Source organism: Alteromonas sp. DY56-G5 (assembly GCF_041414725.1).
GTDB classification, from domain to species: Bacteria; Pseudomonadota; Gammaproteobacteria; order Enterobacterales; family Alteromonadaceae; genus Alteromonas; species Alteromonas macleodii.
The window spans coordinates 1-113321 of the sequence record NZ_JANHZQ010000006.1; the positions used below are offsets into that span (position 1 = coordinate 1).

A 113321-nucleotide genomic window follows, 5' to 3' on the forward strand; every position below is an offset into this window, starting at 1 on the left:
GGCTCATGGGCGGTAATGGCTGTGATTTACTATGCAGCTATGATCTCACATTCAGGACTTATTCGCATCTTCCCTAGGTTGTTATCGCCTATTCCGCTTTTGTAACGTTTATTTTTAACTCGTTTGGTTTTGAAAAATTTGCGATTAGCCAGCAAACATTTTGGAAGTAAATCATGTGAAGTACTTCTTTAATAAATAAGCTCTTAGGGTGTTTTTGCATCACTTTTCAGCTTATTTTTTAGGCGTCGCTACGTGAAATCTGAGCGCGAATTCGGGGTGTTGCCTTGCAGATTTCATGTAGCGCACGATTTGTATTACACTGAAAACGTACTCTCTCAGCAGGCCACAAGCCTTATCTAGCGATATGGTTTGGAATAATTACGAGATAGGCCAACAATTGACGGCATTGAAACACCCAGACTGTTTATATATACAGTAATATGATAGAGTAGCACTGTACTTGAGATTATAATAGTAAAGCGGTTTGTGGAGTGATGAATGGATTAGTGCGTAACTTCACGCATGATAATTACAGTTATCATGCGTGAATATTGTTATATTTCAATAGCTTATCAAGTTATGTTAAATCTAGCATAATAGTCACAATAATGTCTTCACCAGGTTGCTCAATGCCCTCAAAAACTAATAGCTCATTGCTCACAACTCAATTAGTTAACAGCAACAGTGATAGCAGCACACAGCCACAAGACTCAAGTAGCGCGACGGTTCCAGCTTTTGGTATCGAGTACTCTCGTAGTAAGCAGCAAACGTCAGGTTCTGACAACCTAACAACAAGTCAGTTTTCATCTTCTGATAAAAACGTTGAAAGCTATTATCAAGATATTTTTACCAAGCTTCCATACAACACACAACGGGCATACATTAGTGACTACAATGAGTTCGCAATTTTTTGTAAGCAAGCTGGATTAAAAGGCTTTAAGAACAACTTCGAACACAATGAGATCTGCATTAAACAATATGTTGAAGCGTTGTGCCGTTCTCCCCTAGCCTATAGAACCATTAAGCGTCGGTTATCTGCCCTTAGTAAATTTTTAGGCGTGGCTAAATTGCCAAACCCAATTATTAGATCTGCGTATCTAAGAGACTTTATCCGTTTATCGCTTATAGAGAATAGAAAGTTTCGATTGTCTCACAAACAAGCGGTTCCGCTTACCATAGATATGCTTGAACAAATAAACAATGCAATTATTCCTGATTCTTTATTAGAGCTCCGCGACCTTGCAATCATTAACCTGATGTTTGATGCATTACTTCGCGCTGATGAATTAGTTCGAGTTTGCATCGAGGATATATCTGCGCGTAATAACACCCTGTTGGTTGTTTCTTCGAAAAGCGACCAGTCTGGTCAAGGTCAATATCGCTATGTTTCTTCCAGCACTATATCTATGGTTCAAGAGTATATTAACGAAGCTAATCTTGACCCAAAAACTAAAGCAACCCGCCTTTCTTCAGATTTACGCGGCCTGCACAAAGGCGTTTTGTTTAGACGACTAACAAACCATAAAACAGCACTTTTGCCATTCGATGAGAACATTCCCAGCCATAAGGCAAATGTACTTAACTATTCGAGTGTCTACAGGATTTGGCAACGCATTGCTCAACGCGCAGGTATTAGCGAAAACATTACCCCTCATAGCGGTCGTGTTGGTGGTGCAGTTTCTCTAGCCGAAGATGGCGCATCTTTACCCGAGCTTCAACTGGCTGGAGGTTGGCAGTCACCGGAAATGCCTGGGCATTATACAAAACAGGCTAACGTAAAGCGTGGTGGAATGGCAAAATTGTCGGCAAAACGGAAAAGATAAAACACGCAAATACAGTTACTTAGGCAATTAAAAGTTACGCGTAACCAATCACACCAATAACAACGTCCAACTCACCTACTCTCTTCATTCTTTTACCAATCTGAAACTGTATTACTCGCGTATCAAAAGTAAATTTGCCCTAAACCTATATTAATGAATAGTTTTTTTAAGTTGGCAAACATTCAAGTAAAAGGAGTGATATATGAGTAGCGGTATTGATACAAAGCATGGAAAATTACTCGCGGAAATGGTGGTTCCCTCGTCGTCATGGAATGTCCAACCCGAGAAGCAAGACCCTTTCAAGTCAAAAGAAGCAGCATTAGATTATTTAAACTCAAACAATGAGCCGTTATATCTCCACGTGCCATTAGCTCAATCTGATGATTACATGAGAATCTGCGTGACTTCACGAGGCGATGATGTTGTTTTTACGATAAAAGATATCAATAACGGTGGTGAAACTTCACTGCATTATTCGCACATTAAAAACTTAGATAGCACAATTAGAACCTTAGTATCAGAATGTTGTGACCAGAAAATCAAAGCCCTATAAATTAGGGCTTTCTTTCCGCCTATAATCGCAAATTGCACTACCAAAGAATGCTAATCCACGTAAAGCCGGCCATCATTAAGCTAATGAACACTGCTGCCGAGCCGATATCTTTAGCACGCCCTATTAATAAATGGATGTCTGTGCTGACATGATCACAGAGTTTCTCAATAGCGGTGTTGAGTAGCTCAGTGATAAGCACTATCAGTAAAGATATCACCAGCAATATACGTTCTACATGCGTAACGTCGATGAAAAACGCTACAGGTGTCATTATCAATATTGCGAAAATTTCTTGTCTGACCGCAGCTTCACTTAAAAAGGCTGCTCGAAGCCCCTTAAGTGAATAGTAAGTGGCATAGAGTACGCGTAAAATACCTGTCCGTTTCGTTATCATGATAAGTAATTTTAAGATTAGTTACAGCCTTACAAAACGTAACTGACCTTCGTTACATCTACATGACGGCGAAGATATTTATCATGAATACTTAAGGCATTTTCGACGCTAATCGCCGCATTAACTTATACTTTCACAGCTAGCACGTCTGTTTTAACACCATGTAGTACTGCATTGGCCGTTGACCCAAGTAACAAACGAAGACCGCTCTGCCCATGAGTGCCGACAACAATGAGATCTGCATTAATCTTTTCGGCCATATGGTGAATCTCATCAGCAGGAGAACCTATCTCTACATTGATGTGGCTGTAAGGTATATCATGTTTTGCGGCAACGTCTTTTAATTGCCTTAATGCCTGCTCTCTTACTTCCTCTGAAAAATCCCGTTCTAAAAATAGTCCGTAAGGCTCTACATTGGTTTGTGGATAAGCAACATACAGGAGGTGAATTTTGTGACTATTGCCCGCTATAGCAATGGCTTTCTCCACCACTAATTCGTAGTCAGAATAAATATCTATAGGTACTAAAATTGTTTCGTAACCTTGCATTGTGGCTGTCCTCAATTTTTGTTTGGTAACAGTGCTTTTCTACCATACCGTTAACTAATTCCGTTAAATAGTAGTGCTATACAAATAATTATTCTTTGCGCTAGGTCAATGATTAGTCTGCAGCCTCATTCATAATCAGTGTATGCACATTAGTTCTAACGAACTTTACGTATCTTTACCGTAAAAGAAAGAGGGAAATAAGTATGAAAACGGCAATAGTTGTTATAGCAACGCTTCTCCTTTTCGCCTGTGACCAGGGCGCGCAGTCACCTCGCGGCTTTAGCTTGCCCGAAGGCAATATGGAAAAAGGCTATTTGGTATTTAAAAAGTATCAGTGCCAAGACTGCCACAGAATCGCAGGAGAAAAAGAGTCCGACAATGCGCAATACCTAGTCGCAAAGCCTATTCCGTTAGGAGGCAGCAGCGGAAGAATTAAAACTTATGCAGAGTTGGTGACAAGTATTATTAACCCGTCACACAAACTTACTCCTCGACAGCCTGCCAGTTTCACCAGCGAAGACGGTGTGTCATTAATGCGAGTTGTAAACGACGAGCTAACCGTTTCTGAACTAATAGATTTAGTGGCGTATCTTCAGCCTAAATATAAAGTAACACCCTACAGGACTAGTGATTACCGCCTCTATCAACTGCGTATTCCAAGCGAGCAATCTAAAGATTAACTCGCAGTTTAGGCATTAAAAAACGAAAAGCGTGACTCCACAATCGGTATTTGATTAGGAGTCATGGCTTAGCCGTTTCTAAGATACAGCTTTCGTTTCTTTCTCTATTTCTGCCAATAAACTACAAGGCATAAAGCTTTCAGCATTTGCTTCTTTTAAGTGTAATTTAAATCTATCGGGAAAGTCGTCGGTTAAAAAACTTCCTGTTTTAACTAACGGGAAAATTTCGTCGTAACGCGCAATATGACACTGATCTACCCGCCTAAATATATGGGTACGATTTAGTTCGCTAGTTCTCACATGTCCTGTAGAAGACAAGATATCCATCAGCGCATGAATAGTTTTTTTGTGAAAGCGGTACACGCGCTCGTACTTGTCTTCAACGTTTAAGCCCTTGGCAAGCTTAGGGTCTTGCGTTGCTACACCGGTCGGACATTTATTCGTATTGCATGACAGCGACTGAACACATCCAAGTGCCAACATCATTCCTCGGGCACTGTTACATAGATCGGCGCCTAAACTTAGATTTTTCGCTAACTGAAAAGCGGTAATGATTTTTCCAGAAGCAATAATTTTAATTTTGTCGCGAATACCAAAACCAGTGAGACAATCGTCAACAAACGCCAAGGCTTCACGCAGAGGAAATCCTATAGAGTTTGTGTACTCAAGCGGTGCGGCGCCAGTACCTCCTTCGCCCCCGTCTACCGTTATAAAATCTGGCGTTACGTCCTTCTCTACCATGGCTTTGCACATGGCAATGAACTCACTTTTTCTACCCAGCGCCAGCTTAATACCCACTGGTTTATAGCCACTTAACTTGCGTAACTGACTAATAAAATCAACCATTTCTAAAGGCGTTGCAAACGCTTTATGTCTAGGGGGAGAATCAACTTGAGTTCCAGGCTCAACACCTCTTATTTTAGCTATTTCAGGGGTGTTTTTATACGCAGGTAAAATACCACCATGTCCAGGCTTAGCGCCCTGGCTTAGCTTTATTTCTATCATTTTTACATTGTCGAGTTTGGCTTTTTCTTCAAAAAGAACAGGGTCAAAACCGCCATCTTTACTTCTACAACCAAAGTATCCCGTACCAATTTGCCAAACGATATCGCCACCGTTTTCGAGGTGATATGGGGTTAAACCACCCTCACCTGTGTTATGGTAAAATCCGCCTTTTGCAGCACCTTTATTTAGCGCCAAAATGGCATTTTTTGACAAGCTTCCAAAGCTCATTGCGCTTATGTTAAGTATGCTTGCACGATACGGCTTTTTGCAATGAGGGCCACCTACCGTCACTCGGGGATCCTCATCCATGTCTTCCACTTCGCGAGCAGATAAAGAATGGCCAATCCACTCATAGCCATCTTTATACGTATCTAGCTGAGTACCGAAGGGAACAGTTTCTCTACTGTTTTTCGCACGTTGATAAACAATTGAACGAAACATGCGGGAAATAGGTGCTCCGCCAGTATCATTTTCTATGATGTATTGCTGGATGTAGGGCCTTAGTCCCTCGACTGTCCATCGTACTCTGCCAATTAATGGAAAGTTCTTTAAAATGGCATGTTTTGTTTGGAAGGCATCGTATAGACCAAAAATGAGTAGCGTGACTGATAAAAGTAAAAACCACCACACGGGCGCCCACAATACGCCAATCACCACGTTGAAAGCGACCAGCAGGGTTAGCACAGTTAGAATTGTTAAACGCATTCAAAGTCCTTCTTTATTTTTAGTCATATCTAAACAAAATAATATGCCTATAACTCTGTTCAATACACCTAAAATCGGGAACTAGATTTACTTTAGCGGTAAATGACTGATTTAAAGGTTAAATATGCTAATCCGGTTTCTAGCTCAATTGGGTTACGCGTTACCAAAATATACAATTACAATGCTTTTTTAGCTGCGAAAACAAGCCATTGCATGCTAGTCTAAAACCTTTCAATTAGCGAGTTGACTGGGCGATTTGTAGCTATCACTGGTTAATAGATGATGTGACCTATACAAAGGTAACGGATTTTACGTTCAACATTTTCTGAAAGGTAATTCATGGAGTATGCATTTCTTCTTTTCGCATTTGTTTGCGGCTTAACGGTTAAACTTATTGGCATTCCTCCTTTAGTTGGCTACTTGGTAGCTGGCTTTTTATTAAATTTTGCAGGCTACACGCTTACTGAAGATTTAACCCAAATAGCCAACTTGGGCATCACCATTATGCTTTTCACCATCGGTCTTAAACTCAACATCCGCGATTTGAGTCGTCGAGAAGTTTGGGCGGGAAGCGTTTCACATACCTTAGTATGGATGGGCGTTATTACCTGTTGCGTCTATGCGATAGGTGCGGTTGCAGCAAATTTCGTTGATGGGCTTACATGGAAAAGCGCTGCGCTTATCGCTTTTGCCCTTAGTTTCAGTAGCACAGTGTGCGTGGTTAAAGTATTAGAAGAAAGTGGCGAAAGTAAAACCCGCCACGGCCGCCTTTCCATTGGCATTTTGGTCATGCAAGACGTTTTTGCTGTTATCTTCCTTGTTGCAGCAACTGGAAAGCTCCCCTCTGTGTGGGCGCTTGCCTTGTTGGCCTTATTCCCAGCAATGCCAATCATAAACAAAATGATTAATAAGTCGGGCCACGGTGAACTGCTTCCGCTTACTGGCTTTATCCTCGCCTTAGGTGGCTATCACTTGTTTGAGCTGGTTAACATTAAAGGCGATCTTGGGGCACTAATCTTTGGAATCATGTTAGCGCAACATGAAAAGGCTTCGGAGCTAGCGAAGTCGCTGCTTAGTTTTAAGGATCTCTTCTTAATCGGCTTCTTCCTTACTATCGGTCTTACCGCCCTTCCCGATCTTAGTATGATTGTCCTAGCTATCGTGTTCTGCTTATTTATACCGTTAAAAGCAGCACTCTTTTTCGGCTTATTTACGTCACTTCGCCTTCGCGGTCGCACGGCTTACTTGAGCAGCTTGGTGCTTTCAAATTACAGTGAATTTGGGCTTATTGTTGGCGCACTAGCCGTTTCATTAGGTTTATTGGCAAACTCTTGGTTAGTGGTGATTGCTTTAGCCGTATCTATTTCATTCGTTATTACCAGCGTGCTCTATCGCAATTCTCATTCTCAATATCACAATCATAAACACACCATTAAACGTTTTGAGAAAAACGAGCGCTTAAAAGAAGACATTTATCCTACTCTCCACAACGCGGAGTTTTTAGTGTTGGGGATGGGACGAGTTGGTCGCGGTGCCTTCAATGCGTTATCTAAATTAAGTGATGTGAGCGTATGGGGAATGGACGCCGACCGAGTAAAAGTAAAAGAGTTATCAGACGAAGGCTTAAACGTAATATGCGGCGACGGTGAAGACGTCGATTTGTGGGATAATTTAGATATCAAACAGATTCAGCTTGTTTTGCTTGCTCTGCCTTCTATCCAGGACTCAATAAACATCACACGTCAGCTTAAGAACGCGGGCTATGTTGGAAAAGTTGCAGCCATTGCACGCTATGAGGATGAAGTATCACATTTATTAGAAAACGGTGTAGATAAAGTCTTCAACTTCTTTACCGAAGCAGGGCTTGGTTTTGCCGAAGAAAGTCTTGCTTATGCGCATTCACAACAGTAATGCTGTTCTAAATGCGAACAATGGATGAATTGAGAAACGTTATCGTTTGTAAACAACTGTTTTATAAAGGTTTTTTGACATACAGTCAAATTTAGACTAAACTTCACGCAAATACGTTAATAGGGTTTACACAATGCAAGGTGATAAACAAGTTGTTGCAAAATTGAACGAAGTACTGACAAGTGAACTTACTTCGATAAATCAATACTTTCTGCACGCTCGTATGTTCAAAAACTGGGGTTTTTCTGAACTTAACGAAAAAAATTACAAAAAGTCTATCAAGGACATGAAGCAAGCGGACGATATTATCGAGCGCATTCTGTTTCTTGAGGGCCTTCCTAATCTTCAAGCGTTAGGCAAGCTTTATATCGGTGAAGATACCGTTGAAATGCTGTCATGTGATGCGCGTTTTCAAAAGGAACAGCTTCCACTACTTCGTGAAGCTATTGCGCTGTGTGAAGAAAAGCAGGATTATGTTTCTCGTGATTTGCTTGAAGACCTTCTTGAATATGAAGAAGAGCACCTAGACTGGATTGAAACGCAAGAATACCAAATTGATGCTATGGGTATAGAGAACTACCTACAAGCGCAAGTAATGGGAGATGACTAATGAAAGGTAACCAAGCAATCATCAATGGCTTAAACGAACTACTCTCTTATGAGTTGGCCGCCATGGATCAGTATTTCATTCACTCTCAGATGTATCTTGATTGGGGTTTGAATAAGCTTTACGAACGCATCGATCATGAATTTGATGACGAGCGTGGACATGCAACTAAGCTAATTGAACGCATGCTGTTTTTAGAAGGTACGCCTGACATGACGAAGCGCACAGGCTTCAAAGTGGGTAAAGATGTACCTGAGATGCTAGAAAGCGATTTACGTGTTGAATATGAAGTTGATGCAAAGTTACGTGAAGTTATTGCGCTTTGTGAAACCGAGAAAGACTATGTAACTCGCGACATGCTAATTGTACTGCTAGACGATACAGAGATGGATCACGCACACTGGCTAGAGCAGCAGCTTGGCCTTATTAAGCGACTAGGTATTCAAAACTACCTTCAGTCTCAAATGTAAAAAATAGCGTTCACGCTACAATTTACAGGTAATTAATAAAAGGCCGCTCTTATATAAAGAGCGGCCTTTTTTGGTTTGTTTACTCCCCTTTCTTTAAGGAGAGTCTTATTGCTTTTAAAACAGTTACTGCTGTGTAACAAAATACAAATAGCTGGGGCTTTCTTTATCTTTAATATTTAGACGTAGCTGCCATTTCATAACTGGCTCACTACAACTGCCTAACATAAACCAACCTGACCACTTTCCTTGACCATCGTTATCTAACAGCACGGGAATTTTGCCCATATACATGTTTACCCCTTCAATCCATGCACTCTCTATTTCCTCTCCCTCAGGAACTAAGAGCTTAACCGTTACTGACTCTTCAGCTTCAGGCATGGCTGAAAAAATGGCAATTGCTAACCTGTCATCAATTAAGAATTCGCAAGTTTCATTGACAAAGTTGCAGCTGTTTCCTATTCCATTAACTACGCTCGTGTCTTTTAACACCGATGACTGGAATTTATGTGCAAGGTATACACACACGGCTACAACAATAATAGCCACTAATGGAAGCTGGGAATGTAAAATTTTTGATCGTTTATTGTTATCGTTATTTAGCATTTCTTAAATTTTGTGTATTTCTTCATTGACGGAGATCAAGCTTAGGTAGTTTATGGTATCTTTTTGTAATTAAAAACCTTATCATCCGCGTACCAACTGGCTTGGAGACAATAATTATTACTCTTTCCGAGCTCGGTGTGAAGCGTTATTCCTTAGCTGATACACGTCTCGACCGTACTATTCCGGCAGTTGGAGACCATAGTTCATTTGAAGTGGAAGATTCATTAAAATGAGTGAAATAAGCCAAGCACAACCTGACTACAATTATAAAGTAGTTAGGCAATTTACCATCATGACCATAGTCTGGGGTATCATTGGTATGGGCCTAGGGGTATTTATTGCCGCGCAGTTATTTGCACCTATGCTTAACTTTGACACACCATGGCTAACATTCTCACGTTTGCGTCCGTTGCACACTAACGCCGTTATTTTTGCCTTCGGCGGCTGTGCGCTATTTGCAACGTCGTACTACATCGTTCAGCGTACCTGCCAGGTAAGACTGTTCAGTGACAAACTTGCCGCATTTACCTTTTGGGGTTGGCAAGCCGTTATCGTTTTAGCTGTTATCACCCTGCCTATGGGTTTAACCAGCTCAAAAGAATACGCTGAACTAGAATGGCCAATTGATATCCTTTTGGCACTGGTTTGGGTCGCTTATATCATTAACTTCTTCGGAACCCTAGTAATCCGTAAAGTTTCGCACATTTATGTTGCAAACTGGTTCTTAGGCGCGTTCATGTTAACTGTTGCAATTCTTCATATTGGTAACAGCATGGCTATTCCGGTATCTTTCACTAAATCGTATTCACTGTATGCAGGTGCAGTAGACGCTATGATGCAGTGGTGGTACGGCCATAACGCGGTAGGCTTTTTCCTAACTGCGGGCTTCCTTGGTATGATGTACTACTTCGTACCTAAGCAGGCTGGTCGCCCGGTTTATTCATACAGACTTTCAATTGTTCACTTCTGGGCACTTATCTCTCTGTATATCTGGGCTGGTCCTCACCACCTTCACTACACTGCCCTACCAGACTGGACTCAGTCACTAGGTATGGTGATGTCTATTATCCTATTCGTTCCATCTTGGGGTGGTATGATTAACGGTATTATGACGCTATCTGGCGCGTGGCATAAACTTCGCACCGACCCAGTATTGCGTTTCCTTATTGTTTCATTGTCTTTCTACGGTATGTCTACCTTCGAAGGCCCAATGATGGCAATCAAGACCGTTAATGCACTGTCTCACTACACTGACTGGACAATTGGTCACGTACACTCTGGTGCTCTAGGTTGGGTTGCAATGGTTTCAATTGGTTCAATTTACCACTTAATTCCAGTGCTATTCGGTCAGCGCGCTATGTATAGCACCAAGCTAGTTAACGTACACTTCTGGTTCGCAACTATCGGTGTTGTTCTATACATCGTAGCAATGTGGATGTCTGGTGTACTACAGGGTCTAATGTGGCGTGCAGTAAATGCTGACGGTACGTTAACCTATAGCTTTGTTGAGTCATTAGAAGCGTCTAAGCCTTTCTATGTGGTTCGTTTCATTGGTGGTTGTTTCGTGGTAGCAGGTATGCTTGTTATGGCATACAACACATGGAAAACCGTTCGTGCACCTAAAGGCAGTATCGCTGCAGACCCAGCGACTCAGCCGGCGTAGTAAAGGAGACGAATAATGAAAAACGCACATGAGTTAATTGAAAAGAACGTCGGTCTGTTAACGGTATTAATCCTTATCGCTATCAGCTTCGGTGCCATGGTTCAAATTACGCCGTTGATGTTTCAGCAGCAAGTAATGGAGCCAGTAACAGGCCTACGTCCATATACCGCGCTTGAGCTTGAAGGTCGTGACATCTACATCCGTGAAGGTTGTGTAGGTTGTCACAGCCAGATGATCCGTCCATTCCGCGCCGAAACAGAGCGTTATGGTCACTACAGCGTTGCTGGCGAATCAGTATGGGAGCACCCCTTCCTTTGGGGTTCTAAGCGTACTGGTCCTGATCTAGCACGTGTTGGTGGTCGTTACAGCGACGAATGGCACCGAGTTCACCTGCTTAATCCTCGCAACGTAGTACCAGAGTCGAACATGCCAGGCTTTCCTTGGCTTGCGGAAAACACGCTTGATGGTGAGTTTACAGCTAAAAAAATGGAAGTATTCCGTGGATTTGGCGTTCCGTATACCGACGAAGATATCGCGGGCGCGAAAGCGGCAGTACAGGGTAAAACGGAAATGCAAGCCCTTATTGCTTATCTACAATCTCTTGGCACACATTTGAAATAATATGGACCAGGGAATTGTAGGCAGCATTTTTACTGTCATCGTCTTTGTAAGCTTCATCGGTGTTGTGTGGTGGGCATTTAGCAGCCGCAACAAGAAAAAATTCGATGAAGCGGCAAACCTAGTGTTTGCAGACGAAGAAAAAGAAAAATCAAAAGAAGATTAGCAGGAGTCTCGAACTCATGAGTATGTTTTGGACAATTTGGATTTCAGTGATAACTCTAGGGTTAATCATTGGTTGCTACTTCCTTTTACGCTGGTGCCTTTCTAACAAGACTGGCGTAGCTGAAGGTGAGTCAATGGGCCACAAATTCGATGGTATTGAGGAGTTGAACAATCAACTTCCTCGCTGGTGGACAATTATGTTCTACATGACCATCGTTTGGGGCTTTTTATACCTAGCGCTTTATCCTGGCTTAGGTGCGTTTGAAGGTATTTTGGGTTGGAAGAGCTCTAACCAAAATATTCAATCGCTAGAAGAGTCAGCTCAGGCGCGTATTGATGCTAAAGAGCAAGGCTACCTAGTAGAATATGACCGTGAACTAGATTTCGCTGCCGAGAAGTTCGATCCGATCTTCGAAGCGTATGCACAAGTTCCTGTTGAAGAACTGGCTAAAGACCCAGAAGCAAATAAAGTAGGTCAGCGTTTGTTCCTACAAAATTGCTCTCAGTGTCACGGTTCTGATGCACGAGGTCAAAATGGCGGCTTCCCTAACCTAACGGACAACGACTGGTTGTACGGTGGTTCAGGTGCAAAAATCGTTGAAACTCTTACGCTTGGTCGTAAAGCGGCTATGCCAGCATGGCTAGATGCCATGGGTGAAGACGGTATCGAAGAAGTGGTTAACTACGTACTTAGTTTAAGCGGTCGCGATGTGGACCCTCAGCTTGCAGAAGCAGGTAAAGCTCGTTTCGCAGCGTGTGCGGCTTGTCACGGTATGGACGGTAAAGGTAACCAAGCACTTGGTGCACCAAACCTTACTGACAATATCTGGCTATACGGCGGCAGCCACAGAGCGGTAACAGAAACGCTTACTTACGGTCGTAACGGTGTAATGCCTTCATTCAAGAAAACCTTGGGTGATGACAAAATTCATGTTGTTGCAGCGTATGTATACAGCCTTTCAAATGATTAATGATTTAAATCATTAAATATCTTAAAAAGCCTCGTTACTACGGGGCTTTTTTTATGAGAAAATACAGCGGTATAGAGAGTGCCATGCGAACATTCTTTGTACACTTTTAACATGTCTCGCCAACACTATATTTATCATTATTTGCCGGCTTTACGTGTAGTTGGGGAAGTAAAAATAAATATGTTGTTAGTGAAGTAAATACGAGAAAGATTTCGATGAATAGACCCTGGTATAAAGAGTTCTGGCCCTGGTTTTTAATTGCCGTACCTATCATTACACTCATCATGGGTGGCGTGTTGTTAAACCTTGCTATTAGCACCGAAGATAGCCTGGTGGTGGACGACTACTACAAGGAAGGAAAAGCGATCAATGCCCGTCTGGACAAAGAGGCCATAGCCCGCCGCAAGAATATCACTACCGATTTAACCATTGAAGATGGCAGCATAGCGCTAGAGTTTCATTCAGGTATTCCACAAGAAGGTAATGCGGTTAAACTAAGCTTTTATCACGTAACGCTTGAAGAGCGTGATGTCAGCGTTTTATTAAGCCGCGACGCTAACGGTATTTATCGCGGTTTTGTCGAAGAAGATCTTGATGGTAAATGGCGCGTATCGCTAACCCCTATTGATGATAGCTGGAAAATACAAAATACCATCTATCTGCCCCACTCTGGCAAAATGAAATTCAATCCATAATGGCCAAGCACGACTGTTACCATTGCGGCTTGCCTATTGCGGGCTCAGACGATGGAAAATTTACTACCGTGATATTAGGGCAGCAACGCGACATGTGTTGCCCTGGATGTTTAGCCGTGGCCGAAGCCATCGTAACCAACGGTCTTGAAGACTATTACCAGTTTAGAACCGAACCAGCGCAAAAATCAGACGATGGCATTCTAGAGACACTCGACAAGCTCAAAGTGTATGACGACCCTGCTCTTCAAGAAGAATTCGTTTTTGATGAGGGGCAAGATAAGCAGATTCAATTAACCCTTGAAGGTATCACGTGCGCTGCGTGTGGATGGCTTATCGAAAAGCAGTTGTCAAAAGTAGAAGGGATAAAGCAAGTCGCGGTAAACGTCCAAGAGCGCCGCGCTTTAGTTACTTGGTCACCTTTTCAAATCAAGCTTAGTCAGATTCTTTCTACACTAAAACGCATTGGTTATGTTGGGTCGCCATTTCACCCCGACGAACACGAAGCCAGTTATAAACGCGAACAAAAGACTTTTCTGAAAAAGCTTGGCCTAGCAGGCATTATGACCATGCAGGTGATGATGCTGATGACGGGGCTGTATTTTGACTGGTTTGGCGCTATTGAATTAGAAACCCGACAGTATTTTTACTGGGTTGCCCTTACGCTTACTACACCTGTGGTGCTGTATTCAGGCAGCACTTTTTATGTGGGCGCCGCCAATGCGCTAAGCGCAAGAACGGTTAATATGGATGTACCCGTTACGCTCGCCATATTCGGTACTTACATTGCTGGAATTCGCTCTACAGTATTAGAGCAAGGCGAAGTGTATTTTGAATCTATTTGTATGTTCATTTTCCTGCTGTTACTCAGCCGCTTTTTAGAACATCGTAGCCGTCATCGCGCCGCACAGATCTCTGCCAATATGATGCAGTATGTACCCGTTTCAGCCACCAAATTACTGCCGGATGGCAGCCTAACCGAGTGTCTGGCAAAGCAGTTAAGAATTGACGATGTGGTGCTGGTTAAGCCTGGTGAAACAGTCCCCATTGATGGGGTGGTAACCGACGGCAACGCAGCGGTTGACGAATCTATGCTTACCGGCGAGTTTAACCCCGTGCGTAAGTCGAACAGTAGCCCGGTATACGGCGGCACGGTTTGTCAAGATGGTACGCTAACCATTACGGTTACGCAGACCCTTAAAAATGCGCTGGTAAATCAAATTGTACGACTGCAAGCAAGTGCCATGGCGAGTAAACCTAAAGCAGCGCAGATAGCCGATAATTTTTCTCGCTATTTCGTTACCGCGGTATTGCTGATTTCGGCGTTAACCTATGGCTTTTGGGCGTATCAGGGTAGCGACGAGGCATTTTGGATCACCATATCGGTGCTGGTTGCAACCTGCCCTTGCGCATTAGGGTTGGCTACGCCATCAGCGTTAACCTGCGCTATGGCAAAATTAAACAGACAAGGTATTTTACTAAAACGCGCCGATGCGCTTGAACAAATTACTGACATTGACACCATCGCATTAGACAAAACCGGCACGCTCACAAAAGGCAAATTTACTATTTCAAATGCCTGGTACGCTGACGGTGTGGATAGTAATAGTGCGCTATCAATTGCCCGCGCTTTGGAGTCACGCTCTGAACATCCGATTGCCAAAGCCTTTAGCGACGATATAGCCTTTAGCGACGGTGTAGCCCTAAGCGAGATTTCTGCCTCTAGCGGCAGTGCTGACGCTATCGATAACACGGTACACAAAGTGACTAATTTTACCGTTACGCCAGGAGGTGGTATCAGCGGTGAGATCAATGACACGTTGTTTTCTATGGGATCTGTAGCATTCAGCGTTCACGAATCACAGCTAAAACTCATTGAAGCGTTCCCTTCAGCTAACGTGTTTCTCACGGTTAAGGGGCGTATTATGGCGGCGTATGAAGTAAAGGATTCACTAAGAGAAGATACGCAAGAAACTCTCGATATATTAGCTGCAAGCCATACTCTCGCCGTTTTAAGTGGTGATACACAGCAAAACGTTAATGCGCTTACCGCACCATTGCCAATTTCGACCGCTAAAGGTGGCCTAACACCTGAGCAAAAGTACGAAGCCGTTCAAGCTATGCAGCAATCTGGCGCGAAAGTAATGATGATGGGTGACGGTATTAACGACGCTCCAGTTCTTGCCAGCGCTGATGTGGCAATTGCAGTGGGTAATGCCACAGACGTGGCTAAAACTGCCGCCGACGTGATACTGCTTGGCGATCAGCTGCTTTCTGTACCAGAACTTATTCGAACTGCGCACCAAGTGAAGCAAAAAATAAGGCAAAATATTGGCTGGTCGGTAGGTTACAACGTTTTGATCTTACCTTTCGTCGTATCAGGCCTACTTTCACCGTGGATGGCTGTTGTTGGTATGTCGTTAAGCAGTATCATTGTGGTCACAAACTCAACGCGACTCTTGAGCAAATAGCATGAGTATTATTTACGTATTAATTCCAATCGCCATCATCATTGTTGCCGTCGCTATCGTGATATTCTTTTGGGCGGTGAAAACCAATCAATTTGAAGATTTAGATCGCCAAGGGTATAGCATACTGTTTGACGATGATCTTCCGCCAGAAGAAAAAAAGCTAGCTGAGCAACGCAAGCAACTTCAAGACAGTAAAGTAGACAAAAGCCAAGCGCCACATGGAAGGGATTAACTACTTCTCTGCCTTTCTTATCGGCTTAGCCGGCGGAGTTCACTGTGTGGGAATGTGCGGTGGAATCGTCGCTGCGCTAAGGATGGTATCGCCTAAAGGCGCTTCAGCACTACCCTATACCCTTGCCTATAACATGGGACGTATGGTGAGCTACACCATCGCCGGAGCAATAACCGGGGCAATTGGAAAAATTGCAGCAGATTATATACCTCTTGCCAACTATGCCCTTTCCCTACTTAGCGGAATCATGTTGCTTCTACTGGCGTGTTATTTGGGTAAGTGGTGGACTGGCTTAACGGTGCTGGAAAATGCTGGTAAAGGCCTATTTTCCAAAGTCCAGCCGCTTTCAAAACGCTTTTTGCCATTTAAGACCCCTTTAAGTGCATTGCCTTATGGTTTTATTTGGGGTTGGCTTCCTTGCGGTTTGGTGTATTCCACACTTACCTGGTCTCTCGCAGCGGGTAATGCGCTAGAAGGCGCAGCTATTATGTTCTTCTTCGGTTTGGGTACATTACCCACCTTACTCGCCGCAAGCGCTGGTAGCCAATATATTGTTCAAAGTTTTCAACATAACCATTTTAGACAAATTATTGCAGTAATAATGGCAATATATGCAGCTTATCTTATTCATAGCGCAATCGTTTAAAAATGGGTGTATTATTGTCGGGTATTCTTTTAGAGAGCGTGCATTATGAGCAAAGGAAGCCAATTTTCTATTCACTGTCAAAACTGTAGTTTCAGTCACTTATGTTTACCGGTGGCGTTAAACAAAACAGAAATCGAGTCTCTTGACGATATTATTGAACGCAAGAAGCCGCTTCATAAAGGTGACACGCTGATTCAAACTGGTGATAAATTCCGTTCTCTATTTGCAGTGAGAACCGGTTCATTCAAATCATTTGTGACTAATACCGAAGGTGAAGAACAGATTACCGGCTTCCACTTTCCTGGTGACATTATCGGTTTCGATGCATTAAGAGAGAACAAGCACCAAAGCTATACTTCTGCGTTAGAAACTGCCATGGTGTGTGAGCTTCCCTACGAGACCCTCGACGAAATGTCAGTGCAATTTCCAAAGCTACGCCACCAGATCATGAGTTTCATGAGCGCTGAAATAAAACAAGATCACGACATGATCATGCTTTTAAACAAGCGAACTGCAGAAGAGCGCTTACTGTATTTCATCTCACACCTGTCGCAACGCTTTGAAGAGCGTGGCTTTTCCCATAGAGAATTCCACTTAACCATGACGCGCAACGAAATTGGAAACTATTTAGGATTAACGATTGAAACGATTAGTCGTCTGTTAAGCCGTTTTCAAAAAGACAACATCATAAAAGTAGACGGCAAGCTTATTACTATTTTGGATTTCGATAGGCTAAACACCAAACTAGCGGCGCTTAACGGCCCTAGCGTTGTCTGCGGTTAGTCCTTTTTAAGTGTTAAATAAGGCGCGCACTAAGCGTAATGCTAGTCAGTTAAGCTGACTGGCTTTTTTCTTTGTGGGGTATTTAGTCGGTCTTTTCCTCACAACTCGTGGATAATACCTGTCAGGTCGTTTGTCAGGTAACTTCATCATCCTCAACGATTCCATCAGGTATTCATAGTGGACGGGCAGTTTGGTCACTGTGTCTGGGATGGTGGTCAGGAAGAAAACGATGATATGCCTCATGCATAGACCGAAGCTAAGCCGTGAGGGAGATAGCTCCGGCATATCTTTTACGGCATCAAGCATCATCACTCTAATCAGATTGTAGGCGAGTAATAGTCCCCACAGTTCCTGACGCACCATCTCAGATTTCTTGCTGCGAAGCGTCAGCTTTGCCTGATGTAACGTCTGTTTCATTTCCCTGAAGCCCAGTTCTATTTCCCAGCGTTGAACGTACACATCGGCAATCTCTTCGTAGGGGAACTGCATAGCATCGACCATTGAACTAAGCACGCGGTAGGTCTTTCCGTTTACTTCGTAGCTGGTCAGTCTCGCTTCGATGGTTTCAGGTAAACCATCAAACTTCTTCCGCGCCTGAGGCGAGGTCTTGAGGGTGACTACAGCATCATGTTCTCTTAGTTGATGTTTCACTATGTACTGTAAATCTTTACGGGCGGGCAGCATCCAGTGCGTATTAACACCTTTGGTCATCCACAGGTGCAGTAATCCCAGCGAGTAATATCCTCTGTCGAAGAGGGTTAGAGAGTTATCAGGGACTGAAGGAATAAGCCGCTCTGCAAGAGACATCTCTCCGACATCACGGCCGTCAAATTCACTGGCCAAAAGAAGGTGGCTAGACGTTTCCATCAGACTACACATGCGTACCTGCGGGTACGGGTTATCGCCCATCACATTCCGGTCACATCCGAATGCGGCAAGGTTCTCAGTGGTATCCTGGGCACGGAACATCACACCATCAACCGCCAGTACATTTAAACCACACCACTGTTCAAAGGCATACTCACCAAATGCCCGCTGTGCCATCAGCTTAAAGACATGACCGACAGCTTCTTCGCCCAGTCGCTGCCGGGCCTGCACCACTGCGCTGGGAGCAACAAACCTGTTTTTACCAGGTAACGAGATATCCAGTTTATTCGCGATATCCCAGACCGGATCACTACGAAACAGACTCATACCAACAATAGTAAATACGACCGAATCCAAAGGTAAGCGGCGACGTCTGACGGTCGCTACCCCCGATAAAGCATAAGCTTGCTGAAGAAGCTCAGGGTCAATTAAAGACATCAGTTTATTAATAGCATTCAAATCTTCTGCATGAGCAAATGTATCATCGAGGTTTGTAAGCAAAGACATAAAAAAAATCCGATACCAGAGACTGATATCGGATTTTGAAGTCTTAAAACGATCGGTCAACCGATCAGGAAAATATTCTTAACTGATCGGCATTACGCACTAAGCGCGCTTTTTTGTAACCTGTGTTAGCCACCTATCTACCCTTTCAGCGCCACGCCGGTTGCTCCATATTCAATTCGGTGGGTTCACTCATGGTCGCCTCGTAAAATTCTTGATCTAAAACAACTTACGTTTTTCCCAATGTCGTTTATAGTTAGTATTAGAAAGCTTCGATTTCGACAGCCGCTACTAAGTTTCGTAGTTAGGGGGACGTTATGATTGAGTGTAAACGAATTCTGGCCGTGGTAGATGCCGAGCGCGATAACCAACCTGCACTAAGCCGAGCTTATGAACTCGCTTCAAAAACAGGTGCTTCAGTTACCGCCATGATGGTGGTATACGACTTATCTTATGATATGACGACCATGCTTAGCCCGGATGAGCGCGAGTCAATGCGCGATGCAGTTACAAAGGAGCATGCAAAATGGCTTGCCACCCACTTAAGAGAACAAGGATTCACTGAAACTGATATCGTTGTAGAATGGAATAATCGTGCGTATGAGTCGATTATTTACTACACCCTAAACAATCAGATAGATTTAGTGGTAAAGGCAACCAAAAAGCACGACGATCTTGCTTCTGTTATTTTCACCCCCACCGACTGGCATTTAATGCGTAAATGCCCTCGCCCAGTATTGCTCGTTAAAGAGCACGACTGGCCAGAAGGAGGAGAGATTATTGCTGCAGTAAACGTAGGCAGTGAAGACGATGAGCATGCCGCACTTAACGATAAGCTCACCCTCATTGCTAACGACTACGCCTCTTTATTGAAAGGTAGCGTAAATTTGGTCAACAGTTACCCTTCTACACCACTTAATATCGCCATAGAAGTGCCTGAGTTCGACCCCGATACCTATCACGACGCGGTAAAAAATCATCATTTAAAGGAAATGCGTAGTCACGCATTAAAGTACGGTATTCCTGAGAACAAATGCGTAGTAAGAGAAGGCCTTCCGGAAAAAGTTATCCCGCAAGTGGCAAAAACACTGGATGCAGAGCTGGTTGTTATTGGTACCGTTGGCCGTGTGGGCATTTCAGCGGCCCTAATTGGTAACACTGCAGAACACGTGATCGACGAACTCAATTGCGATGTGCTTGCTATTAAGCCAGATGGATTTGTGTCGCCGTTGTCGGTGTAGTCTTTTTATCAGTACCACATAGCCCGTGTTTGCCGTTACTTAGCGGCCAACGCGGTATGTCACCAACAAATTTAACTTCACAAGCATGGTCTCGAAAAGCCGCTTTAATGTATAATGGTGGCTTTATCACAAACCAAGCTAGTTAATTATGAGTTTAGGCACAAACAGTGCTGACGCGTCGCCATTAAATGCTGCGCAAAGTAAGCAAAAGTACAACTTCAACAAACTTCAGAAACGACTTCGCCGCAATGTGGGTAAAGCCATTGGCGATTTCGGTATGATTGAAAACAACGACAAAGTAATGGTGTGTTTATCTGGCGGTAAAGACAGCTACACCATGCTAGATATTTTATTGTTTTTAAAGAAGATTGCGCCTATTCATTTTGATATCGTTGCGGTTAATCTTGACCAAAAGCAGCCTGGTTTCCCCGAACATATCTTGCCTGAATATCTAGAAAGCATTGGCGTTGACTACAAAATTGTAGAAGAAGACACCTACTCTATTGTTAAAGACAAAATTCCAGAGGGAAAGACAACATGCTCTCTCTGTTCTCGCTTGCGCCGTGGTATTCTGTACCGCACGGCAAAAGAGTTAGGTGCGACTAAAATTGCATTAGGTCATCACCGCGACGACATGCTAGAAACGTTTTTCCTCAATATGTTTCATGGTGGCAAGCTTAAGTCTATGCCGCCAAAGCTAGTCAGCGATAACGGTGAACACATCGTTATTCGTCCATTGGCGTACTGCACAGAAAAAGACATCGAGAAATATTCTCAGGCCACTGAATTTCCGATTATTCCTTGTAACCTTTGTGGCTCACAAGAAAACCTACAGCGCCAAAACATAAAGGCTATGCTTCAAGACTGGAACCGTCGCTTCCCAGGTCGTATAGAGTCGATGTTCCGCGCGCTTCAAAACGTAGCGCCTTCACACTTAATCGACAGCAACCTTTATGATTTTAAAGCTATAGCTACACAAGAAGGCCCGGTTGAAGACGGTGATATCGGGTTCGATGAACCTTCTTTCACTACAGAAAATAGTACGGACTTCAGTTATGAAGATAATGCTATTGAAGTAATAAACATTATGGAACCTAAGTAAATGAAAATTGGACTTGCGCTAGGTGCCGGTGCCGCAAGGGGCTGGACTCACATTGGCATAATTGAAGCATTAGAAAAACTCGGCGTAAAAATTGACGTTGTTGCGGGATGCTCTATTGGTGCCTATGTTGGTGCTGCCTACGCAAGTGGCAAGCTGGAAGGCTTGAAAGAGTGGGCCTGTTCCCTCAGCGACTGGCAGGTACTTGCTCTTATGGGCGTAGGACTTAGACGCGGCGGTATTGCAAGCGGACAGAAGGTTTTCGACAAGCTAGCAAGCGAGTTTTGTGAATCGACTTATGAAGACATGCTTAAGCCGTTTGCGGCTGTAGCTACCGACCTTTATACCGGCCGTGAAGTGGTGTTTAACTCTGGTCCTATCGGAGACACCATTCAAGCATCCTGCGCTATTCCCGCACTTTTTGCGCCTGTAGCACACGGTGATCGTTGGTTGGTAGACGGTGCCGTTGTAAACCCTGTACCGGTGAACTTATGTCGCCAATTAGGGGCCGATTTTGTAATCGCGGTTAACCTTAACGCCGATTTCCGACCACTTCGTCTTGAAAAGTTGAGACAAGATCATGAAGAAAACCAGCGCAAAACTGAGGACTTTTTTACAAAGAGTCAAAACGTACTACGCCAATGGTTCTCCCCTGACAACAAAGAAGAAAAAGCCCTAGAGAAAAAAGACGAAAAAGACAGCGTCTCGGCTGGCAATGTAAAGACTGAAGAAGGCATTGCTTCTGATGTGATTGAAAAAGTGGAAGAAGAGTTGACCGAAGTCCCCGCTAAAGTGAACAAGCGAAACCCGCCTGGAATTATGAGCGTGATGAGCAGTTCACTTGAGATACTTCAAGCTCGCGTCACACGTTCACGTTTAGCTGGCGATCCGCCAGACATTCTTATTGAGCCTCAGCTTACCGACGTGGGTATTATGGAATTCCACAGAGCCGAAGAGCTATGCGCGAAGGGCGAAGAGACCATCGCGCGGTTAGCAGAGCAAATTAGGTATCAGCTTCTTACCTAATCCCAAATATGCATCTAGCTTGAAGCCATAGCGGTAACACGTAGCGGCGCATGAGGCAGTGTTAAGCCTTTTGCGTCGTTGATCCAATCTTGTTCTAGATGCAACACGCCGTTATTAATTTGCACACCTTGTGGTGTAATGAAATCTAAATTCTTGTCATCAAACTGAATCATCAAGCCCTTTACCGAGGGCATCATGAAAGACAAGAAGCTTCCCATTTCATTAAAGAAAGCTTCGTACTGACCATACAAAAACGTAAGGTCGTCTTTTGTGTAATACTGCTTAAGATATTCTGGTTTGGTTTCAAGTTGTACCGACATATCACACACGTTCGCGCGTTCGTTTAAATCGATGCGAACCAGAGCGTTGGCAAGTTTCAGGGCCTTTTCGGTAGGCACCGTGAATCGTCCTTCATCACTCACTTCTAAGGGCATTGTTTTCTTATCGGTTACGATAGACGCTCCGTTAACTTCACATAAACGCCCTTCGCCAACACGAACAAACCCGAATGCAAACTGAAGCGCTTGGGTATCTTCATTATCCAGCTTTTTAACATGGCTATAGAAACGGCTGTACTCAACATCTATCGTTTCAGCAGCAACGGAAGAACTGCCTACACCAATAAACAGAGATGAAGCAAAAAATAAAGCAGCGCGTATCATTCGGATAAAAACTCCTCGTTAAATAGGATCATAGTTTGAAGCTCTTCAACATAAGCGGCTCCTCGCTCAGAGTAATTCATTAGCCCTTCAGCTAACGCAACACCAGTAATAGGAATTTGGTTTGCACGCAGTCGGCTGCGGATCTCTCTTAAATCCGCATACGCGTCGTGGCGGTTTAAATTTCGCATATAGGTGTACGTTGCACGCGACAAACTGTCGAATTTGGCAACTTCATGAGATGCCCCATCGTTTCGACGGTTCGGAACAAAGCCACACCCCTTAGAGAAACACCACAAGCCAAAGAAGTTATAGCCCTTTCTTGCGAACCGGCTGGTGCCCCAAGCTGACTCATTCGCGGCTTGCACGAGCACGAGTTCGGCTGGTAGAACATCAATCTTTTGTAGCAAAGCTAGCAATTTTGATTTTAGCGGCTGCGTTGGCTTAACTCGATATTCCTCTTCTAACCATTCAAGCCTTGCCATATCTTCTTCAGAGAGCGTTTCGTTAGCTAACGCCTTTCTGTATAAGGTTTGTACGTAATGTCTAAGCGTGAGTAGATACGCATTCTGCTTCTCTATTTCGGGGCGTAAATAGTTAAAAAACGCCTCTTTCTTCTCTTTTACATCTGTATAGGCAGAGAAGTTAGGCACCGGCTTTTTAGCTTCAACCGTTTGCGGTATATCTAAAATATCCGGTTCGTCCTCAGTAAAAATTATGGCGTTAATGACGATTACCGCTAATACGCCTAACGTAATAAGAACAATTTTAAAGGTTTCACGCTTATGCATCGAAGCTAGACTCATTCACATCGTTTTCAGATGCTTCCGTGCTTACTCCCTGCTCGCCAATCAGTTCCTGATAGAGCAAGCCCATCATACTAAAATAAAAAGGTAATACCCAAATAAGTGAAAAGCCCAACGTTAATGGCACCGACACAAAAAGTAAAAAGAACACACCAAATATGCTGGCAATTTGAGCCCAGTATGCATTAAATACGCGACACGACAGGATGATCGCGCTAATTGGCGTTAACTTTCTGTCAGCAACCAACATAAGTGAAAAGGACGATGCTAAATAAAAATAAACGCCGGGTATAATAAGCAACATCATACCTAGTTGAACAAGAATACTGTTTACTAGCTGAGTTAGCGCCAGCAAAAATATCAAGGGGAAAAACTGGAATACGGTAAATACTGAAGTTTTAGTGCCGCGGGCAACAAAAACGCCCATCATATACAACCCCGTCAACAGCGGGGCAACGATGCAGATTGCACCAATTTCTATGATAGACTGATGCTCGAATACGTAGGTTCCATCGTCATTTATTGTGATGTACTGCTGAGCAAATACACCTAACACGACAAACGTCAAAAATAGAACAACACTTCCCTGCAGCAATGATGAAAAGTTTGCCTTTGTTAAACCGGCAGCGCGGCGCAATAGACCTTTGGTATCAAATTGATACTGTTTAGACAACGTATTGTTCAGGCGGTCTTGGTTTACGTCTTTCACACAACTCTCTTATCTTTTTGAAAAATCGGCGCGATTATACCAACTCACAAAAACAAATGCCTGTTTGTAAGGTAAACAAACGTTAACCTAGTACTAATTTCGCAGCTAAACCAACGAGTAGCACCCCCATCGCACGGTCTAACCAATACCCTTTTTTACCAATAAGCTCAGCTACTTTACTGGTGCTCAAAAGGTATGAAAGAAAACAGAACCACAGTCCAGTAGCTATAGCTAAGTAGATACCGTAGCCAAGTTTCACTGTAAATGGGGTATCAATACTAATAATTGCAGTAAACAACGAGAGGAAAAATAGCGTTGCTTTTGGGTTTAGTCCATTTGTGAGAAAGCCCATCCAAACTGCGCGCTTTGCAGATATGTGGGATGTTTTCTTTTCAGCGTTAACTGCCTGGTCCTGCTTTACAGGCCCGCTTCTAAGCGCACCAAACGCAAGGTACAGTAAATAAGCTGCGGCGGCATAGCTAAATGTGGTGAATAACCATGGAGTAGTTGCAATAACCACACTAAGCCCCACTAACGAGTAAGCCACATGCAGTAATATAGCTAAGCCAATCCCTATACTGGTGTACATGGCGATACGTCTGCCATAGGCCACGCTGTTTCGAACAACCACCGCAAAATCTGGCCCTGGGCTAGCAACAGCCACAAGGTGTACCAACGCAATGGTAAGAAACTCATTCATATACTGCATGTTATGCGCCTCCTACAGCGCGTACTTTGACATTAATTGATCAACCCATTGTGGGACGATGTGAGAAGCAGGGCCTGTTAGCGATTCATCGAACAATGCATTAGTTACGCCCGGCTCCAAATTTGCCTCTATGGTGTGTGCGCCGCTTTCTTTAGCGATCTGAACAAAACCCGCGGCAGGATAGACATTACCTGATGTGCCAATAGCAATAAACACATCAGCCTTTGAAAGCGCATCGTAAATCTCTTCCATGTACATGGGCATTTCACCAAACCACACGATATCCGGTCGTAAGGTTACTCTGTTGCAACACGGGCATTTAGTGGTGTGATCAAAACTATCACTCCAGTCAAAAGTTTGCTGGGTTATAGCGCAGCGCGCCGATAGCAGCTTGCCATGCATATGGTAAACAGACTGGTTTCCACCGCGCTCATGCAAGTCATCCACATTTTGAGTAACCAACATCAGGTTGCTACCGAACGCTTTCTCAAGTTTGGCCAGCGCCTCATGCGCTGCATTAGGATTCACGTCGTCTTGCTGTAACTGCGCACGTCGAGCGTTGTAAAAGCGATAAACTAAGCTAGGATTTTGTTCAAAAGCCTCTGGGGTGGCCACCTCTTCTACGCGATGATTTTCCCAAAGGCCGTCATTATCCCGAAATGTCTTTAATCCAGATTCAGCGGAAATCCCCGCACCGGTAAGAATAACAATATTGGGTAGAGATTGATCAGATGGCATCAGGTTGTTCTTACTCTGTAGTTATAGAGCTAATTATACGATTAGCATGTTGTATATTTACTTAGTTAAAAGCCGCGACGCTTTACATATCTTTGACCACAGGATATTGAGTATCAGCGCCCCACTCTGACCAAGAGCCGTCATATACTGAAACCTGAGTAGCGCCGCACAATAATGCCGCCACACCAATTATGCAGGCGGTAACGCCAGAACCACACGTACAAATAATGGGTTTGCGTAAATCGATATTAGCGCGGTCAAAAACAGCCTTAAGCTGCTCAACTGGCAAAAAATGCCCGCTTTTGAGTAAGGTGTCAAAAGGAATATTAAACGCACCAGGCATATGACCTGAACGTACTCCTTCACGAGGCTCTGACACTTCTCCTTTGAATCGCGGCGCGCTGCGCGCATCAACAAGTTGTGCTTCAGTATTTATTGCCTGAAGTACTGCACCGGAATTTGCGAACCAACCAGGCCTAGGTGTAGCTTGATAGGTTAATTTTCCGTATTGTTGTTGTTCTGAAACCGGCAGCGCTGCTTTTTCCCATGCAGGCTGCCCGCCATTTAATATATAAACATCTTGGTGGCCCAACGCTTTTAACATCCACCACACTCTTGGCGCAGAATATATTCCACGGGTATCGTATACCGTAATAGGTGTATTCGCTGTTATGCCCTGATTACCAAGATAAATAGCAAGGTCATTTGCAGAAGGCATACTGTGAGGGAGACCTGTAGTGTGATCGCTACCTTCACTATCTAAGTCAAAGTCGACTGACGCAGGTAAAACCATTGCCGTGCGCGTATCTGGTGTTTTTGAAACGGGGTCGTCCATTAACGCTCGTACGAGCGTTACCGGCTTTTGTTGCATTACATTGGCTAATTCACCAACTGAGAGCAATACCGATGCCATTACATTCTCCTAAAAGGCACCCACATCAGTGAGTGCCCTGTAATACCCCGATACAACAAATCGGTACGTATTCAAACACATTACATAGTTAGCTAACCAACTAACCTATGTTGCGGATCTACTTAGCTAAGAGCTGCGATAGCCGCGTCGTAGTTCGGCTCTTCAGTTGTTTCTGCAACTTGCTCTGTGTAGACCACTTTGCCTTCGGCATTGATAACCACTACCGAACGAGACAGCAGCCCAGTAAGCGGCGCTGATTCAAAGGTTACACCATAGTCATCACCAAAGCTTGAGCGGAAAGTCGAGCCTGTAAGTACATTTTCAATACCTTCAGCACCACAGAAGCGACCCGCTGCAAACGGAAGATCTGCCGATACACAGATAACTGTAGTGTTATCCAATTTTGCTGCTTCTTCGTTGAATTTACGCACAGACATTGCACATGTTCCCGTGTCGATAGAAGGGAAAATGTTTAATACCACATTTTTTCCTGCAAGCTCAGACAGTGTTACTTCACCCAAATCTGCTTTCACTAATGTAAAGTCTGGTGCAGATGTGCCTACTTCAGGAAGCTGACCCTTTGTCGTAACTGTATTGCCTTGAAAAGTAACTGATGCCATTCGCTTTCTCCGTGTTTTGTTAATATGAAATAGTGGATGTAAAACAATACTTTCGCAAATAAAAGTGACGCTTTTTAAATGTTACTTTTAACCTGCGACTCTGCAAACGCAAGCTTATGCTGCAAGTGCGGCTTACCTTTTAAATATTCCCGTCTAAACACACTGAAATAATGCGCTAAGGTTTTTGCCCCTTGCTTCTGCTGCGCAAGGTCTAAAACGCTAATACCAACTTCAGCAGTACAGTGTTGGAAATCATGGGTAGATTCGCGTAGTAAATAATCTGACGCTACGTCCATACTCACGCCCAACACAGGAAAGTCATGCAAGTAAGGGCTCTTCACGAACATTTTTTTTGCTTCACGCCACGTTCCATCCAAGAAAATAAATAGTAACGTTTTCCCAGTATTCAATGGTGGCGTATCAATACAACGTTCAACTGCAGCATATTCGTGTGGAAATACCACGATAGGAAAATATTTTTCGTTGCGAAGTAACGCCAATAGCGCCTCTTCTGGCTCGGTGCGCTTCCACAAAAATGCGTGGTTATCTTTAACCACGTCCGCAATTAAACGACCGGTATTAGTAGGCTTATAATATTCGCCTTTGTACATCAAGAACAAAACCGCCACATCAGTGCCAGCCTCAGGCTTAAATTCACAAATACAGTTTTGCGTTGGAAGCAGACATGCGTCGCAGCGAACTACTTTACTCCCACGAGCGTGGAATGGACGTTCAGCACGAGATAACTCGTCTAAACGAAGTGACATAACAGAATTCAAGATAGTACGTCTTTGCCAAAATTTTTATGGATTTTACCATAGTAATTTGTGATAAAAGAGCGCAATTATCTCATCAATTTTTTGATTTAAAGTTTGGAAAATTGGGAGTAGATAAATGGTGCCCGGGGCCGGACTTGAACCGGCACGCTGTTACCAGCGAGGGATTTTAAATCCGTATGAACAGGGCAGTAAACATATAGGTTAGATCAGCATTGTTCCTAACAAAAGCGCTTGTTTAAGTGTTTGATTTGCCGTATTTGGCCCAAGTTCTGTTAGGAAAGGTATGGAAGACTCATTAATTAAATTTAGCGACCCTTACAACCTCAGTTTTATTATTGAAGACTGGGGGTAATTTTTCACCTTGCCCGTTCCATACAACCAGCTGATGAAAATGTGGACCTAGAAAATCAGAAGTCATCACGGCATCATCAATTCTAATCTCGAAATTATCTCCAGTTACCAAAATTCCCGAACCAAGAGTTAGTCTAACCACCGGTTCATACTTATAGTTATAAATTATGTATTCCGCATCACTGAAGCTAGACGCGGGGATTGCTTCACCGGTCACATCATCAACGATAGGTACAGAAATAACATTGTCTGAGTGCTGGTAAAGCAAGTCCTTCATTGGTTACTCTCCTTTGGCGAATGTGAGTCGCGCTGAGTTAACTCTCGCTGTACCGTCATTTGCATAAGTTTCTGGTGCCGTGTCTAGCACATCACCAAAAACAAAAGTGGCCCCATTCCATACTGAGAAGTGAGAAACGGTATCACCTGCCGATACGGGAACATCAACCGCGCTGGCTAGGTCACGGTAGCCGTTGGATGCTGCGGCGTATGTTGCTGCAACGCTAGCGCCTGCAATTTGGTTACTCGTTCCATTTGCACCAACTGGGCCAGAATGAAGTTTAAGTGTATTCAATGTTTGCGCGTCTGCTGCTGCGTTAAGCGCTGCTACTGTAATTTCCATTATCATTTTACCTTGCGTTGTGGGCTACTTAACGCGCCCTTGTATTGTGAGAGATTTGACTCGGCCTTGGACGACAATTGGCGCTTTTACGCGGCCTTGAACTGTCAGTTCGTAGGTTTCTACATTGCTTTCGGCATTAAAGAAGGTGCCAGAAGCTGTTGCGACAACACGCGATGCGCCTGATAGCGTGACACGTTTAAGCACCGCTGCTAGTGTGGTGACTCGTGTTATAGCATTACCTGTAATGTTTGCTATCTTGCTGAGCAAGGATTGCGTTGAAGTAGACACTGTTGCGTTACCACTAAGTAGCGCTGTTTTGCTCGCCTGCGCAGAAATTGACGCAGTGACATTAACGCTTCCAGAAACTATCCCGACTTTCACCGCCTGCCCTGAAGCGCTTGCCGTAATTAATGCGCCACCTGAGAAGCTATGTATTTCTAGATCCCCGTCGATGATAGATGCGCTAGCCGTTACACTGACCGTAGCTTGCCCGTTAAGCGACACAAGTTTAGATGCGCTGGATTGTGAGGTGGCGATAACACTTGCTGTGCCGTTAAATGTATTAAGCTTTTCAAATAACGATACGCTTTGGGCGACAACAGTGACGCCGCCACTGACGTTGATTGCTTTAGTAGATGATGCAGTTGCCGAAGCAGTAATGAGCGCCTGCCCATTGTGATGTGTGATTTTTCTTATTTGTGCAAACGATAATGCGCTGACTATTGCGTTGCCCGAAAATTCGTGAAGTTCTGTTTCGGGCTCTGGCTCACCGCTAGTTAAACTGATTGTTGGAGTGCCAAAAAATGATGCGGGGTCGGATTGGTTGGCGTATTCTGTGGCTATAAAAGATTGCGATAAAAGCCCTATCCTAAACCTAACCTCATCTATAACACCGTTTATGGGCGATGTTGCAAAGTCTGCGCTACCCCCTACCTCGAAATTGGCATGAAGGTTGACGAACCCAGAAGCTTCTGAGATGGGGTTGCTTGTTACGAATGTGCCATCTAAATACTTTTCACTTCCATCTAGTGCCTCACCCCCTGCGCTACCATTAGCCCAAAGCCCGTGCAGCATGTGTGAAGATGTGTTCGCAGAGTTACCCCCCACACCGAAACGCTCAGACCTGCCGTTAGGTGCTAAAATAAAAGTGTCGCTTTGCCCTGATACCGTATCATCGTTATCCGCCATCATCCAAGACGCAGCAATTGCAGAACCATCATCTATGGTTGAGCCTATAATGCTTTGGTTTGTTGTAGGAGGGGAGCTTAACTTTACATTCGCCTGATACGTTAAAGCGGTCTCTGTATTGCCTTGAATTCCAGATAAATTGCCAGAAAGCCCAACCCTCCCCGCTGAACCATCAAAAGCAAAAGATTGCCCATACCCAAAAGCGCCCGCAGCATTTGAGACAGACCCCGTGACTGATGCATTTGACTGATTGCCTGAGCTATCTACTATTGCGCCAGCTATATCTTGCCCATGCCACACAAGCAGGTAGTCGCTCCAAACCGCATTCCTACCAAAAGGGTCTGTAACGGCTGGCTGTGTTTCGCCTGCTTTACCTATGAATACGTATAGCTCACCCGTACCCGCATACGTGGCTTTACGAGTCCATATGACACACGTTTGGGCTACGTTATCAAGCGATATAATCTCAACAGGTAGTTGATTCGTACCCGTTACATCGGTACATATACGAACATCGCCACCACCATTTTGCACCGCGTTCCAAAATGTATTTTGGTCAGCCGTAGACAGTTTAGCAATCACCCCTTCGGTGATTACAAGTGTTTGACCACTCGTTGCCGCTGATGGTGTATAGCTTTCTGGTAGAGTGAGTACATGACTCCACTGGCTAGGCGTAATTGCCATATCAGATTAACCTTTCGCTAAACTCTGACAGGTCGATATTGTACTTTGCAATGTAGTCAGTAATAGAAAGTGTGCCAGCCTGCACCAGCTGCATGTCTTGGAGTTTTTGCGCTACTTCATTGAATGCTTGAGCGCTTGCGTTAAAATCAGGGGTAGCCACTGCAATTAATTCATTTGCGCCATTATCGTCGGGGTTTGAGTGCATATAAGCCTGTTGCTTCATTGCCTCGTCTGCGGCTGCATTTAACTGACTTATTGCATTTGATACTTTGCGTTGCGTCTCTTTGCGCTGCGTATTTAGATTTGAAAACTTTAGCTGGTCAAGTGACATATTAAACCTTTCTTTAATGTGTATTTGAGATTGATGTTTGGTGGCCTGATATTAACAACCACCGAAAGCGGATTGGGATTAAATGCTCCAAATACTCGCCATATTCTCAACAGCCAGTTCATGCGCCTCTTCTAAATCTGCGAGAGTCACATCAGTCATTACACCGGTGGGCGTATCGGCAAGCGACCATTGGATATTGGTTAAATCTTTGCGCTGTGCTGCTAATATGGCATTTGCCATGCGAGAAATGCTTTGCTCATCGGCATCGTATTGATTACCAAGAGAAGTGGTTACGATGGCAGTGTCTAGAAGGTGTTGGCGGTTGACTTTGAATTGATTGATTTGCTCTTGTTGAGCAATGGTGTCTTTGTCTTCTTGCGTAAGGCGCTGAATAGCGATTTCGCCGGACTGTTCTTTAAATAATAGGATTTGCCATACGTCTATTGTATTTCCATCTGAATCTAGACGAGTAAAACCTTCGCGGATAATACCAGAGTGATCTGGCAACCCCTCACCTTCATTCCACACCCAAGAAATAGAGCCGTCTTCATTCTCTTTGAATGTATCTACTTTTGAAAAGTCATCTTCATTTTTAAATGTGAGCATTGTTATCGCCTAGAAGTTAAAAGTGATTGAGTTACTAGCGCTATTTGTCACCAACTCGGCAAATTGACCTCTTGTTAATCCTGAAGTGGAGTATTCTAATATCGCTAGCCTGTTGCTCCCATAAGGGCGAAGAGATAACTGCGCGCCAGTAACATTTTCGCTTACGTTTACATTTCCATTTACTTTTAGTGTAAACGTCCCTACCGCTGTTATTGACGTTGCGTCAAATTGCGAATTTAAAGGAATGTAGAACCTCACCAAATTTTCAGATGATGCAACACCATGCGCAAGCACATCCCCATTATTCCCGCCTTTAAGCGTGTTTAAATTTATATTTCCGCTATGGTAAATTTCTACCCAATTTTGCCAAGTGCCGCCGCTTTCTTTACTCCTAATAAACATGCGCTCCGCAGGAGTTTGATTAAAAGACTCAATAGCAATTTGCGTTGCAGCATTTTCCGACGCCTTTATGTTTTGAACATTGAAAAGCGAACCCGTAAAAGGGATGCCAACGGCAGACCCTGAACTGTTTCGATAGAATCCTGTAGCATTTATTTCATCGAAATTATTGGCAATAGTCGCACTCAAACCTAAACCGAAAGCACCAACTTCCATTACATTGGAAGAATTCTCTCCCACATTTCTAGTGGCAGCACTTCCCGTAAACCCCTTGGTAACAACATCATCATTAGCGCTTGGTGAAGCGGATTTAATTCTGCCGTTAGAATCGCGCTTTACGAAGCTATTAGCTGTAGCGGTGGCGCTTGCGCCACCTACTAAGCTTTGTATTTCAGTGATTAACTGTTGCGCTGCTACTCCAGCTGATGCGGCCGCAGCTGCACTGGGTTTAATCGTGGCTGATGTAGTTCCGGTGCTACCAGGCCAATTATTGTAAAGTGTAATGGTGTTACCACTTACCGACTTCACCTCTACCGGTTCGTTGTAGTTGCCGGCGGTTAATGATGAATTAGCTTTTACACTATCCAAGCTTGGCCCTGTATTAACCGTTACTGTTTTACTGCCATTAGTGAAAGACAGGCTTGAACCTGTCCAAAATGTTGCTGTCATAATTAAGCCGCCATTCTATTTTCTTCGGTTCGAATTGCTAAGTCGTAGGTATCGAGCGATGCAGCCGTACCAGTAAATTCAAATTTGTAGGTGTTGTTGCCAGGTTGAGGAGAGGTATCCCGAGCTATGATGGTTGCATCTGCGCTTTCAGTTACAGAGTACGAACCCGCTTCATACTCAGCTACGCGAGTAGCTTTAATTTCGCCACTCTTTATGGTTGTGGAGTTTCTAATTAGCCGCCAATTAAGAGTTCTCGTTCCATTGCTAACCTGTGACTCCGTTGTAAAGAAATTCCTCACGTAAGCTGTAACTGTTATATCTACTGCATTACCAACGCTACCATTGTGCGAAACAGTTACATCGAAATCATCGTCTTCGTTATATCCTTTAATTGAAGATAGCCCCTCAATGAATTGCGCATTGATTAACACTTTTGCTGGATTACCGTTCTTCGCTTTTTTAATTGCAAAAACCGCATTTGTGTCGTTTTGAGAGCCTTGACCTACCCACCCAAGATAGGTGCCATCATCGCGCCATATTGAACGAAATCCAGTTCCAGAGGATGATATTAACGCCCCGCCCTGAACTGTTCCTGTAAACGTGCCTGATGCACCGCTAAGCGAGCCACTGAATGTGCCGGTAGCGCCATTTAAGGCGCCGCCAAAACTTCCCGTAGTGGCATCGATATGCCCAATGAACACATAACGCCCGTTAGTTGTATCCCAAAAAACTACAGGGTTCCCCTCATCATCAAGGGTTACAATTTGCTGAGCTTGGAACGCTATTTGAGAAACATCATTTTGACTATCAAGGCTAATAGCTGAAACCACGCCATTTGCATCAGTTCGTAGGAGTATGGACGCGCGTATACCCTCTATATCGCCTTTATTATCAGTAGCGAGCGATAAACTTGCTGAAGCATTATTTTCAGCGCCAGATAAACGGGATTCGATAGCTGTTATAGAAGACTGGGCGCCATCCGCTTTGCTTTCTGCACGTTGCGCTATGGTGTTAGTAGCACTTAATCCAGTGGTGGCATTGTTTACTGTATTACTGAGCTGGTTAACTGCGTAGTTAGCAACATCAGCGCCTTCTTTAGCGTTATCCGCAGTAACTTCAATCTGCTGAGCAAAGGTAAATAGTGCATCGTTACCTTTTTGGCTATCTTGCACTTTTGCCTGAACACCACTGAACGCGGTGGCGGTTCCATTCGCAGTTGTTTCAACAGAGTCAAGGCGGGATAGTGCTCCGGTCAAGTTGCCACTCAAACCCGATACGCTAAGGTTTAATTGCTCTATTGCACTGGCATTACCCTCGGCATCTGTCTCAACCTGAGATAAGCGCTTATTGGTCGCAGTTATAGCATTACCGTTTGATAGTGTTACCGCTTGTAACTCACCAATATCTTTAGCGAGCGAGCCTTCAGGAGAAACATCAATCTGAAGTTGGTTAACCGCTAGTGCAAATGATTGGTTGGTTTCCGCTTCATCCATATAAGCGGATAAGTCATTTACTGCCTGCTGCAGAAGTGCTGCTTGCACATCGTAGGTTTGAATTTGTTGAGAAGCGAGCCCCGCAACCTGCTCGGTGATCCCTAAGCTGTTTACCTGCTGTTGCACATCGCTAATTGATGACTCAACACCTTCAATGTCTTGCTCAAAGCTTTGAACAATATCTTGAATAGTGCCGGTTTGTCCGTTTAGAAATGTGGCCGCAGATACAGCCTTCTGAATGACATTATTGTCAATAAGCTCTTGGCGTTTTGCTTCTAGTGCAATGATTGTGTCTAGTGCGTTGACTTTTTGCTCAACGTTACTAACCGTTATTGCATTCTCGTTAAAATAAGACGTTGATACACGCTGCGCTATCTCAGCTTCGTTGGCATTAATGGCTAATTCGGCAGCGTTAACCCTTGATGTAACATTAGCTAAGTCTTGCGTAGTGGCATCTGCTTTACCTATCGTAATAGATGTTAACTTGAACTCATCACTTGCATCAGCACCAAGAACCAAACGAACGCGGGTTACTGTACCCGAGTAGCTAGGCATTGCTGAAAAATCAATTAGCAGTATCGATGCTTCTTCTACGTAGTTAGCGTAAGTCTCAACTGAACTATCATCACGTTCGATGATAACAGTGCCAGACCAACCCGAACCGGATAAGCGCTGCAGCGAAACACGAATTAACTTGTTTTCGCTAGCTAGATAGTTAAGCGTATTATTCTCAATATCGCCGTGCGTAACCGTAATTTCGTTAAGGCCCGCGGTTAGCGTTCCGTTAACTGCTTGCCAGCCTTGGGCGCTATCGAAAAAGTTGAACGCATAGGCAGGCTCTAAAGCCGCAATAGACTCACTCACAATAGCTGTGGCTTTCGCGGTGATAATGCCAGGCACTAACGAAAGCTCTGAAGATAAACTTGTTATTGCACCTTCAGCCTCTCCGATGCGCTTAGAAGCAAGCTCGACTTCACCAGAAACCCCATCAATCTTTAACGAGGCTTCCGTGAATTTGTCGTCTGCATAGTTATAAGCGCGATTAACGATAAGGCCGTTAGACGGGTCACGATAAACTACAGCGTTGGTAAGTTCTTCACCCTGCTCTATCCGACGCGCCAGTTCAAGTTGATACGCTGCGTTTTCACTGATGCTTTGCAGTAAGAGTGCCTGCGCTGCTTCAGTGCTAATGCGTTCTTGCTGAACAATACTTAGCGTTTGTGCTTCAAAATCAACAAACCGGTTATCAATATCTTCTACACTTAACTTTAAGCTCTCGATATCGACTGTGATTGGCGCAAGGATTGGCTCAATGATTTCAGTGATAGGCTGTGCATCATTGTGCGTGGTTGCCTCAACCGATACCCAATCTGAAACGCCAAGAGGATTGTGTGATCTCACCCAAATCTTATAGTTGGTGATGGGTGACAAGCCAGAAAACGTGTAAGAAGCTGCTGGCCCCCTAATTAATTCACCAGGCTCTGTCGCATTCTCATCAGTAATGGTGTAATCAAACGATACCGAACTACCCGCATTTTCTAGCCACGGAATGACTTCAATATCGAAATTAGAAATATTGAGGTTGATACTTGTTGGTGGCGAAGGAACCTGCATCACAAGAGGTATTTCAGCCCAGCCAGAACGCTTACCCAAACCGCCCAATGCACGCACCTGAAAACGGTACTGGCCCATATCAAAGCCTGAAAGCTCTACAGAGTGAGAAGCAACACGCTCAGTTTGGACAATCACGTCACCTTTCAGTACACGGTAATCAAAACGCTGAGATTCAGATACCCAACTCGCCTTTACTTGAACAAAGTTGTCGTAAATGTGCTCAATGTTTAAGTCAGTGGGAACATCAGGCGTTTTGTTCGTATATGTAGTGTCTGGTAGTTCTGGCTTGTTACCTAGACCAAAGAAGTCATAAATATAAGGTTGGTGCTCACGAATAGTGAGTTTTACTTCTTCTCTATTTTCTTCCTTAGACTCAATTCTGAAAAGCTTTGCATCCCAAAATGGTAGGCCGCTCATGTATGTGACCGCAACAACGTCACCCACATCGTAGATTGTAGCCCACTTCGGTAATGTGATGTTTGTGCGAGTTTGCTGGCGCGAAACCTCTAAATAAGTTTTAGCGAACTCTAGTGCTTCGTAATAATTGCGGCAGGTTTTTAGTTCAACGCTTTCTTCACGTAAGAAACCATTGTCTTCAGCAAGCATTTGCTCGAAAAGCTCGCTATCAGGTTCAGGGTAAACCGCCTCTTGCTTACTTCCATCTGCTTCAGGGTCATAGTAAGTGACGCTTACACGGTTAAAGCGATTATTCTTGTTTCCTTCGGAAATCTTGCCCATTTGAAGAATGTCTTCTTCAAGAATGGGCTGATCAACAGGCGCGTTATCTTCTTCAATGATTAGCGTGAGCTGTCCATTGATAATGGGTAGCCAGCCGCGCATCGGCTTAAGTAGCGTATTAACGTTTTCTAAAACGGTAGCACTGGTGTCTAGTGCTACGTTACAGCTAAATAAATCCCTGTATACTCCGCTACCCAGCTGCTCCTCGACATCTGAATCACAAAGCGCTTTGGCGTAAGTAAATGAGGCGCTATTGATGTAAGAAGACGGTAAACCTTTGCCGTAAATACTATTGGTTAAATAGTCCAACAACGCTGTAGCTGGGTTTGAGTGAGTAGTGCCAGTTAAGTCTGCTGTGAGATTTGGCTCAGATGTGATGGCAGTTTCATCATCATGATACTCTAAGCGGATGTAAGAGCATGCTTTACCTTCGAGTTTGTCTGATGCTCTCCAACCTGCGCGAGTGAGGATTGGGTCTGAGTAGTTACCCATTCCGTTAGGGAAATTGCGAACGTGAACAGCACGCTTGTCACCTGCATAGAACGCATCATCGTTTGAAGAGTCTGGAATGTCATCAATATAGACTTCATCGATGCTCTCAACGGCTTCACCCCATACAACGATAATATGGAGCAAGTCATTTGGGTAATCATCATTGTCGTTATCGTTTGTTTCTTTAAAAACGATGTGACCTGTTTTCTTTTCAACTTTGCCGTATATCTTTGCGATGCTCGCATCAGTTTCAGCACTGGTGAGCTCTGCGCCTGGTGCTAACTGCTTTGGCGGGTCCGGCATCAACCAGCCAAACGCAAAGTCAAATACGTCGTCAAAAAAACCCATTTACGGCAACTCCGGATCAGGAAACTTGGAATATGTTCTTGTGGTGTCGTAACCGTAAGAAGCAGATGAAGGCGCTTTACGCCCCCAGTAAATTTTGCGTTTAGCTTTTGCTACGTGATCAAACGCGGTATCTGTTGGGTAATGGCGCTGCTGGCTTTTAGTGTTCGTTCTTGTGCCGGCTTCCTTGTCGAAATCAGCCCAAACCGAAGTGATGTTTGCCAGTATCTTCCTTTTTTCGGGGTCTAAGTCGCGAGCATCTAAAAGCCCTTCAAAGACATTGCTTGTAAAAATAAGGCCAAGGCTGTCGTAGTGCTGCTCATATATTGTGACGGGGCCATTCATCCAGCCTTCATTAAGAAACAGTGGAACGAAGCTATTTTCGTTAGCGTCTATCTCAATGCCGATATCGTTAGTCTTTGGCTCAGATGTTGATTCAATGTCATCAATACTTTCATCATCGATGTAGCCGGGGTAATAAGTGGCGCCTGCAAAGTCAACCTCGGTATCTGAGTCGGTGATATAAGCCCACTCACCATTGATTTGCATTTTCACAAGATAAATAGTTTTCCTCCCCGCGCGGTAGTTTTCCTTCAACCGTTGCAGGGTTATTGAATCCAGTTGCTTCATATTTGCTCGATTAGCTCAACGTAGTGCGAACCCCAGCGAGCCTTATCTGCTGTAGTGGCGTCACTGTCTCGATCTGTCATAGATACCTGAAACTCAACTTCAGAACCGTATTTGATGACAGAGGGGGCGAGATAATTTTGAATCAAGGTTTGAGTAAGCTTTACATCAACGTGGCCAGAAGAATTGGCGTTGGCATCCTCTAAAACTCTATAGGCTTTTTTACTGCCATTTATTTGAATGAAATCGCCAGCGATAACAGCGCCTGCTTCATTGGGCTGCGCTCCTGCCAAAACGACAGTGCCTGCACCTTTATTCGCGGCCTGATACAAATAAAGCCCTGTTTGGGCTTTATGTGAAATCATTGGATTAGGTAGTGCGAAAACTTCAAATTCGCCTTGGTAGCTATCAAGCATCGCATCGATGCGTGAGAACTCTCGATAAGGCTTTACTTGCGATTGAAGACTAAACTGGTAGTAAGGCTCTTTACCGCTTTTAGAGCGGTAACGTCTTAACCTAGCTTTTGGAATAATAGTGTGACTTATCAACTCGGCCTGAATTGATTCGAAATCATTAGTAGGAAACATTAACGCGGCCTTGAAAGTTGTGATTGCACTTTGCGTAAAAACGCTTTTGGTAACTTATCAACGCGGGAAAGCAATTCCTCTGGTGACATATTGGCGCCATTGAAAGTTATAGGGGCGCTAATGCTAATCCCTTCACCTTGTCCTCGTGTTAGGTCGATAACTTTTTCGCGCGGGTGAAGCATGGCTAACTTACCGCCCTTACCATCCATACCACCGATACGAGCGCCAGCGCCGGTAAAGCCACCACCATCGTATGACGCTATCGCGGCACTGGCCGTAAGAGCTGATATTGATGCTGCAATAGGTTGCGTTACCGCTAAAGCGGCTCCCATTGCGGCTGGTGCTGCTGGAGGGCCTACAACTGGAATCGCGGCGGTAGAGGCAAATGCGTTTAAGCCGGCCATTAGTGATTGCGCTTGCGCATTTAACGCTAAACCAGCGGCCCCCGCTGCTGCTGTAGATTTACCTATAGCAAATTGAACTAATTTGTATGCTAGCCATTGTGCAGCCATTTGACCAAGGGCATTAACAACGCTGCGCGCCATCCCTTGCATCACACCTTTAAACGCATCACCCAAGCTTTCACTATCAAAGATAACCGACTCTAAAGCGTTACCCATTTGGTTTGAGAAACTTTCAATAGTGAACGCGGATAACTCATCAAAACTAGTAAGATTGTTTTGGGCGGCTGCTAGCCAGTTATCCCAAAAAGACTGGTTACCTTCTTGAAGGTTTTCATAAGCGGTAAAACCTCGCTCCTCGAAGTTATCCCAGAACATACCAGCGTTCTCTGCCATCGACTCATCAAAGTTAAATGCGTTGGCGTTGATATCATCTATGAGAGCTAGACTGTTAAGAAAAGAATGTTCAACTTCCTTGGTGGCTTCTTCTACCTGTTTGGTAATTGGACTTGTGTCGATATTTGTAACCGCGCCAGATAAATCAAAAGGGTTTTCTAGCCCTTTAAAAATATCACCGGTTTCACCATAACCGAACTCATAGTCAATTGGCTCACCTTTAATTTTCCTGGTGAGCTTATCGTACTGATCAGATAAGTATTCGGCGCGCTGCGCTAACTTATCCATTTCAGTTGTATCAACGTCGGCACCTACCGCATCCTTGAACTGCAGGAAAGATAGTTTTGCCTCAGTGACGAACTTATCTATTTCAATAAAGTCACGTTCAAAGCGAACGATTGAGCCAGTATAAAAATCGTTTATTGCTTCGCCGATATCGGCTAAAGGCTCTACGAAAGCTGACGCTAAGCTAAACTTCAACTTTTGCCCTGCCGCTTCTAAGCGCGCCATTTCATCAGAGAGATCTTTAACCTTAGTTACATCGGTTTCCGATATAGCTAGGTTTAGATCTCTGTATTCTTGCGCTAAGTCATTTACAACTTTTCCGTTGTTTTCTAATGCAGGAATTAGAAGCGTGGCATCATTGGCAAGCGACTCCATATAGAAGACTTGCTCTTTGGCTGAAACGTTCGCATCGTCCATTGCCTTCTTAACAGCAATAAGGACTTCGCTGCTTGAAAGGTTTTTCAATGCATCAGCGGTCAAACCGACCTTGGGTGCAACTTGCTCGAAGAAGTCCTTGAACGGGCCTGCACCTGTAGCTAGGAAATCGCCCAACTTGTCTTGAACATCTTTCGAAATATCAGCGAATTTTTCTTGGCTGATATTGAACTGACCATAGGCGTAGCTTAGCGCCTGAAACTCTTCAACAGTAACACCAGCAAGCTTGGCTTGGGCATCCAACTCTTTCGCTGAGTTAACTGCACTACTTGCCATAACCGCAAAAGAAGCAGTAACGCCAGCTACCGCAGCTGCGGTAGCAACTGCCTGCTTCGTTACTGTTCCTAGCTTTGAGTTAATTGCGGTGAAAGCCTGCGCGGTTTTATCCTGCGCAGAGATAATAAATTCGTATTTACTCACTATTCACCTGATTATCAATTATTCGCATGGCTTCAAGGTATTTGTGCGGCTGTTCGAGAACACCACCTGACAGGCACAGTTGTCCCTGCTTGTAAAAGCCATAAAGATTTAAAAGGGTGTTACTTTGCGGTGTTACCTGACCAAGAGGGCAAATGCGGGTTGTTTCAAGTTTGCCATCTATTTTAAAATCCCATTTATCGTATGGGGCGGGGTTAGTTTCGTCGCAGTGCCTACCCCATGTGCAATTGTCGCAATTAAACGCATCTCGTTTTTTTGCAACTTCTACTGCGATAATTAGTTTTTTCTTTCGGCCTCGGCCAACGCTGATTTGGTGTAAATTGCATGGGCCAACTCTGTCATTCTCAATGCTGGTAACTTGGGAATGATGGCGGGGTTCTCTAATCCATAACGAAGTAACAACTGAACACCTGCGAACTTCATTACATGATTGCCACCGCGAATTTCAAAGCCATCCGTCATAACTTCACAGAACTGCAATGAGTTTAACGGCTTAATTCTATAACCCTCTTCGCCATGATTAAGCTGTCGCTCGTTTGCATCATTCAGAACAAACTCACCGTCATCGTCTTTTTGGTATTGACTGTTTAGGTAAACGGTTTCAACTGCTAGTGCTTGCATGATAAATCCTTACTTAAACTCAATAGTGAATTCGTCATCACCCAGCGTTTCATGGGCGCCATAGGTTAAGTCGTCAGTTCTTCGCTGATCACGCTCACCCGATGAAATATCTCGAATACCCACTTTGGCACTAACATTCCAAATGTTACCAGCCACTTTGCCAACATCACCTGTTGTCATATCCATGAGCTCACCGTTTTTAAACTTCGTTTCGAAGTCGATAACTGAAATCTTTTGAGCTTCTGGGTCAATTGATCCGTTCGGGTCACGCTTTGATATTTCTACTTGCGCATAGCCGTCTGCTTCACGAACATTGCCAGGTGTAGAAATGGTGTTGCCGAACGCCAGTGAGAAGGAATTAATAATGGCGTCATAACCGCCGATAGAGAAAGGAACTTCAATAAACGGGCGTGGAACAGTGGCGTTGTATGAGAGCGCAGGGAAATTTTGATCAACACGACCCGCATCTTTACCTGTAAACTCAAACTGAATAGTACCTAAACCGCCAGCTTCCGCGTTGATGGTTGCTGTACCTTTGGCACCCACAATCTTATTTAAGCGGCCATCCTGATAGTAGTAAATTGTGCACGACTCATGCCCTTCTGAAACAGGCTGATATACAACACTAGAGCCAATTGTTTCAGACATCCCGCAACAGCGTAATGCCTGACCAATTTCTGGGGCAACACCAGCAGTGCCAGAGCCTTTCAGTTCTGCGGTAAATGTAAGCTTTTTAAGGGTTCCCGCAAATATGGATTGCTCAGTAGAAATGGTTGGCTTGATAAGGGGGCGCTCAACCATTCGCAAACCTTCATTTGCGTAACTTAGCTCTGAAACCAAAATTGCATCAGCTGATGGATCTGGCGCGGCTTCAACACCTTGGGTAGTTTCAATCTTTAAGGCAATGGCCTCTTTAGTAGTAAGCATGCTCAGTCCTCTTTACTTTGCTTTTTTGGGGCCGGTGCCTTAGTGCTACCGCCTTTACGTGTTCTGAATTCGCGCTTTTTCATGTTTTCACCTACAAAAAAACCCGCTCGATGGCGGGTGAATTACGGGCAATAAAAAACCCGCCGAAGCGGGTTGTTATTAGTTAGTGCTGACTATAGTTTCGGACGTTTGCCAATCTTTCAGAACCCCATCTTTATCAAGGGTTACTATTAAGTATTGAACGGTGCTAGTTGCGCCACCTGTAAACAATCCAACAACTGGAATATATGTAGATGCTTTGACATCAGTATTAGTATGAGAGTAAGCAAGCATGCGCTCACCCTCAGAATTGTTTGTTACAGCAATAGGCTTACCAAGAGCAGCTAATACCTCACGCTCAGTAGTTTTGCCCTTTATAAAATGATTAGCTTTTGCCGTATCTATTGGCTTTCCAACTGAATAACAGCCTGCCAAAGCTATAGACAATAATAGTATTGATAGAAATTTCATTAACCTTCTTCCCTGAATAAAGTGGATTTTAAATATACGCCAATAATTCAAATGTTACAAACTAGGGTCTGCAACACTGGTTCTGTATCTAACAAGCCATGCAACACTAGTCACACTGTTGTATAAGTCAGAGTCATCGGAGCGCTTTGGTTCCTGCTGCCCAATGGGGTCGATTTCAGTAACGAAATCTAAACCAAGCGTATAATCTGCCATTAACGCTTTGTGAATTTCCTTTCTCACATTTTGCGCTAACGCATCCACATCTTCATCGGTTGAACTGATCGTTATATCTGTATAGACAGTTAATTCCCAATTGATAAACGCGCTATTTTTGTTAGCCACATCATCGGGGCCAATTAATACGCTTATCGATGGGTAATCGTGAGAGTGGCGAGCTCCCTTTGTTATCTCTTTTACAGTGTCATCTGCTACCAGAGGTTCAAGTGACGATATGATAGCGTTACGGATAACAATGGTTTTATGCACTCTTTAACTCCAAGTCCACTAACGGTTCGTCAATATCCGGTATATAAGTGACAACGTAACTACGATTACGAACCACAATAGAATCACCTTTTTTAAAGCGGACCATATCTTCTTTTTTAACAGAGAGCGTAGTCTTCCTAAAAAGACCCGCTTCTTCTTCGAATGTTTCATCATCAAAGATAGCCCTAACTTCGACGCCATTTATAAAAATTGGCTCACCGAAGTGTTCAAGACACTCATCACCTAGCGAAGCTAGAGCCTCTTTGAAATTAAACATCTAAACTACTCTTCGCCGTCTTCTTCGCTGTTCGCAGACTCTTTACTAACGGCCAAACCGTCTTCAATTAGCCCTTTCGCTACCGATTCAATAAGAGAGTGTGAGCCGGGCTTGAGAGGTTCTGCACCTGGTACAAGCTGAACAGTTTTAGAAAGGTAAACTTCCATCTTGCTCTCAGTTGTAACTTTTGGGGCGGTGCTATTAGCATCTTTAGCTGATGCTGATGAGTCTGTGCTATTAACATCTTTAACTGATGCTGATGAGTCTGTGCTATTAGCATCTTTAGCTGCGGCTGACGCCTTTTGCTTTGCTGTTTGAGCTGTCATAAATAACCTTTAGGCGGGCTTAACCCGCCTGATTGATAAATTAAAGGACCGTTACATCAACGAATGCATTTGGATCAGGCGTTACCATCAGGGGCGCTGATTGTGTCATAATGTACTCAACCGATGGGTCTTCTTGCATCCAGTTTTTCGGATAGCGAGAAGCTGAAACAATACCTTCATCGTTAGCGCGAACATCTTGGATTGCGCCATAGCAGCGAATACCCTCATAAGATGAGTTACCCAAAAGAATTTTACCTACTGGCATGTAGTATTCTTTGTTGCCCGTTTCAGCATCGATGTACTGTCCTGTGTAAACCCAAATCGCCACATCACCAAAGTAACCTTTAAAGCTAACTACCATACCAAGGTCTTTAGTGGCCGTTTCCATTTCTGAAGAACTGCCACGGCGAGTGTCTAAGTTGTCTTTTACAGACTTGAACGAGTAGAACTTAGCCCAAGCCGTTTTACCCATAACGATGGTGTTAATGTTACCCGTGGCATTTTCTGCCCAGTTGGTAATGTCATCGGTTGGATCGTAAGTTTCAGGGTCTACTGCATCCCATTTAGCGCCCGCTGCTAGAGTGATGCTGTTTTCAGGATTGCGGCCAAAATCAACTACTTGCTTTTCGTAGTCTTCGCCGTCAACGGTAACAGAACCAGTAAGTACGGCTTGTGCGGCCATCCACTCTTCACGAGCAGTAATTGCTTTGTCTTGGCGTTCAAGCAATTCTACAACTGTTGCTTGTCTTCGTTGGGCAGGTGTTAATTCACCCAAATAAGATTCACCGGGGCGGCGTTTCAGGTTGTTCGAAGGCTTTACGGCGTGCTTTGGCTTAACATAAGCAGGGGTGAATTTTTTCAGTTCACCACCTTTTTCCTTATGCACCTTGCCGGCAATCATCGGAGATACGAACGGCGCCATAACAACATCGTCATGGATTTTATCAAAGTGGATGCTTTCATCTGGCGAAGTTACAACGCTGCCGAAAAACAGACGTAGAAAGAACGGGTCAAATTTGCCCATTGTCGAAACAATTGAAAGCATTGTGCTAGTTGCTAGAGGGGTAAACATTGTGCGCGCTCCTTATAAAACGGCTGATTGTTTTTGCAGGCTGATTGGTGTACCTACAAAAGCAGTTAATTTTTTAGTGGCATCAAAGTTTGCATGCCAGTTCAATTGTTCAGGGTCGAATGTTCCCGACTTGATCACCTGTGCTTGTGTATCGCCGCCAGATGCATCAACAGCTTGTGCAGTTAGGTAAACTGCTGTTTGGCTACCGTTAGTAGCTGAAGGGTTACACTCAACGAACTTACCAGTAGCGGTAACTTGACCAAGCGGGGTATTTGCTGGCAGGTTCTGACCAGACGCGATAGTTACGCTAGTAGTAGCGATTTCATCACTGCCAGAGACAGGATGATCATAGTTGTAAGATTCAGTAGTCATTTACTTTGCTCCGGTAGCAGTTTTGTAAGATTGAACGAACTGTTCTGCCTCTGAAGGTTCAGAGTCTTCAGCAACAGCCGTGATGTTTGGTTGCTCAGTGTTAGCCATGGCAACATCAAGCGCATTACCCTGTTCAGCGGTTGCTGATTGTTGAGGGGCTTTAGCTAAAACACCCAACGCTTGCTCTACTGACATATCAGTATCAAATGCCAAGTGGTTCGCTAAGTCTTTGCGACCTTCTGCAGCTTCAGCCGTGATAATGGCTTTACAACGTGCTTGATGGTCTACCGTATTTTCATTAGTAGCGGTTGCTGGCGTAGCAGCTTGGGCTTCTTCACCGGCAGTTACCGACTCAGTTGCCACCGAAGTAGATTGTTCACTCATTGTGACGCTCCGTAGTGTTGAACTGTCCGGTGAGGACAGATGTTGTTTAAAATGTGAAATGATATTGTGCGAGTTAACCAACTCATCAGCTAGTCCTGCATCTACAGCTGCTTGTCCGGTATATGTCTGCGCTTCCGTTTCAAGAACGGTTTCAATAGGTAAACCAATGTTCGTTGCTACCTTTTCGGCAAACTGTTGGCGCAAGTCATCGCACTGCGTTTTAAAGTCTTCATAAACAGATTCGGGCAGGTTTTTATAAGGGTTGCCATCAACCTTGTGAGAACCTGAATAAATTAGCGTGACCGCCAAGCCTGATTCGGCAAGCATTTCTTCATAGCTGGCATGTATCTGAACAACGCCAACAGAACCACTGATAGCGGTTTGTGTTGTTAAACGTTTGTCTGCAACGCTAGCGATACACATGGCGCCACTGCAAGCCATGTCGTCATAAATTGCCCAAACAGGTTTATCACCTTTGTTTTGTGCAATGTGGTCTGTAGCGTCAAAGCAGCCTGCAACAGTGCCGCCAGGCGAATTAATGGCAAGCAATATGCCCTCTACATCAGGGTCGGCGTTAGCGGCATCGAACATGCCAACAATAACGTTGTAGCCAGTAGCCCATGAACTAAAGTAACTAAGCTTATGAACTAGCGTTCCCATAACGGGAATAATGGCTATACCGTCAATAAAGTGGAAAGGCTTTGAGTCGTAGTTTCGGCCGCTCATGCCATAACCCAAAGACGCGGTGCTTATGCGCGGCTTCTCAGTAGCATCAACAGCACCTTGATCATCAGTGATTGAGAAACCACCTTTTTGAAGGCGCGACAGTGAACCAACAAGGTTTCTAGCTGACTTAGCATTCATAGCCAAAAACTGATTGGCAAGTTGTTCTAACATAGGCACAAAAAAACCGCTTACGCGGCCTCTCCTTCTGATTCGTTGCTGGCGAACTGGTTTACTTGAACCCAGCTTGGCGGGGGTAAACCCGCTGCTTTACGCTCTTCGGTTTCTCGAATTTGCTGACTAAATATCTCTTGGTAATCCTCACCCATCGTGGCTAACTCTTTTTCGTAAGTAGAAAGACCAGACTCAATTCTTAGAACCGCTTCTTTAACTTCTTTCAGACCATCTATTGCTAGTCGGCCAGAACCAATCCACTCAGCGTTACACCATGCTGCTTTTCGCTCGTAGAAGTTGTACTTAGCTTTGCGGGGTAAGGTAATAATATTTCGGCTTACTGCTTCTTCTAGCCACAAAGCAAATACGCGTGATGCAAAGCCCGAGGCAATAACCTTTCTACGACCCATGAAATAGCGCCAGCTTTCCATCATCGATGCGCGGGCGCTTGAGTAATTTACTTTTGAGTAATCTCGCGCTAATTGCTCATAACTTACGCCCATACCTGCAGCGGTATATCGAAGTATTGACGCTTCTAAGTCTGCAAAACCATTATCTGCATGACCCGGTGTTTTTAAGTTAAGTGATTCACCGGGGAACAGATGTGGAATTTTAGCGCCGTTCATTTTAACGTTGGCGCCCTGGTGATACTGGCCAGTCATTGCCATCATGGCAGACAACCCTTTTATTGCAGGGTTATCCTTACCCTGTCCTGCGCCTAGTATCATTTGATTCGCAGTTTCTGAATCAAGGTCCGACTCAATTACAGCGGCGTACATTGCGTTAATAATGGCGTTTTGAAGCTTTGTTAATTGCAGCTTGTCAATCATGAAAAGCTGCTCCATAACAGAAAGGAACTGGTTTGCCCCTCGCGTTTGCCCATCTTCACGCGGTTCAAATACATGAATAAACTGCTGGCGCCCCCAGCGGGTTTCTCTAGGAACACGGGTCCATTCGCCATAACCATAGCCGTTTAACGATGCACCCATGCCATAACGAGGGTTAAGAACATGGTAAGCAACTGCGCTGCTATGGCGGTCTTGTTCTACACCACCACGCAAAAACTGGTTATCTGCCACACCATTTGGGTTTGAAACACGTTTGGGTGAAACCATCTTGATAGCAGTTCTAAACAAAGAACCAGGGCGGCGGATCCATTCAGCGGCGGCCATCGCTTCACCCAGATTAACGTGAGTTGCAACAACTTCACGGACCATCATAGTGAATGTGCGCTTACGTTCTGCATCCAAGTAACAACCTACATTATCTTCAGCATGTTCTTTAAATGCAGCTTCTACATCTACGGCTAAAGCGCGGGCGTCTGCTTCCTGAATACCAAGTGTTCGCCATTGCGGCTTATAGCTTAAGCGAAATAGAGAACCCACCACGTTATCAACGTGCATTTGCACAGCACCATTTGCAAAACCGTGGTTTTTAACAAGATCATCGGCGCGCGCATTACCCATTTGAAGATTAGGCAATAAAGCAGCATCTGCTGATTGAAGTGTAGGGTTCCAGTCTGTTAGCTGCCCACCAAAACCATGTGCGGCGCCCTTGTAAGATTCGGCCATTGGTTGACCTTTGTGATCTAATATTTGAACATTTTTCATTAGAATCTAAAACCTACTGGGGCGCGGCGGCGGTGATTACCGTTAACCTTTAATTCCAACTCTGCTATATAAGCATTGAGCTCATAAAGGTTGGCACTGGTATACTCAACTGACATGCCGCCCTTGTTAATTTTTACAACTCGCGCGCCCGTTACAAGTTTATGCTTTGCCAACTGGGCTTCTTCAAGCTGTTTTACTTCATTAGCTGCCATTAAGTAGTTTTCCTAAATCTGCCATGCTGCTGGAGCTTGATTCTTCTGGCTGGGCTTCAGCTGGTATCGCTGCAAGGGAATCCAAATCAAGGGCTAAATATTGCTGTGCTACCCGTAACGCGGCTAGATTATAAACTTCACAATCTAGCTTTTCGTTTCTTACACCATCTGGGCAGAGCCACTTATAACTTTTCTGGCCGTTGACGAAAAACGGCTTTTTATACTCGGCCAATAACTGCTGGAAAAAAGAAAGGTTGCACCACTCTTTCATTGGAAAATGAATGCAGCCGGGCTTTCTCAAGCCTGGTTCAGCGGGAACAATACCCAGCCTTTCCGAAATTATGTCTTTGGCGTTATCGGTACCTACCATAACCAAGTAGACACCGTGAGAGTTTTTCTTCTTAGGCTTCGTCGCTATTGGCTTGCCATATTGGCTTGCGCCCTTGCATGGGAATAACCGCATTACACCGAAGCGTTTGGTGAACTTGTATACCTCATCGGTATAATGACCGCCTGAGTCAAAGCAACCAATTGCCCAGTTCATCACTTGACCATTAGCTTTTTTGTATTGCTTGCGTAGAGGCTTTTCTAGTTGGTCCCAGAAAAGCGGTACGGATGGATCGCCGTGAACCTCAAAAGCATCTATAACAAAGCTTTCTTCACCGGCTGTCCAACCTTTAACAACGAACTCCGCCCAGTGGTCTTGCATGTCACCACCAACCGTGATGAATACAACATCATCAGGAACTTCAGCGCGGTAGTCTTCACGCCTAGCAAACAAATGTTCAGGCTCTGTTTTTGAGCGCTCTACTTCTTCAAAGGCCTCGCCAAGTGTTGTATTGATGAAGGACTTAAGCTTCATCTGGCTACCTTGAGCCTTATACCACTCGGTAACAATTCTCGACCAAGGAGAAAAGTTTGAGTAAAGCGAATTTATGTACCAGGTAACTGATTCTGGTGTGGGCGCTATACTCTTTGTTTCTGGAAAACCTTCAGCGTGATAGAACGTAATGCTGTCGTAGGTTGCTAAGCCTTCATTGCTCAGCCAATAACCTTTGTGATCAGCCTCAATAAAATCTGAATATGAAAATGTTTCACTGCAGGCTATACAGCGATACTTTGCTGTGCGCGCTCGTTCTGAACCTTCAAGCTCGCTATTCCATTCCAGACCGTACTTGCTGTCTTTACCACCAAAGATTAACGTCTGATGGGTACCGCAGTGTGGGCAAGGTATGTAGCGTTTGAAATATTGTTCTGACTCTTCGGCGGCCTCTGTGATTTGGCACTCGCCTTTTATCGTGGGCGTAGAGCCCCGTATTGATTTACCGAACGCTGAACCTTCCAAGCGTTTATCGCCAAGGAAAGTGGCAGAACCTTCGCCTTCAATATCTCTATCGAATTTTGAAAGCTCATCATATATCGATAAATCTAGGGATTTCTCACGATAGTTTTTAGCTGCCTTACCACCCATCAAGAACAATTCACGGCGGTTAGTAAACGCCTTATTCTCAATGGTGTTTTGCTTACTCTTTTTGTTTAAGTAAGGAAATATTGCGCGCAATGGACCAACATCGCGAAGCATAGGATCGATGTGCTTTTTACTAAAGCCATCACGGGCACCGTCGTCTGGCTGCCAAACACCTATATTTCTTTTTTTGTGCTCAATGAAGTAACCAATAGCCGCACAAATCAGTTTGGTATAACCAACACGCGCCGACTTTAACCAGTTAACCTCTTTAATGTCGTCGTTGCACATTGAGTTCAGAATTGCTATCTGACTCGGTGCGGTCTTCCATGGCCCCTCAATGTAAGAGGATTCAGGAGACATATAAAAATGTTTATCTGCCCATTCAACACCAGTAAGTGGTGGCGAGCGGTAAAGAACTTTCGCACCCTCTTGCAGCGCTTTCTTAAACTTTCGCCTCTGCCTGAGTGATAACGTCATCGATTATATCGTCCAAGTAATCATCAAGATTCGACGCCTCGTTTTGATGCTTGATGGTTTCGGACTTTATAAAGTCGATAATCCTCTGCTCTATTTCTGGGTGTCGTCTTTTGATATTTGGTGCTAGTGAATCTAGCGTTGCGCCGACTTGGGCTAATATTTTTGCTAGAACATCTCGCGCAGCTTCTACAGGAATTGCGCGACCTTCCAAAATTTCGTTCTTGATCTGCTGGGTGATTCGTTGCTGCTGAGTGAGCATTGCACGTTCAAGTTCGAGATCTATTGTTTCGCCACCAAGGTTAACTCGGTTGTTGTTTTTCTTAAGTTCGTTTTCAATGCGATTTTCAACCACATCCTGAACTCTAAAAAACGTTTGTCGACCCACTTTCTTGTGAGGCTTCACGCCCCATTTGTCAAAGGCTTGCGTAGAAATACCTAATGACTCGGACATGTTTTTTTTGTTGAGTAAATGCGAGTCCATGGTTTGTGCTTTTTCAGTGACGCTTTAGGCGATAACTAAACAACCTAGAGCGAAAATGAGTCATAAATAGCGAAAGTTTGCGCTGCTGCGTACCCGTAACAAAAAAAGATGCTGGAAAGTACCTTTTTTTATTGACATTTCTATCTTCCTCGATTTTTTTTGGCACGGTCTTTGTCGTGCTTTCGCCGATTACACAAGTAGTGTAAGAATTAGCGCGGCTGCACTTTGTTTTTAGTTGCCAGTCTTATCTGGTTGCGCACGGCATCAGCCATGTTCTTTTTAAACCTAACGTCTGCCATAGTTTTAAGCTTGGCTTGCATTGGTTTTGATTTGAATTCGACTCTGATTGATGGGCCAGTGATTGACTTAAGCGGGGTCTGACTGCTGCCCTTCCGAGCGAACACCAGGTACTTACCTGAGCCCCTGCCTTTACCAATGAATGTTCCATCGTATGTTTTGCTTTTGCCCCATGCTCTAGCCTTTACGCCCTTGGCGCGATACTTACCTTTTCGACCACTCTTTAATGTCTTGCGGTGGTTGAAGTGGTTAGGCTTGCGTAATGATGGGGATACAAAACTGATAAGGTTTGATGCTCTACCTTCTGACGAATCAACGGTAGCAAACTGTTTGTTACGTGTAGCTTTGAATTTAAAGTTATCTGATGGACCAGATATCTTAGAGCGTACTTCTTTCTGCTGAATGCCGGTCTTCTTGCTGACTTCACGAACCGCGTCGGTCTTAGTGCCTCGGCCAGTTCGATTAAGTGCTTGAACCGTTGCCTTTGGCACAGCCGATTGCTTTATGGCTTTAAGGTCTTTGGTTAGTGCTGCAATATCATTCTTGAAACTGATTTGCATTGTCACACCCTACCAGTTATTGGCCTTAGTCCATCTTCTGGATTACCGCGCTCAAAGGTTAGGAACTCAAAGTTATTATGCTTAAGGTAAGCCCTAATCGCTTTTCTTACTTCTAATGTTATTGAACCGCAACCATTAAAAAGCCTTGCCGTTCTATCGCCAGCATGTGTTACGTTGACATTGAATACTAAGCGAGTTCTTGCCTCGCAATCATATATTTTTAGGGTTGCGCCAGTCAGTTCTGACTCTACTACTAACCCATCTATTGATTTGATGGTTGAGTAGGCCATGACTACCCCTTAGTTATTTACTCACCTGAAGAATGCGATCGAGTTTAGAGTCAATGCTATCTAGGCGCTTTTCGATTCTGCGAGCGTCTTCAATACGCTGTTGCTGCAAAAACTCGATGTCCTGTTCAGCAGCCGCTATACGTTTATCGAAATCCGAAAGATATTGAATACCACCTACTAAAAGAACGATAGTGGTGATGATATGACCTACGGAAATAGACTTCTCGATGTGGAATTTGTTCTCAGTGCTCATTAGTTACGAGCCGCTATTAACTTCGTTTTATCGCTACTTGAACGGGTTGTTCCGTACCAATATTGCATAGCATTCGACCATTCTTTTACAACCACGCCTAGTAACATGAACAATACGTCTTTTGATGCATCTGGCACTGGCGCGAAAAAAAGCAAATAAACTACCAGTACAACGAATAAAGTGAGTGCGATTGATAATGCCGCTGGCATTCTGCTGTCTTTATGACTTAAACGAGCGTTCTGTTTGTCTTTCAAGTACAGTTCTTGAAGCTTAGTCTCGTTGTTTGACTCTATTTCTTTCAGCTTAAGCGCTGCGTTTGGGTCTGCTTGGATAGCTGCAGCAATATCGTTAGGCGTTTCTTTTGTGCCGAACTTGCTTGCCAACATTGTTCCGACAGCCGCACCTGATGGACCACCAAGAACACCGCCTAACAGTGGCGCATAATCCGCTACTTGTTTACCTAGTTCTTGCCAGTTCATTGAAATTCACCAGTAACCATTTGGTCGTAGAGTTCTTTAGCGCGGTTTGGTGTCTGCATAGCCCAGCGGCTATTAAGCATTTCTTTACCAGCTAATTCGTATTCGTGACGGCGAACAGCTTCCAGCATGTTCTTGAAACCAAGAAGGCCATTGAAACCTAGCTGAAAGGCCATGTTGATCAATACTGCTTTACGAGCATCGTTCTGACTATCTAACATTCCAGCATCAAAAAGCCTTTCTTCAACTTCGCAGATATCACGAAGAAGCATTTCTTCTGCTTCAGATTTGTTTATGCCCTTATCTTCAAGATTGCGACCATAACCAATTGTTAGCTTACCGGCAGTACATTTATAAGGCTTAAGCTTCAAGCCTTCATGACGCTTCAATTGATTAATGGTTGATTGATAATTCATGACTTTTCTTAGGGCATAAAAAAGCCCCAACGTGATGAAGGGGCTTCGTATGTAACTGTTACCAGAATACAAATATTATGGCATTTTCGGGGGTGCAATAAAACGTAACATCTGGCTAATAACGGGTAAAATGTGGCGCTTTACTTCTCAATAAGCCACTTTAAATCACAAAAACGCTATTAACGTGTTCTCAGCTTCGCGAATATAGTAATCATCACGAACCTTTCTTTTAATGTATTTATCCTTAACAGCGGTTCGACAACTAAGAGACAACCTATCTATTGCTTTTCCTATTTCATCAATATGCGGGGGCACATAGAAATTATCAGCTTGATGGCTAAAAAGGTGTAAGTCAGAAGATATTTGAACTTGCGTTCTCATTATCTCACATATTCTATCCGTTACTGATTGTCGCGCATAACCCTGCCCCATTTCAGCACTAGCCCAAAACGAGCCCCATACACGTAAGTCTTTTCGAACCTGCTTGATAGTCTTAAGCTGCATGAGGCATACCCTCCAAATCTGAGATAGTAAGGTGTAACGTTTTAATAATCAGGTCAACATCATCATAACTAGGGCGAGCCCTGCCAGACTCCCAGTTATAAAGCGTTTTCACTGAAAAGCCTGTTAGCTCTGCCAGTTCAGCCCGACTATAACCGCGTATCGTTCTGGCTAATTTAACAAGCTTACCGCCTTTTGTTGCATTGTTATCAGTCATAGCGCCCCCTTTGCTTTATTGTACCTTTTTCACGCGGCCAGCGCTTGAATAAGTAAGCTATCAACTGACTTATATAGGTCTTGCAATGTGCCGTTATTATCAATTCGGAAAGTAATAAGGTTGGCGCTTACTCCGTTCTCTGATGAATGGGCGGCAACCTCATTAATATTTGTGCGTGAAACTTCAATAACAACGCCTCCAGCGGCTAAAACTGCCTCGGCTTCATTATCAAAGCGGCAATCACTAATCACTATACAATCATGCTGCTCCATTTCCTTTTGCGCTCGCAATATCCACAAATCTGAATTGATAGTATTGCGCCCCCACTCCGTTCCGAGCGTTTGCAATGCTACTCGAGGCGAAATACCAAAGCGTGGGTCTACCACTTCTTTCAAATCACCATATAAATGTGCATTATCCCAACCGAACATACTGCGGCATGCGTCCTTCATTGGCTTGCTAAACCAATAGTGGTGAAATCCATGGGCTACTGCTAAATGCTCAGCAACCGTATCTTTACCGCTTCTTGCTTTACCTGTTAAACCTATGATCATTGCTTGCGCCCTTTAAAAACGTGTTTCACCATGTATGGGTGAGTTTTGATTGATGCAACTATGGCCGCGGGGCCTGATAGCATGAAAGCGATACCTTCTACTGTGAACATATCGCCAGCACTTAAACCGCCTATTATTGAAAATACAAAAAACTGGCTGGCACCGATGAATAAACTTCCTACAGCTGCACCGGCACAGTTTGCATCCCTAACCATCTGGCTTTGGATGCCCAGTAGGAAAACTACGGCGAATTGACTTATGAATATAATTAGAGCGCTCATTAGTCGTTCGCCCTTACTGTTTCTTCAATACGTTTTGGTGAGTATCCTATCTTCTTATCAAAGATAATACCTTGAATACCTCGCGCTGCTCCGTATGCGCCACCATGAGCATAAGCGTCTTTTGGTGGGATAATGCCAACGGTTTCAACTTTGCAACCAGGGTGTTCTTTAAATTGGGTCCATGAATTGTGGTGAACGTGGCCTGTTATCCAGTGGCGGTACGTGGTTTTACCCCAAAGCTTGAACTGATCGTCTGCCATTTTGCCCGGCAAACTTGATAGCCTGCATGTATGGCCGTGGGCGAAACCAAGTAAAACTTTTCCGCGCTTTACGTACTGAAACGGGCTATCACCTTTTTGCACAGTTATGCGTGGGTTATCGCGATACAGCTGCCAAACGTAAGAACCGATAGCGCGACCCAAAATATCATCGTGGTTACCTGGTACGTTGATAAATTCCACTTTCTTATATTTACGTAAACAAGCATCAATAAACATGCGGATAACAACAAAGCCAGCATCCAGCCATTTACCGTGGCGCCCATCAAGATCAAGCTTGTGTTTGCTGCGGCTAGTTTCACCTTGGATGTTATCAGCATGGAAGAAATCTCCGGTATTCACCAAAATACATTCTTCAGTATCTGGTAGGTTCGATAAAAGGCGCTTGAATACTTTCCTGTATACGCGGTCTGCGATTTTAATATCCCAGTCCTCGCCTACTTCTTTACTCCATGTCATTAGGCCGATGTGCGGATCACCAATCGGTATCACTGTGAACTGGTCAGTGGATGCAACCTTGTTTCTGAATGGGATAACCGGCAATGGCTTAATATCAGAAATCATGGTATCGAGCATTGCGGTTGCTGCGTCCATTTGCTCACGAACGTCTACACGAGTCTTAACCCATTCAAGCACTTTGCCGGTGCTACTATCATTAGCGCTTTTATGCCTAACTAATGTTGAGTAGCCAGCAACGGGGTGGTTCTCGGGGTTGTTATAATCTCTATCGTTATCTGGATCGTAACCCGTTTCTTTTAATGCTTTTATGCGCCTTAATACAACGCTGTGCGTCATGTTATAAGCTTCAGCTATCTCCATTGGCTTTTTACCTGCTCGTAGTTCCTCGCGCAGTTCTTCGTGTGTAATCTTAATTGCTGCCATTATTTCACCTTAGCGCACGGCCTATGCCGCTATGTAGTTTTCAATTACCTGCTTTGCTTCTTGATACCCATAGCAAACGTGAGCGTCATAACCAGCAAGTTTCATTCGTGCAATCCAAGCTTTTTGTAGAGCAGTAACGCTCGCTTTCTTCCTGTCTGGTTGTTTCATTTCAATCCACAAACCAGATTTCCCGTTAATTGGTAGAGCAAAGTGCAAATCACTAACGCCAGCTTTAACACCTTGCATTTTTAAGCGGCCTGCCTCTCTCTTATTTCTGGTACCGCCATTGGGTATGGCATACAAGTAATCAATTACCTTGGCACCGCTTTCAATATTTTCACCATCTGGTAAGCGTCTTAATTTAGCCCACTGCACCAAGCTTTTTTGGTGGTCATCTTCTATATGCTTAGCCATTATTCCAGCTACCTCTATATTGAGGAGGATTCACAGTCTCGATCTCGCGTTCAAGTATGGCAATGTTTTCACAGGCCAACTGGACGTACTGCTAGATATAAATCTCTACCCAATCATGATCTAAAACTATTCGTTGCCGACCACTTGGGTTTATCTCGCTTAACAGTGAAGGGTTTTCAGGAGAAACAACCGCAGTCCTCACTTCTTTACCAGCTTCACGCGCCTTTCTTTCAAACCATTTAGCTGATTCAGGCCGGTGAAAGACAACTAGGTCATTTGGTTGAACTCGCTCTAACATCGATGTTGTTCTGCCTGTCTGACGCATGTCATCACGGGCTCTTTTTATTAAATTTCTTACTAATCCGCCGAAGCCATACTTATCCATTCAACACCCCTTTTTACTGTTTTGTGTATTCCATGTGGAAAAAGCCAACAATCACGCTAACCAATTGTTAAACTGTAAAATTACCGCGTTTTCATTTTGGGTCGTTACCACCTCAGAAGGCGTATTTTCTACCTTGAATAGCCAGTTGTGATACTTCTCTAAAGCGGCCTTTTTTACCTTTGATGAGTCAGCTTGTATGTAAACTAAATCAAGCCCTTTAGGCTTATGATTGAGTAATTGTTCTGCCACCCAGTAATCAACACCTATCTCAGCCCAAACACTCAGAGCCATTTTTCTGAGGTCGTGAGCGCTAAACTGCCCCTTAGAAGCGGTGCGTATCATTTGATCTGCTGAACTGGCCGACATAGGACTATTCCTTCCAAACAGATAAGCGCCGTGAGATTTCCCTCTAAACTCGCTAAGCAGTTGTAATGACTTATCAGTGAGTGGGAGAACGTGAGTAACACCAGTCTTGGTTATCGAGTCGGGGATGATTATTCTGCGCCCTTCTAAGTCTACGTGTTTCCACATCAACTGGCGGGTCTCACCAATTCTAGTAGCGAACATCAGCATGATGAGCATTAACATTCTGGGTTTTGTTGGCTGCTCCATGATTATGTCTTTGATGCGCTGAGCATCTTGCACCTGAAGCTTGCCAAACTTGGGTAGTATTCGTTTTTGAATGTGATCGCTGAACTTCATGCTGGCCATAGGGTTTACGGTGATAAGCCCTAACTCAGAAGCACTGGCAAATACACGTTTCAAAATTGCAAAGTATTGACGAATGGTAGAAGGTTTTAGGCCTTCTCCTTGCAGTGGCAGTAATAGCATCTGATCGATAACCACTTTCTTTACGTTAGCCAGCAAAAGCCCATCAAGTCTTGGGAGTAAATGCGTTCTTATTGCGCTTTTTACGTTCTTTTTTCTGTCTGCACTTTTCGCGGCTTCTTTTTCCACCCGCTCTAAATACCAGTTCAGCAAATCATTTACCGTACTAAACTCGCTAACCTGTAATTCTTCGCCTGCACCGAGGCGCCTTAAAACATCGGGAACCATGGCGATTGCGTTTTTAGCACTGAGAACGGGCCAGTAACCAATTCTGTGCCTATATATTTTCCCTTGCTCGTATAGGCGAAGGTTCCATGTAGCTTTCGTTCTTGATTTGTGAAATCTGAGCTCGATTTGATAGCGCGGATCTGAAATAGCATGTATTTCTGGGTTTTTAGCGTGCTTTTTAACTACAGCATCATTTATATTATCTTTAACGTACTTCATGCTTTACCTGCCATGCCGATAATTCTCTTTGCCGACAAGGGTGATGTTACTTTCCCAGTAGGCGAACGCCCATTCAGAGGGGGTAAGTAAGCTTGTATATAAATAGACTCCAACAAGTCTAATTCTTCTGCGCTGCACTCAATAAATGAATAAGAGTCAAATTGGTAAACCCCAAAATGATGACCGATACGCGATGTGATATTTATTGACTGGCCGATATATACAACTTTTTTATCAAGGATAAGAAAGTAAATACCGATAACTGGCTTGTACTTTGAAGCGGTTTCAACAATATCTTCTATATCAAGAAAACCAGTGCCGAGAATGCTTTTTCCTGCAGTAATAACTACTTCGTTTTTTAGGGCTTTACCTTCCTCTTGAAACTCTTTCAATTGGCTAGCAATTAACTTTTGCTTACGTTCTTTTCTTGCTTGATTTAGGTCTGATAAGACAGCTTTACGCTTCTCTCGTGACACTAAATTTAGTGTGTTAACTTTCATCAAGCCCCCATAGCATTTAAATAAAGATCGTGATTAGTGGTTAGCCTGTAGCGCTTGCGGTCAGCCCAGTCTTTGATGGCGTTCAAATAGCGGTGCATTTGCTTGGTGTTAAAGTTTCCCGTTACCGTTAATGACGTTGGGGGGACCATTAAGCGAATCTTCACTTCTTTGCTAAGCGGTCGTATTGCAAAATCATAAAGGCTTCGAAACTCTGCATCTGATTCACGCGCAATCGGAACGCCAAACACCAACTTGCAATAAGCGTTCATATACTTTGCGCTTTTGCCTGTCTGGGCGCTTAGTTCGTTATACCAATGATGCTGCAATGCTTTCATAGCATCTAGGCGTGAAGGGGCGCTTTCACGCACCTTCACATCAACCATTTTACCTTAACGGAACCATTCACAGGCTGCTTGATTCACTGATTCAAGCTGCTGAACGTTTGACACTGTTACGCTTTGCCATCTCACGCTTCAAGTTCCTTCCAAATCTGGTTAAAGCGGTCTTGATCATTCAATTCTAGGGCGATGAATTCCTTTTTCCTTTCAATGGCACGAAGAGTCTCACCTCTACGCTTTACTTTGGGGTGAACGATTTCTCTTGCTAATTTGCTTTCACGGTTTTCTCTTTGAATGCGGTTCATGCTGCCACCTCTAACTTATTAATCTGCCCTTTAGTAATTAGCGCTTCACGCGTAACAAACGACACATGCCCGGCACTTACGCGGTGTGGGTCAAATACGAATATCACTGAGCCTTTGTTATTACCCTTTTGCGGTACGCCGTTCTTTAGGAACGCTAAGCGCCCATCGGTGATAAAGCGGGTTTCACTGGCGTATTGCTGAGCAAGGCTGAACCATTTAACTGAGGGGTCGCACATAACGAGCATTACTGTCATTCGCCCGTTTAGTTGCGCTTCAATCGCCTTTTCCACCCAGGGCTTAATGTTGCTGTATGGTGGGTTGCACCAAAGAGCACCCATTTCAATTAACCCGGCTCCCGGTATGCGAGACTTAGCATCTTCAGCCCAGTTCATAGAAAGCGCATCGTCATCGATAGTCCAATAATCTGGACACTTCGCCGTTTCATACTCGGCGCACACATCGAACCCAAAGCAAAACTCTTTATCTAGCGCGTTGAACACCTCTGGTGGTGTAGCCCATAAATCGTTTGACATAATCCCTTACCCCTCGAACTTATCTGAAAACTTTTTAACTTTGGGCACATCACCCACAATCTGGCGGTTAGCCAGTGGTTTGAACTCACTGTACTCACCACGGAAAACAGAACCCACCATCCCGATTTCACCCATACGGCATTTGCCTATGATGATTTCGGCTAGGCCTTTGTCTTGGCTGTTCTCGTTGTAAACCTCATCGCGATAGATAAAAATTATCTTGTCTGCGTCTTGCTCGATCTGCCCAGACTCACGTAGATCTGAGTTGATTGGACGCTTGTTATTGCGGGTTTCTAGTGAGCGAGAAAGCTGGCTCAACACAAGGAACGGGCAATCGAACTCTTTAGCCAACGCTTTAATGCCGCGGCTAATTTCACTGATTTCGTTAACTCGGTTGTCTGTTTTGCTATGGCCGCGAATAAGTTGAAGGTAATCAGCCATTATCAACGTGGGCTTCCCATGCTTTTTTTGGTACTGGCGCAACTCTAAGCGCATGCGCGGTATAGTCATGTAAGCATCATCAATTACTGATAGGTGCGTTTCCTTCAGCTGCGCCATTACATTAGAAACTCTCGCCCAGTGTTCATCAGTCATACCCGCCTCTTGATCGCCAGGGCGCTGAATTGACGAAATAGGCACTTGCCCAATGGAAGATAGAAGCTTGTAGATAAGCTGTTGGCGTGGCATTTCCATGCTGAACACAATTGGCTTGCCGCCGTTTACTGCTTCACTGGCTACCATGTTCATTGCTAGTGTGGTTTTACCCATCGATGGCCGTGCCGCTAAAACAATCATGTCAGCTGGTTCTAAACCGTTTATCTTCTTATCTAGATCTTTAAGGCCCGTAGATATTCCAGCTATTTCGCTGCCTGAATTAATGCGCGCTTCTAACTCATCAATGGCTGAACCAATAGCAGCTTCAATCGAGTAATCTGATTCATTGGTGCAAAGCTTTTCGGATACATCACCCAAACGCTTTTCAGCGTTGCCAAGTATCTCGATTACATCAGACCCGTCTGAGTTGTAGCACTGCTCTTGAATGTCATGAGTTGCAGCAATTGCCTGACGCTGTAGCGAGCGGTTGCGAACTGTATTTGCATAGGTCATTAGGTTCGCTGTTGAAGGAACATTGCGCACCAGTTCGTAAACGTAAGTGTCACCACCAACGTCTTCTAACCAATGCTTGTGCATCAGGAAATCAGGCAAAGTGATTAAGTCTACTGCGCGGCCAGAACCAATCATTTCAGTGATAGCACGGTAAATTAGGCCATGCGCACGGCTGTAGAAATCCCCATCGTTTAAAATTGGCGCTACGGCATCAAACAACTCGTTATTACTTAAGATGGCACCTAGTACGCCTTGCTCAGCTGTCGGGCTGTGCGGCGGGATTCGAAGTGTTTCAGAATTACTCACGCTTGTTCCCTCCACTGCTTGTTTGAAAGGAATTTTGCAGGCCACATTTTTTCGTGATTGAAGTAATCAGATGTTTGGTTAGTGCCTTGCTTGCTGGCAATGTCTTGGTGCGCTTCTAGTGCAAAGGCGCACATTTGGTTAACTTCGGCTTTGAATGCTTCAACGCCAACGCGGTTGATGTAGCTGTCAGTGAAAAGCTTTGCGAAGTTGTTGGTGTAAGTCTTCTCCTTCGGAGCTTTGTTTTTAAGACCTACAAGGTCTTTGCATTCTGCCCATTTCTTCCAGAAGTAGTTGAATGCGTTTTTACGAAGTTCAGAGTGCACAGGCGGGGTCACAGACCCTGCATATTCTTTATTATTGTTAAGATCATTATTGTTTTCTTGGTCACTTGATTGGTCGCACGATTGGTCACTACCACCATTCAAGCCCTTTATTTCTGCGGTGTGTGGTTGGTCACTTGGTTGGTCACTTGATTGGTCGAATTTTTGCCATTTTTTCCAGTTAAGGAATGTAACTCTTTGACCAACGCTACGCTGACCGCGCTTTATAGTTTCACGTCTAATAATGCCAAGTTGTTCAAAGCTGGCAAGAACGCGCTTAACCTTTGAGTCATTAATGCCTTGCTCAACAAAATGCTGGCGCTTTGTGAACAATTGACCCGGGTGAAGGAACACAGGAACGCCGTCAACTTCAATCTTACGGCTCTTGTGCTGGGCATCTAATAGCATATCCAAGAATATACCTCGGGCTATTAAATCGGTATAGAAAGGCTGTTTCTTAATATCGCGCCATAGGCTTATATAGCCGTTCTTGCTGGGCATTACTCGCTGCCCCTCATGTAATTGATAGACATTGGCTTGGTTACCCATTAGCTTTCGCCTCCGCTGCCAAGATGTTTATTGTTGCATCCAGCTCAGCTATGAGGCGTTCACAATCAGCAGCTGTAAGACGTAACACCTTACCCAACTGATTGGTTCGCAAGAACACTTGGCAACCCTGGGCGGCAATGGTGTAATTGGGGTTGTTAAACTTGGTTAATTCACTCATAATTACCTCGAACTTTATGGTTCAAACCCCGCTAATTGCTTTCGTCGGCATGCGGGGTTTTTTATTGCCTGTAACAATCACATTTTGATTTGTGAGTGTTATTGGTAACCCGTTCGTGGGTTAGTCGAAAGCGCCGACCGCATGTGTGCAATCCGCATAACGCTTTGATGAATGACTGACCGATATCACACTGACCAAGTTCATTACCCGTCAGGGCGCTTCTTGCGTTACATCCCTAGCAGTCATTCTCAAAACGCCTTGTCTCTCCAAGTGTCACCCTTTTCTCGCCACCAGTTCAGGTCACTGGCCCATGTCAGGGGCAAGACCGAACCCCGTTTGGCTTACTGCATCGTTTGTCTGATTGTCCTAACCTTATTGGACTGAGGTTCGAACGGTACAATCAGGACGTTTAAAGCGCTGCAGCTGACGCTATGAAATTAAAAAAACGGCTACTAACTTCGTAGCCAAAAGTCTCGGGAAATTAAGCAGCCCTTCTCATTGGCTCATGATCAGGCTTTGGGGTTGTTTTACGGTTTGGGAAAGTGATTACTTTGCTCATGCTGCTTGCTCCTTACTTATTAGGGACTTTTGAGTCCCTCAAAATCTTACTCATAGCCATTGATGATGGGGAAATGTCGGTTAATACAGATCCAAGACCTTCAAGCATTGCTCGTTGAGCTGCTTCCTCAAGACTTACGCCAAGCTCATCTGCATGTTTTTGTAGTAGTTCTAACTCTTCGTTACTGAGCTCTATTTTTTCTTCGGTCATTATTGAGGGCCTTAAAAAGTCTTAGATGAACCCTCCTTGGGTTCTTCGTTAATGTTTTAAGCTGCTGTACGCTCTTTGCTTCCAAACGAAACAGACTCTTTTAGGCCACGCATGAAAATGTCACGAACAATTACCGCTTTTTGTCCGCCAGTGTTTTTTACCAGCGCTTCAAGCAAGTCGTTAACGTCATCATCCAATCGAACTTTGACTTCGTTCTTTTTGATTTTTCTTGGGTCTGCGTACATAGCCTTTATCTCCGTATTAACTGGCTTTCTTGTATTCTTCAGGTGGGTAAATGTCAGGGCGCAACTCATATCGAGGAACACCAGTCGCTTTTTCTATTGCAATTACATGCTCAGCAGGTGCGCGTTTATCTCGGTTGAGCCACGCCCAAACATGCGCTTGCGATTTACCTACCGCCTTACCTAGTGCGGTTTGGCTACCTATAATTTCAACGGCCTTTTTAAGGCTTTCATGTTCCATTGCAATTCCAATAATAGCTTTTGTTTTAGACTAGCATAGCTTTTTGTGTTTGCAAACTAAAACTTTTGTTGTGATATTTCACTTATGAAAACACTTGCTCAAAGATTTACTTTTTCTAGGGAAAAAGCAGGGTTGACTCAAGCGCAGTTGGCCGAAAAAGCGAACGTGTCTCAGAATACAATTTCAAAAATTGAAAATGGGGTCACTCGAAAACCAAAAGACATTAATCGGTTTGCTAAGATACTGAGGGTGTCGGCTGACTTTTTGGAAACAGGTGAAGAAGTACAAGATGAGGTTAAAGCGACAGCAGGATTAAGCTATAGCGCGGCCGAGTTGGTATCACTTATTCAAGAGCTTGATAAGCAGCAATCAATTCCAGACCCTGTTTACAAATCGCTTCGCGTTATTATTGAGTCAGGGTTTTCACCAAAAACAGTAGCGGCACCAAATGAAGCTATGCAAAAAGGGTTAGACAGTCAGATAAGGGATTAGATGAAAGAGATTCAGGTTTTATCTTCGGATTGCTATTTAGGGAAGTTAGCGGATGTTGATGATGGCATTTCTTCTTTTACACACATTGCCAAAGTGCGCTATGAAGGAAAGCAACTGCGTTTTCACGTAAAGTTGTTCTCTGATTACAAGCAACTCAATAACGAAATAACGGCTTACATACTGGCTCGGTTGGACGGACAACCTGTTCCAGAGCACGCTTGCATCATAAAGATCAACAAAGATGACATCGTCAGCGCGTTTCCTAATATTGAAGCGAAGGGTGATGCGTATGCGTGGGCAACCAATACAATAAGTGGCAAAACACCAAACACGTATTTCAAAGAAGGCACGAAAGAAATTGAGTTGGCGCTTAAGTCATTAGCTAAGATTGACGGCATTGCTAGCCTCATCGCTTTTGATAACCTGATAGCGAATCAAGATAGAAACACTGGCAATATTATCCTGTCGGGCGACTTGGCTAAATTCTGGATATTCGATCATGACCAATCACCGTTTAAGCCAGACTGGACACATCAAGACCTAGACCCTAATAGTGATACTTTCTGCAAGCTAACCGCAGCGATTTACCCTAATGGCCTACCCGTTTCAATCAGGTCTTTGGTTGTTGACGCAGCCAAAGCGCACGGCGCAAATTTGGCTAACATGTTAGACCATACATTAACCTGGTGGCAGCATTTACTTACGCCAGATGAAGTAAAAGCCCTTGGTGATTTTTATAAAAATCGTGCATTATGTAGTGAAAGTCGGCTACTTAAGAAAATGAACTTACTATGCTAGCGCTCGATGAACTAATTAAAAGTGAAACTGAAAAGCCGCTCGTGTCGGGTCGGTTTTTTCAAATTCAAGCTACACCCGATATCGTTACACAAGAGCGATTTAACATCGGCGTGGCCTTAGACGTTGACGGCCAATTGTATTGCAAGATGATGGATAACTTTGAGCGCATTCGCTGCTTATATGGTGAAAGCTACATCAACACCTTTAAGCTATTCGTAGAAGCTGCGGAGTTGAGTGTGCAAGATAATGCCTTCGCCGCATCAAAGCATCTTCACTTTTCAGAGCGCAGTACATTTAAAGGTGAAAGTGTCGAAGAAATCTTAAATTACCTTTTTGAAGATACTGTTCCGCTCAATCGGCCTACACAAAAACAGATGGTAGAAAAGAAGGAAGCTGGTACGCGGCTTAAGCAGCTCATTGATTACTTGCGCGACTTTGCTAAAACGAATTACTCAGGCAATGCGTCAGAGTTTTTCCCTGACTACAGTGATGTTCTTGTAAAGCATGGCAATTACACCGTGCCGATTAACATTCCCGTTCGGTCTGACAGAAAGCTAGGAACTGTTATTCTCGCTAACCAGAGGTCGGCACAGTCTGTTGAAACAAACCTTAACCGAGGCGCAACGAATATTCACATTGCAAAAAATACCGACAAGCATAATAAAGAGTGCGGTGTTATAGTGCTTTCATCCAATTTCGAAGAAGCGCCTGATATTGCCATCCAATCAAAGCTGGATCGCTTCTATCTTGATATGGACAGTAGTGATATATCAATTATATCCCATACCGAGAAAGAAGCACTGGCTGAATATACGCTTGACTGGGCCACTGGATATAATTAATTTGACAGATTGAACCAATAAGGGACTGTACATATGTATGGGTAACTTTGAGTCGAAGTTAAACAATATTGATAAAACACTATCTGAATTGAAGTTAGATTCAAAAGACAACAACACGCTATTAGGAAAGTTAGAGAAAAAGCTGCTATTTGCATCAGCGTTTCTCGCAGGCGGCGTTTTAGTCGGTGGATTTTTAGTAAGTAATTTCATAGATGGGAAATTCAACACGGTTATTCAAAAAATTGAAGCAGCGGAAAGCAAAAAGACAGAAACGCCACCAAAACCCAAAAAACCTGAATAATCAGGTTCACACCACCTAACATCCCAAGACCGCCCACCGAGGCGGTTTTTTGCTTCAAATAAATATAGCTTTTGTTGTTGACAGCATCGCTTATGTTGTCTAACCTAAAACAAGTGTTGTTATTCAGTTGCAAACAGAGGATAAAAAACATGACCTCAACATTTAACGACTTAATGAAATTTCAGAAGTCTCAAATAGTTTATGAAATGACTGAAAAAGTGATGGAAGGGAAGTTATTCACTTGGTCAGCCCAAACAGGCGAAGCAAAGCCGCAAACTGTTACGGTATGCCTAGACGAGCAATCAGACGTGCCTGTAACCCTGCCCTCAGAAGTAACAAGCGCTTTAAATAATGCGCTAAATACTTTCAACCGCGCCCCTGATAACTACGAACTGGCCGACTTCTTACCTTACGAAAAGGAGTTTGCAGCGTGAGCAATTCAAATTCGCAAGAGTTCCCATTACACCTCACTGAAATGGAACTTAAAAACCTTAACCGCATGTTCAACATCATCGGTGAAGAAGCGCTTAAAGCTAACTACTTCACCAAAAGCGATATTGAAGATGTTTATTCAATTCTTGAAAAAGTTCGCACAGCCATTTTCGAAGCTGAACTTGATGAGGCCGTAGCATGATTACTTTTTTTTGTCTTTTAGTTTGGCTTGTTGTGGGTTTTGGTTTTGCGTTCTTCGTTGGCGCTTTCATCCGAGCAGGCCAAGGCGATAGCGACGAATGATAACTGCAACTTTAACCACTCTTTTCATTGGCTACTGCTACGCATGCTTTTGTGTTGTGAAGTCGGTGAATGGTATTGATTGGAAGTAAACCACGCCCTGATGGGTAACTTAGTAAAGGAAAAAACCATGAAAGATGAAACTCAATTTTCACCAAAGCAAGATGCAGAAGCGGTATCAGTTTCAGATATGTTTAACAACATACTTAACGAAAAGATTAAAGACGGCGCTGTTGAGAAAGCTATAGAGGTAAAGGTAGACGAATTTATCAAACGTGTTGCTGATGACGTTTTTTCTAGCTGGGGCGATTTGTCAAAGCTAATGAAGGAAAAAATGACTGAAGCAATTATGCCAACCGCTGAATCATTAGGTGATATCCCTAAATATCATGATTTTGTCAGTAAACGCCTTAAGTTGGCAGCTCAGAGCTTTTATGACGACAAGCTAGTTGAAGTGCTCGATAGCGAATTGAAAGAAATTATGTCGGAAGTTCCCGATGTAATTAATTTGAGTTGGCTTGTAGAAAAAATAGTTGATGTCGCTAGGGAAGATGAGTCAGAGGGTAAAATAAGCCTTCATATAAACAAGTCCTACAGCAGCTACTGGATAGCGATAGATAAGGAAAGTGATAAATCAGAATATCAATGCGATTTCAGAATTGGCCTTAGAGAAGACAGCAAAACAGGCAAGTTGACAATATTCTCATTAAAAGTTGATGGAGAAGACTGCCGTAAATCAATCGCTCTTGGTCCTTTCTACAGATTTGAAAAAATCCTATACAACGCTTATGTGACCAATGCTGAGTTTGCACTGGATAAGGGCCAGTTTGCAGATGACTATGAAACAGAGTGGTATTACGACTAATTAAACCACGCCCCTAATTAAAGGGGCGCCAACCACTGGCTACTGAGTTTTGGACGGACATAGCAGCCAACAGCATGAGGATAATAACCCATGGAAATAAGACCGGCAACAAATCAACCAGGCATGTTCTACCTGATTTGGAATGATTCAGGTGTAGAGGGTGGCCCACGATTTACCAAGATTGAAACTGTTGATGGTAAGCCATCACAGGACGCAATCTTAATGAACGGAATGCAGCACGTAGAAACGCTTCATATTCAAGCTGATGCTGTTACCTCATTCTTTAACGCTGCTATCGATGCTGGCGTTCCTGTTCACGCTGAATTGATTACAAAAGAAGGAGTAGCAGCATGATCGTATTCAAGAAGCGTAACCACGCACAATCTTTTTGCAATTCAGCAAACCAATTTCCTTGGTTCAACTTAATGGTGCAAGCAGTACCGGGCGGCTGGACTCTTACCCGCGCATCAGGCGTGAACAACTCAGTAAAGGCTCAATAATGGCAAGCATTAATGAGGTGGCGAAATCTTACATAGAGAAAAAGATAAAGGTTGATGAGAACGGATGCTGGATTCCAAGTAACAAACCTAGACCCAACGGATACGTTAGGGCTTCTTTTTTGGGGTCTAGTTGGTATATGCATCGCCTTTCATTTAATGCGTTTAATGGTGAATTGGATTCTAGCAAAGATGTTTGTCATCGGTGTGATGTTAGAAATTGTTGCAACCCTGAACACCTTTTTCAAGGCACTAGAAAGGTAAATATGCAGGACGCTGCAAAAAAAGGAAGACAAGCAAGAGGTTTTAAATTGCCTCAAACCGTCATGACGGAAAAAGACAAAGAGTGCGCACTTTATTTAATAAAGAAAGGCTGTCAATACAAAGATATTACTGTGCTTTTTAAAGTTACCAATACAACGATAGGCCGCTTAGCCCTATCAAATGGAATAAAAAGGAGATCTGCATAATGGCCTCAAGAGGCGTGAACAAAGTCATTTTATTAGGGCATATTTGCCAAGACCCAGAAGTAAGGTATATGCCTAACGGAAACGCAGTGGCTAATTTTAGTCTAGCCACCAGCGAGAACTGGAAAGATCAACAGGGGCAACCGCAAGAGAGAACTGAGTTCCACCGCTTAACTATGTATCGCCGCTTAGCGGAAATTGCTGGCGAGTACTTGAAGAAAGGTTCTCAGATTTATGTAGAGGGCAAACTCCAAACCCGTAAATGGCAAGACCAGCAAGGCCAAGACCAATACACCACCGAGATTATTGTTGATCAGATGCAAATGCTTGGTGGGCGTCAAGGGGGTGCGCAGAACGGGAACGGCTTTCAGTCAATGGGCAATAACGGAAGCGGAACGGCTGGGAATAATGCTAGACAGCCTAGCGGATCACGCGGGGCCAACAGTGGAAACCAACCGAATAACAGACGTGGTAACCAGGGTGCGGCCCAGAATGGGATGAATCAAGGCGGCAAGCCACCACCAATGGCAGAGCCTGACTTTGATTTTGATGATGATATACCTTTTGCCCGGTTATTTATGCAGCACCGCGCAATGCACTTAGCTTGTTAATTGAATAAGCCCCTTCGGGGGCTAAGGATAAAAACCATGAAAAACAAATTATCAGATTTAAACAACCATCTTTTTGCACAACTTGAACGCCTTGGTGATGAAGACATTAAAGGCGATGAGTTGAAAGACGAAATTGAGCGCGGCAAATCTATGGCTAGCGTTGCAAAAGAAATTGTTAGCAATGCAAAGTTGGCGCTTGATGTTGCTGTTAAGTATGACGAAATGAGCCAGAACGCAAAGCAGCATGTTGATGGCATGCTACTGGAGAACAAATAATGTTTTCTTACTCAGCAGAGCACATTGCTTTTCTTCGTGAGAATTATCCGCGAATGACAAGGCCTGAACTTACTAAAGCTTTTAACCAGGCATTTGGTTTGAACAAGACTGAGGGAGCCATTAAAAGCACGATAAAGGTTCACAAAATTAAAAGCGGGCGCACTTCTGGTAAGCGCCCGGCATCGAGCGAAATCAAATCCAAGCTTTTTAACAAAGAGCAAGTGAAGTTCATTTCTGAAAGCTACAAAGAAATGAGCCGTAAAGAGTTGCTATCGGCGCTTAACGAGAAGTTCGGTCTTTCTATAACGCTTAACCAGTTAGTGGCTTTTGTTAAAAACCACAAAATAAACTCTGGTCGAAACGGCTACTTTGTTAAAGGACAGAAAAGCTGGAATACAGGCACGAAAGGTGTTTTGAAAGCAAATTCTGGCTCTTTCAAAAAGGGAGATAAGCCAGCCAATTACCACCCTGTTGGACACGAAAGGGTTGATTCAAAGGACGGTTACATTCTTGTGAAAGTGGCTGACAAAAACCCTTGGAAATCTAGCAAGTCAGGATGGTACCGACACAAGCACGTAGTTATTTGGGAGCAGCACAACGGCCCCGTCCCTGATGGCATGTGCGTTAGATTCAAAGATAACGATAGGCTCAACTTCGATATTAATAATTTGTTCTTGGTCAGTCGCGGGGAACACATAAGGCTAAACCAGATGGGTTACAGCGAACAACCGGAAGAGTTGAAGCCAATTGTTATCAACATCGCAAAGCTAGACCAGGCAAGCTTCGACAAAATTAAGCAACTTAAGGAACAAGCAGCATGAACAACATTATGTTAGACCTAGAAACAATGGGCAAAGGCTCAAACGCTGCTATCGTGTCAATCGGTGCGGTATTCTTCAACCCTCTTACTGGTGAGTTAGGTGAGCAATTCTACGAGCGCATTTGGCTAGAGAGCGCGGCCAAGTATGGCGAACTGGATGCAAGCACGGTTGTATGGTGGCTAGGTCAAAGCGATGAAGCACGCGCTGAGATTAATCACGATCAGAGCCTTTCTTTGCCAAATGCACTTTCAGCATTTAGCGAATTTATAGAAAAAAATGTACCGCTGTTTTCCGCAACAAGAGTATGGGGCAACGGGTGCACATTCGACAACGTAATTATTGCCAACGCATATAAGCAGCTGAAGCTTCAAAAGCCTTGGTCTTACGCTGGCGATATGGATGTACGAACCATTGTTGAGTTAGGCCGTAAGCTTCTTAATTTCGACCCTAAGAAAGACATGCCGTTTAAAGGTGAAAAGCATAACGCCCTAGCCGATGCCATTCACCAGGCTAAGTATGTTTCTGCTATTTATCAGAAGTTGGCTGAAGCTACTCATCGAGAGGTAGAAGCAGCATGAAGCGCCAGATATTCGTTAACGGTAAGCCCCACTACGCCACCGCACAGCTAGTGGGTAAAGTTCAAAGCATGGTTTAGCATAATTACACAACCATGCAGATAGCAGCGCAAATCAGCAGAACGCGAGGTTTTACCCAAAAGTTGGTTATGTCGATTAAAGATGAAGCACAAATGGGGAGAGTGGCGTGAGTGAATTACAAGACATGCTTCGCGTACAAGCGAGGCTCCACAGAAAGCAAGGTGCTAATGCCTTGGGTGATTTGTTCCAATCTGCCGCTCTGGAAATTGAGATATTAACGGAACGCCTAGAAAACCCGCAAGGATTGCAGGAATTGATTTGCGTTGAGCAAATGAAAGAAATTTCTTTGCCTGAAATACATCGAGCAAATCAAAAGCTTCACGAACAACTAGCAAAGGCTAATGAGCGTGTGAGGGAGTTGGAGAAAGAGCTTAAAGAGAGCGAAGATGACCTAGATGCTGCGGAACAGCAATTATCAAGCTACGAAAATGCACTAGAAGAAGTTCAAGCTGTTTTTGTTGATAGCGATGCCTGCCCACTTTTTGAACCGTTCAATCCAAGAAACTTATCTGCTTGGCTAAACAAATTCGCCATAGAGAAGAAGATTGAGGCGCTTGAAAGTTGCATTGATGATAACGCTATGGATAACAATGAAATAGATGCGCTTATTATTTATGTTGATGATGTTAAGGCTGATATCGAACAACTACGCAAGGAGCAAGAGTGATGAAATTTGACGAACAAACGAAAGTCCAATGCTTTTATAACGTAAACTTTAATTTGGGCGCACCTACTGGTCAGTATAAGTTTGCTTGGGGATTTGGGTGGTTTCATCTTCACGGGAATGCTACACCTTTTGTGGATCAGTTAATTGAAAAGTTGGAGTACAGCAAAGATGAAATGTTTAACATAAACCTCACATCGCTAACACCATTCCCTGATTCTGTTTTTGAGCAAGGAGAAAGCCAGTGAGTAAGCGCAAAGCAAACACCCCAATCAAGCGCAAGCAAATGATTGCTAGAACTGCGCTTAAAAACCTTTGCATTGCCATGGTATTAGGTGAAGCAAAGTATTGCGCGGTAATGAATTACAAATCGTGTAATGAAGTTAAGGTTTCTCAACAAGTCGCTGAACTTATCGCTGGCCTTCCGTGGAAATGGTATTTCGAGTGCTCAGTAGTATGCCGTGACCAACAAGGCAAAGAGTACATCGTTAGCGAAACGGTTCATTGTGAGTCAGCTTATCGCCAGTCTGACCCAAGACTTAACGAATTTCTAAACACGCACCACAAAGCGTTTTTAGCAAAGCAAAATCACTTACACGTTATCACCCTAGCATGGGTAGCCGTTCCTGCTATCGGTGACAAAGTAGATTTAGAAATTGAAACACTAGATAAGATTTACACCAAGCTAGGTGCATTTGAATACTTGTCTACGTGGGAAAATAACCAGTTGGAGGATGCGGCGTGATTGATTGGGAATTAGCGCCAGAGGGTGCAGTTGAGCTAAAAATGCTAACCGATGGCGGGTGTGCAAGATGGTTCAACAAAGACGGTAATTACTTCAGTGGTAGCGCTTGGTTAAATCCAATGCTCGAATACAAAACCATTGCCACACGCACACAACAAAAAACCGTTGCTGATGCTTATGATTGGGCAAATGGTGAGTGGGAAGAGGGCGAGAAGTGGACGCATGTTGTAGATGACGATGAAGGTCAATTAACAAAATGCAGAAAACACTTAAAGCTATGCAATGGTAGCGATTGGGTTTACGTGTGTGAAAAGGGTGAATATTTCGTGCCGAGCAAAATGGGTTATTGTGGCGTAAAACCCATCAAGCCAAAGCTAACCAAGGCGCAAGCGTGGGATAAGCTAAAAGGCTTGCCAGATAATGAGTGGGACGTTCACAGCCATATCATGAGCATCGAAGAAAAATACGACATAGTAGAGGTGCCAGCCAATGACTAACCAACAAATACTAGCGAATGGGCCTGAGGGCTGGACTCATGTTGCAATTGTTGAAGAACACGCTCACTACTGCAAGCTTTCAGATGGAATTATGCGCGATAAGTTTGTTGGCGTAAAAGATATGTGGACTCAGTTTCAGGGGTTTGAAGACGTATCACAGTTTCGCTCTCGCGAAGACATTGAGCGCATCGTTTATCTTGAAAGTGTATTGAAGGGGGAAGCGGCGTGAACGACTTTCTTTCAGATCAAGAAATTGAAGAACTTACCGGCGCTAAACAAGTGAGTAAGCAAAAAGAGATTTTGACAAAGAATCGAATATACTTTGTTGAGCGCACAGATGGAAAAATCAAAGTGTGCTGGCACCACGTTCACAACCCAATGGTTGAAATGCAATCAGAAACAGATTCACTAATTAACTGGAAAGCAGCGTCATGACCAAAAGGAAAAGCCGTAAAGACGCATGGATGCCGCCGCGTGTTTACAGAGGTAAGTCAGCTTATGAGTATCACCCTAAAATGGGTGGTGCTATTAGGCTTTGCAAACTCGATGCAAAGAACTGGGAGGTATTAAAAGCCCACGAAGATGCAGTTCAAGCGCTGGAAGCCAAAGAGAACCTTTCAGGTTTGGTGAGTGACTTTTTTGAAAGCGCTGATTTCTCTGATTTATCGAAAACTACGCAAGCTGATTACCGAAAGTATAGCCGTAAGGTTTTATCGGTATTTGGCAAAGTTCACCCCGACAACTTAGAACCTCGCCACGTTCGCGCGTACATGGATAAACGCGGAGCGAAGTCTAAGACACAAGCCAACCGTGAAAAGGCTTTTCTTTCTCGTTGCTACCGCTGGGCTTACGAACGCGGCCTAGTGAAACAGAACCCCTGCAAAGGCGTTAAACAGTTTAAAGAAACTGCTAGAGATAGATACGTTGAAGACTGGGAATACAAAGCTGTATTTGAAAACGCCCCACCCCATGTGCAAGCAGCAATGGAAATTAGTTATTTGTGCGCTGCACGTAAAGGTGATGTTCTCTCAATTACGTGGGATCAGATACGTGATGAAGGTATTTTCATTCAGCAAGGCAAGACTAACGTAAAGCAAATTAAGGAATGGACCCCTCGCCTTAGAAAAGCTATTGAGTTAGCCAAATCGCTGAGAACGGGAAATATCATTAGCCGCTGGGTTATCTGCCAGTCTAACGGAAAGTGCTACACAGGACGAGGTTTCGATCAAGGTTGGATTGATGCGCGTGAAGCAGCTAGAGCAAAAACCAACATGGCGTTGGATTTCACGTTCCATGATTTGAAAGCGAAGTCTATCAGTGACTATGAAGGCAGCACGAAAGAGAAACAGATCTTCTCTGGCCACAAAACTGAGCGCCAAGTTAATACTTACGATAGAAAAGTGAAGGTTGTTCCTACAATAGGATCTAAAAAATGAGAAGAGTCACTGGAAAGCACCTTAGCAATCAAATCCAGTACGTTGGCAAAAAATTCAACTACCTAACAGTTTTGGAGTACATTGGACACAACCATAACAAGCATGCCGTTTTTAAATTTGAATGTGACTGTGGGAAATGCATACAGACTACTATTGGCGATGTAAGGAATGGCTCCCCTTCAAGCTGTGGCTGCAGGTCAGGTAAATACTTAAACAAAGATAGAAAGCTTTATCTTGTTTGGTATCAGATGATCAAGAGATGCACTAAAAAAAGCAATAAGGACTTTGTTTATTATGGCGGGAGAGGTGTTTCAGTGTGCTCAGAATGGCACAACTTTGATACTTTTAGTCAGTGGGCTATTGAGTCTGGATACAAACAAGGTTTAACAATAGATCGCATCAAAAATAGCGGAAACTACACTCCCAATAATTGCCGATGGGTAACTATGGATATTCAGGCCGCCAACAAAAGGTATAGCAATAGGGGCAAAACGATTGTTGTTGATGGTGTAGAAAAGACATACAAAGAGTGGGCTGAACTACTTGGTGGTAGTGCATCTCTTATCTATGACAGAGTACATAGACAAGGATGGGACCCAAGGGATGCTGTTACCAAAAAGCCCAAAAGTGTTAGGAAAGTTGTTAGGAAATAAGTAAACGATGAGTTTGTTGTGTTATTTCTTCTGCTGATAAAGCATTGTTTTTAAACGTATTTTGATTGGTGCCCGGGGCCGGACTTGAACCGGCACGCTGTTACCAGCGAGGGATTTTAAATCCCTTGTGTCTACCAATTTCACCACCCGGGCATCGGGTTGCTTTTCAGCAAAGGTGTCAGGCGTAGAACCTGATGCTGCGTTGCAGCGTTTGGAGGCGGAACCCGGAGTCGAACCGAGATAGACGGATTTGCAATCCGCTGCATAGCCATTCTGCCATTCCGCCAGATGCGCCTGGCGCGTGATTAAAACTCATCTCTAAGAGATTGGAGCGGGAAACGAGATTCGAACTCGCGACCCCGACCTTGGCAAGGTCGTGCTCTACCAACTGAGCTATTCCCGCATGTCTTAATCGACCATTTCGTTTGGTTGATGTACTCTCGAAATGTGGGGTGCATTCTACCTACCCATTCAAAACTGTCAACACAAAAAAGCGTTTAAATTGAGATAAATGCGGTTTTTTATGATCGTTTGCTATTTTTTTATTCACTTTGATTAATGTACGATCAATTTCACTTTACTGCGCCACTTCGAAGGTGTGGCCAGGCCGCTTTTGTATAAACAAACATTGACCAAATTGACAGCACTGCTGAGAAATATAAAAGAATATAACCTAAAGAAACCCAATAAATAGTTATGCCCATAAAGGTTTCTAATCCCGACAACAAGCCAATTAAGGCTAACATTTGCGCAGTGGTTTTTGCTTTACCTATAAAAGACACTTTAACCGCATCCCTTACACCATTCGAACCCATCCATTCACGTAACGCCGACACATAAATTTCACGAACCAATAGCGCAATAGATGGCAATGTGATCCACAGGTTTGCATAACTATGAGTAATCATAAGAAGAGCAGCGCCCACAATGAGCTTGTCTGCTACAGGATCTAAGAATGCACCAAAGGGTGTAGACTGCTGTAGTTTTCTTGCTAGATAGCCGTCAAACCAGTCCGTTATTGCCGCAAGCCAAAAAATAAATGCGCCTGCCTCGTGCGCCCAGCGCCAATCAAGAAAATAAACAACTACAAATACAGGAATAAGGATTACTCGGAATAAAGTAATACAGTTTGGAACAGTCCACATAAAAAGTACGTCTCGGTGTTATGCCTCTATGGGCGTTTTAGCGCGGTAGCGTATAAGCTCTGCATCTTTCATTTTTGTAACACATTACCTTAATTTGTAATGCATTGCTTGTTACTCATTCATTTATTGATGAAGGTGGTCGTAAATAGTTTCCGCCAGTTCGGGGCTTATACCAGGTACATTTGAAATTTCATCTTTGCTGGCTTTCTTAAGACCCTGCAAGCCCCCCATGAATTTAAGCAGTGTTTGTCTGCGTTTAGCACCAATACCAGGTATGCTTTCCAAACTCGATGTGGTTTTAACTTTCTGGCGTCGGTTGCGGTGCCCAGTAATGGCAAATCGGTGAGACTCATCGCGAATATGCTGAATAAGGTGAAGCCCTGGCGAATGGCTGTCCATCGGCAGAACCTGATGGCTACCTGCCAGTATTAGTGTTTCTAAGCCAGGCTTACGGGTGGTGCCTTTTGCCACGCCTAACAGCATAGGCTTTTTATCATGGGGCCAATCTTCAAAAAACGCTTCTGCTTGGGCAAGCTGTCCTTTACCACCATCTATTAATAGAAGGTCAGGTATTTTTTGCACTTCTTTCACTGACTTGTAGCGACGTTTTAACGCCTGTGCCATGGCCGCGTAGTCATCACCTGGGGTAATGCCTTCTATATTGTATCGGCGATAGTCACTCTTGTGCGGACCTTCACGATTAAATACCACGCACGAAGCCACCGTTTGCTGGCCAGACGTATGTGATATATCAAAACACTCCATGCGTTGAATAGGCGTATCAACTTCCAGTGCCGCTTCTAAGTCGAGATAGCGTGCAAACACAGACTTTTGCTGACTGTATTGAGCATCTAACGCAGTTTGCGCATTTGACTGCGCGAGCTGCAGGTACTTGCGCTTCTCTTCCCTCGCCCCTTTAAAGAACTGAACCTTGTGCCCCGCTTCACTAGCTAGTACATCTGCTATAGCGTCTTCATCAGTTAATGTATTGCTAAGTACTATCTGCTTGGGAATAACTTTGTTTCCCGCCAGATAGAACTGTAGGAAGAAAGATTCAAAAACTTCTTGTTCATCGGCAGTGTTGGGTACTTTGGGAAAATAGGCCTTGCTGCCTAACAACTGCCCTTCGCGAATAAACATTACCTGAATACACGCCATATTGCCTTTAAACGCAAATCCAAACACATCCATTTCGTCTTGAGTACCGGCAACCCACTGTCGTTCTTGAACTTTTCTTAGTGCATTAATCTGATCGCGGTAACGGGCAGCGGCTTCAAAGTTTAGTGCCTCGCTGGCTGCTTCCATCTTTTCCACCAGCCCACCAATGACCTGCTGGTTTTTACCTTTCAAGAACAAGCGTGCAAAATTGACCTGCTCTTTATATTCTTCATCGCTTACATAGCCTTCTACACACGGCGCACTGCAGCGCTGCATCTGATACTGAAGACAAGGTCTACTGCGTGCTCGGTAATAGCTATCTTCGCACTGACGTACGGGGAAAATTCGCTGCATTGAACGCAAGCTTTCTCGCACCGACCACGCACTGGGGTATGGGCCAAAGTATTCGCCCTTTTTCTTTTGAGGGCCGCGATGGAAAGAAAGCCTTGGATGTTCGTGGTCGGATAAGAAGATAAAGGGATAAGACTTGTCGTCACGCATGACCACGTTGTAACGCGGTTTGTATTTCTTGATGAAGTTGTTCTCAAGCAAGAACGCTTCGGTTTCGCTGTTTACAACCGTGACATCCATGTTCGCAATCTGACTAACTAGCGAACGCGTTTTGGCGTTATCAAGATTACTACGAAAATAGCTTGATACACGCTTTTTAAGGTTTTTGGCTTTTCCTACGTAAATAACCTCTTCCTGACTATTGTACATGCGGTACACGCCAGGTTGAGAGGTTAGATTCTTAAGAAATGCTGCTGAATCAAATGCAGACATAATCACTTTGACGTTGCGCGTCTAGTGACGCTTAAAAGGTGTTAGGATTGATAAGCTTATGACGATAGGCCAAGTGCGTTAGCTCTACATCAGAATTTACGCCTAACTTTTGAAACATTCGGTAACGGTAAGTATTAACCGTTTTTGAGTTAATACTGAGTTCTCGGGCTATATCAGGCACTTTGTGACCTTCGGTTAATCGCATTGCTATTGTAAGTTCTCTACTTGATAGCTCGTCAAACGGATTATCCGAACTAGGCAATAACTTACCGATGGCGATGCTATTGGCCACTTCTTGATCAACATACTTTTGTCCTGCCGCAACTTTATGGATAGCGCGTATTACTTCGTCTGGCTCTGCATCTTTTGTCAGAAAACCGTATGCGCCCGCATCCATAACTTGCATTGGAATAGGACTTTCTTTGTGCATTGAAACACAAATAACACGCGTATTTTCAGACATACGAACAATTTTCTTTGTCGCTTCCAGTCCGCCAATACCGGGCATATTCACGTCCATGAGTACCACATCTGGCGCGTTTTTTCGACACAAAAGTACTGCGTCTTCACCGTTCTTCGCTTCTGCGAGGATAGTAAAATCGTCTACGTCTTCCAGAATCCGGCGTATCCCTGTTCTGACCAAATCATGGTCATCTGCTAGGATTATTTTTATCACTCTAGTATCTCACTGACTTCAGTTTTACATACAACTGGAATAAAGGCTGATAATGCTCATTAATGAGAAGTATTACCAGCCTTTAACCTTATCCAAGTCATCATACCACGAGATAAGAATTCGTGAAGTAGAGATACACAATTTGAAACTAAATTATTGATCTAGATTACTTTTAGGCAGCTATTTAGGTAATTCAAACCACAAGGCCACACTTTCCTCTGAGGCTTTCAGACGAATGATGTCTTGCTCGTAAATACCCAAAGCATCGCCTGCCTCTATTTCAAATGCATTCGTTTCACTGTCTACCACAGCCTGTACATTACCGCTAATCATATGAAGGTAACCCTTTTGGTCTTCAGTGCCATGCTCCCATGTTTCGCCAGCTTTCAAAGTTAAACGGCTGATTGCAGCATTTTGCTTAATGCGTAATGACCCTTCCCTACCGTCATCACTTACTAATAATTCAAGCTTTGAATCATGGTTATTTCCACCCGCCTGTGTGCCAAAGGTTTTTTGCGCATAGCTGGGCGTACCGCCTTTTTCATTGGGCACAATCCAAATTTGCAGAAAGTTAACAGGCTCTTCAGTAGAAGGGTTAAACTCCGAATGCATAATACCCTTACCTGCACTCATTACTTGCACGTCACCCGCAGGCACTACGTACTCATTACCGGTATTATCCTTGTGCTTTAAAGCACCGCTCACAACATATGAAATTATCTCCATATCTCTGTGACCATGGGTTTCAAAACCTCTACCGGCCTGAACAACATCGTCATTGATAACCCGTAGCGCTGAAAACCCCATATGTTTTGCGTCATAATAGTGTCCAAACGAAAAGCTATGTTGGCTTTTTAGCCAGCCAAAGTTCACTTTTCCTCTTTCATTCGCTTTTCTCAAATACATCATCTTGCATTCCTTATAACCATAAGCCGCCACTGACTCTTACCCAACAGGAGTAACGCTGGGCGATAGAACATGTGTTAAGGGCTAATTATCTAATAAGGCCATTTTAATCCTCTTTAATAGAAATAAAATGTCATATATTTGAGCTTATTATTCTAATAATTAGAATAAAATTGACTGTCGATCAACAGATGCGGGTTAAGCTACGCTAAGAAATAAAGCACAGTCTTTGCAGCGCGGTTTCTACAACCGCAGGGTGACAGGCTAAATTTAGCCTAATATGGTGTGGAGAACCAAAGGTCGCGCCGTCGTTACCTATCACGCCGCGCTCAATACATCCTTCCACAGTGGTCACGGGTGAATATTTGAGAGGTTGACGAGAAGCGTCACCTAAAGGAGCTTCATCCACAGAAGCGATACTGTTCGGCTGTGTTAAATGCGAAGGGAATGTTGAAAGGTCTAGCCACAAGAAATAGCCAGCGCTGCCCATTGTATAATTAACAGATAAACCATAGTGCTCAAAGAAGCGCACAACAAGCTTTCGGTTGAAGCTCAACGCACTTTTTACGCTGTCTAACCAAGTACTTCCCTTCTCATAGGCGGCAATCAACGCAACTTTTCCTAAGTTACTTGCGTTAAGGTGCCTGCTATTAATAGCTTGGGCAAACGTCTCTTTGATCGTTTTATCCTTAATGACCGCATACGATGCACCTGGAATACTCGCTAGGTTAAACGCCTTGGACACGCTATTAATGTGGATAATGCGTGGCAGTTGATGAGTATGGATGTTACCACCGTTTAGACTTTCTTGGCGCCCCTCGTTCTTATTGCTCACCTCTGCACCAAACATGGGTATTAGCGTTGGTTCATTTGACGAATTAAATGCAAACTCGCTGTGTACCTCATCAGTGATCATTAAAATATCGTTCTTGGCGCAGAAGCTCATAATAACACGCTGATCTTCTACACTTAACACTGTACCTGTAGGGTTATTAGGATGGCAAATCACGAATGCAGCCGCAGCACTATCGAAGGCTGAAGTATCTATAGTTGCGTTAACACCTTCGACGTCCTCCTGACGATTCTTGTCGCTATCCTTTGTCGCGGTAACTTCAGAAAGCCTAGTCTGAATTTGACGCGCGTTTTGAATGACTGGAATAGATACTGGCGTTAAGCCGTTATTATTAATAGCCTCTGTTAAAGGGGAATAGGTTGGTGTTAAAACCATGACTTTTTGACCAGGTTGGCAAAAAGTGTGAAGCGCAACGTCTATTGCTCCTATTACGCTCGCAACATCCACAACATCGCCACTTTCTACTTTAAAGCGACTACTTTTTTGCGTGGTACGCTCAAAACGTTTTGCTACCGCGTCACCGATATCAAGGGACTGATATCCATAAGTAGAGCGAAGGTTTTGTGTAATCGCGCTGAGAATTTCATCACAAGGCGGGATGTCCATATCCGCTATCCACATTGGAATAGGGTCTTGCTGAGACGCGACAACGTTCGCTTGAGATGAAAACGCGCCCTGAAAGCGGCGAAATATCGCTGAATATTTAAGACGGGTTTGATCGAGTTTCAGGTGAGAAGGTGCCTGCCATACATCCTTGTAAGGCATAAACTCGCTTTGCATAGCGTTGAACACGGGGAGATGGCTTAGCGCGTTGCTCACCTTCACATTATCCTATCTATATAGCCTTACGCATTTACTATTGGCTAAAGGCCTTCTGAAATCTATTATAATTATAAGCGCGAAACACGCGTACCGCGCTCACTTTATACTGCACACACACTTTAATAGACACCGTGTTAGTCTATCTTTTCAAACACGTTAAATTCAGAAAGCGTATGTTGGTATTTCCGCTTTGTTTCTCGAATGACAAATGGAATGTCTTTAGGTTCAGCAATTCGTTTAAAGCTATGACCTAATGCATCTTCAAGCGCCTGAGTAGAGCTAAGCGTTTCACCATTTTCATCTTTATAGCCGCCCAACCATTCACTTCTTTCGGTATACTCTTGCAACCATGTAAAGGGGCTGGCGACAACGAGCAATCCACCTTTATTTAGCCGTGTGGCCATGTCCGTTAATACCTTTCTTGGACTATACACTCTATCAATAAGGTTGCCTAAGAAGATCAAGTCGTAGCCTGTAAATTGCGGCTTCAAATTACACGCATCACCTTGTGCGAAAGCAACGTTGTCTACACTGTCATCTAAACCGAGCGCAGAGAGCTTACGCGCCTTAAACGACGTAAGTTCACCTTCTTCTATAAGGTTATAGCGTATTTCACCACGCTCTTGCATCTCAAACGCTGTTTTTATAAAGCGTGCAGAAAAATCGATGCCATCGACATGATCGAAGTATTTTGCAAGTTCAAAGGTAGACCGACCAACGGCACACCCCAAATCTAACGCTTTAGCGTGTTGACGCCCTTGCATAGCGTCAATACAAAACTGCGCACTGGCTTTAGCAAAATTAGGGACGCCGTAGTACTCGTCGCCGTAATGGAATTCACTGTATTGCGAAACCTGTGTATCACTTTCATAATCAAAATCGTTCACTGCTATAACTCGCTTTCCTTGAACATACCGAAACCCCGCGTGCTGAAAGAAGTGGCGCCTAAAAGCGTAACGACTATCTTTCATTGCTTCGTTACCTGTAGATACCCAACTACCGCCTTTAATGAGGTTATGCTTATTGTCGAATGTTGGTGTTGTAAAGTCGTCATATAAAGGATGAACGTTAAAGCCCTCAAACGGATAGATGGGTGTTTCTGTCCATTGCCATACGTTGCCAACAACATCATAAAATTCGCCGGACTTATTAACATTAACAGGTTCACTCGACGCATACTTTTGCAGCGCTATGTTGAATCCTTCGCTGTATACGGTTTGTGTTACACCAGCCTGCTGTCGTAACGCTTGCCATTCATTTTCAGTCGGCAGACGGATAAGATCACCCGTTTTTTCACTCAAGTAGTTACAAAACGCTTTCGCTTCATGATAATTCACATCCACAGGCCAATCTAAAGGTAGTGGATGCTCTTCAAGCATGCTGCGATATAAATAATCATCACTCTTTTTAATCCAAAATACAGGGTGCTGAGCTTTAGTATATTCGCGCCACTTATTGCCTTCAGCCTCCCAGTATTTTGCGTTGTTATAGCCGCCGTCTTGCACAAACGATAAATACTCACCATTACTTACAAGAAATTTAGACGCACTAAACTCGCTAACGGATTCTTGCTGAGAACCATATTCATTGTCCCACCCGTAATAAGCACTGTCCCACGCTTTGTAATTTATGACTTTCTGTGCCGGAACGGTCATTAAAACATTAGCCTCTAACGCTTCAGCATTAGTTTGCATAGTGCTACATGCAGGCCATTCTGGGCTGGGGCGTACCGATGCAATGGGTAGCTGTCTGATTAGAACAGATGAGGTTTCTAAATGAATACGTTCATGCTCTATTCCCATTACAACGGGCCACATTGGACTTTCCCAGTCAATAGGCATGCTGAAAGACATGGTATCTATTAAATCGCATACCAATGTGCGCACTTGATTACGATATTTACGCACCTCTTCCACCTTCGGCCAGTCGTAATTTTCATCGTTAAGATCATCCCAACTCATTTCATCAACACCAATGGCAAATAGCGATTCAAATTTTGGGTTAATGCGCTCGTTTATTGCCTTAGACAGTACTAATTTATTGATAAAGAAAGTAGCAGTATGACCAAAATAGAAAATTAACGGATGGCGCAACTTTTCAGGTCGTTGATAAAATACGTCATCATTGGCAAGACAAGAGAAAATCGATTCGTAGGTATCAAAGGAATCGAGGAAATAAGCCTTTATTTCCTGTCTTTTTTGCTCAACTGTTCCGTCCCGTAAATTAAGTGTGGGCATTGCCTGCATAATGTCCTCTCGATTTTTGTTATTACTACCAACTGCGTAGGACCAGCGCCATAAGAATAAAAGAAGAGCGCTTTAAAATGCCGTAATGATTTCAGTTGATTGCTAACCCTTTATGTATACCAAGCTTTTATGAATAAAGCGCGACATAACTAGGTTTTTATGGAATGTCCTGTAATTACAAGATACAGACAGGATGAGATCAGAAAATATTTCACCCATAAAAAAACCCGCAACAATGTGCGGGTTATTCGTATTTGGCGGAGAGTGAGGGATTCGAACCCCCGGTGGGTTTGACCCCACGTCTGATTTCAAGTCAGGTGCATTAAACCGGGCTCTGCCAACTCTCCTGAAGTGACGCTTATTTTAATGATTTACGTGACGCTGTAAAGCACTAATTTCAATTAAATCAATCAACTGGTGAAATATTCACCTTTTCGCAAGAATAATAACCATCTTGGTAGAAAATGGCCTACGTTCTCATTATTTAAAAACACTATTAGCGTTAACCTACTATAAATGCTCGTAAAACATAAAACGAAGTTTTTTAAAAGCGATTGAAGTTCTCACTCAAAAATTGTCATTGGGTATTCTATGCACGTCGACAGCTCATGACGCCAAAAATGATAATGTTCGTCTAGCTTTGAATAATGTGGTTGTGCGTAGGTTTCACTCTTGGCTATAGCCATATACTAAAGCGAGTAAATTTAGCCCATAAAAAAACCCGCAACAATGTGCGGGTTTTTCGTATTTGGCGGAGAGTGAGGGATTCGAACCCCCGGTGGGTTTGACCCCACGTCTGATTTCAAGTCAGGTGCATTAAACCGGGCTCTGCCAACTCTCCTGAAGTGCTGCGTATCTTAATGATTTATGTGGGACTGTAAAGCACTAATTTTAACATTTTTACTCAAACGACCAATTGATAATCAAAGTGTTCAAAATTTAATTGCTCTCGTTTAACGCAGGCTTTATTCAATCAGGTATTGCACTGACGCGGTAATGTGAAGCACTGGTCAATCACACCACACAAACATGCTTGCAGGTTTGGTTAGAAGCGTTAAAGACAGGGCTTTATCAGCTGCTCTATTATTAACACCATAACAAACATGGAGTGGAAGAAGGTGCTCTTCTCTAGGATGGGCGTATCGCGCATCCGGCGCGCTGTACCATTCAACAAGACGAGCTTTGCGTTCATTCTCGTTGTAGGCACTGGTCCGCATAGTTGTCTGAAGCCAGTTATTAAAGCGCGTTGCTTTTCGCATTGCATCATCGGAGCTATCAAAAAAGCCCTGCATATTGTGAAAAGAAGACCCCGAGCCCAATACTAAAATATTCACTTCGTTCTTTGCATCACTATTTACAGGCTCTACCCCAAGTTCAACAGCTTTCCTAATGGCTTCCCCCAATAGCACATGCTTTTTAGAATCCAAATCAGACGTAATGGATAGTTGAATACAGGGTACATCGGCACTGGGATACATAATACTTAGGGGAATGAACATTCCGTGATCGAAACCACGTGCCCTATCCTCCCGTACAGCAATGCCTTGTTCTGCTAAACGCTTTAGTAATAAAGTTGCAAGTGCTACTTCCCCTTTGGCCGGATATTCAAGGGAATACGCCTCTTTTGGGAAGCCATAATAGTCATAAATCAAGGAAGGTTCTGGGTGAGTAGTTACACAGACTTCAGTATCCTCCCAATGGGCACTAATCACTATGACTGCATCGGGTTTGGGTAAATCTGATGATAATGCTTTGAGCGCTTCAATCATTTCAATATGATAGGCAGGCGTTCTCGCCTCTCCTACTGACTGCATTTCAAGAAGTGGAAGCGGCCCTCCACCATGAGAAATATAAGCGGTGTTAATTCGCACAGACGGGTGAGTTTGCGTTCGCTGTTGCATAAAACCATACCTTGTTAGATGTAGAGAATACCATTCCTGCATTCCCACGCTTCGCTAGGAAACTTACTAGCGTCTTCTGAGTGGGCAATTATCTATGCGGATTGATATAAGGGCTCCATAGCTATTGAAACCGGCGCATTTTGGCCGGTTTCGTTAGTCGTCGAAATCTCACAACCGCTATTTATTAAGCTTGTGACTAATAAGGGAATCGATTGAAAATTTACCGCCACCTTGAATAGCTAGCGCACCTGTTGCAGCAAGTAGCGTTAGTGCAAACTCGTAACCGTTGTTAGTCATAAATAAACCGTTTGCTGCATGTACACTAAAAATCGCAATCACCATTGTGAATGCACTTACTAAAGCAGCTGGGCGTGTTAGAAAACCCATAATAAGCGCTAGCCCGCCAAAAAACTCAGCGCTGCCGGCCAGCAATGCCATTAAAAAGCCTGGCGCTAAACCAATGCTTTCCATCCACTGACCTGTGCCTTCTAATCCATAACCACCAAACCAAGCAAAAAGCTTTTGTGCGCCGTGTGCGGTAAGAATAATGCCCACAGGCACACGTAAAACCAAACTAGAAACACTGCTGTTAGAAGTAAAAATGTTTTTTAGAAATTGCTTGTTCATTGTTAAATCCTCAAAGTCTCTCGTAATTGAAAGTGTCATATCTAAAAAGTGATGAACGCTCCGCCTGACTTCATTGAGTTGGCACAGCGCTAACCTGATGCATATAGAATAGTTACCAACACCTATTGTATAAAGCGGTTAAATATTGAATGATTACCAACAAATTGTTGTTTATTGAGACGAATGGTTAAACGATGGATAAATTATCGCTACTGAAAACTTTCTGCGTTGTTGCGAATGAAGGCAGTTTTACAAAAGCTGCAGAAAAGCTAGACACGTCAAATCAACTCGTAAGCAAGTATGTTGCCGAATTAGAGAAGCAACTTGATACGCGTTTATTCAATCGCACTACAAGAAAAATTCACCTAACCGAGGCTGGTCAGCAGTGTTTGCAACATGCAAATCATATTCTAGAAAGCGTAACCGATATGGAAAGTCAGCTTGGGTTGCTCAATACGGAAGTAAAGGGAGTTCTGCATGTAAGTGCCCCTGTCTCTTTCTCAACATTACATTTAGCGAGTGCACTCAGTGCGTTTCAACAAGCACACCCTCACGTATCGATAAACTTGCAGCTAAACGATAGAAAGATTGATGTGATAGACGAAGGGTTTGATGTAGCAATACGTGCAGGTCACCTAGCTAACTCGTCGCTGGTGGCCAAGAAAATCACAACGATAAAGCTGGCCCTGTGCGCTTCACCAGCCTACCTGGAAAAATATGGCACACCGCAACATCCAGCCGAATTAAAACCAGAACACTATCTTGAGTACTCCTACGTCAACTATGATAACGATAAATCAGTGCTTATTGCGGCGCTTAAAGCAAATGCCCAGACTGTGACGCCCAAGCTAACCGCCAATAATGGAGAAGTCCTAACCAATGTAGCAAAGCAGGGTGAAGGTTATGTACTTCAACCTACCTTTATTGCCGGTGAAGCGCTCAAAAACGGGGAACTCGTGTCCATACTGGACGATTTCGTACCGCAAGCTATCTCTTTGTATGCGGTCTATCCTCATCGTAAGCTCATTTCTAATAAGCTAAGGGTTTTCATTGACTTTTTATCAAGCTATTTTGAAAGTACGCCCTACTGGGACAAGTAAATCGCGGTACGCGTAACGCTTAATTTATGTGGTAAAAACGTAACTTCAGTGGATGAGTGATATCAGCATAATAAATTAAATAAAAACGGCGTGGAGAAACACCTCCGACGCCGTTCGCGTAATAGCATATCTGGTTTCAGTAACTTGAACTTTAAAGAAGTAACCTTACCCTAAAGCCCTCATCACATTCTGAAGGTTTCCATAATCGCGGGCACACCCGGGAACATACCAATTAGTGCCATAACGGTACATAACACCAAAAACGTAATTCCTGGAATTAGCCAACGCCCTGCTTTGCCGAGCTCTCCAGCTCTATCTTTGCACCCAACGAGCCCCAAATTATCCAAAAGCATAGTAAAAGACCATCCGAATACTGGATTAACTAGTACAGAGGAGATCACCACCAATGCGGCAGATTGCGTCGTTTTACCTTCACGCGTCATTTGCATACCGGCTTCCATAAGCGGCAGAAAGACCCCAACAATAAGCGCTACGCAAAGCACTGGCGGCCAAATTGCTAGATCCATGGGGTAACCCCAAAGTGCCGCTACAACGCATAAAAAGCCAGTAACTAATGCACCACCGGGTATGGGTCTGCGCGCGATTGAAGCCGGAATAATGTAGGTCCCCCACGAAGATGAGATATTCCCCCCTCCCAGTAGGCTTCCCACTGCCTGACGACTAGATGCAGCAATCATGGTGTCATCTATATTCATGTGCGCTCGTTCACTTTTTTTAGGGTAGCTAAGCTTTTGGAAGACTTGATGACCTAAGAAATCTGGCGACCACATAGACACAGCCAGCACAGCAAAAGGCAGCACAGCAATGAAATGTGACCAGTCTGGCAGGCCCAGTTTCCAACCTGTGTCTTCCCCCCACCAATAAGCAGGGTTCAAGTTAGGCATACCCGGCGACGTTGTGAACTCAAATGGCGCACCGAAGGAAAACGCAATGACCGCCGCCATCACCGCACCAAGCGGAATGGCTAGCCAGCGCTTTTGAATATGCTCTAGCCATGCATACATTAAGATAGTGGCAATGATCACCACGAAGGCTAAGTAAGCCATATCGAAGCTTTCTGCCCACGCAAAGAGTTTCTTCACCTGGCCTGTGATGCCAATAAACCCTAAGTACAACAGCAGCCCACCGCATACACCGTTACTGGTTAGCCTGGCTAGCACACTGCCGCCCTTCGTTATTCCTAAAATAAAACCAAATAGTCCAATGAGTAGACCGAGCGCCATGGGATGGCCGCCAGATGCAACAATAAGGGGTACCAAGGGCAGTAAGGGGCCGTGTGTACCTGCTAAATTAGCTGACGGGTTCAGAAAACCGGAAATCAGAACAACGAACAAGACTGCTGCAATGAGTAATTCAAAGCGCACGTTTTCAATAACAAACTCAGGAGATAGCCCTAGCGGTGCTGCGAATGCACCTACTACGGCGGCAACCATAACGATTTTTCCTATGGTCGCCGCCATGCCTGGCACAAAGTCTTCCCACTCAACGCGGTAGTCTTTACCAGGCAGGTTCAACCGCCAACGTTTTGGAGAAAGTATTTGAAGTTCGTGATTTAAATATTCGTCTCTTGATTTAAAACTACTGCTCGGTTTGTGAAGATTTTGATAAGAAGAACTTTCTTGTGACACATAACACCTTTAGATTGCGCGGAAGAAAAGCGCAAGCCTAAACATGTGAACGGAATGTAACAATGCGACTGTGGTCTTATACGAAAGTCTAACGTGGTAGACGGGCATAAAAAAAAACCCGCAACAATGTGCGGGTTTTCATAATATGGCGGAGAGTGAGGGATTCGAACCCCCGGTGGGTTTGACCCCACGTCTGATTTCAAGTCAGGTGCATTAAACCGGGCTCTGCCAACTCTCCTGAAGTGCTGCGTATCTTAATGATATTTTTATGACTGTAAAGCGAAAAATTAAAAAAGTTGTCTAAGTGCCGAGATTTCAATCAAATAGACTGTTTAGCACGTACAAGAGATGTTTTTATATTCACCTGACACCATTTTCATCTGAAACTACTTGAAAATGGGAACTAAAACCCATACAACATACACTAAATAATTGTGAACCATTTTGGTCATATCATAAGTCCTATTGGAGGAAACAATGGATCAACGTTCGATGTATTCAAGTGCATCTCAACCATCGGTATTGCAGACGAACAAGGTTCTACGCAACACCTATATGCTGCTTGCGATGACACTGGCGTTTAGTGCAGTTTGTGCTGGTATAGCAATGGCAGTAGGCATTTCTCCTATGATGTCTCTTGTTATGACTATCGGCGCTTTTATAACTCTTTTTGTAGTTCAGAAAAAAGCTGATTCAGCATCTGGCATCTACTGGGTGTTTGCATTCACAGGTTTAATGGGTGCTTCACTAGGTTACACGCTTAATTTCTATTTAGGCGTTGCTGGTCCAGGGCTAATCATGGAAGCATTAGGTGCAACAGCCCTCGTGTTTTTCGCGCTATCTGGCTACGCCCTAACCACTAAGAAAGACTTCTCATTTATGGGCGGTTTCTTGGTAGTAGGTTTAGTGGTTGTGCTTGTGGCGGCAATTGCGAACATCTTTTTCGCAGTTCCAGCGGTAAGCTTAGCAATCAGTGCAGCGATTGTGTTTATTATGTCAGGTTTCATCTTGTTCGATACTAGCCGTATCATTCACGGTGGTGAAACAAACTACATTCGTGCAACAGTTTCGCTATACTTGAACATATACAACTTGTTCACGTCTATCCTTCACCTTTTAGGTGCGTTTGGTGGCGACGATTAAAACAGCGTTAAAGGTTTAAAGAGAAACACCCCTTAACCGGGGTGTTTTTATTTGTATGGCAGAATATTCAGTACTTATCACATCATCACCTTTTCAAGGTGACACGGCTTTGCGCGCCCTTGCGTTTGTGCAAGGCGCCATAGATAACGGCGACGTAGTTAACAACGTTTTCTTTTACAGCGAAGGTGTACACCACACCAATAACTTAATGCTAAAGACGGGCGACGAGCTGTTCGCATTTGATGGTTGGAAGGCTCTAGCGACTGAGCACAATGTGAAATTACTTGTATGCATTACCGCCGCCGTTAAGCGAGGTATTGTTAGTGAATTAGAGGCGAAAGAGAATGGGTTGTCTCAGGCCAACTTATCCGCGCCTTTCGAGCAAGCTGGCTTGGGCGAATTCTTCACTGCGCTCCACGATTGCAACAGGTTGGTACAATTCTAATGGCGCAACTACTTATTAGGTTTACGCAAAGCCCTTTTTCCAATGCTAAAAGCCAAGACGGTTTAGATTTTGCGCTTGCTGCAACAAACTATGGGCACGATGTTAAAGTGCTTTTTGAAAGCCAAGGTGTACTGCAGCTTGTTAAGGCAGCGTCTACCAAAGGACTAAAAAATCACACCAAACGTTTAGCTAGCATGCCGTTTTTCGATATCGAAGAATGCTTTGTGTGTAAAGCAAGTGCAGATACCTACGACATTGAGCAGGTTCTTTCTAATAACAGTCTAGTTGATGAGTTAGACTGTGAGTGGATAACCCCAGAAGAAAAGGTCACGCTTATCCAAAGCGTAGATCATGTGGTGACATTCTAATGCTTATTACTATTTCAACGCCAAATTTGAGCACTGAATACAAACAGCTTATTGAAGCCACTTTTGAGCAATCGACTTCTACTTATGTTGTATTTGTTGGTGATGGCGTTTATGCCCCTGCATTAAACACCGCGTTTTTTGAGCAGCTGGCCAATACGCTAGAAAGCACGGTAAAAGACAAATCAACGCTAAACCTGTCGTTCTTGAGTACAGATGCGGATACCAGGGGCGCAAATCTTCCCGAACATATTAATCCTATTTCTCACAAAGAACTTGCTGCAATATCAGCAAAAAATCAGCACTGGATACCCCTTTCATGACACAAGAAACCTATAGCTTCAATTATAAAGGGCAAGCGATCCCTACAGACAAAGCCGGGTATTTACTCGACTATACCCTTTGGGAAGAAGATATGGTTGAGTTGCTGGCGCAAGAAGAGAACATTGAATTAACAGAAGCCCACTGGGAAGTGGTGCGCTTCGTACGCGCATTCTATGAAGAGTACGAAACCAGCCCAGCAATTCGTGCTTTGGTGAAAGCTATGGCCAATAAGTTTGGGCCAGAAAAAGGTAATAGCCGCTACCTGCAGCGACTCTTTAAAAAAGGCCCGGCTAAGCAAGCCACCAAACTGGCAGGGTTACCTAAACCTGCCAAATGCTTGTAAAGTCGATTACGCATTGTATTTAAAGCGCTAGCGCCCCTCTGCTAGCCTTTTTCCCTTTCGCATATTCCTTGAGATTACTTACTCGTGATATCGCAGTATCGCTTGTTGTGTATCGACGGGCTTAACCCCACCTACTAGCCTTCTACTAAAAGCACTCGTTAAGTTGCTGCTCGGGTTGAAGCTATTCGAGGTAACTATAAGAAGCGCCACCCTATTGTTATCTTTCTTGGCTTTGGTGTTGATATTGCAACACCTCTTTTACATTAGCGTTTTAACTGAGGTTTTAGGCACATTTTTCATACTCGTCTTTCACCGAACACCATAAACGTGAATGTTTTACATAAATGGACATAGGAGGCTGTATGACAGTTCAGAAACACTACGTAATTGTGGCCAACCACGACAACGCCACAGCTTACACCTATATCAATCACGGAAGTGCGCTTGTTGAAGTAAAGAAATGGCACAATGAGTTTAGTGGTGCGAGTGACCAAGACATTTATACAGATAAACCCGGCAGACAATCGGCTCCCGCTTCGCAAGTACCAGGCGTTGATAGCATGAATCGAAAAGATGCCGCTGAACTCGAAGATGAACGATTTGCCAGTGACATTGCTGACTGGCTGGATGGCGAGCGTAAACGAGGTGCGCTAGGCTCAATAGATATTATTAGCGGGCCAGGGTTTCTTGGCAAATTGAGAAATGGAATGTCATCTCAATGTTCAGATGTGGTCGATAAAGAAGTGAAAAAGAATGTTTTAGGTGCGGACGAGGAAACCTTGCTTTCTTACCTTAAATAAAGCGTTATTTAGCACAGAGGTTGTCACAGGCGGCTGTTGTTATAGCCGCCTTTATTTTGCTCTCTTGCTAGTTTAAATTAATCGTTTTCGTCAGCCTTTAATATATTGACTTCCCCCATTGCTTGAGCGCTTTTAAACGTTTTTACTCGCGTTACTTCAAGGTCGGTATAAATGCGAGGGTTATTCAAAATATACTCTACCTCATTATTCAACGAGCCATGTTTGTCAGTGGTTAACCATGCATTAATAGCGTGACTATCGTGAGGAAGAAAGCATGGAATAGATTTTTCATGATACTGGCAAAAGCCATCTATGGGCGGACGTGTCACCACCGCACAGGAAAACAACCCATTACTAAACCGCCGGTATACCGCGCCAATAAGTAAGGCGCCGCTTTGGGGCTTCATTAAATAATGTGATTTTCCTTTTCCAAGTGGGTTTGACTCGCCTACTGCCGTTGCTACAACTATAGCCCGCCGTTCACGAATAAACTTTCCCCAATAAGGGCTATCTAAGTTTCGGGCGTTAAATGTTGTTCTGTTCCCAACCTCTAGCGTGTTGCCAACAGGCTTAGCATCAAACCACCATGTCGCATCTATTGTGCTATCACTAGATACGATTATATTGGTTATTTGCCGTTCAGCTGCTTTTCCAAATGCGGGATAAAAGTTAATGACATTGCTTGTGGAAGATTCGTTGACAAAAAGCGGTATCGTTTGTGTGAGACCCACTTCTTCAAGTAGCGCGATAACGTCTGGTGAGTCAGTAATACGCTGTATAAATCCGCACATAAACAATATCCATCAGTAATATACAAAAAATCCGATACGAATACTCATATCGGATTTCATATTATTACTGGCGAAAATGATTCGCCACTTCAAAGTGGGTTAATTGCTTGCTTTAATAACTTCCTGTCCAGCCATATAAGGCACAAGCGCCTTAGGAATGGTAACGCTACCGTCTGCTTGCTGATTATTCTCTAAAATCGCTACAAGCGTGCGCCCTACCGCTAAGCCAGAACCGTTCAATGTGTGAAGCAGTTCAGTTTTATTCGTCTCTGGGTTACGGAATCTAGCCTGCATGCGTCGTGCTTGGAAGTCCAACATGTTTGAACATGAAGAAATTTCACGGTAAGTATTCTGTGCAGGTAGCCATACTTCAAGATCGTAGGTTTTACATGCACCAAAGCCCATGTCACCGGTACATAACAGCACTTTACGGTAAGGCAATTCTAGCTTTTGAAGAATAACTTCAGCATGGCCTGTAAGTGCTTCTAGCGCGTCAAAGCTCTCTTCTGGCTTAACCAGTTGTACAAGCTCGACTTTATCGAACTGATGCTGACGAATAAGGCCACGGGTATCACGACCGTACGAACCAGCTTCTGAGCGGAAGCAAGGCGTGTGCGCAGTCATTTTCACAGGCAGTGATTTCGCATCTAATATTTCATCGCGTGCAATATTAGTTAGCGGAACTTCCGCCGTTGGAATTAGGCTAAGCCCCTGTCCTTCTTCGGTTGCTGGCTTGGTGTGAAATAGGTCTTCACCAAACTTAGGCAGCTGGCCTGTGCCATAAAGGCTGTCAGCGTTAACCAAGTAAGGCACATACATCTCTTGGTAGCCATGCTCTTGTGTATGGGTATCAAGCATGAACTGAGCTAAGGCACGGTTTAGGCGAGCAATATCGCCGCGCATCACTACGAAACGGCTTCCAGTAAGCTTACTTGCCGTTGCGAAATCAAGGCCATTGTTTAAGCCTTCAGCCACATCAACATGATCTTTAACTTCAAAATCAAACGTGCGTGGTTCGCCCCATCGAGAAATCTCAACATTGTCATCTTCGTCTTTACCCGCTGGTACAGACTCGTGTGGCAAATTAGGAATGCCTTGCGTAAGGGTGTTAATTTCTTCCAACAGTTCGCTAAGTTCCGCTTTAGCGGCGTCAAGCTCGTCACCAAGCTTACCCACTTCAGCCAATAGCGGTGCAATATCTTCGCCCTGCGCTTTTGCTTTACCAATAGATTTACTTCGTACGTTACGCTCGTTTTGCAGATCCTGTGTTCTGGACTGAAGTGTTTTTCTTTTTTCTTCAAGCGAACTGAAAGCTGCTACATCGAGGTTAAAACCACGGGCAGCTAATCGCTTAGCTGTTTGTTCTATATCGCTTCGCAAACACTTTGGATCTAACATGTGTTTCTAATTATCCTTTCATCAATTGAATGGCTAGCCAACCTGCTATTAGGCAAGCGCCAACGTTAAGAAATACATTTGCTGCGGCTTTAAACCACAACCCGTTTTCTAATAAAGTTAAGGTTTCAACGGAAAATGTTGAGAATGTGGTAAAGGCACCTAATAGGCCTACACCAATGAGCGCACGGTAAGGCGAGTCGCTTAACTCGTGACGTTCAATAATACCGTACAGTAACGCGAGTGCGAACGACCCAACCACATTCACCGTTAGTGTACCAAACGGCATGTGTTTTCCAAATAAGGAATCTACACTTGTAGTAACAAAATAACGTAAACAGGCACCAGTTGCCCCGCCAGCGGCAATAAAACAATACAAAGCTAACCCTTGAGGCACGAAAAACTCCCTAGCGCGTTCTTTTTAGTAACTAATCCATGGTCTTTGAATTAGTAGAGGTGTATCTGTGCAACTTTACCTTTTATTGTTACTTCTCGCATTAAGTGAATCGAGAAATTCACGTTTTGCTTTTAAGGATTTTTCTAAACCACGCTCATTGGGCCTGTATAGGCGAGTACCAGTAAGGTTCTCAGGAAAGTAAGATTCACCCGCTGCGAAAGCATTCGGCTCGTTGTGGGCATAGCGATAACCATCGCCGTGGCCTAGCTCTTTCATCAGCGAGGTAGGCGCATTACGCAAATGCATGGGTACCGGCGCATCTGAGGTCTTGCGCGCCAGTGCTTTAGCTTCGTTAAATGCCATATAAACGGCGTTACTTTTTGCAGCTAACGCGCAATATACCGCAGCTTGCGCAATAGCGCGTTCACCCTCTGCGGGCCCTACACGGTGAAAGGTGTCCCAGGCATTGATACATAGCTGCATAGCCCTTGGGTCGGCGTTGCCAATATCTTCCGACGCGATAGCTAGAAGACGTCTTCCCACATATAGCGCGTCACCACCGCCATCGAGAATTCTTGCATACCAGTAAAGAGCTGCATCTGGATCTGAGCCTCTTACGGATTTATGAAACGCTGAAATGAGGTCGTAGAAGGTATCGCCTTTATTATCATAACTAGCTACTTTCTCGCCTACCGCATGTTCAATATCGCTGACGGTTATTTCGTTTTCTCCGGTGAAGTCCGCAGCTAGTTCCAAATACGTAAGAAGACGGCGGGCATCGCCACCGCTCAAATCTATAAGGGCGTTTCTTGCTATTTCATCAATGCCAAGAGCTCTGTCGCCAAGGCCTTTTTCGCTATCGCTCAGCGCTCTATCGACTAATTCAGATAACGCATGTTGTTCAAGTGTTTTTAGCACGTAAACACGGACTCGAGATAAAAGCGCTTTATTTAATTCAAATGAGGGGTTTTCTGTCGTTGCACCAATAAAGGTAACCACACCTGATTCAACAAATGGCAAAAACGCATCTTGCTGGCTCTTATTGAACCTGTGAACTTCATCTACAAAAAGCAGTGTTCGCTGATTGTAGCGGGCGTTTTCTTCTGCCGCGTCCATAGCGGCCCTGATGTCTTTCACCCCAGATGTTACGGCCGAAATACGCAAAACAGATGCATTAGTATACTGAGCGATAAGCTCCGCAAGAGTAGTTTTTCCGGTACCCGGCGGCCCCCACAAAATCATAGAATGACAGTGCCCTGCCTCTAACATTTTACGAAGAGGCTTACCTTCGCCAAGTAAATGGTCTTGACCGCTGTACTGCTCTATGGTAACCGGGCGCATTCGCGCCGCCAGCGGCGCGAACTCTTGATTAACGCTGGTCATCAACTATGAAGCTATCTGGAATATCAACCGAGAAGGTGTCGGCCGGCACAGGAAAGCGAGTCTCAATATTATTGAACACTAACGTGCTGATTTGCTGTTGTGCATCGAGCATATTAAGCGAAGCGAGCTCGTTGTCTTGATTGAAGGTTAAAGTAAGCGTGAGAATTTGACCGCCTTCTTCTTTTGGTGTGATTTGATAACTTTGCAAGGCATTATCGTTATTGATGCCACTTGCCAAATTGTTGGTAGATACACCACTGTTCACTTGACTGATAGAAAACTTCGACCAGATTGCTTCATCTGTCGATGTAAGCAAAACGATAGGGTTATCCTTAATCGCATTATCTTGAGAAAGCACCGTCACCTGCTCTACAAAGGTATCCACATTCCAAACCGCTTCGCCATCGGCAACCAACAAAGTTTCATCAGGAAATGTAGTTTCCCAGCGAAGCTTATTGGGGCGGGTCATGGTCAGCGTGCCTTGTGCTTCGTGAACGACATTTTGCTGTGCATCGACTACTGTTTGCGCAAAACTTGCGCGAAACTGCTTCATATTGCTTAACAAAGCCTGCAGTGACGTACTCGCAGAATCATTGATAAGCGATGAAGTTTTAGGCTGACTAGTGTTTACTGTGGCATTAGCCTGAATAGCGTCATGAGCACTGACAACCTCGTGAGCATTGTTCTTGCCTATATTTGAACCTGTACTACCTAATTCTACCGCAGCATTAGCAGCATTCATTGCCGTACCTGCCGTTACCAATGCACTCACAAAATAAACCGAAACTGCTTTATTCATTTATTCAATCCATTCGTTAATCTTTGTGGGGCGGCGGTGCAAGCACCTCACGGTTTCCGTTATGCCCCTGTGCACTTACGACACCGCTCATTTCCATTTGTTCAACTAAGCGTGCTGCACGGTTGTAACCAATTCTAAATTTACGCTGTACACTCGAGACACTCGCGCGACGGGTTTCGGTAACGAACGCGACAGCCTCGTCGTAGAATGCGTCGAATTCTTGGTCTTCACCCTCAGGCTGCTCACCTGGCAGTAAGACTTCTGCCGTTGCCTCGCCATTCAGGATCTCATCTATGTACTCTGGCTCACCACGCTTCTGCCAATCTGCCACTACCGCATGCACTTCGTGATCGTCTACAAACGCACCGTGAACACGAGTAGGTACTGGGCTTCCAGGTGGTAGGTAAAGCATGTCCCCCATACCTAACAAGGTTTCTGCACCCTGTTGGTCAAGAATGGTCCTTGAGTCTATTTTACTGGAAACCTGGAATGCACAGCGGGTTGGAATATTCGCTTTAATCAAACCTGTAATTACATCGACAGAAGGGCGCTGGGTAGCAAGAATAAGGTGGATTCCTGCCGCACGGGCTTTCTGTGCGATACGTGCAATAAGCTCTTCTACTTTTTTGCCCACAATCATCATCATGTCGGCGAATTCATCGACTACTACCACGATAGCAGGAAGTTTGGCTAAGTCTGGTGCCTCAGCATCCATACTTTCTTCGTTCTTCCAAAGGGGATCTTTTATTGGTGTGCCGTTAGCAATGGCTTCTTCCACTTTCGCGTTGTAACCTTTGAGGTTACGCACACCAAGGGCGCTCATTAGACGATAACGACGCTCCATTTCTCCTACGCACCAACGAAGCGCATTGGCCGCTTCTTTCATGTCAGTAACTACTTCAGCAAGTAAATGAGGTATGCCCTCATAAACCGAAAGTTCAAGCATTTTGGGGTCAATCATGATCATGCGAACGTCTTCAGGCGTGCTCTTATAGAGCAAACTCAAGATCATCACATTCACACCCACAGATTTACCTGACCCTGTAGTACCCGCTACCAAAAGGTGCGGCATCTTGGCTAAATCGACCACGACTGGCTGACCTGATATGTCTGCACCCAACACCATGGTTAATGGCGACTTGTTTGATTGGAACGTATCGCAGCTAATTACTTCACTCAAACGCACCATTTCACGTTTTTTATTTGGCAGTTCTAAACCAATTACTGACTTACCCGGAATAACCTCAACTACACGAACTGAAATAGCTGACATTGCACGTGCTAAGTCTTTTGATAACCCTGTAATTTTGCTCACTTTAACGCCAGGCGCTAGGTCTAGTTCAAAACGCGTAATTACTGGTCCTGGGTACACACCTACTACAGTGGCTTCAATATTGAAATCAGCGAGCTTTTCTTCGACAAGGCGAGAAATACCTTCAATCTCTTCCGGCGTAAGCGGGTTTTCATGTTTGTCGGCGCGTTCAAGCAAATCAAACGACGGCATAGGAGGCAAGTCAGGGTCAATTTGCCCTGCTCTTGCTTTTAATGGCTTAGCACCAAGTGCTGCGGGGGTAAATGCCTGAGTTGCGCCTTGAACTTCACCTTGCGTGTGCGTTGGTTGCGTATCAGCAGCAGACGCTGAAGGCTGGCTATCGTCCGCTGAGAAAGCCGTGTTATTTGTCGACGCTACTGGCTTACTTCCTGTTTCGTAAGGCAGGTCTTCATCAAACTCCTCTAAATCGTCAAAATTGATATGCGGGCTTTGTTGATGCTGCTGATTATGTTCATATTGGGCGCTTTCACTGGAAGAATGTGTTGGCTCCTCTTGACCGGATTTGCCCAAACCTACTTTATCTTTAAAACCACCCGTAACCACTTCGCGCATGCCCGATAGAGAAAAAGCCGATTTCTTGGTTTCACTATTACTGTCAACTGATGCGGTATCATTTTCCTCTTCATCAGTTTCATGATTCGACGTATTCTGAACAGATTCGTCTCTGTTATAGGTATAAAATGGCGGTTCATCTTCGACTTCGTCGATACCGAAGTTAGGTTCACTGCGAGTCGGAGTAGCCTTATGCGTTTGCTGTGGCTCAACCTGTGGAGAAGACGCCAAGGGCTCTGCCCGCATACTGGTAATATCCAACTCCGCGCCGTCAGAACTTTCTCGGCTGGAAGACTTATTGGCTAACGCCAAACGCGGCATTTCAAGTGCTAACAAACTTTGAGGTGCTGACAGGCCCTTGCGACCCAACCATAGTGTCCCTTCCCCTAATCTATCGATAATGGTAAGCCAACTGATACCTGTTAATAGAGTAAAACCGGTACAGAAAAAGCAAAGCAACAATAGGATCGTTCCAGCGGTATTAAAATAAGGTATAAGTGCCGAACTAATGACGTCACCAACAAAACCGCCCGCTGAAAAGTTGTAAATGTCGTCAAAATTTATACTGGCGATGCCCGTTGCACCAAGAGCCATTAACAGCCCACCGATAATTCTTAATCCAATAGTGAGGTAATCGAACTCATCAAGTTCTTTGATGTGTTGAAATAAGAACCAACCTAAGAAGGCGGAACCGAACGGAAGTAGATAGGCGAGAAAGCCAAATGAAAACAACAGCAGATCTGCCACCCACGCACCTGTTGCCCCTACCCAATTGTGTATGTCTAATTGTAAACCAGCCTGACTCCAGCCTGGGTCGCCTGGATGAAAAGATACTAGTGCCAGCAATAAGAAGAAGGCGAAAACACAGGCGATAATCATGCCTGCTTCCCACACTCGCTGAACCCCTGTTAATCGCGCCATAACCCTAAAAAACCTTAAAATTCTATCGCATGAAGTCATATAGACAATCGGTATTAGCCTATACGCACCACTTTTGCGCTAAACGCAGCAAAGAGCTTAGCGAACTCTTTGCAATCCCTACATAATTATTAATTATTTAATTTTCGGTAAGCAGCTGAACATAATAATGAAAATATGAATTACTCCCCTACCCCACATTTGTGAAACACAACAATTCCTTCGCTGCGCACAAATACTGTATTTTTGCACAGCCTACCACAAAAATACGCTTTTGAGCCACGCTTTCATTACTTCAAATTAATGCGCAGCGACGATGTGCTTTTTACTTCTTCCATTACAACGTATGTCCGCGACTCGCTTACGCCCGGCAAACGTAATAAGGTATCACCAAGCAATTTTCGGTAACTGCTCATATCGGCAACACGCGCTTTTAATAAAAAGTCGAAATCTCCAGACACTAAGTGACACTCTTGTATATCGTCATGCAATTTTACCGCAGCAGAAAATTCTGCAAAGATATCTACCGATGTTTTCGTTAACGTAATCTCTACGAAGACAAGCATGGCTGCGCCGAGCTTTTCTGGGTCAACGACAGCATGATATCCTTTTATATAGCCCTGAGCCTCCAGCCTCTTAACTCTCTCGAGACAAGGGCTGGGGCTTAATCCCACTTCTTTAGCAAGTTCGACGTTTGATATACGCCCGTTTTTCTGTAACTGTACCAGGATATTCCTGTCTATTCGGTCTAGGTGTTTTGGTGTCTTTACCAGCATATAAAATATCTTAAAAGCATCTTTTAGGAGAATTATATGCTACAAACACCCATTCTTCAGCAGATAGTTCTTTTTTTTATCACGTATACTCCGCAAATATGTTCACATGCTTCAAAGCCGAACACTATTTATCAAAAGTTCAACCAGAGCCGCTTAGAAGCTCACTATAAGATTGAGGACTATACATGTTAGTTGGTGTACCAAAAGAAATTAAGAACCACGAATACCGTGTTGGCTTGACGCCAGCGGCTGTAAAAGAGTTTGTTAGCCACGGTCATAGCGTTTTAGTAGAAACTAACGCAGGTGACGCAATAGGTTTCACTAACGAAATGTATGTCGAAGCAGGCGCAGCCATTGCATCAACGGCGGAGCAAGTGTTTGCTGAAGCGGAAATGATTGTAAAAGTAAAAGAGCCTCAGCCTAACGAATGTAAAATGCTTCGTAAAGGTCAGACCCTTTACACTTACCTACACCTAGCGCCTGATCCTACACAAACTAAGCTACTTGTTGAGTCGGGTGCTACGTGTATTGCTTATGAAACAGTAACCGATGACCGTGGTGGCCTTCCACTACTTGCGCCAATGAGTGAAGTAGCAGGCCGTATGTCTGTTCAAGCAGGTGCGCATTACCTTGAAAAAGCGCACGGTGGCAGCGGTACACTACTTGGCGGCGTCCCAGGCGTAGCGCCAGGCAAGGTATTAGTTATTGGTGGTGGTGTTGTAGGCACTAACGCTGCGAAAATGGCACTAGGCCTTGGTGCTGATGTTACTATTCTCGACCGCTCGCTTCCTCGTCTTCGCCAGCTCGACGATATCTTTAACGGACAAGTAAAAACGGTTTACTCAACCGTTGACGCTATCGAGCACTACTCTTCAAAAGCTGACCTTGTTGTTGGTGCGGTACTAATTCCTGGTGCAGCAGCTCCGAAGCTTCTTACTCGCGAACAAATTAAAGCCATGAAGCCTGGTTCAGTGCTTGTTGATGTTGCTATCGACCAAGGCGGATGCTTTGAAACCTCTAAAGCGACCACACACCAAGACCCTGTTTATGTTGTTGACGATGTAGTTCACTACTGTGTTGCAAACATGCCTGGTGGCGTTGCGCGTACTTCTACGATGGCACTTAACAATGCCACATTGCCATTTGGTCTAGCCCTAGCTAACAAAGGCCCAGCGAAAGCAATGCTAGAAGACAAGCATTTGCTTAACGGCCTAAACGTGCACGAAGGTAAGGTAACGTACAAAGCTGTAGTTGACGCGCTAGGTGAAGAACTAGGTCTAACCTATACACCAGCTGAAGTAGCGCTTAGAGGCGAATAACTTCTAAAGATTAGTCTCGGGTGGGCCTCTAGCCATGCTCTTGAATAAGAAAATCGGAATAAAAAAGCTCGGTATGTGAACATCACATCCGAGCTTTTTTGTATTCGAAATAAGTCTAACCGTTTATTGATGCGTTTACTGCTTTCAGTACGGCAATAGGATCTTCCGCTTTAGTGATAGGTCTTCCCATAACTAAATAGCTCACGCCAGCTTTCATAGCATCGGGAGGCGTCATGACGCGCTTTTGATCACCAGCATCTGCGCCTACTGGGCGAATACCTGGTGTAACTAGCAGAAAATCGTCGCTGTGTTTTTCGCGTAATGCGCTAGCTTCCTGCGCTGAGCAGACAATGCCGTCTAATCCTGCTTTTTCTGTTAGTGCCGCCAGACGCAGCACTTGTTGCTCTGGTGTCACACCGCTTACTACATCCGCTAACTGCGCTTCATCCATGCTGGTAAGAACGGTAACCGCAATAAGTTTAGTTTGAGGGTTGCGGCTTGTTGCAATCGCCTCTTTAGCTGCTTGCATCATAGGTAGGCCGCCCGATGCATGTACGTTTACCATCCATACACCCAGCTCCGCCGCTGCTTTACACGCTTTCGCTACAGTATTTGGAATGTCATGGAATTTAAGATCCAAGAAAACGTCAAAGCCTTTAGCGATTAACGCTTTTACGAATTCTGGTCCAAATAAGGTGAACATCTCCTTGCCCACTTTTAGCTTGCACAAGCTTGAATCTAATTTATCAACAAACGCCAATGCAGTGTCTTTATTGTCATAGTCTAATGCAACAATAACGCGTGGGTCATGCATGTTCTTTTATTCTCCGTCTAGCCCTTTGATAGGTTTTACTACGCCCCACTTTTTACAGCTAGGACATAACCAATATAATTTTCGACCGGAAAAGCCACAGCTGCCACAGCGGTATTTAGGGCGCTGCAACATTTGCTTTTCCACCAATTCTTTAAGTAAGCGTAAGCTATCAGCCGTGGTTTTATCTGAAAGCTGGTCAATGTAAAGCCCCATAAGGGTTTTAAAGCCGCGCATAGTCGGGCGTTTGCGAAGTTGCTCAAGTAAGTACTCAGCCGCCTGTGCCGTTTCACCGCGCTTCATAAGCACATCAACCATGGCTAAATAGGACGTAGCACACTCTTGCCAGTGTGCTTCTAAGTTCTTCTGAAAACTTTCCCAGTCGTCAGTTTCTTCAGCAATTTTTTCCAAACTAGGTACGGCTTCGCTAAACCAGTTGATATCGCGTTCGGCCACTTGCGTAAAGTACGCGTTGGCATCAGTAAAGCGTTTTTGATCAAGCGCTATATCACCTAACATAAGCCACGGCCTAACCGCATGTTCGTCGGCGTTTACCGCTTTTTGTAATAAGGTCAATGCCGCACCTTGGCTATCGTTCTTCAACTCAACCGATGCTTGTTCACAATAAAAGTGTGCAAGGCGTTCGCACAAATCATCATTGTCACCATGACACTGCACCATACGTTCGGCTAATTCTATGGCTCTTTCCCACTCTTTCGTGGTCTGGTAGATACTGAAAAGTTGCTGTTGAGCTACAAGGTAGTGTTTATCGCTGTTAAGCAGTTGAAGAAAAGCATTTTCAGCACGCTCTAGAAAGCCTGCTTGTGTGTAGTCGTGACCAAGCTCCCTCAGTGCATTTTCTCGTTGGGCAGGCTGAAGCTCATCGCGGCTAACTAAATTCTGGTGGACTTTAATTGCGCGGTCTATTTCACCTCGGTGACGGAAAAAACTCCCCATCGCGATATGCGTCTCTACTGTATCGCTATTCACGTTAATCATTTTGATTAGCGTATCGACTGCTTTATCAGGTTGGTCTGAGAGAAGGAAGTTTAGCCCCTTGTAATAATGCTTAGATAGAATGCTAGACTGCTTTCGCTGCGCTTGACGGACACTATTTCGGCCCATTATCCAGCCGTAACCTGCCGCAACAGGCAAAAGGAGAAACAGCAGTTCGAGCATTAGTGTTCTTGTTCCAGACTCTGTATTTTAGACTGCGCAGACATCAGCTGAACACGTAATTTTAGCCAGCTCATTAGCATTACCAAAATTCCGATACCAACGCCAATTGAAAGTGTTATCGCTATTAACGTTGATAAGCGAAGATTCGCCTGAGCAATTAAATACTTAACTGTTACTTGTGCTTCATTTTGAGAGCCAATGACAAACGCGATCGCGAGCAGAACCAAAATGATAAGAAACGTTAGGATCCCTTTCAACACTCAACCCTTTTTTGTTGATTTATTTACAAGAATAGCAAAATGCGAAAAGAGATAACACTAAAAGCGTAAGTGAAATGATGTTATACCAATCCGCATCGATAATTGCCCACTCAGAAGGCTCTGGCATTAAGCCGCGCCTTCGCTTTCTAGATCCTGGCGTTGGGGTTTGGCAATAAGATTGTCTACCACCAAATCGTGGTGAAGGGCTGACATATTAGTAATAAAAATACAGTGTGTATAACCCGCCTGCATCGTTTCGAGCTTGTCATACATGGCTTTGTCTAGCTTTGATAGCTGGGCAAGACGCTTCTTAGTTAACGGCGTTATCGCACCGTGACATCGAATAGCAGTGACATCTGTGGCGCTGAGATGTATTTTTTCTTCATCTAACTGAGTTTTTATCTGTGTTCGCAACTTAGAAAAAAGGAAGTCGCGCTCTTTTATATACACTAAGCGGCTGTCGCTCTTTCTAACACAATGAACCACTAACGCTTGTTCAGATGTTTCTTTGAACATCGCCTCTAGAATTTGTGACTTGGGCTTAGCCTGCCCTTTGTCTGCAAAAAAGCCGTGCAGTGGGATAATATTTTGAGTGCGCGAAAAAGGATAAAGGTCGTCAGACGCGTCACTTTGATACACCGTTTTGAGCCTGTCTAACGTAAAGCGGTTCATCACACATAGTACCGATAAAGAAGGCATATGCCTAACCGCCAATTCCCAGATATAACGGTGAGTTGAGCGTTGAATTCGCGCAATATCTCTCACTTTGAAATACGCGGTATTTTCTTCAACCATATGATCGACGCTCGAGCTCACTTTAGCCTTACGTGTATCTTCAACAAGACACAACCTCACCACGCCCGTTTCCGCTTGGTAGTGCACAACCTTATATTTTTCACCTTTAATTTTCAGTTCCGGTACTGAAACACGAATTTCCTTTTGTAGCTCACTTTTCGGTGCAACAATTAACTTCATCCCGCTTGCACTCAGATCAGCAACCCGCGCATCAATCGATGTCAGCAGTCCAACTTTAATAGAGGCAGGTTTATCAATAACGTAACGTGTCTCACTGCGTCTATCTAAATCCTCTTCCATAACATAATCAATTCGCCAGTTATTGCCGCTAGCCCTCAAGGTTTTTGACAAGGGTTTGAAATCGCATTTTGCTGAAAGGGTCAGATTAGTAAGATAAGCAGACACGTCTTTACAGTAAAGAACATGGGAGATCTGCGCCAGTTGCTCAAATTCTTTACTGGCAATATCGTGAATAGCAAACGCTTTTTGTTTATCTTCTCGCGTCACGCTATCAAGTCGACAATGGGTACAGATGAAGTCGCCACTTTTGGCAAGAAGATAAACCAACGCGTTAAGCTGTTTTAATGCCAGCAGTTGTCTATGCGTCGCTGTTATTTGAACGTTACCATTTTTGGTTTTGATGTTGCCATGAAAGACATACGCTTCATTATACTTGCGCAGCTCGTCAACTAACGTCGCGAAGATAGGCTTATCTTGTAGGCTAGCCAATAGTTTTTCGGCGTCGTTATGCTCGACATTGGCTTTGGTAAACAGGGCAATAATGGGCTTAAGCGACTTCTTCTCTGGCGCGAGAAACACCGGCAACCACGGGCTATTTTCAAGTATTCGGTCGCGTTCTAGTTCTTGCATGGCGCGTTCTATTTCTAAATCACGCTGCAAAGGCTGTTTATACGCGGTAATCGCTACATATCGTTTAAGGGTTGCAAGAAAGCCTTTATCCACGTCGTCTTGAAAAACAAACGATGTCTCATACTTCCCTAAGTGCTTGTTGTATTTTACCGACTCTAGTTCAAGCGTTATTTCAGTCGGTTCTTTAGTAAGTCCTTTAACTTCAGGAATAGTGAACGTAATAATGTCACCAGTAGAAGCGTTCGGTGGCCTTTTCGTTTCAAGAGCAATGCCTTTGTGTGACATCGAACTGATCGAACAATGACGGCCTTTCTCAAAATCGGGGGAAGAAATAGTAAAGTTTGGACGAATTGCGATGTCATCGCCGAAATCTATATCAGTAAACGATTGGCTTTCAACATTAAAAGCATCGACAATTTTTTTGAACTGTTCTTTTTTTATTTGGTTTTGGTAGAAGTCTGAGTTCATTACTGACTCAAACACGCCTACCGTATATCTGTCTTGATAAAGCGATGTTTCGTTTTTGAGTATCTGCGCGCCGACTTTATCAAGGCGCATTTGAACCCCGAAGTGCTTGAATTTCATGACGGGGAATTGAGCGAAGGCAGAGTTATCAGCAGGTGCGTCGGTTAACGACGTTAATCGAACAACCTCCTCTTTTACTACTTTTCGAACACTACTAGGTAGACGCTTCGAAAACTTGTTAATTCCTTCTAACAGCTTGTTTTGTTGTTCATAAGGAATTAACGCGCGAATGAGCGGCTGGTATTGTTTAATTATTGCTTGTTCGTCGCCGGCTGACATTACTTCTATGAATACCGTTTATTATTATTTGAACAACATATAACCCTATTCGAGTTGGGGTCAATAGGTACCAAAAATTAAACGAAAGTATATCAGCAATAACGAACACCTTATTCTAGCTAAGGCAAATAGATTATTGAATTTTGCTAAATAGCAATAAGGCAGCGGACACAAAAAAGCCGCTTATCAGCGGCTTTTAAAATGCATTATGCGATTGAGGCGTCTACCCTTTCGCGAAGCTCTTTACCAGGCTTAAAGTGCGGTACATATTTACCGTCAAGTTTCACTGTCTCACCCGTTTTTGGGTTTCTACCTACGCGTGGAGCGCGGTAGTGAAGAGAGAAACTGCCAAAACCTCTAATTTCAATACGCTCACCCTTTTGAAGAGTTTGCGCCATTTGCTCTAGAAGTTCTTTTATCGCCAGTTCGAGTTCTTTCGCCGGAATATGACGCGCTTGATCCGCGAGCCGTTCAATTAATTCAGACTTGGTCATGCTTAACCTCATTGTCAATATTATTGTTTAAACAGCTATCGCGAATTGGGTGTGCATCTGCACACCCACAAAAGCATTATTCGCCTTTAGCAGCTTTAAATGCTTCTGCCATCGCGTTAGCGAAACCAACATCTTCTTGCTGGTTAACTTTATCGATAGCTTCTTTTTCGTCAGCCTGATCTTTCGCTTTAACAGATAGGTTAACAGTGCGGTTCTTACGGTCAACGCCCATGAACTTCGCTTCGATGCTATCACCAACGCTTGCTACTTCTGTTGCGTCTTCAACACGCTCTACAGCAAGATCTGCAACGCGGATGTAGCCGTCAACTTCTTCAGCTAGGTTTACAGTAACGCCTTTCGCATCAACTGCTGTTACTGTACCAGTAACGATAGCACCTTTCTTGTTATCTGTCAGATACTTGTTGAAAGGATCTTCTTCGATTTGCTTAACGCCAAGAGAGATACGCTCACGCTCTGGGTCGACCTGTAGTACAACTGCAGAGATTTCGTCGCCTTTCTTATAGTCGCGAACCGCGTCTTCACCAGACTTGTTCCAGCTGATGTCAGAAAGGTGAACTAGACCGTCGATGCCGCCGTCAAGACCGATGAAGATACCGAAGTCAGTGATTGACTTGATCTTACCAGACACTTTGTCACCTTTTTCATGTGACTCAGCAAATGTTTCCCAAGGGTTAGCAATGCACTGCTTAAGACCTAGAGAAATACGACGACGCTCTTCGTCAATTTCAAGAACCATTACATCTACAGTGTCACCTAGGTTAACAACTTTAGATGGGTGGATGTTCTTGTTAGTCCAATCCATTTCAGAAACGTGTACAAGACCTTCAACGCCGTCTTCAATTTCAACGAAGCAGCCGTAGTCAGTAAGGTTAGTAACCTGACCGTTGATCTTAGTACCTTCTGGGTAACGAGAAGCAATTTCTTGCCATGGATCGTTGCCCATTTGCTTCATACCAAGAGAAACACGCTGCTTCTCTTTGTCGAACTTAAGTACTTTAACGTTGATTTCGTCACCAACATTCACGATTTCACTTGGGTGCTTAACGCGCTTCCAAGCCATATCAGTGATGTGTAGAAGACCGTCTACGCCACCAAGGTCAACGAACGCACCGTAATCGGTAAGGTTCTTAACGATACCCTTGATTTCATGACCTTCTTCAAGGTTAGCAAGAAGCGTTTCGCGCTCTGCGCTGCTTTCTGCTTCGATAACTGCACGACGAGAAACAACAACGTTGTTACGCTTAGCGTCAAGCTTGATAACTTTAAATTCAAGCTCTTTGCCTTCAAGGTGCGTAGTGTCACGTACTGGACGTACGTCAACAAGAGAACCAGGAAGGAACGCGCGTACACTGTTAACTTCAACAGTGAAACCGCCTTTAACTTTACCGTTGATAACGCCTTTGATAGTAGCTTTATCTTCGTAAGCTTTTTCCAGCTCAACCCACGCTTCGTGACGCTTCGCTTTTTCGCGAGAAAGGATAGTTTCACCGAAACCATCTTCAACTGCATCTAGTGCTACGTCTACTTGGTCACCGATAGCGATTTCTAGTTCGCCTTCAGCGTTTTTGAATTGGTCAGCTGGGATAGCACTTTCTGATTTCAAGCCTGCATCAACAAGAACGATGTCTTTGTCGATAGAAACAACAGTACCTTTTACAATTGAACCAGGACGTGTTTCTAGTTCTTGTAAGCTTTCTTCAAAAAGTTGTGCAAAATTTTCAGTCATAAGTCTCAAATAACTTTTAAGTTGATATCCACGCTTCTTATCCGGATAACGCGGGGTTATTAAAATTAGTCGCCACTTCCTGTAGCAACACTGCTTTGGATGCGATCAGCTCTCGTCATTAAAGGCGTGAGGAAATAATATCCATCGCTTTTTCAAAGACTTGGTCAATATCCAAGTCCGTTGAATCTATAATTACTGCATCTTGTGCCGGTACCAAAGGAGCCACTGCACGCTGTGTATCGCGCTCGTCTCTTGCCTTGATATCGGTTAAAAGGCGCGCAATATTAACATCCATGCCCTTTGCTTTCAACTGGCTATAGCGGCGTTCTGCACGGGCTTCTGCGCTTGCTGTAAGGAAAATCTTTACAGGCGCTTCGGGAAATACCACTGTACCCATGTCGCGACCGTCGGCAACAAGACCAGGATCTTGTTGGAAAGCACGCTGTCTGCGAAGTAGTGCTTCGCGAACCCGGGGTAATGCTGCAACTTTTGATGCCACAGCGCCAACTTCTTCAGTGCGAATATCGTCAGTAACGTCTTCGCCTTCTAAGATAATGCGAGTGGTATCGCCATTCGTCTCGAAACTAACATCAAGACCGGTTGCTAGAGGAACAACACATTCTTCATCATCACACGGAAGGTCGTGGTGAAGTGCAGCAACTGCTAATACGCGGTAAATTGCACCGCTATCTAGAAAGTGCCACCCTAATTTTTTTGCCAGCAAGCTACTTAATGTACCTTTGCCTGCACCACTAGGACCGTCAACCGTGACTACGGGTGTGGAATGCATACCTGCTCCATCGTTTAAATTACTAAAAATCGAGCGCAATTATACGCTTTAGTGAGAGATAAGCAATGCCGCCTCTTAGTGACGGCATTGTACATTAGGATAAATCTGATTCAGATCAACGAAGCAACTAAAGAGTTAACCTACGTAGCCCTTCATTAACCTGTGACTTATTTATACAAGGCTTTTACGCGCTATATAAAGTTTTAAAGCGGGTAAAATAGTCGGGGAAGGTTTTACGTGTACAACCCGGATCGTTTATTGTTACCGGAGTATCGCTTAACGCAACAAGCGAGAAGCACATGGCAATGCGATGGTCGTTATACGTGTCTATCTCAGCATGTTTTAGCGAGTCAGTCGGCCACACTTTAATATAGTCATGCCCTTCTTCCACTTTCGCACCCAACTTTTGAAGCTCGGTGGCCATAGCCGCAAGACGATCTGTTTCCTTAACACGCCAGTTATAAATATTGGTCATGGTCGTTGGACCTTCAGCAAACAATGCCGTAGTCGCGATGGTCATGGCCGCATCTGGAATATGGTTCATATCCATGTTCACGCCTTTAAGCGGCGCACCCGTTATTTCAACATACTCATCGTTCCAAACCACCGTTGCACCCATGGCCTCAAGTACATCAGCAAAACGAATGTCACCTTGAATGCTGTTCTGGCCAATTCCGGTTACGCGTACCGTTCCACCTTTAATGGCACCGGCTGCAAGGAAGTAAGATGCTGACGATGCATCGCCTTCAACCATAAATTTACCCGGCGCAATATACTTAGCGTCACCAGAAACCGTGAACGTTTGGTAGTTATCATTTTCAACAGTAACGCCAAACTTCGCCATGGTATCTAACGTGATATCGATATAAGGCTTAGAAACCAACTCACCTTTTATGCGAATAGTCACATCACCAGAAAATAACGGCGCAGCCATCAAAAGGGCTGTTAAAAACTGGCTAGATACACTGCCGTCCACCGACATTTCGCCACCGTTTAAAGTTTTACCTTTAATTTGAAGCGGCGGGTAGCCTTCGTTTTTAAGGTAGGTGACGTCAGCATCAGCTTCGCGCAGCGCATCCACTAAATCACCAATTGGACGCTCTTCCATGCGTGGTTCACCAGTAAGTACTGTGTCGACATTACTTGCAGCAAGTGCTGCGCACAAAGGTCGCATTGCGGTACCGGCATTACCTAAGAAAAGCTCTAAGGGCTCAGCTACGTTGAACGCCCCACCGTTACCTTGTACAACACATTGCGTTTTATCTTCGCTCAAGCGATAGTTAATGCCTAATTTGGTGAGTGCATTGAGCATATGCTCAATATCTTCGCTATCTAGCAAGTTGGTTAATTCAGTTTCACCTTCAGCTAACGCGGCAAGCAGTAGTGCGCGGTTAGATAGACTTTTTGAGCCAGGTACATTGACCTCTCCCGATACTTTTGCAATCGGGTCTAATGTTAACTGCTCCATTTTATCCATTCACTCTTTCAAATTCGCGCATAAATTCAACTAGCGCAACAATGCCCTCTACTGGCATTGCATTATAAATACTGGCACGCATGCCCCCTACTGAACGATGCCCTTTAAGAGCAAGTAACCCTGCTTCTTGTGACTGTCTAAGGAACAACCCGTCGAGTTCAGCATTGGCTAAATGAAACGGCACGTTCATTTTTGAACGGTTGTCAGGGTGAACTTTACTTGAATAGAAGTCAGAGCTATCGATAGCTGAATACAATAACGCCGCCTTTTCAGCATTGCGTTTAGCCATAGCGTCGACGCCGCCCATATCTTTAAGCCATTCAAATACAAGCCCCGCTAAGTACCATGAGAACGTTGGTGGTGTGTTGTACATAGAGTCAGACTTTGCCGCTAGTGCATAATCGAAGATAGAGGGCGTTTCTTTACGTGCTTTGCCAACCAGGTCTTCGCGAACAATAACAACTGATAAGCCGCTTGGGCCGATATTCTTTTGTGCCCCAGCGTATATAACGCCATGCTTTGCTACATCTAACGGCTGTGACAATATAGTCGAAGACATATCAGAAACCAGCGGAACCTTGCCCGACTCTGGTAGCCAATCAAAAGCGATTCCATCAACGGTTTCATTTGGACAGAAATGGTAATACGCGGCAGATTGATCAATCTCGCTCAGCTGAGGCTGCGCAACGTAGTGACAGCCGTCTTTTTCAGACACTTCACCCACCACTTTGGCGTGGTTGTATTTGTTTGCTTCGTCAACGGCACCTTTAGACCAAGAACCGCTGACTAGGTGAAGACTGGTATCGTTAGCGTTGGATAAGTTGAGTGGTACAGCGGCAAATTGCCCACGCCCACCACCGTGCGTGAACAGCACATGGTAGTTGGAAGGAATGGACAATAAATCTCGCAAATCTTGCTCAGCTTTTGCCGCTATTTCAATGAAGTCTTTACCACGATGGCTTACTTCCATTACAGAGCAGCCTAGATCGCGCCAATTTGTAAATTCTGATTGTGCTTTTTCCATGACTTCTTTTGGAAGCATAGCCGGGCCAGCACTAAAATTAAAAACCTCTTTCATCGCGTTTTTCAACACCTGTAGATAATTACCGTTTAACTCGCTTTGTTTTGAATGTTTTGCGGGTCTATTAGGTAAACAAGCGGCTTAAGCCGCTTGTTTGAAAGAACACTGATAATGCGCAAGTATGAATACCTGCGCCCTATCCCTACTCTTCTGTCGTTGAGCCGTCACCGTCTTCTGCGGTGTTCTCTTGCTCTTGAACAGCAGTTTCTGCTTGTTCTGGCGCATCGTCTGAAATGATTAGGTTACCGTCTTCATCGAATTCTTGTAACTCTTCCACTTCTTCAATGCGTTGTAACCCTACAACGTGCTCACCTTCTACTGTACGTATTAAGCGAACGCCTTGTGTGTTACGGCCTACTACTGACACTTCACCTACACGGGTACGAACCAGTGTGCCTTGGTCACTAATAAGCATAATTTCATTGGTTTCGTCTACTTGAACCGCGCCAACCACTTTACCATTACGCTCAGACACTTTAATTGATACAACACCTTGTGTCGCACGGCTCTTAGCAGGGTAATCTTCAAGCGGAGTACGCTTACCGAAACCATTCTCTGTCGCTGTCAGGATTGGGCCGTCGCCTTTAGGAACAATAAGTGATACCACTTTTTGACCATCTTGCAGACGTATACCGCGAACACCTGTGGCTGTTCTTCCCATAGGACGAAGTGCCAGAAGCTCTTCACCTGTTTCTGGGTCGCGCTTAACTTCACCGGTTTCGCTGTCGCGAAGCTTCTCGTTGAAGCGAACCACTTTACCTGCATCAGAGAACAACATTATGTCGTCATCACCGTGAGTGATATCAACACCAATCAGCTCATCCCCTTCGTTCAGGTTAACGGCGATAATACCGCTTGAACGTGGGCGAGAATATAGGCTCAGGTCAGTCTTTTTAACCGTACCGTTTGCCGTCGCCATAAGTACAAACTTGCCTTCTTCAAACTCTTTAATAGGAAGAATAGCAGTAATACGTTCGTTTTCTTCAAGCGGTAGGATGTTAACAATTGGGCGTCCGCGCGCGTTACGGCTAGCAAACGGCAACTGATATACTTTCAACCAGTACAAGCGACCACGGGTTGAGAAGCAAAGTATGTGATCGTGGGTATTAGCTACCAATAATCTTTCGATGAAATCTTCATCTTTCATCTTGGTTGCTGATTTACCACGGCCACCACGACGCTGTGCTTCGTAGTCTGTAAGTTTTTGATATTTCAC

133 protein-coding genes and 6 tRNA genes (1 of these 139 running past the window's edge) are annotated in these 113321 nt (G+C 44.2%); 48 read left to right on the top strand and 91 right to left on the bottom strand.

Features of this window, described 5'->3' with window-relative positions; translation table 11 throughout:
- The first annotated feature begins 629 nt into the window (after nt 1–629).
- Together NO989_RS04110 and NO989_RS04115 are read left to right on the top strand one after the other, a co-directional pair.
- Nucleotides 630–1823 (top strand): tyrosine-type recombinase/integrase, encoded by a 1194-nt coding sequence (locus tag NO989_RS04110; RefSeq protein ID WP_334037247.1) that lies wholly within the window; start codon nt 630–632, stop codon nt 1821–1823.
- Between the two features lie 202 nt (nt 1824–2025).
- The gene (locus NO989_RS04115) at nt 2026–2376 is read left to right on the top strand and encodes a hypothetical protein (RefSeq protein WP_334037249.1); all 351 of its coding nucleotides are present in this window, start codon (nt 2026–2028) and stop codon (nt 2374–2376) included.
- A 37-nt stretch (nt 2377–2413) separates the two neighbouring features.
- Here the strand turns inward: NO989_RS04115 and NO989_RS04120 are convergent, their stop codons facing one another.
- The gene (locus NO989_RS04120) at nt 2414–2770 is read right to left on the bottom strand and encodes a diacylglycerol kinase (protein WP_014976618.1); all 357 of its coding nucleotides are present in this window, start codon (nt 2768–2770) and stop codon (nt 2414–2416) included.
- Nucleotides 2771–2895: 125 nt separating this feature from the next.
- The gene (locus tag NO989_RS04125; protein WP_014949582.1) at nt 2896–3318 is read right to left on the bottom strand and encodes a universal stress protein; all 423 of its coding nucleotides are present in this window, start codon (nt 3316–3318) and stop codon (nt 2896–2898) included.
- A 203-nt stretch (nt 3319–3521) separates the two neighbouring features.
- On the opposite strand from NO989_RS04125, the gene NO989_RS04130 reads away from it, so the two are divergent.
- Nucleotides 3522–3998 carry a c-type cytochrome gene (locus tag NO989_RS04130; RefSeq protein ID WP_014949583.1) on the top strand — a complete coding sequence of 159 codons (477 nt, stop codon included), beginning with the start codon at nt 3522–3524 and terminating at the stop codon, nt 3996–3998.
- Nucleotides 3999–4076: 78 nt separating this feature from the next.
- Here NO989_RS04130 and NO989_RS04135 read toward each other — a convergent pair whose 3' ends face one another.
- Nucleotides 4077–5708, bottom strand: coding sequence for an FMN-binding glutamate synthase family protein (locus NO989_RS04135; protein ID WP_371342067.1), 1632 nt, complete (start codon nt 5706–5708; stop codon nt 4077–4079).
- 339 nt (nt 5709–6047) lie between these two features.
- Here NO989_RS04135 and NO989_RS04140 point away from each other — a divergent pair, with 339 nt between their 5' ends.
- The 3 genes from NO989_RS04140 (at nt 6048) to bfr (NO989_RS04150) (ending at nt 8696) form a co-directional block, all read left to right on the top strand.
- On the top strand, nt 6048–7619 hold the full coding sequence (locus tag NO989_RS04140) for a cation:proton antiporter (RefSeq protein WP_371342068.1): 1572 nt from the start codon (nt 6048–6050) through the stop codon (nt 7617–7619).
- Nucleotides 7620–7752: 133 nt separating this feature from the next.
- The gene (gene bfr, locus NO989_RS04145) at nt 7753–8229 is read left to right on the top strand and encodes a bacterioferritin (RefSeq protein ID WP_025255320.1); all 477 of its coding nucleotides are present in this window, start codon (nt 7753–7755) and stop codon (nt 8227–8229) included.
- Nucleotides 8229–8696 carry a bacterioferritin gene (gene bfr / locus NO989_RS04150; protein WP_014949587.1) on the top strand — a complete coding sequence of 156 codons (468 nt, stop codon included), beginning with the start codon at nt 8229–8231 and terminating at the stop codon, nt 8694–8696. The genes bfr (NO989_RS04145) and bfr (NO989_RS04150) overlap by 1 nt, the downstream gene beginning before the upstream one ends.
- Before the next feature lie 123 nt (nt 8697–8819).
- On the opposite strand, the gene NO989_RS04155 is transcribed toward bfr (NO989_RS04150), so the two are convergent.
- Nucleotides 8820–9299, bottom strand: a complete 480-nt coding sequence (locus NO989_RS04155; RefSeq protein WP_334037261.1) for a hypothetical protein — start codon at nt 9297–9299, stop codon at nt 8820–8822.
- Between the two features lie 229 nt (nt 9300–9528).
- Here NO989_RS04155 and ccoN point away from each other — a divergent pair, with 229 nt between their 5' ends.
- The 9 genes from ccoN (at nt 9529) to fnr (ending at nt 17540) form a co-directional block, all read left to right on the top strand.
- Nucleotides 9529–10962 carry a cytochrome-c oxidase, cbb3-type subunit I gene (ccoN, locus tag NO989_RS04160; protein ID WP_014949589.1) on the top strand — a complete coding sequence of 478 codons (1434 nt, stop codon included), beginning with the start codon at nt 9529–9531 and terminating at the stop codon, nt 10960–10962.
- 15 nt (nt 10963–10977) lie between these two features.
- Entirely contained in the window at nt 10978–11583 is a 606-nt protein-coding gene (ccoO, locus tag NO989_RS04165; RefSeq protein WP_371342069.1) for a cytochrome-c oxidase, cbb3-type subunit II, read from the top strand.
- Between the two features lies 1 nt (nt 11584).
- Nucleotides 11585–11746 (top strand): cbb3-type cytochrome c oxidase subunit 3, encoded by a 162-nt coding sequence (locus NO989_RS04170; protein ID WP_014949591.1) that lies wholly within the window; start codon nt 11585–11587, stop codon nt 11744–11746.
- Between the two features lie 16 nt (nt 11747–11762).
- Entirely contained in the window at nt 11763–12716 is a 954-nt protein-coding gene (gene ccoP / locus NO989_RS04175) for a cytochrome-c oxidase, cbb3-type subunit III (RefSeq protein ID WP_156086459.1), read from the top strand.
- Between the two features lie 215 nt (nt 12717–12931).
- Nucleotides 12932–13411: a FixH family protein gene (locus NO989_RS04180; RefSeq protein ID WP_156086460.1), complete on the top strand. Its 480-nt coding sequence runs from the start codon at nt 12932–12934 to the stop codon at nt 13409–13411.
- On the top strand, nt 13411–15879 hold the full coding sequence (locus NO989_RS04185) for a heavy metal translocating P-type ATPase (protein ID WP_371342070.1): 2469 nt from the start codon (nt 13411–13413) through the stop codon (nt 15877–15879). The genes NO989_RS04180 and NO989_RS04185 overlap by 1 nt, the downstream gene beginning before the upstream one ends.
- A gap of 1 nt (nt 15880) precedes the next feature.
- Nucleotides 15881–16111, top strand: coding sequence for a cbb3-type cytochrome oxidase assembly protein CcoS (ccoS, locus tag NO989_RS04190; RefSeq protein ID WP_014949594.1), 231 nt, complete (start codon nt 15881–15883; stop codon nt 16109–16111).
- Complete coding sequence (locus NO989_RS04195; protein WP_156086462.1) at nt 16098–16757, top strand: sulfite exporter TauE/SafE family protein; 660 nt, start codon at nt 16098–16100, stop codon at nt 16755–16757. The genes ccoS and NO989_RS04195 overlap by 14 nt, the downstream gene beginning before the upstream one ends.
- 45 nt (nt 16758–16802) lie before the next feature.
- A complete protein-coding gene (gene fnr / locus NO989_RS04200) occupies nt 16803–17540 on the top strand; it encodes a fumarate/nitrate reduction transcriptional regulator Fnr (protein ID WP_014949596.1) in 738 nt (245 codons plus the stop codon).
- Between the two features lie 45 nt (nt 17541–17585).
- On the opposite strand, the gene NO989_RS04205 is transcribed toward fnr, so the two are convergent.
- Complete coding sequence (locus NO989_RS04205; RefSeq protein ID WP_061439181.1) at nt 17586–18914, bottom strand: IS4 family transposase; 1329 nt, start codon at nt 18912–18914, stop codon at nt 17586–17588.
- A 314-nt stretch (nt 18915–19228) separates the two neighbouring features.
- On the opposite strand from NO989_RS04205, the gene uspE reads away from it, so the two are divergent.
- The 3 genes from uspE to NO989_RS04220 all read left to right on the top strand — a co-directional run bounded on the left by uspE (nt 19229) and on the right by NO989_RS04220 (nt 22277).
- Nucleotides 19229–20152 carry a universal stress protein UspE gene (gene uspE / locus NO989_RS04210; protein WP_014949597.1) on the top strand — a complete coding sequence of 308 codons (924 nt, stop codon included), beginning with the start codon at nt 19229–19231 and terminating at the stop codon, nt 20150–20152.
- A gap of 148 nt (nt 20153–20300) precedes the next feature.
- Nucleotides 20301–21254 (top strand): tRNA 2-thiocytidine(32) synthetase TtcA, encoded by a 954-nt coding sequence (ttcA, locus tag NO989_RS04215; protein ID WP_371342071.1) that lies wholly within the window; start codon nt 20301–20303, stop codon nt 21252–21254.
- Nucleotides 21255–22277, top strand: coding sequence for a patatin-like phospholipase family protein (locus tag NO989_RS04220; protein WP_014979378.1), 1023 nt, complete (start codon nt 21255–21257; stop codon nt 22275–22277).
- A gap of 14 nt (nt 22278–22291) precedes the next feature.
- On the opposite strand, the gene NO989_RS04225 is transcribed toward NO989_RS04220, so the two are convergent.
- The 54 genes from NO989_RS04225 to NO989_RS04490 form a co-directional block, all read right to left on the bottom strand.
- Complete coding sequence (locus NO989_RS04225; RefSeq protein ID WP_075177958.1) at nt 22292–22939, bottom strand: DUF2987 domain-containing protein; 648 nt, start codon at nt 22937–22939, stop codon at nt 22292–22294.
- On the bottom strand, nt 22936–23727 hold the full coding sequence (locus NO989_RS04230; RefSeq protein ID WP_014949601.1) for a glucosaminidase domain-containing protein: 792 nt from the start codon (nt 23725–23727) through the stop codon (nt 22936–22938). Before NO989_RS04230 ends, NO989_RS04225 begins: the two co-directional genes overlap by 4 nt.
- Nucleotides 23720–24451, bottom strand: coding sequence for a stress protein (locus NO989_RS04235; protein ID WP_371342072.1), 732 nt, complete (start codon nt 24449–24451; stop codon nt 23720–23722). Before NO989_RS04235 ends, NO989_RS04230 begins: the two co-directional genes overlap by 8 nt.
- A gap of 82 nt (nt 24452–24533) precedes the next feature.
- Complete coding sequence (locus NO989_RS04240; RefSeq protein WP_014949603.1) at nt 24534–25160, bottom strand: LysE family translocator; 627 nt, start codon at nt 25158–25160, stop codon at nt 24534–24536.
- Between the two features lie 12 nt (nt 25161–25172).
- Entirely contained in the window at nt 25173–25898 is a 726-nt protein-coding gene (gene cobB, locus NO989_RS04245; protein ID WP_371342073.1) for a Sir2 family NAD+-dependent deacetylase, read from the bottom strand.
- Nucleotides 25899–25980: 82 nt separating this feature from the next.
- On the bottom strand, nt 25981–26811 hold the full coding sequence (locus NO989_RS04250) for a sulfurtransferase (protein ID WP_014976630.1): 831 nt from the start codon (nt 26809–26811) through the stop codon (nt 25981–25983).
- Between the two features lie 122 nt (nt 26812–26933).
- Nucleotides 26934–27431: a thiol peroxidase gene (tpx, locus tag NO989_RS04255; protein WP_371342074.1), complete on the bottom strand. Its 498-nt coding sequence runs from the start codon at nt 27429–27431 to the stop codon at nt 26934–26936.
- Between the two features lie 74 nt (nt 27432–27505).
- Nucleotides 27506–28198: a tRNA-uridine aminocarboxypropyltransferase gene (locus NO989_RS04260; RefSeq protein WP_371342075.1), complete on the bottom strand. Its 693-nt coding sequence runs from the start codon at nt 28196–28198 to the stop codon at nt 27506–27508.
- 307 nt (nt 28199–28505) lie between these two features.
- Nucleotides 28506–28838, bottom strand: a complete 333-nt coding sequence (locus NO989_RS04265; RefSeq protein WP_371342076.1) for a hypothetical protein — start codon at nt 28836–28838, stop codon at nt 28506–28508.
- 3 nt (nt 28839–28841) lie between these two features.
- Entirely contained in the window at nt 28842–29180 is a 339-nt protein-coding gene (locus NO989_RS04270) for a hypothetical protein (RefSeq protein WP_371342077.1), read from the bottom strand.
- A 24-nt stretch (nt 29181–29204) separates the two neighbouring features.
- Nucleotides 29205–31052, bottom strand: coding sequence for a hypothetical protein (locus NO989_RS04275; RefSeq protein WP_371342078.1), 1848 nt, complete (start codon nt 31050–31052; stop codon nt 29205–29207).
- 1 nt (nt 31053) lies between these two features.
- Nucleotides 31054–31383 (bottom strand): hypothetical protein, encoded by a 330-nt coding sequence (locus NO989_RS04280; protein WP_371342079.1) that lies wholly within the window; start codon nt 31381–31383, stop codon nt 31054–31056.
- Nucleotides 31384–31461: 78 nt separating this feature from the next.
- A complete protein-coding gene (locus tag NO989_RS04285) occupies nt 31462–31989 on the bottom strand; it encodes a hypothetical protein (RefSeq protein ID WP_371342080.1) in 528 nt (175 codons plus the stop codon).
- Between the two features lie 9 nt (nt 31990–31998).
- A complete protein-coding gene (locus NO989_RS04290; protein WP_371342081.1) occupies nt 31999–33057 on the bottom strand; it encodes a pyocin knob domain-containing protein in 1059 nt (352 codons plus the stop codon).
- Nucleotides 33058–33059: 2 nt separating this feature from the next.
- Nucleotides 33060–37742 carry a hypothetical protein gene (locus tag NO989_RS04295; protein ID WP_371342082.1) on the bottom strand — a complete coding sequence of 1561 codons (4683 nt, stop codon included), beginning with the start codon at nt 37740–37742 and terminating at the stop codon, nt 33060–33062.
- Nucleotides 37743–38369 (bottom strand): hypothetical protein, encoded by a 627-nt coding sequence (locus NO989_RS04300; protein ID WP_371342083.1) that lies wholly within the window; start codon nt 38367–38369, stop codon nt 37743–37745. It lies immediately after the preceding gene.
- Nucleotides 38366–38953 carry a hypothetical protein gene (locus tag NO989_RS04305; RefSeq protein ID WP_371342084.1) on the bottom strand — a complete coding sequence of 196 codons (588 nt, stop codon included), beginning with the start codon at nt 38951–38953 and terminating at the stop codon, nt 38366–38368. Before NO989_RS04305 ends, NO989_RS04300 begins: the two co-directional genes overlap by 4 nt.
- The gene (locus tag NO989_RS04310; RefSeq protein WP_371342085.1) at nt 38953–40890 is read right to left on the bottom strand and encodes a hypothetical protein; all 1938 of its coding nucleotides are present in this window, start codon (nt 40888–40890) and stop codon (nt 38953–38955) included. Before NO989_RS04310 ends, NO989_RS04305 begins: the two co-directional genes overlap by 1 nt.
- Before the next feature lie 294 nt (nt 40891–41184).
- On the bottom strand, nt 41185–41529 hold the full coding sequence (locus NO989_RS04315; protein WP_371342086.1) for a hypothetical protein: 345 nt from the start codon (nt 41527–41529) through the stop codon (nt 41185–41187).
- Between the two features lie 9 nt (nt 41530–41538).
- Complete coding sequence (locus tag NO989_RS04320) at nt 41539–42456, bottom strand: phage tail tube protein (protein ID WP_371342087.1); 918 nt, start codon at nt 42454–42456, stop codon at nt 41539–41541.
- 159 nt (nt 42457–42615) lie between these two features.
- Entirely contained in the window at nt 42616–42966 is a 351-nt protein-coding gene (locus NO989_RS04325) for a hypothetical protein (protein ID WP_371342088.1), read from the bottom strand.
- A gap of 54 nt (nt 42967–43020) precedes the next feature.
- Nucleotides 43021–43452, bottom strand: coding sequence for a hypothetical protein (locus tag NO989_RS04330; RefSeq protein WP_371342089.1), 432 nt, complete (start codon nt 43450–43452; stop codon nt 43021–43023).
- Nucleotides 43445–43729, bottom strand: coding sequence for a hypothetical protein (locus NO989_RS04335; RefSeq protein WP_371342090.1), 285 nt, complete (start codon nt 43727–43729; stop codon nt 43445–43447). The genes NO989_RS04330 and NO989_RS04335 overlap by 8 nt, the downstream gene beginning before the upstream one ends.
- Nucleotides 43730–43734: 5 nt before the next feature.
- Nucleotides 43735–44055: a hypothetical protein gene (locus NO989_RS04340; protein ID WP_371342091.1), complete on the bottom strand. Its 321-nt coding sequence runs from the start codon at nt 44053–44055 to the stop codon at nt 43735–43737.
- A 40-nt stretch (nt 44056–44095) separates the two neighbouring features.
- Entirely contained in the window at nt 44096–45127 is a 1032-nt protein-coding gene (locus NO989_RS04345; RefSeq protein WP_371342092.1) for a major capsid protein, read from the bottom strand.
- A gap of 12 nt (nt 45128–45139) precedes the next feature.
- Entirely contained in the window at nt 45140–45499 is a 360-nt protein-coding gene (locus NO989_RS04350; RefSeq protein WP_371342093.1) for a head decoration protein, read from the bottom strand.
- Complete coding sequence (locus tag NO989_RS04355) at nt 45500–46780, bottom strand: S49 family peptidase (protein ID WP_371342165.1); 1281 nt, start codon at nt 46778–46780, stop codon at nt 45500–45502. It lies immediately after the preceding gene.
- A 17-nt stretch (nt 46781–46797) separates the two neighbouring features.
- On the bottom strand, nt 46798–48351 hold the full coding sequence (locus NO989_RS04360; protein WP_371342094.1) for a phage portal protein: 1554 nt from the start codon (nt 48349–48351) through the stop codon (nt 46798–46800).
- A gap of 38 nt (nt 48352–48389) precedes the next feature.
- Nucleotides 48390–48602 carry a gpW family head-tail joining protein gene (gpW, locus tag NO989_RS04365; RefSeq protein ID WP_371342095.1) on the bottom strand — a complete coding sequence of 71 codons (213 nt, stop codon included), beginning with the start codon at nt 48600–48602 and terminating at the stop codon, nt 48390–48392.
- Nucleotides 48592–50547, bottom strand: a complete 1956-nt coding sequence (locus NO989_RS04370; protein WP_371342096.1) for a phage terminase large subunit family protein — start codon at nt 50545–50547, stop codon at nt 48592–48594. Before NO989_RS04370 ends, gpW begins: the two co-directional genes overlap by 11 nt.
- On the bottom strand, nt 50513–50998 hold the full coding sequence (locus NO989_RS04375) for a terminase small subunit (RefSeq protein WP_371342097.1): 486 nt from the start codon (nt 50996–50998) through the stop codon (nt 50513–50515). Before NO989_RS04375 ends, NO989_RS04370 begins: the two co-directional genes overlap by 35 nt.
- Before the next feature lie 239 nt (nt 50999–51237).
- Nucleotides 51238–51885 (bottom strand): phage tail protein, encoded by a 648-nt coding sequence (locus NO989_RS04380; RefSeq protein WP_371342098.1) that lies wholly within the window; start codon nt 51883–51885, stop codon nt 51238–51240.
- A 2-nt stretch (nt 51886–51887) separates the two neighbouring features.
- Nucleotides 51888–52175, bottom strand: a complete 288-nt coding sequence (locus NO989_RS04385; RefSeq protein ID WP_371342099.1) for a hypothetical protein — start codon at nt 52173–52175, stop codon at nt 51888–51890.
- Nucleotides 52176–52188: 13 nt separating this feature from the next.
- Nucleotides 52189–52428 carry a hypothetical protein gene (locus NO989_RS04390; protein ID WP_342340962.1) on the bottom strand — a complete coding sequence of 80 codons (240 nt, stop codon included), beginning with the start codon at nt 52426–52428 and terminating at the stop codon, nt 52189–52191.
- The gene (locus tag NO989_RS04395) at nt 52428–52907 is read right to left on the bottom strand and encodes a hypothetical protein (RefSeq protein WP_371342100.1); all 480 of its coding nucleotides are present in this window, start codon (nt 52905–52907) and stop codon (nt 52428–52430) included. Before NO989_RS04395 ends, NO989_RS04390 begins: the two co-directional genes overlap by 1 nt.
- A complete protein-coding gene (locus tag NO989_RS04400; RefSeq protein WP_371342101.1) occupies nt 52904–53320 on the bottom strand; it encodes a glycoside hydrolase family protein in 417 nt (138 codons plus the stop codon). Before NO989_RS04400 ends, NO989_RS04395 begins: the two co-directional genes overlap by 4 nt.
- A gap of 165 nt (nt 53321–53485) precedes the next feature.
- A complete protein-coding gene (locus NO989_RS04405) occupies nt 53486–53824 on the bottom strand; it encodes a hypothetical protein (RefSeq protein WP_371342102.1) in 339 nt (112 codons plus the stop codon).
- The gene (locus NO989_RS04410; protein WP_371342103.1) at nt 53814–54038 is read right to left on the bottom strand and encodes a helix-turn-helix domain-containing protein; all 225 of its coding nucleotides are present in this window, start codon (nt 54036–54038) and stop codon (nt 53814–53816) included. Before NO989_RS04410 ends, NO989_RS04405 begins: the two co-directional genes overlap by 11 nt.
- A 29-nt stretch (nt 54039–54067) precedes the next feature.
- Nucleotides 54068–54592 (bottom strand): hypothetical protein, encoded by a 525-nt coding sequence (locus NO989_RS04415; RefSeq protein ID WP_371342104.1) that lies wholly within the window; start codon nt 54590–54592, stop codon nt 54068–54070.
- Complete coding sequence (locus NO989_RS04420; RefSeq protein ID WP_371342105.1) at nt 54589–54873, bottom strand: hypothetical protein; 285 nt, start codon at nt 54871–54873, stop codon at nt 54589–54591. The genes NO989_RS04415 and NO989_RS04420 overlap by 4 nt, the downstream gene beginning before the upstream one ends.
- Entirely contained in the window at nt 54873–56033 is a 1161-nt protein-coding gene (locus NO989_RS04425; RefSeq protein ID WP_371342106.1) for a hypothetical protein, read from the bottom strand. The genes NO989_RS04420 and NO989_RS04425 overlap by 1 nt, the downstream gene beginning before the upstream one ends.
- Nucleotides 56034–56054: 21 nt before the next feature.
- Nucleotides 56055–56447 (bottom strand): VRR-NUC domain-containing protein, encoded by a 393-nt coding sequence (locus NO989_RS04430; protein ID WP_371342107.1) that lies wholly within the window; start codon nt 56445–56447, stop codon nt 56055–56057.
- Between the two features lie 91 nt (nt 56448–56538).
- Nucleotides 56539–56832 (bottom strand): hypothetical protein, encoded by a 294-nt coding sequence (locus tag NO989_RS04435; RefSeq protein WP_371342108.1) that lies wholly within the window; start codon nt 56830–56832, stop codon nt 56539–56541.
- A gap of 51 nt (nt 56833–56883) precedes the next feature.
- A complete protein-coding gene (locus tag NO989_RS04440) occupies nt 56884–58107 on the bottom strand; it encodes a tyrosine-type recombinase/integrase (protein WP_371342109.1) in 1224 nt (407 codons plus the stop codon).
- Nucleotides 58104–58607 carry a GIY-YIG nuclease family protein gene (locus NO989_RS04445; protein WP_371342110.1) on the bottom strand — a complete coding sequence of 168 codons (504 nt, stop codon included), beginning with the start codon at nt 58605–58607 and terminating at the stop codon, nt 58104–58106. The genes NO989_RS04440 and NO989_RS04445 overlap by 4 nt, the downstream gene beginning before the upstream one ends.
- Nucleotides 58607–58981, bottom strand: coding sequence for a hypothetical protein (locus NO989_RS04450; protein WP_371342111.1), 375 nt, complete (start codon nt 58979–58981; stop codon nt 58607–58609). The genes NO989_RS04445 and NO989_RS04450 overlap by 1 nt, the downstream gene beginning before the upstream one ends.
- A 92-nt stretch (nt 58982–59073) precedes the next feature.
- The gene (locus NO989_RS04455; protein WP_371342112.1) at nt 59074–59250 is read right to left on the bottom strand and encodes a hypothetical protein; all 177 of its coding nucleotides are present in this window, start codon (nt 59248–59250) and stop codon (nt 59074–59076) included.
- Entirely contained in the window at nt 59247–59783 is a 537-nt protein-coding gene (locus NO989_RS04460) for a phage N-6-adenine-methyltransferase (protein WP_371342113.1), read from the bottom strand. The genes NO989_RS04455 and NO989_RS04460 overlap by 4 nt, the downstream gene beginning before the upstream one ends.
- 6 nt (nt 59784–59789) lie before the next feature.
- The gene (gene dnaB / locus NO989_RS04465) at nt 59790–61196 is read right to left on the bottom strand and encodes a replicative DNA helicase (RefSeq protein WP_371342114.1); all 1407 of its coding nucleotides are present in this window, start codon (nt 61194–61196) and stop codon (nt 59790–59792) included.
- On the bottom strand, nt 61193–62065 hold the full coding sequence (locus NO989_RS04470) for a hypothetical protein (RefSeq protein WP_371342115.1): 873 nt from the start codon (nt 62063–62065) through the stop codon (nt 61193–61195). The genes dnaB and NO989_RS04470 overlap by 4 nt, the downstream gene beginning before the upstream one ends.
- Nucleotides 62058–62243 (bottom strand): hypothetical protein, encoded by a 186-nt coding sequence (locus NO989_RS04475; RefSeq protein WP_371342116.1) that lies wholly within the window; start codon nt 62241–62243, stop codon nt 62058–62060. The genes NO989_RS04470 and NO989_RS04475 overlap by 8 nt, the downstream gene beginning before the upstream one ends.
- Nucleotides 62244–62814: 571 nt before the next feature.
- Nucleotides 62815–63012, bottom strand: coding sequence for a hypothetical protein (locus NO989_RS04480; RefSeq protein ID WP_371342118.1), 198 nt, complete (start codon nt 63010–63012; stop codon nt 62815–62817).
- 56 nt (nt 63013–63068) lie between these two features.
- Nucleotides 63069–63257 carry a hypothetical protein gene (locus tag NO989_RS04485; protein WP_015066972.1) on the bottom strand — a complete coding sequence of 63 codons (189 nt, stop codon included), beginning with the start codon at nt 63255–63257 and terminating at the stop codon, nt 63069–63071.
- A 16-nt stretch (nt 63258–63273) separates the two neighbouring features.
- Nucleotides 63274–63495 carry a helix-turn-helix domain-containing protein gene (locus NO989_RS04490; protein ID WP_371342119.1) on the bottom strand — a complete coding sequence of 74 codons (222 nt, stop codon included), beginning with the start codon at nt 63493–63495 and terminating at the stop codon, nt 63274–63276.
- A gap of 84 nt (nt 63496–63579) precedes the next feature.
- On the opposite strand from NO989_RS04490, the gene NO989_RS04495 reads away from it, so the two are divergent.
- From NO989_RS04495 to NO989_RS04600, 22 genes are all read left to right on the top strand, one after another.
- Nucleotides 63580–63987, top strand: a complete 408-nt coding sequence (locus NO989_RS04495) for a helix-turn-helix domain-containing protein (protein WP_371342120.1) — start codon at nt 63580–63582, stop codon at nt 63985–63987.
- A complete protein-coding gene (locus tag NO989_RS04500) occupies nt 63988–64785 on the top strand; it encodes a hypothetical protein (protein ID WP_371342121.1) in 798 nt (265 codons plus the stop codon). It begins immediately after the preceding gene.
- Nucleotides 64779–65627 (top strand): hypothetical protein, encoded by an 849-nt coding sequence (locus NO989_RS04505; protein ID WP_371342123.1) that lies wholly within the window; start codon nt 64779–64781, stop codon nt 65625–65627. The genes NO989_RS04500 and NO989_RS04505 overlap by 7 nt, the downstream gene beginning before the upstream one ends.
- 37 nt (nt 65628–65664) lie before the next feature.
- Nucleotides 65665–65928: a hypothetical protein gene (locus NO989_RS04510; RefSeq protein WP_371342124.1), complete on the top strand. Its 264-nt coding sequence runs from the start codon at nt 65665–65667 to the stop codon at nt 65926–65928.
- Nucleotides 65929–66077: 149 nt separating this feature from the next.
- Entirely contained in the window at nt 66078–66362 is a 285-nt protein-coding gene (locus NO989_RS04515; RefSeq protein WP_371342125.1) for a hypothetical protein, read from the top strand.
- Nucleotides 66359–66562 carry a hypothetical protein gene (locus NO989_RS04520; protein ID WP_371342126.1) on the top strand — a complete coding sequence of 68 codons (204 nt, stop codon included), beginning with the start codon at nt 66359–66361 and terminating at the stop codon, nt 66560–66562. Before NO989_RS04515 ends, NO989_RS04520 begins: the two co-directional genes overlap by 4 nt.
- A 228-nt stretch (nt 66563–66790) precedes the next feature.
- Nucleotides 66791–67525, top strand: a complete 735-nt coding sequence (locus NO989_RS04525) for a hypothetical protein (protein ID WP_371342128.1) — start codon at nt 66791–66793, stop codon at nt 67523–67525.
- Between the two features lie 90 nt (nt 67526–67615).
- The gene (locus NO989_RS04530) at nt 67616–67879 is read left to right on the top strand and encodes a hypothetical protein (RefSeq protein ID WP_371342129.1); all 264 of its coding nucleotides are present in this window, start codon (nt 67616–67618) and stop codon (nt 67877–67879) included.
- Nucleotides 67876–68025, top strand: a complete 150-nt coding sequence (locus NO989_RS04535) for a hypothetical protein (protein WP_371342130.1) — start codon at nt 67876–67878, stop codon at nt 68023–68025. Before NO989_RS04530 ends, NO989_RS04535 begins: the two co-directional genes overlap by 4 nt.
- Nucleotides 68025–68492, top strand: a complete 468-nt coding sequence (locus tag NO989_RS04540; protein WP_371342131.1) for an HNH endonuclease signature motif containing protein — start codon at nt 68025–68027, stop codon at nt 68490–68492. Before NO989_RS04535 ends, NO989_RS04540 begins: the two co-directional genes overlap by 1 nt.
- The gene (locus tag NO989_RS04545; protein WP_371342132.1) at nt 68492–69100 is read left to right on the top strand and encodes a single-stranded DNA-binding protein; all 609 of its coding nucleotides are present in this window, start codon (nt 68492–68494) and stop codon (nt 69098–69100) included. The genes NO989_RS04540 and NO989_RS04545 overlap by 1 nt, the downstream gene beginning before the upstream one ends.
- 36 nt (nt 69101–69136) lie before the next feature.
- On the top strand, nt 69137–69376 hold the full coding sequence (locus NO989_RS04550; protein ID WP_371342133.1) for a hypothetical protein: 240 nt from the start codon (nt 69137–69139) through the stop codon (nt 69374–69376).
- Nucleotides 69376–70197 (top strand): HNH endonuclease signature motif containing protein, encoded by an 822-nt coding sequence (locus NO989_RS04555; RefSeq protein ID WP_371342134.1) that lies wholly within the window; start codon nt 69376–69378, stop codon nt 70195–70197. Before NO989_RS04550 ends, NO989_RS04555 begins: the two co-directional genes overlap by 1 nt.
- The gene (locus tag NO989_RS04560; RefSeq protein WP_371342135.1) at nt 70194–70775 is read left to right on the top strand and encodes a 3'-5' exonuclease; all 582 of its coding nucleotides are present in this window, start codon (nt 70194–70196) and stop codon (nt 70773–70775) included. Before NO989_RS04555 ends, NO989_RS04560 begins: the two co-directional genes overlap by 4 nt.
- A gap of 184 nt (nt 70776–70959) precedes the next feature.
- Nucleotides 70960–71520, top strand: a complete 561-nt coding sequence (locus NO989_RS04565; protein WP_371342136.1) for a hypothetical protein — start codon at nt 70960–70962, stop codon at nt 71518–71520.
- The gene (locus NO989_RS04570) at nt 71517–71765 is read left to right on the top strand and encodes a hypothetical protein (RefSeq protein WP_371342137.1); all 249 of its coding nucleotides are present in this window, start codon (nt 71517–71519) and stop codon (nt 71763–71765) included. Before NO989_RS04565 ends, NO989_RS04570 begins: the two co-directional genes overlap by 4 nt.
- The gene (locus NO989_RS04575) at nt 71762–72262 is read left to right on the top strand and encodes a hypothetical protein (RefSeq protein ID WP_371342138.1); all 501 of its coding nucleotides are present in this window, start codon (nt 71762–71764) and stop codon (nt 72260–72262) included. The genes NO989_RS04570 and NO989_RS04575 overlap by 4 nt, the downstream gene beginning before the upstream one ends.
- Complete coding sequence (locus NO989_RS04580) at nt 72259–72759, top strand: hypothetical protein (protein ID WP_342340927.1); 501 nt, start codon at nt 72259–72261, stop codon at nt 72757–72759. The genes NO989_RS04575 and NO989_RS04580 overlap by 4 nt, the downstream gene beginning before the upstream one ends.
- Complete coding sequence (locus NO989_RS04585) at nt 72752–72988, top strand: hypothetical protein (protein ID WP_342340926.1); 237 nt, start codon at nt 72752–72754, stop codon at nt 72986–72988. Before NO989_RS04580 ends, NO989_RS04585 begins: the two co-directional genes overlap by 8 nt.
- A complete protein-coding gene (locus NO989_RS04590) occupies nt 72985–73194 on the top strand; it encodes a DUF4224 domain-containing protein (protein WP_342340925.1) in 210 nt (69 codons plus the stop codon). The genes NO989_RS04585 and NO989_RS04590 overlap by 4 nt, the downstream gene beginning before the upstream one ends.
- Complete coding sequence (locus tag NO989_RS04595) at nt 73191–74195, top strand: tyrosine-type recombinase/integrase (RefSeq protein ID WP_371342139.1); 1005 nt, start codon at nt 73191–73193, stop codon at nt 74193–74195. Before NO989_RS04590 ends, NO989_RS04595 begins: the two co-directional genes overlap by 4 nt.
- On the top strand, nt 74192–74848 hold the full coding sequence (locus NO989_RS04600; RefSeq protein WP_371342140.1) for a hypothetical protein: 657 nt from the start codon (nt 74192–74194) through the stop codon (nt 74846–74848). The genes NO989_RS04595 and NO989_RS04600 overlap by 4 nt, the downstream gene beginning before the upstream one ends.
- 66 nt (nt 74849–74914) lie before the next feature.
- On the opposite strand, the gene NO989_RS04605 is transcribed toward NO989_RS04600, so the two are convergent.
- From NO989_RS04605 to NO989_RS04665, 13 genes are all read right to left on the bottom strand, one after another.
- Nucleotides 74915–75001 (bottom strand) — tRNA-Leu (locus NO989_RS04605).
- Nucleotides 75002–75060: 59 nt separating this feature from the next.
- Nucleotides 75061–75134: transfer RNA gene (locus NO989_RS04610), tRNA-Cys, on the bottom strand.
- A gap of 41 nt (nt 75135–75175) precedes the next feature.
- Nucleotides 75176–75251 (bottom strand) — tRNA-Gly (locus tag NO989_RS04615).
- Between the two features lie 169 nt (nt 75252–75420).
- Nucleotides 75421–75993 (bottom strand): CDP-diacylglycerol--glycerol-3-phosphate 3-phosphatidyltransferase, encoded by a 573-nt coding sequence (pgsA, locus tag NO989_RS04620; RefSeq protein WP_014949608.1) that lies wholly within the window; start codon nt 75991–75993, stop codon nt 75421–75423.
- A 123-nt stretch (nt 75994–76116) separates the two neighbouring features.
- On the bottom strand, nt 76117–77934 hold the full coding sequence (gene uvrC, locus NO989_RS04625; protein WP_039227661.1) for an excinuclease ABC subunit UvrC: 1818 nt from the start codon (nt 77932–77934) through the stop codon (nt 76117–76119).
- Between the two features lie 31 nt (nt 77935–77965).
- On the bottom strand, nt 77966–78610 hold the full coding sequence (gene uvrY / locus NO989_RS04630; RefSeq protein WP_014949610.1) for a UvrY/SirA/GacA family response regulator transcription factor: 645 nt from the start codon (nt 78608–78610) through the stop codon (nt 77966–77968).
- Between the two features lie 180 nt (nt 78611–78790).
- On the bottom strand, nt 78791–79519 hold the full coding sequence (locus NO989_RS04635; protein ID WP_156078395.1) for a pirin family protein: 729 nt from the start codon (nt 79517–79519) through the stop codon (nt 78791–78793).
- A 205-nt stretch (nt 79520–79724) separates the two neighbouring features.
- Nucleotides 79725–81188: an aminotransferase class I/II-fold pyridoxal phosphate-dependent enzyme gene (locus tag NO989_RS04640; RefSeq protein WP_371342142.1), complete on the bottom strand. Its 1464-nt coding sequence runs from the start codon at nt 81186–81188 to the stop codon at nt 79725–79727.
- A gap of 137 nt (nt 81189–81325) precedes the next feature.
- Nucleotides 81326–83437 (bottom strand): 5-histidylcysteine sulfoxide synthase, encoded by a 2112-nt coding sequence (gene ovoA, locus NO989_RS04645; RefSeq protein ID WP_371342143.1) that lies wholly within the window; start codon nt 83435–83437, stop codon nt 81326–81328.
- A gap of 255 nt (nt 83438–83692) precedes the next feature.
- Nucleotides 83693–83784 (bottom strand) — tRNA-Ser (locus NO989_RS04650).
- Nucleotides 83785–84186: 402 nt separating this feature from the next.
- A tRNA-Ser gene (locus NO989_RS04655) sits at nt 84187–84278 on the bottom strand.
- Nucleotides 84279–84447: 169 nt separating this feature from the next.
- The gene (locus NO989_RS04660) at nt 84448–85338 is read right to left on the bottom strand and encodes a class III extradiol ring-cleavage dioxygenase (protein WP_371342144.1); all 891 of its coding nucleotides are present in this window, start codon (nt 85336–85338) and stop codon (nt 84448–84450) included.
- A 177-nt stretch (nt 85339–85515) separates the two neighbouring features.
- Nucleotides 85516–85965: a DoxX family protein gene (locus NO989_RS04665; protein ID WP_371342145.1), complete on the bottom strand. Its 450-nt coding sequence runs from the start codon at nt 85963–85965 to the stop codon at nt 85516–85518.
- 194 nt (nt 85966–86159) lie between these two features.
- On the opposite strand from NO989_RS04665, the gene NO989_RS04670 reads away from it, so the two are divergent.
- A complete protein-coding gene (locus NO989_RS04670; protein WP_049588235.1) occupies nt 86160–87065 on the top strand; it encodes a LysR family transcriptional regulator in 906 nt (301 codons plus the stop codon).
- Nucleotides 87066–87247: 182 nt separating this feature from the next.
- Here the strand turns inward: NO989_RS04670 and NO989_RS04675 are convergent, their stop codons facing one another.
- Nucleotides 87248–88714 carry a DUF3360 family protein gene (locus NO989_RS04675; protein ID WP_014949618.1) on the bottom strand — a complete coding sequence of 489 codons (1467 nt, stop codon included), beginning with the start codon at nt 88712–88714 and terminating at the stop codon, nt 87248–87250.
- Nucleotides 88715–88860: 146 nt separating this feature from the next.
- A tRNA-Ser gene (locus NO989_RS04680) sits at nt 88861–88952 on the bottom strand.
- A gap of 239 nt (nt 88953–89191) precedes the next feature.
- On the opposite strand from NO989_RS04680, the gene NO989_RS04685 reads away from it, so the two are divergent.
- The 6 genes from NO989_RS04685 to NO989_RS04710 all read left to right on the top strand — a co-directional run bounded on the left by NO989_RS04685 (nt 89192) and on the right by NO989_RS04710 (nt 92134).
- The gene (locus tag NO989_RS04685) at nt 89192–89857 is read left to right on the top strand and encodes a Bax inhibitor-1/YccA family protein (RefSeq protein ID WP_014949619.1); all 666 of its coding nucleotides are present in this window, start codon (nt 89192–89194) and stop codon (nt 89855–89857) included.
- Between the two features lie 55 nt (nt 89858–89912).
- Complete coding sequence (gene tusD / locus NO989_RS04690; protein ID WP_039220883.1) at nt 89913–90302, top strand: sulfurtransferase complex subunit TusD; 390 nt, start codon at nt 89913–89915, stop codon at nt 90300–90302.
- The gene (locus NO989_RS04695; protein ID WP_014949621.1) at nt 90302–90670 is read left to right on the top strand and encodes a DsrE family protein; all 369 of its coding nucleotides are present in this window, start codon (nt 90302–90304) and stop codon (nt 90668–90670) included. Before tusD ends, NO989_RS04695 begins: the two co-directional genes overlap by 1 nt.
- Nucleotides 90670–90990 carry a hypothetical protein gene (locus tag NO989_RS04700; protein WP_049588239.1) on the top strand — a complete coding sequence of 107 codons (321 nt, stop codon included), beginning with the start codon at nt 90670–90672 and terminating at the stop codon, nt 90988–90990. Before NO989_RS04695 ends, NO989_RS04700 begins: the two co-directional genes overlap by 1 nt.
- Nucleotides 90987–91334, top strand: coding sequence for a TusE/DsrC/DsvC family sulfur relay protein (locus NO989_RS04705; RefSeq protein WP_014949623.1), 348 nt, complete (start codon nt 90987–90989; stop codon nt 91332–91334). Before NO989_RS04700 ends, NO989_RS04705 begins: the two co-directional genes overlap by 4 nt.
- Before the next feature lie 362 nt (nt 91335–91696).
- Nucleotides 91697–92134 carry a host attachment protein gene (locus NO989_RS04710; protein WP_039220875.1) on the top strand — a complete coding sequence of 146 codons (438 nt, stop codon included), beginning with the start codon at nt 91697–91699 and terminating at the stop codon, nt 92132–92134.
- 77 nt (nt 92135–92211) lie between these two features.
- Here NO989_RS04710 and NO989_RS04715 read toward each other — a convergent pair whose 3' ends face one another.
- The 7 genes from NO989_RS04715 to lrp form a co-directional block, all read right to left on the bottom strand.
- Nucleotides 92212–92925, bottom strand: coding sequence for an SOS response-associated peptidase family protein (locus NO989_RS04715; RefSeq protein WP_039220873.1), 714 nt, complete (start codon nt 92923–92925; stop codon nt 92212–92214).
- Nucleotides 92926–93024: 99 nt separating this feature from the next.
- Entirely contained in the window at nt 93025–94323 is a 1299-nt protein-coding gene (serS, locus tag NO989_RS04720) for a serine--tRNA ligase (protein WP_371342147.1), read from the bottom strand.
- A 10-nt stretch (nt 94324–94333) separates the two neighbouring features.
- The gene (gene crcB / locus NO989_RS04725) at nt 94334–94717 is read right to left on the bottom strand and encodes a fluoride efflux transporter CrcB (protein ID WP_371342148.1); all 384 of its coding nucleotides are present in this window, start codon (nt 94715–94717) and stop codon (nt 94334–94336) included.
- Nucleotides 94718–94792: 75 nt separating this feature from the next.
- Nucleotides 94793–96100 (bottom strand): replication-associated recombination protein A, encoded by a 1308-nt coding sequence (locus NO989_RS04730; RefSeq protein WP_039220865.1) that lies wholly within the window; start codon nt 96098–96100, stop codon nt 94793–94795.
- Entirely contained in the window at nt 96087–96899 is an 813-nt protein-coding gene (gene lolA, locus NO989_RS04735; protein WP_039220863.1) for an outer membrane lipoprotein chaperone LolA, read from the bottom strand. The genes NO989_RS04730 and lolA overlap by 14 nt, the downstream gene beginning before the upstream one ends.
- Nucleotides 96900–96915: 16 nt before the next feature.
- Complete coding sequence (locus NO989_RS04740) at nt 96916–99705, bottom strand: DNA translocase FtsK (RefSeq protein WP_371342149.1); 2790 nt, start codon at nt 99703–99705, stop codon at nt 96916–96918.
- Nucleotides 99706–99992: 287 nt separating this feature from the next.
- Nucleotides 99993–100478: a leucine-responsive transcriptional regulator Lrp gene (lrp, locus tag NO989_RS04745; protein WP_039220858.1), complete on the bottom strand. Its 486-nt coding sequence runs from the start codon at nt 100476–100478 to the stop codon at nt 99993–99995.
- Nucleotides 100479–100663: 185 nt separating this feature from the next.
- Between lrp and ald the strand changes: the two genes are divergently transcribed.
- Nucleotides 100664–101797, top strand: a complete 1134-nt coding sequence (ald, locus tag NO989_RS04750; RefSeq protein WP_371342150.1) for an alanine dehydrogenase — start codon at nt 100664–100666, stop codon at nt 101795–101797.
- A gap of 115 nt (nt 101798–101912) precedes the next feature.
- Here the strand turns inward: ald and pyrF are convergent, their stop codons facing one another.
- The 10 genes from pyrF to gyrA form a co-directional block, all read right to left on the bottom strand.
- Nucleotides 101913–102611, bottom strand: a complete 699-nt coding sequence (pyrF, locus tag NO989_RS04755; RefSeq protein WP_371342151.1) for an orotidine-5'-phosphate decarboxylase — start codon at nt 102609–102611, stop codon at nt 101913–101915.
- A 6-nt stretch (nt 102612–102617) separates the two neighbouring features.
- Nucleotides 102618–103787 carry a lipopolysaccharide assembly protein LapB gene (lapB, locus tag NO989_RS04760; RefSeq protein WP_014949638.1) on the bottom strand — a complete coding sequence of 390 codons (1170 nt, stop codon included), beginning with the start codon at nt 103785–103787 and terminating at the stop codon, nt 102618–102620.
- The gene (locus NO989_RS04765) at nt 103787–104047 is read right to left on the bottom strand and encodes a LapA family protein (RefSeq protein WP_371342152.1); all 261 of its coding nucleotides are present in this window, start codon (nt 104045–104047) and stop codon (nt 103787–103789) included. Before NO989_RS04765 ends, lapB begins: the two co-directional genes overlap by 1 nt.
- A gap of 126 nt (nt 104048–104173) precedes the next feature.
- On the bottom strand, nt 104174–106516 hold the full coding sequence (locus NO989_RS04770; RefSeq protein ID WP_014949640.1) for a PilZ domain-containing protein: 2343 nt from the start codon (nt 106514–106516) through the stop codon (nt 104174–104176).
- A gap of 206 nt (nt 106517–106722) precedes the next feature.
- Complete coding sequence (gene ihfB, locus NO989_RS04775; protein ID WP_014949641.1) at nt 106723–107010, bottom strand: integration host factor subunit beta; 288 nt, start codon at nt 107008–107010, stop codon at nt 106723–106725.
- 76 nt (nt 107011–107086) lie between these two features.
- Nucleotides 107087–108757, bottom strand: a complete 1671-nt coding sequence (gene rpsA, locus NO989_RS04780; RefSeq protein ID WP_014949642.1) for a 30S ribosomal protein S1 — start codon at nt 108755–108757, stop codon at nt 107087–107089.
- Between the two features lie 118 nt (nt 108758–108875).
- Complete coding sequence (gene cmk / locus NO989_RS04785; protein WP_014949643.1) at nt 108876–109547, bottom strand: (d)CMP kinase; 672 nt, start codon at nt 109545–109547, stop codon at nt 108876–108878.
- A gap of 184 nt (nt 109548–109731) precedes the next feature.
- Entirely contained in the window at nt 109732–111015 is a 1284-nt protein-coding gene (aroA, locus tag NO989_RS04790) for a 3-phosphoshikimate 1-carboxyvinyltransferase (RefSeq protein WP_283626975.1), read from the bottom strand.
- A 1-nt stretch (nt 111016) separates the two neighbouring features.
- Entirely contained in the window at nt 111017–112102 is a 1086-nt protein-coding gene (gene serC / locus NO989_RS04795; protein ID WP_371342153.1) for a 3-phosphoserine/phosphohydroxythreonine transaminase, read from the bottom strand.
- A gap of 145 nt (nt 112103–112247) precedes the next feature.
- Nucleotides 112248–113321 carry the 3' portion of a DNA topoisomerase (ATP-hydrolyzing) subunit A gene (gyrA, locus tag NO989_RS04800; protein WP_014949646.1) on the bottom strand. Its footprint extends 1641 nt past the window's final position, so only the last 1074 of its 2715 coding nucleotides appear in the window; the start codon falls outside the window, past its right edge — the gene reads right to left on this strand; the stop codon is at nt 112248–112250.

Bases quoted from the DNA above. Each gene is read 5' to 3' on its own strand.
- NO989_RS04110 (WP_334037247.1), top strand. From the start codon at position 630: ATGCCCTCAAAAACTAATAGCTCATTGCTCACAACTCAATTAGTTAAC.
- NO989_RS04115 (WP_334037249.1), top strand. From the start codon at position 2,026: ATGAGTAGCGGTATTGATACAAAGCATGGAAAATTACTCGCGGAAATG.
- NO989_RS04120 (WP_014976618.1), bottom strand. From the start codon at position 2,770: ATGATAACGAAACGGACAGGTATTTTACGCGTACTCTATGCCACTTAC.
- NO989_RS04125 (WP_014949582.1), bottom strand. From the start codon at position 3,318: ATGCAAGGTTACGAAACAATTTTAGTACCTATAGATATTTATTCTGAC.
- NO989_RS04130 (WP_014949583.1), top strand. From the start codon at position 3,522: ATGAAAACGGCAATAGTTGTTATAGCAACGCTTCTCCTTTTCGCCTGT.
- NO989_RS04135 (WP_371342067.1), bottom strand. From the start codon at position 5,708: ATGCGTTTAACAATTCTAACTGTGCTAACCCTGCTGGTCGCTTTCAAC.
- NO989_RS04140 (WP_371342068.1), top strand. From the start codon at position 6,048: ATGGAGTATGCATTTCTTCTTTTCGCATTTGTTTGCGGCTTAACGGTT.
- bfr (WP_025255320.1), top strand. From the start codon at position 7,753: ATGCAAGGTGATAAACAAGTTGTTGCAAAATTGAACGAAGTACTGACA.
- bfr (WP_014949587.1), top strand. From the start codon at position 8,229: ATGAAAGGTAACCAAGCAATCATCAATGGCTTAAACGAACTACTCTCT.
- NO989_RS04155 (WP_334037261.1), bottom strand. From the start codon at position 9,299: ATGCTAAATAACGATAACAATAAACGATCAAAAATTTTACATTCCCAG.
- ccoN (WP_014949589.1), top strand. From the start codon at position 9,529: ATGAGTGAAATAAGCCAAGCACAACCTGACTACAATTATAAAGTAGTT.
- ccoO (WP_371342069.1), top strand. From the start codon at position 10,978: ATGAAAAACGCACATGAGTTAATTGAAAAGAACGTCGGTCTGTTAACG.
- NO989_RS04170 (WP_014949591.1), top strand. From the start codon at position 11,585: ATGGACCAGGGAATTGTAGGCAGCATTTTTACTGTCATCGTCTTTGTA.
- ccoP (WP_156086459.1), top strand. From the start codon at position 11,763: ATGAGTATGTTTTGGACAATTTGGATTTCAGTGATAACTCTAGGGTTA.
- NO989_RS04180 (WP_156086460.1), top strand. From the start codon at position 12,932: ATGAATAGACCCTGGTATAAAGAGTTCTGGCCCTGGTTTTTAATTGCC.
- NO989_RS04185 (WP_371342070.1), top strand. From the start codon at position 13,411: ATGGCCAAGCACGACTGTTACCATTGCGGCTTGCCTATTGCGGGCTCA.
- ccoS (WP_014949594.1), top strand. From the start codon at position 15,881: ATGAGTATTATTTACGTATTAATTCCAATCGCCATCATCATTGTTGCC.
- NO989_RS04195 (WP_156086462.1), top strand. From the start codon at position 16,098: ATGGAAGGGATTAACTACTTCTCTGCCTTTCTTATCGGCTTAGCCGGC.
- fnr (WP_014949596.1), top strand. From the start codon at position 16,803: ATGAGCAAAGGAAGCCAATTTTCTATTCACTGTCAAAACTGTAGTTTC.
- NO989_RS04205 (WP_061439181.1), bottom strand. From the start codon at position 18,914: ATGTCTTTGCTTACAAACCTCGATGATACATTTGCTCATGCAGAAGAT.
- uspE (WP_014949597.1), top strand. From the start codon at position 19,229: ATGATTGAGTGTAAACGAATTCTGGCCGTGGTAGATGCCGAGCGCGAT.
- ttcA (WP_371342071.1), top strand. From the start codon at position 20,301: ATGAGTTTAGGCACAAACAGTGCTGACGCGTCGCCATTAAATGCTGCG.
- NO989_RS04220 (WP_014979378.1), top strand. From the start codon at position 21,255: ATGAAAATTGGACTTGCGCTAGGTGCCGGTGCCGCAAGGGGCTGGACT.
- NO989_RS04225 (WP_075177958.1), bottom strand. From the start codon at position 22,939: ATGATACGCGCTGCTTTATTTTTTGCTTCATCTCTGTTTATTGGTGTA.
- NO989_RS04230 (WP_014949601.1), bottom strand. From the start codon at position 23,727: ATGCATAAGCGTGAAACCTTTAAAATTGTTCTTATTACGTTAGGCGTA.
- NO989_RS04240 (WP_014949603.1), bottom strand. From the start codon at position 25,160: ATGCAGTATATGAATGAGTTTCTTACCATTGCGTTGGTACACCTTGTG.
- cobB (WP_371342073.1), bottom strand. From the start codon at position 25,898: ATGCCATCTGATCAATCTCTACCCAATATTGTTATTCTTACCGGTGCG.
- NO989_RS04250 (WP_014976630.1), bottom strand. From the start codon at position 26,811: ATGGCATCGGTATTGCTCTCAGTTGGTGAATTAGCCAATGTAATGCAA.
- tpx (WP_371342074.1), bottom strand. From the start codon at position 27,431: ATGGCATCAGTTACTTTTCAAGGCAATACAGTTACGACAAAGGGTCAG.
- NO989_RS04260 (WP_371342075.1), bottom strand. From the start codon at position 28,198: ATGTCACTTCGTTTAGACGAGTTATCTCGTGCTGAACGTCCATTCCAC.
- NO989_RS04265 (WP_371342076.1), bottom strand. From the start codon at position 28,838: ATGAAGGACTTGCTTTACCAGCACTCAGACAATGTTATTTCTGTACCT.
- NO989_RS04270 (WP_371342077.1), bottom strand. From the start codon at position 29,180: ATGGAAATTACAGTAGCAGCGCTTAACGCAGCAGCAGACGCGCAAACA.
- NO989_RS04275 (WP_371342078.1), bottom strand. From the start codon at position 31,052: ATGGCAATTACGCCTAGCCAGTGGAGTCATGTACTCACTCTACCAGAA.
- NO989_RS04280 (WP_371342079.1), bottom strand. From the start codon at position 31,383: ATGTCACTTGACCAGCTAAAGTTTTCAAATCTAAATACGCAGCGCAAA.
- NO989_RS04285 (WP_371342080.1), bottom strand. From the start codon at position 31,989: ATGCTCACATTTAAAAATGAAGATGACTTTTCAAAAGTAGATACATTC.
- NO989_RS04290 (WP_371342081.1), bottom strand. From the start codon at position 33,057: ATGACAGCAACATTTTGGACAGGTTCAAGCCTGTCTTTCACTAATGGC.
- NO989_RS04295 (WP_371342082.1), bottom strand. From the start codon at position 37,742: ATGGGTTTTTTTGACGACGTATTTGACTTTGCGTTTGGCTGGTTGATG.
- NO989_RS04300 (WP_371342083.1), bottom strand. From the start codon at position 38,369: ATGAAGCAACTGGATTCAATAACCCTGCAACGGTTGAAGGAAAACTAC.
- NO989_RS04305 (WP_371342084.1), bottom strand. From the start codon at position 38,953: ATGTTTCCTACTAATGATTTCGAATCAATTCAGGCCGAGTTGATAAGT.
- NO989_RS04315 (WP_371342086.1), bottom strand. From the start codon at position 41,529: ATGCAAGCACTAGCAGTTGAAACCGTTTACCTAAACAGTCAATACCAA.
- NO989_RS04320 (WP_371342087.1), bottom strand. From the start codon at position 42,456: ATGCTTACTACTAAAGAGGCCATTGCCTTAAAGATTGAAACTACCCAA.
- NO989_RS04325 (WP_371342088.1), bottom strand. From the start codon at position 42,966: ATGAAATTTCTATCAATACTATTATTGTCTATAGCTTTGGCAGGCTGT.
- NO989_RS04335 (WP_371342090.1), bottom strand. From the start codon at position 43,729: ATGTTTAATTTCAAAGAGGCTCTAGCTTCGCTAGGTGATGAGTGTCTT.
- NO989_RS04340 (WP_371342091.1), bottom strand. From the start codon at position 44,055: ATGACAGCTCAAACAGCAAAGCAAAAGGCGTCAGCCGCAGCTAAAGAT.
- NO989_RS04345 (WP_371342092.1), bottom strand. From the start codon at position 45,127: ATGTTTACCCCTCTAGCAACTAGCACAATGCTTTCAATTGTTTCGACA.
- NO989_RS04350 (WP_371342093.1), bottom strand. From the start codon at position 45,499: ATGACTACTGAATCTTACAACTATGATCATCCTGTCTCTGGCAGTGAT.
- NO989_RS04355 (WP_371342165.1), bottom strand. From the start codon at position 46,780: ATGTTAGAACAACTTGCCAATCAGTTTTTGGCTATGAATGCTAAGTCA.
- NO989_RS04360 (WP_371342094.1), bottom strand. From the start codon at position 48,351: ATGGCCGAATCTTACAAGGGCGCCGCACATGGTTTTGGTGGGCAGCTA.
- gpW (WP_371342095.1), bottom strand. From the start codon at position 48,602: ATGGCAGCTAATGAAGTAAAACAGCTTGAAGAAGCCCAGTTGGCAAAG.
- NO989_RS04370 (WP_371342096.1), bottom strand. From the start codon at position 50,547: ATGACGTTATCACTCAGGCAGAGGCGAAAGTTTAAGAAAGCGCTGCAA.
- NO989_RS04375 (WP_371342097.1), bottom strand. From the start codon at position 50,998: ATGTCCGAGTCATTAGGTATTTCTACGCAAGCCTTTGACAAATGGGGC.
- NO989_RS04380 (WP_371342098.1), bottom strand. From the start codon at position 51,885: ATGCAAATCAGTTTCAAGAATGATATTGCAGCACTAACCAAAGACCTT.
- NO989_RS04385 (WP_371342099.1), bottom strand. From the start codon at position 52,175: ATGGCCTACTCAACCATCAAATCAATAGATGGGTTAGTAGTAGAGTCA.
- NO989_RS04390 (WP_342340962.1), bottom strand. From the start codon at position 52,428: ATGAGCACTGAGAACAAATTCCACATCGAGAAGTCTATTTCCGTAGGT.
- NO989_RS04395 (WP_371342100.1), bottom strand. From the start codon at position 52,907: ATGAACTGGCAAGAACTAGGTAAACAAGTAGCGGATTATGCGCCACTG.
- NO989_RS04400 (WP_371342101.1), bottom strand. From the start codon at position 53,320: ATGAATTATCAATCAACCATTAATCAATTGAAGCGTCATGAAGGCTTG.
- NO989_RS04405 (WP_371342102.1), bottom strand. From the start codon at position 53,824: ATGCAGCTTAAGACTATCAAGCAGGTTCGAAAAGACTTACGTGTATGG.
- NO989_RS04410 (WP_371342103.1), bottom strand. From the start codon at position 54,038: ATGACTGATAACAATGCAACAAAAGGCGGTAAGCTTGTTAAATTAGCC.
- NO989_RS04415 (WP_371342104.1), bottom strand. From the start codon at position 54,592: ATGATCATAGGTTTAACAGGTAAAGCAAGAAGCGGTAAAGATACGGTT.
- NO989_RS04420 (WP_371342105.1), bottom strand. From the start codon at position 54,873: ATGAGCGCTCTAATTATATTCATAAGTCAATTCGCCGTAGTTTTCCTA.
- NO989_RS04425 (WP_371342106.1), bottom strand. From the start codon at position 56,033: ATGGCAGCAATTAAGATTACACACGAAGAACTGCGCGAGGAACTACGA.
- NO989_RS04430 (WP_371342107.1), bottom strand. From the start codon at position 56,447: ATGGCTAAGCATATAGAAGATGACCACCAAAAAAGCTTGGTGCAGTGG.
- NO989_RS04435 (WP_371342108.1), bottom strand. From the start codon at position 56,832: ATGGATAAGTATGGCTTCGGCGGATTAGTAAGAAATTTAATAAAAAGA.
- NO989_RS04440 (WP_371342109.1), bottom strand. From the start codon at position 58,107: ATGAAGTACGTTAAAGATAATATAAATGATGCTGTAGTTAAAAAGCAC.
- NO989_RS04445 (WP_371342110.1), bottom strand. From the start codon at position 58,607: ATGAAAGTTAACACACTAAATTTAGTGTCACGAGAGAAGCGTAAAGCT.
- NO989_RS04455 (WP_371342112.1), bottom strand. From the start codon at position 59,250: ATGAACCGCATTCAAAGAGAAAACCGTGAAAGCAAATTAGCAAGAGAA.
- NO989_RS04460 (WP_371342113.1), bottom strand. From the start codon at position 59,783: ATGTCAAACGATTTATGGGCTACACCACCAGAGGTGTTCAACGCGCTA.
- NO989_RS04470 (WP_371342115.1), bottom strand. From the start codon at position 62,065: ATGGGTAACCAAGCCAATGTCTATCAATTACATGAGGGGCAGCGAGTA.
- NO989_RS04475 (WP_371342116.1), bottom strand. From the start codon at position 62,243: ATGAGTGAATTAACCAAGTTTAACAACCCCAATTACACCATTGCCGCC.
- NO989_RS04480 (WP_371342118.1), bottom strand. From the start codon at position 63,012: ATGACCGAAGAAAAAATAGAGCTCAGTAACGAAGAGTTAGAACTACTA.
- NO989_RS04485 (WP_015066972.1), bottom strand. From the start codon at position 63,257: ATGTACGCAGACCCAAGAAAAATCAAAAAGAACGAAGTCAAAGTTCGA.
- NO989_RS04490 (WP_371342119.1), bottom strand. From the start codon at position 63,495: ATGGAACATGAAAGCCTTAAAAAGGCCGTTGAAATTATAGGTAGCCAA.
- NO989_RS04495 (WP_371342120.1), top strand. From the start codon at position 63,580: ATGAAAACACTTGCTCAAAGATTTACTTTTTCTAGGGAAAAAGCAGGG.
- NO989_RS04500 (WP_371342121.1), top strand. From the start codon at position 63,988: ATGAAAGAGATTCAGGTTTTATCTTCGGATTGCTATTTAGGGAAGTTA.
- NO989_RS04505 (WP_371342123.1), top strand. From the start codon at position 64,779: ATGCTAGCGCTCGATGAACTAATTAAAAGTGAAACTGAAAAGCCGCTC.
- NO989_RS04510 (WP_371342124.1), top strand. From the start codon at position 65,665: ATGGGTAACTTTGAGTCGAAGTTAAACAATATTGATAAAACACTATCT.
- NO989_RS04515 (WP_371342125.1), top strand. From the start codon at position 66,078: ATGACCTCAACATTTAACGACTTAATGAAATTTCAGAAGTCTCAAATA.
- NO989_RS04525 (WP_371342128.1), top strand. From the start codon at position 66,791: ATGAAAGATGAAACTCAATTTTCACCAAAGCAAGATGCAGAAGCGGTA.
- NO989_RS04530 (WP_371342129.1), top strand. From the start codon at position 67,616: ATGGAAATAAGACCGGCAACAAATCAACCAGGCATGTTCTACCTGATT.
- NO989_RS04535 (WP_371342130.1), top strand. From the start codon at position 67,876: ATGATCGTATTCAAGAAGCGTAACCACGCACAATCTTTTTGCAATTCA.
- NO989_RS04540 (WP_371342131.1), top strand. From the start codon at position 68,025: ATGGCAAGCATTAATGAGGTGGCGAAATCTTACATAGAGAAAAAGATA.
- NO989_RS04545 (WP_371342132.1), top strand. From the start codon at position 68,492: ATGGCCTCAAGAGGCGTGAACAAAGTCATTTTATTAGGGCATATTTGC.
- NO989_RS04550 (WP_371342133.1), top strand. From the start codon at position 69,137: ATGAAAAACAAATTATCAGATTTAAACAACCATCTTTTTGCACAACTT.
- NO989_RS04555 (WP_371342134.1), top strand. From the start codon at position 69,376: ATGTTTTCTTACTCAGCAGAGCACATTGCTTTTCTTCGTGAGAATTAT.
- NO989_RS04560 (WP_371342135.1), top strand. From the start codon at position 70,194: ATGAACAACATTATGTTAGACCTAGAAACAATGGGCAAAGGCTCAAAC.
- NO989_RS04585 (WP_342340926.1), top strand. From the start codon at position 72,752: ATGACTAACCAACAAATACTAGCGAATGGGCCTGAGGGCTGGACTCAT.
- NO989_RS04595 (WP_371342139.1), top strand. From the start codon at position 73,191: ATGACCAAAAGGAAAAGCCGTAAAGACGCATGGATGCCGCCGCGTGTT.
- NO989_RS04600 (WP_371342140.1), top strand. From the start codon at position 74,192: ATGAGAAGAGTCACTGGAAAGCACCTTAGCAATCAAATCCAGTACGTT.
- pgsA (WP_014949608.1), bottom strand. From the start codon at position 75,993: ATGTGGACTGTTCCAAACTGTATTACTTTATTCCGAGTAATCCTTATT.
- uvrC (WP_039227661.1), bottom strand. From the start codon at position 77,934: ATGTCTGCATTTGATTCAGCAGCATTTCTTAAGAATCTAACCTCTCAA.
- NO989_RS04635 (WP_156078395.1), bottom strand. From the start codon at position 79,519: ATGATGTATTTGAGAAAAGCGAATGAAAGAGGAAAAGTGAACTTTGGC.
- ovoA (WP_371342143.1), bottom strand. From the start codon at position 83,437: ATGCAGGCAATGCCCACACTTAATTTACGGGACGGAACAGTTGAGCAA.
- NO989_RS04660 (WP_371342144.1), bottom strand. From the start codon at position 85,338: ATGCAACAGCGAACGCAAACTCACCCGTCTGTGCGAATTAACACCGCT.
- NO989_RS04665 (WP_371342145.1), bottom strand. From the start codon at position 85,965: ATGAACAAGCAATTTCTAAAAAACATTTTTACTTCTAACAGCAGTGTT.
- NO989_RS04670 (WP_049588235.1), top strand. From the start codon at position 86,160: ATGGATAAATTATCGCTACTGAAAACTTTCTGCGTTGTTGCGAATGAA.
- NO989_RS04685 (WP_014949619.1), top strand. From the start codon at position 89,192: ATGGATCAACGTTCGATGTATTCAAGTGCATCTCAACCATCGGTATTG.
- tusD (WP_039220883.1), top strand. From the start codon at position 89,913: ATGGCAGAATATTCAGTACTTATCACATCATCACCTTTTCAAGGTGAC.
- NO989_RS04695 (WP_014949621.1), top strand. From the start codon at position 90,302: ATGGCGCAACTACTTATTAGGTTTACGCAAAGCCCTTTTTCCAATGCT.
- NO989_RS04700 (WP_049588239.1), top strand. From the start codon at position 90,670: ATGCTTATTACTATTTCAACGCCAAATTTGAGCACTGAATACAAACAG.
- NO989_RS04705 (WP_014949623.1), top strand. From the start codon at position 90,987: ATGACACAAGAAACCTATAGCTTCAATTATAAAGGGCAAGCGATCCCT.
- NO989_RS04710 (WP_039220875.1), top strand. From the start codon at position 91,697: ATGACAGTTCAGAAACACTACGTAATTGTGGCCAACCACGACAACGCC.
- NO989_RS04715 (WP_039220873.1), bottom strand. From the start codon at position 92,925: ATGTGCGGATTTATACAGCGTATTACTGACTCACCAGACGTTATCGCG.
- serS (WP_371342147.1), bottom strand. From the start codon at position 94,323: ATGTTAGATCCAAAGTGTTTGCGAAGCGATATAGAACAAACAGCTAAG.
- NO989_RS04730 (WP_039220865.1), bottom strand. From the start codon at position 96,100: ATGACCAGCGTTAATCAAGAGTTCGCGCCGCTGGCGGCGCGAATGCGC.
- lolA (WP_039220863.1), bottom strand. From the start codon at position 96,899: ATGAATAAAGCAGTTTCGGTTTATTTTGTGAGTGCATTGGTAACGGCA.
- NO989_RS04740 (WP_371342149.1), bottom strand. From the start codon at position 99,705: ATGGCGCGATTAACAGGGGTTCAGCGAGTGTGGGAAGCAGGCATGATT.
- lrp (WP_039220858.1), bottom strand. From the start codon at position 100,478: ATGCTGGTAAAGACACCAAAACACCTAGACCGAATAGACAGGAATATC.
- ald (WP_371342150.1), top strand. From the start codon at position 100,664: ATGTTAGTTGGTGTACCAAAAGAAATTAAGAACCACGAATACCGTGTT.
- pyrF (WP_371342151.1), bottom strand. From the start codon at position 102,611: ATGCATGACCCACGCGTTATTGTTGCATTAGACTATGACAATAAAGAC.
- lapB (WP_014949638.1), bottom strand. From the start codon at position 103,787: ATGCTCGAACTGCTGTTTCTCCTTTTGCCTGTTGCGGCAGGTTACGGC.
- NO989_RS04770 (WP_014949640.1), bottom strand. From the start codon at position 106,516: ATGTCAGCCGGCGACGAACAAGCAATAATTAAACAATACCAGCCGCTC.
- ihfB (WP_014949641.1), bottom strand. From the start codon at position 107,010: ATGACCAAGTCTGAATTAATTGAACGGCTCGCGGATCAAGCGCGTCAT.
- rpsA (WP_014949642.1), bottom strand. From the start codon at position 108,757: ATGACTGAAAATTTTGCACAACTTTTTGAAGAAAGCTTACAAGAACTA.
- cmk (WP_014949643.1), bottom strand. From the start codon at position 109,547: ATGCATTCCACACCCGTAGTCACGGTTGACGGTCCTAGTGGTGCAGGC.
- aroA (WP_283626975.1), bottom strand. From the start codon at position 111,015: ATGGAGCAGTTAACATTAGACCCGATTGCAAAAGTATCGGGAGAGGTC.
- serC (WP_371342153.1), bottom strand. From the start codon at position 112,102: ATGAAAGAGGTTTTTAATTTTAGTGCTGGCCCGGCTATGCTTCCAAAA.